Genomic DNA, 111,687 nt, shown 5'->3' on the forward strand with positions numbered 1-111,687 from the left:
GCGCGATGACCCAGTTCGCGCTGCTTTACCCAGAGCGCTTTAGTATCGGAATCTGAGTTTTAACCTGCCTCACACACGAAATTCCGGATACCTCCCCCCGGTGTGCTTTTTTGCAATTGCTTCGTCTCCCCAATAGACGGTGTAGTCTCCGGATCCGTCACCAGTGTGGACGCGCGGTAGCTCGCCGCTCGCATCGAGCACGCCGGAATGGACGCGGCCGTCTGCCGTCTCGATGTAGTAGGGGTAACCCACGGGCCCTTGGGCAGCACTGCCGCTAGTCTTCGCTTCGACCTGCTCATCAAATGCGCCTTTCTTGATCGACACGATGCGACCCTTTATCGTTCTGCTCGAAATGACCTCCCCGTGACCCTTTAGCCCATCATCACACCATGCTTCACCGGCAAGCAAAGCAGTGATGCCCGGCGGAGTCGAGCAACCGCACAGGACAATATCGCCGTCTAGCGCGACTTCTCCTTGAAACTTGAGTCGATATGGCCCGCCAGCCTTTGCGATGATGCCGGTGCTTTGACATGCGATGCAGAACGCGCTACCGCCAATCAAGGCTGCTTGGTGCCCATGGACCAGGAACGGTGGTCCGCTGTATGGGCTAATTGTTCCGCCGCTTGAAAGGCTGTCGCCCACAACTGCAATTCTTCTATTCATCGTTTGGCCCTCTCGGAAAGTCACAATCGTATCGGCACGGCGCAAGTGCGCATCTCGATATTGTTCGATGTGCTTGAGATGGTGTGATCGCAACGTATGCATGAATTACCGACTGGTGATCGTCTGCTCCGCCTCATCAAGTAATGTGCTGACTGCGTCAGTCTTGCGGGCGGTGAGAGCGACAGGCTGCTTGTACATCGATTTCGCTGCGTCGCGTGCGTGCTTTGATTTCCGGAGCTGATCGGCCAACGGCACCGCTGAGGGATGCGTACCTTGCAGCCGAGCGAAGCGAGGATGGAGCTAGCGGGCGGTATACCGCTCTGTTGGGTAGGGAGTGGAGTCAGAACCATTGCTCGAACCACTCCGCGTTCCTGACTGGCGCGGACACTTAGGTGCGAACCACTCTGACGACCATGGCACCGGGAAGTCATGCGTTCTCCCAGCGCCTTTCTTTTGGTTACTTTTCTTTGGCAAGACAAAGAAAAGTAACCGCCGCCCCGCGCAGGGGCGACGCTAATAGACCGACGAGCTCACAGGTGCTTCACGACGACCCAAGCGACCCACCAAAAAACCACCCTGACACCAAATCCCACAGCCCCCCGCGCTGGAAGGGCAAAATAGCAGCAGAGAAAGGGGCTTCCGATAGAACCCGTCGCAATTCCGCAAGACGCTTGCGTCACCCTTACCTAAACTTGATCCTGTTGAACCCTCTTACGAAACCGAAAGGAACGACCATGACGACCTCGACCGTGACCCGCCAGACATTCGATGAAGTGATGGTGCCGGTATTTTCTCCCGCGCCGTTCGTGCCGGATCGCGCAGAGGGCTCCCGCGTGTGGGACACGGCCGGCCGCGAGTACATCGATTTCGCGTGCGGCATTGCGGTGACGTCGCTCGGCCACGGTCACCCGGAACTGCTGAAAGTCCTGGACGAACAAAGCCGCAAGCTCTGGCACATCGGCAACGGCTACACGAACGAGCCGGTGCTGCGCCTCGCCAAGCGCCTCGAATCGCTGACCTTCGCCGACCGCGCGTTCTTCGCGAACTCGGGCGCGGAAGCGAACGAAGCCGCCCTGAAACTCGCGCGCCGCGTCGCGTTCGACCGCCACGGCGCCGACAAGGTGGAAATCATCTCGTTCGTGCAGTCGTTCCACGGCCGCACGTTCTTCACGGTCAGCGTCGGCGGCCAGCCGAAGTACTCGGAAGGCTTCGGCCCCGTGCCGGCCGGCATCACGCATCTGCCGTACAACGACATCGAAGCCGCGAAGGCCGCGATCGGCCCGCAAACCTGCGCAGTGATCGTCGAGCCCGTGCAAGGCGAAGGCGGCGTGATCCCGGCCGATCCGGCATTCCTGAAGGCACTGCGCGAAGCCTGTGACGCGAACGACGCGCTGCTGATCTTCGACGAAGTGCAAACGGGCGTCGGCCGCACGGGCCAGTTCTACGCGTACATGGACACGGGCGTCACGCCGGACATCCTCACGACCGCCAAGGCGCTCGGCAACGGCTTCCCGATCGGCGCGATGCTGACGACCAACGAACTGGCCGCGCACTTCAAGGTCGGCGTGCACGGCACGACGTACGGCGGCAACCCGCTCGCATCGGCGATCGCCGACAAGGTCGTCGAACTGATCGGCGACCCGGCACTGCTCGAAGGCGTGCGCGAACGCAGCGTGCGCCTGAAGGGCGCGCTCGAGCGCATCAACGCACGCTTCGGCATCTTCAAGGACGTGCGCGGCAAGGGCCTGCTCGTCGGCGCGGAACTCACTGCCGCGTTCGATGGCCGCGCGAAGGACTTCGTCACCGCGGCAGCAGAAAACGGCCTGATCATGCTGATCGCCGGCCCGAACGTGCTGCGCTTCGTCCCGTCGCTGGTGATCCCGTTCGACCTGCTCGACGAAGGCGTCAAGCGCTTCGAGAAGGCCGTCGAACAAGTGCTCGCCGCCCAGGAAGCCACCGCGCGCTGATCGGCGCACCCATCGCAGACAGGAACGACGATGCTATTTGTTCGCCCCGGCAAACTCACGGATCTCGATGCGCTCGCGCACATGGCGCGCACCGCGCAACCGGTCCTGCACTCGCTGCCGCACGACCGCGCGGCGCTCGAAGCGCGCGTGGCGCTCTCGGAGGATTCGTTTCGCGCGGACGTCGACTTCGCCGGCGAGGAGTTCTACCTCTTCGTGCTCGAGGATTCGTCGACGGGCAAGCTGCTCGGCACGGCGAGCATCGTGGCCGCGGCCGGTTACTCGGAGCCGTTCTACGCGTTCCGCAACGACGCCTTGATCCACGCGTCGCGCGAGCTGCACGTGAACCGCAAGATCCACGCGCTCACGATGTCGCACGAGCTGACCGGCAAGAGCCGGCTCGCGGGCTTCTACGTCGATCCGTCGCTGCGCGGCGACGCGGCCGCGCACCTGATCTCGCGCGCCCGGATGATGTACATCGCCGCGAACCGCCGCCGCTTCACGCCGGAAGTGTTCACGCTGCTGCTCGGCGTGAGCGACGACACGGGCGCGTCGCCGTTCTGGGAGGCGGTGGGCCGCAAGTTCTTCGGCCGCGACTTCACCGACGTCGACATCGCGTCGGGCGGCCGCAGCCGCACCTTCATCGCGGAAGTGATGCCGGCGTATCCGCTCTACGTGCCGCTGCTGCCGGAAGCCGCGCAGCGCGTGCTCGGCGAACCGAACGAATCGGCACTGCTCGCCTACGACATCCATCTCGAGGAAGGCTTCGAGCCCGACCGCTTCGTCGACATCTTCGACGCGGGCCCGGTGCTCACCGCGCAGGTCGACCGCACCGCGTGCGTGAAGCACGGCACGGAGCGCGTCGTGCGCGAGGCCGCGCACCAGCAGGGCGACGTTGCGTACATGGTGTCGACGGGCAGCGGCGAATCGTTCCGCTGCGTGCTGGCCGACCTGCCGGGCGATGCGGCTGACGCACCGCTCGCCGGCGACGTGCGCGCGGCGCTCGATGTGAAGGATGGCGATGTCGTGCGCTGCGTGCCACTGCACCGCCGCGACGATGAAGATTTGAAGGGAGACGCAGCATGATCGTCGTTCGGGTCGTACAAACGGGCGACGTCGACGCGCTCGTGTCGCTCGCGAAGGAAACCGGGCCGGGCCTGACCACGTTCAAGCCCGACCGCGACGCGCTTGCCGCGCGCATCGAGCGCACGCGCCGCACGCTCGAGGGCGAGGCCGCCGCAGGCGAAGCCGGCTACTTCTTCGTGATGGAAGAATCGAAGACGGGCGACATCGCGGGCGTATGCGGGATCGAGTCGCAGGTCGGCCTCGAACAGCCGTTCTACAACTACCGCGTGAGCACGGTCGTGCATGCGAGCCAGGAGCTCGGCGTGTGGACGCGCATGCACGCGCTGAACATCTCGCACGACCTGACCGGCTACGCGGAAGTGTGCTCGCTGTTCCTGAGCCCGCGTTATCGCACGGGCGGCGTGGGCGGCCTGCTGTCGCGCTCGCGCTTCATGTTCATCGCGCAGTTCCGCGAACGCTTCCCGGAACGCATCTGCGCGGAACTGCGCGGCCACTTCGACGAAGACGGCACGTCGCCGTTCTGGCGCGCCGTCGGTTCGCACTTCTACCAGATCGATTTCAACGCGGCCGACTATCTGAGCTCGCACGGCCGCAAGTCGTTCCTCGCGGAACTGATGCCGCGCTATCCGGTGTACGTCGACCTGCTGCCGCAGGACGCGCAGGACGCGGTCGGCCTCACGCACCGCGACACGCTGCCGGCCCGCAAGATGCTCGAGGCGGAAGGGCTGCGCTACCAGAACCACGTCGACATCTTCGACGCGGGCCCGGTGCTCGAATGCCACGTCAACGACCTGCGCACGGTGCGCGAGAGCGTCGTCGTGCCGGTCGCGATCGGCGTGCCCGACGCGCAGGGCGATCATCCGCCGACGTCGCTCGTGTCGAACACGTCGCTCACCGATTTCCGCGTCGGCGTCGCGCCGGGCGTGGTCGCGAACGGCTCGTTCGTGCTGTCGGCCGACGATGCCGCCGCGCTCGACGTGAAGGTCGGCGATCCGGTCCGCGTGCTGCCGCTCAAAGTCAAACAGGGATAAACGAATCATGACGGAACTCTTCATCGACGGCGCCTGGGTCGCAGGCTCGGGCCCCGTGTTCGCTTCGCGCAACCCGGGCACCGACGAGATCGCATGGCAGGGCGAAAGCGCGTCGGCGGCCGACGTCGACCGTGCGGTCGCGAGCGCGCGTCGCGCATTCGCCGGCTGGTCGGCGCTCGACTTCGAATCGCGCTGCGCGATCGTCAAGCGTTTCGCCGCATTGCTCAATGAACGCAAGGAAGCGATCGCGACCGCGATCGGCCGCGAGACGGGCAAGCCGCTGTGGGAAGCGCGCACCGAAGTCGCGTCGATGGCCGCGAAGGTCGGTATCTCGATCCAGGCGTACCAGGAACGCACCGGCGAGAAGCGCCAGGACATGGCCGACGGCGTCGCGGTGCTGCGCCACCGCCCGCACGGCGTCGTCGCGGTGTTCGGCCCGTACAACTTCCCCGGCCATTTGCCGAACGGCCATATCGTGCCCGCGCTGATCGCCGGCAATGCGGTCGTGTTCAAGCCGTCGGAGCTCGCGCCGGGCGTCGCGCGCGCGACGGTCGAGGTGTGGCAGGAAGCCGGGCTGCCGGCCGGCGTGCTGAACCTCGTGCAGGGCGAGAAGGACACGGGCGTCGCGCTCGCGAATCACCGGCAGATCGACGGGCTGTTCTTCACCGGCAGCTCGGATACCGGCACGCTGCTGCACCGCCAGTTCGGCGGCCGTCCGGAAATCGTGCTCGCGCTCGAGATGGGCGGCAACAATCCGCTCGTGATCGGTGAAGTCGAGGACATCGACGCGGCCGTCCATCACACGATCCAGTCGGCGTTCCTGTCGGCGGGCCAGCGCTGCACGTGCGCGCGCCGCATCTTCGTGCCGCAGGGCGCGTTCGGCGACCGCTTCCTCGCACGCTTCGCCGACGTCACGTCGAAGATCACGGCCGACGTGTTCGACGCCGATCCGCAGCCGTTCATGGGCGCGGTGATCTCGGCGCGCGCGGCCGCGAAGCTGGTCGACGCGCAGTCGCGCCTGATCGAGCAGGGCGCGAAGCCGATCATCGCGATGACGCAGCGCGATCCGCGCCTGGGTTTCGTGAACGCGGCGATCGTCGACGTGACGGGCGTGGCGAACCTGCCCGACGAAGAACACTTCGGCCCGCTCGCGCAGATCGTCCGCTACGCGACGTTCGACGAAGCGATCGAGCGCGCGAACGACACGGCGTTCGGCCTGTCCGCCGGCCTGCTGGCCGACGACGCGAACGCATGGGACCACTTCCGCCGCACGATCCGTGCGGGGATCGTCAACTGGAACCGTCCGACCAACGGCGCATCGTCCGCCGCGCCGTTCGGCGGCACCGGCCGCTCGGGCAACCATCGCCCGAGCGCGTACTACGCGGCCGACTATTGCGCGTATCCGATGGCGTCGGTGGAAAGCACGCAACTGACTTTGCCCGCGAGCCTGTCGCCGGGCCTGCACTTCTGATCGAGGGAACGACGATGAACGCACAAGAAGCCAATTTCGACGGGCTCGTCGGCCCGACCCACAACTACGCCGGCCTGTCGTTCGGCAACGTGGCGTCGCTCAACAACGAGAAGTCGGCCGCGAATCCGAAGGCCGCCGCGAAGCAGGGGCTGCGCAAGATGAAGCAGCTCGCGGATCTCGGCTTCGCGCAAGGCGTGCTGCCGCCGCAGGAGCGGCCGTCGCTGCGCCTGTTGCGCGAGCTCGGCTTCTCGGGCAAGGACGCGGACGTGATCGCGAAGGCCGCGAAGCAGGCGCCCGAACTGCTCGCCGCCGCGAGCTCGGCATCGGCGATGTGGACCGCGAACGCGGCCACCGTCAGCCCGTCGGCCGACACGAGCGACGGCCGCGTGCACTTCACGCCGGCGAACCTGTGCAGCAAGCTGCATCGCGCGATCGAACACGAAGCGACGCGCCGCACGCTGTCGACGCTGTTCGCCGATCCGGCGCACTTCGCGGTGCACGAAGCGCTGACCGGCACGCCGGCACTCGGCGACGAAGGCGCGGCGAACCACACGCGCTTCTGTGCCGAATACGGCAAGCCGGGCATCGAGTTCTTCGTGTACGGCCGCGCGGAATATCGCCGCGGCCCCGAGCCGAAGCGCTTCCCGGCACGCCAGACGTTCGAGGCGAGCCGCGCGGTCGCGCATCGCCACGGGCTCGCCGAAGAGGCGACGGTGTATGCGCAGCAGGACCCGGACGTGATCGACGCGGGCGTGTTCCACAACGACGTGATCTCGGTCGGCAACCGCGACACGCTGTTCACGCACGAGCGCGCGTTCGTCAACAAGCAGGCGATCTACGACACGCTGACCGCCGCGCTCGACGCACGCGGCGCGCGCCTGAACGTGATCGAGGTGCCCGAGGCGGCCGTGAGCGTGAACGACGCGGTCACGTCGTATCTGTTCAACAGCCAGCTGCTGTCGCGCGCGGACGGCTCGCAAGTGCTCGTCGTGCCGCAGGAATGCCGCGAGAACGGGAACGTCGCGGCTTATCTCGACGAACTCGCGGCCGGCAACGGCCCGATTCACGACGTGCTCGTGTTCGACCTGCGCGAAAGCATGAAGAACGGCGGCGGCCCCGCCTGCCTGCGCCTGCGTGTCGTGCTGAACGATGCGGAACGCGCGGCCGTCACGTCGAACGTGTGGATCAACGACACGCTGTTCACGTCGCTCGACACGTGGATCGACCGGCACTATCGCGATCGCCTCGCACCGGAAGACCTCGCCGATCCGGCGCTGCTCGACGAATCGCGCACGGCGCTCGACGAGCTCACGCAGATCCTGCGCGTCGGTTCGCTGTATGACTTCCAGCGCTGAGGCACGGATGCCGGCCAACGCGCTGCTCGACGACTTCCTCGCGTTCACGCTGGCCGGTAGCGCGCCGTCCGCGACGGAAGGCACCTGCGCGGCCGGCGCCGTGCGCTGGTCATGGCGCGGCGACGGTCTGCTCGCGCTCGAACCGGCCGCGGCCGCCGGCGTGGCGCGCCCGAGCGTGCTCGTGTCGGCCGGCGTGCACGGCGACGAGACGGCGCCGATCGAGCTGCTGTCGATGCTCGTGCGCGATCTCGCATCGGGCGCGCTGCCGCTCGCGTGCCGGCTGCTCGTCGTGCTCGGCAACGTGCCGGCGATGCGTGCCGGCGAACGCTATCTCGACGACGACCTGAACCGCCTGTTCAGCGGCCGTCATGCGCAGGTGCCCGCCAGCCGCGAAGCACCGCGCGCCGCGCAGCTGGAAGCGGCGGCCGTCGCGTTCTTCGCGGACGCGCCGGCCGGCGCCGCGCGCTGGCACATCGACATGCACACGGCGATCCGCGCGTCGGTGTTCGAGCAGTTCGCACTGCTGCCGCACACGGGCACGCCGCCGACGCGCACGATGTTCGAATGGCTCGGCGACGCGCGGATCGCGGCCGTGCTGCTGCATACCGCGAAGGGCAATACGTATTCGCATTTCACGGCCGAGCGCTGCGGCGCGCTCGCGTGCACGCTGGAACTCGGCAAGGTGCGCCCGTTCGGCCAGAACGACCTGACGCGCTTCGCACCGGCCGATCGCGCGGTGCGCAAGCTCGTGTCGGGCGTGGCGGGAGATGCGGTCGCGCAGGGCGATCATCCGCCGCTGCCGCGCGTGTTCACGGTGATCGACCAGATCACGAAGCAGAGTGATGCGCTGGAGCTGTTCGTCGCGGCCGACGTCGCGAACTTCACCGCGTTTGCACGCGGCACGGTGCTCGCGCAGGACGGCGACTACCGCTACACGGTGACGCACGACGAGGAGCGGATCGTCTTTCCGAACCCGACCGTGAAGCCGGGCCTGCGCGCGGGCCTGCTCGTCATCGACACGACGCGCGAGACGATCGCGGCGCTTATTTGAGCGCATGTCCCGACCGGCTGCTGATTGCGCTGCCGCGACGGCACGCGGCCCGCGCCTGACCCGCAACCTGCCGGTATCCCGTCGTCGTCGCCCGCATGCCGGGGGCCGACGGCACGCGCCCCCGGCTTGCGTATTTGCGACACCGTTTTGCAAGTTCGGCGAATCGCCTGACCGGCGCCGCGCACGCAGCGCAGCATCGCGCGACGTCGCCCGCTTTGCCATATCGGGCCGCGCGGATTGGTACAATCGCGGCCTTGCGGCTGTTGCGCCGCATCACGGCGTGGCATCGCGATTGTCGTGGTCATCCGACCCTGCAATGATGCAAGCGCCCGTAGTTCCGGAACATTCGAGTATCGAGGAGAGCACCTGATGAAGTTGGATTGGCGTAAAGTGGCCGCGCATGCGGCGGTGGCGGCATCGGCGGTGGCGGCAGGCAGCGCGTTTGCCGCGGATCTGAAGGAGATCCGTTTCGGCGTCGAAGCCTCGTACGCGCCGTTCGAATACAAGACGCCCGACGGCAAGCTGACCGGCTTCGATATCGACATCGGCAACGCGGTGTGCGCGAAGCTGAAGACGAAGTGCGTGTGGGTCGAGAACGACTTCGACGGCCTGATCCCGGCGCTGCAGGCGCGCAAGTTCGACGCGATCAACTCGGACATGACGATCACCGACCAGCGCAAGCATGCGATCGCGTTCACCGATCCGATCTACACGATTCCGAACCAGCTGATCGCGAAGCAGGGCAGCGGCCTGCTGCCGACCCCGCAATCGCTGAAGGGCAAGCGCGTCGGCGTGCTGCAGGGCACGATCCAGGAAGCGTACGCGAAGAAGAAGTGGGCACCGGCAGGCGTCGAGGTCGTGCCGTACCAGACGCAGGACCTGGCCTACGCCGACCTGAAGTCCGGCCGTCTCGACGCGACGTTCCAGGACGCGGAAGCCGGTTCGAAGGGCTTCCTGGCGAAGCCGCAAGGCCAGGGCTTCGCGTTCGCCGGCGGTACCGTGAGCGACGCCGAGATCCTCGGCTCGGGCGTCGGTTTCGGCCTGCGCAAGAACGACGCGGCGCTGAAGACCGCACTCGATCAGGCGCTGAAGGACCTGAAGGCCGACGGCACGATCGACAACCTCGCGAAGAAGTACTTCAGCGTGCCCGTGACGCTCAAGTAAGCGTTGCGTTCGATCGCACGATGCAAGCAAACCGGCCGCTCATGCGGCCGGTTTGCTTTTGCAGGCGGGGAACGGTGTGAAGCGGGATGCGAAACAGGGTGTGAAACCGCCGAAAACGGCGGGGAGCGGCCGGCGCCGCGTCACGCCGGAAAGAACCGGCCCAGTTCGCGCGCGAGCTCGTTGAGCACGCCCATCTCCTGCTGCGTGATCTTGCGCGCGGGCTGCGCGCCGGCCCAGTCGCCGTACAGCAGCGCGACGGTCGTTGTGCCGACGCGCACGGGCAGCAGCACGAACGCGCGCGTGTCGTCGAACGCGTCGAGATACCACGCGGGCAGGCGCTTGAGCATCTTCGGCTCCCGTGCCTGCTCGATGAAGATGCCGACCGAGTTCGAGATCGCGAGATGAAACACGTCCGGCTCGAAGCGCTCGTCGAAGCGCAGCCGGTCGAGCATCGTATCGACGCCGGGGCCGAAGCCGAGGCGCGCGGCGAACATGCCGTCGTCGTGACGCACGAACATCACGGTGCGCGTGAACGCGAGGCCGGCCAGCAGGCTTTCCGACGCGAGCGCGAGTACCGGCGTCAGCACGTGCTCGGACGGCAGCGCGCGCAGGTCCGCGAGGCCGGCTTCGAGGCATGCCTCGGGCTCGGCCTGCGCGCGTGCGATCGCATCGGCGTTCGCGCGCAGCTCGACGATCTCGCGCATCATGGTGTCGCTCGCTTCCTCGCGCGCGAGCCGCTCGGCGATCTCGACGAGCGCGTCGGGTTCCATGCCGAGTTCCGCGCCGTAGTGCTGCGCGAGCGCCGCGATGCGCGCGTCGCGCTGCGGGCTCGCGGGCATCACGAGCGCGCCCGCGACGTCGGTCGAGCAGCGGCTGATCTCGCGCAGCCAGCGGACGCGCTCGGTCGGGCCGTCGTCGGACACCTCGCCCGCATCGAGGTCGTCCTCGTCGTTGCCGAACGCGTCGGTGCGGACCACGTGGTCGTGGTCGGCCATCCCCGCGCGGATCACGTCGGGCAGCCGCCAGCGCGCGGCCGCCTCGAGCCCGATCTCGTCGAAGCCGACGCCGAGCACGTCGATGCAGGCGGCTGCTTCGTCGCCGTTCAGTTCGGCCGCGCGGCGGCGGATCCGGTCCCATTCGCTGTCGAGATAGCAGACCACGAGCAGCTTGCCGACCTGGCGCATCAACGTGCAGACGACGGCTTCCTCGCCCGCGCGCAGCTCGACGCGTTCGGTGAGCTTGCGTGCGACGCAGCCGGACAGCAGCGCGCGGTTCAGTTCGAGCTTCGCGTCGATGCGCCGCGGCGTGCTGTGGTGGAAATGGTCGACGAGCTTGAGCCCGACGACCAGGTGGCCGACGGCATCCATGCCGAGCACCATCAGTGCGCGGGTCACGGTCGTGATGTTGCCGCCGAACGCCATGTACATCGCGGAGTTCGCGAGCCTCAGCACTTTCTGCGTGAGTGCGAAGTCCGACAGCACGACGCGCACGAGCGCGGTGAAGTCGAGGTCGTCGTTCTTCATCGCGGCCATCGTCGCGCGCAGCGATTCCGACAGCAACGGGAAATCGCCCCGTTCGTTCATCCGGGCCCACAGCTTGTCGAGCAACGCGGTGCGGGGCAGGTGTTCGGTGATTGACATACGGATCTGTCCGGTTCGCCGCGCGTCAGGCGGCGGCGTGCAGGTGCAGCTGATGGGCCTCGAAGCGCCGCGCAAGCTCCTCGGACGGCAGCGCCTGGCAGACGAGCCAGCCCTGGATATGGTTGCAGCCCATTTCCGTCAGCAATTCGCGCTGCGCCTCGGTCTCGACGCCTTCCGCGACGAGCTCGAGATCGAGCGTCTGCGCGAGGCCGACCACGGCCGACACGATCGCGCGGTCGTTGCGCGAGGTCAGCAGGTTCTCGACGAAACTGCGATCGATCTTCAGCTTCGCGAGCGGGAAGCGCTGCAGATACGCGAGGCTCGAATAACCGGTACCGAAATCGTCGATCGCGAAGCGGATGCCGAGATCGGTCAGCTCCTCGAGCAGCCCCTTCGCCTGCGCGGGATCGTGCATCAGCAGGCTTTCGGTGATCTCGAGCACGATGCGGCGCGGGTCGATGCCCGTCAGCGCGATCGCCTCGCGCACGCTTTGCGTGAAACGCGGGTCGCGGAACTGCTGCGGCGACACGTTGACCGCCACGTACTGCAGCGCGAGCCCCTGGCGGTCCCAGGCGACGAGCTGCATGCACGCGGCCTTGAGCACCCAGTTGCCGAGATAGTTGATCAGGCCGATCGATTCTGCGAGCGGAATGAAGGTCGCCGGCGGCACGAGGCCGTGCACCGGATGGCGCCAGCGGATCAGCGCCTCGACGCCGACCACCGCGCCCGACTGGCTGCGCGTGATCGGCTGGAAATGGAGCGAAAACTCGCCGTTGCGCACGCCGTCGTACAGGTCGGCTTCGAGCTTCAGCCGTTCGGCGTCCGCCGGGTCGTCGACGGGCGCGTGGAACGCGAGCGCGTTGCCGCCCGACGCCTTCGCCTGCGCGAGCGCGTGATCGGCACGGCGCAGCAGCGGGCTGTGGTGCTGCGCGCGATGCGGGGCGGCGCGCTCGTCAGGGTAGAGCGCGATGCCGATGCTCGCGGACAGGTGCACGGTCTGCCCCTGGTACACGTAAGGCTGGCGCACCGCGGCCTGCAGCCGGCGTGCGAGTGCATCGGCGGCATTGCTCGCCTGCGTGCGGTCCGGCGCACTGAGCACGACCGCGAACTTGTCGCTCGCGACGCGCGCGAGCTGTTCGTTCTGCGTGACGAGCGCCTTCAGCCGCTGCGCGGTTTCGCGCAGCAGCGTGTCGCCCGCGTCGTAGCCGAGCGCGCGGTTGATCCGCTGGTAGTCGTCGAGGTCGAGCAGCAGCAGCGCCGCGCAGGTGCCGCCCTCGTCGGCGGCCTGCTGCGCGCGCATCAGCGCGGGCACGAGCGCGGACAGGTTGTCGAGGCCCGTCATCGGGTCGTGGTGCATCTCGTAGGTCAGGCGCGCCTCGAGCGCGCGCCACGACGACACGTCGAACGCCGCGATCGCGAACCCGTCGACCCCGTGGTGGCGGCTCTTGAACGCGCGGATCTCGACGTCGAGCGGGTAGGTCAGCGATTTCACGATGCACATCGTCGCCTTCTCGACCTGGCCGGAACGCGCGGCGCGCGCAAGCAGGCCTTCGAGCGCCGCGGTATCCTGTTCGGCGATCAGGTCGCGCAGCGTCAGCGTGTGCAGGTAGTCGCGGTGGTAGCCGATGAAGCGCAGGCTCGCGTCCGACACGTAAAGAAAACGCAGTTCACGGTCGACATGGGCGAGGAAATCCACCGTGCCAACCGTCTGTTCCAGCCAGTTGCGTACGGAGTCGTCGCGGCGCGGGGCGCCGGCGCGCGCGGGCATCAGCGCGCCGCCCGACCAGGCGAAGCGGCGCAGCGTATGCAAGGCGCTGCGCCAGGAGCCCTTGCGTGACGTCTGTTTCCTGTTGGCTTCCATGTTTCTCGCTGACGTGAAGGGCTGGAACCGGTTGTCCGGAAGGAATAACGGCAGACTGTGCGGAATCTTTAACGGGCCGGGCGCGGATGGCGCTGCCGCAGGTCCGAATCGGTCACGCAAGTGTTCGACAGGCGAACGCCCGCGTGGCCCACATCGAGGCTGACTTTATAAGAAATGAGGATGCAGATGAAGCGAAAACTGTTGCTGGGCGCCGCCGTGGCGGCGCTGGTGGCCGGTCATGCACTGATGGCGCAGGCGGAACTGAAGCCGGGCGCCGCGGCGCCCGATTTCACGACGCAGGCGTCGCTGGGCGGCAAGACCTACACCTACGCGCTCGCGGACGCGCTGAAGCAGGGGCCGGTCGTGCTCTATTTCTACCCGGCTGCGTTCACGAAGGGCTGCACGATCGAGGCGCACGCGTTCGCGGACGCAGTCGACCGTTACAAGGCTTACGGCGCGACGGTGATCGGCGTATCCGCCGACAAGATCGACACGCTGACGAAGTTCTCGGTGAGCGAGTGCCGGAGCAAGTTCCCGGTCGCGGCTGATCCGGACGCGAAGATCATCCGGGAATACGACGCGAAACTGCCGGCGATCGACCGCGCGAACCGCGTGTCCTACGTGATTTCTCCGGAAGGGAAGATCCTCTACGAATACACGAGCATGTCGCCCGACAAGCACGTCGAGAACACGCTCGCCGCCGTGAAGGCGTGGGCCGACGCGCATCCGAAGCAGTAAACGGGGCACCGCGGCACCGGGGCACCGCGTGCGTCAAGCGTCGAGGCGGCCCGTCGTGCGGGCCGCCGGTACGGATCGGCGCGCCGCCGCGCGGCGGCGCGTGTGAGGGCGCTAGGCGCGCAAGGCCTGCTCGATCGGCACGCTGCCGCCGACGAAGCCGACGATCTTGCGCGAGATGCCGAGCTTGATCGCCTCGATCGCGGCCCAGGCGACATCCTGGCGTGACACGGGCGGGGCGCCGTCGAACCACGCGTCGGTCAGCGCGATCTTGCCGACGCCCGGGTCGTCCGTAAGCGGGCCGGGGCGCAGGATCGCGTAGTCGACACCCGACGCGATCACGCGATCGTCGCCTTCGCGCTTCATCTGCGAATAGTGGCGCAGCGCGTCCGGGCCGAGTTCGGGCCGGTACGCGGACAGCGAGCTGATCACCACGAGCTTCTGCGCGTTGTAGGCCAGCGTGTATTCGGCCGCGCGGGCGACCGCGTCGCGGTCGACCTGCTCCTCTTCGGCCGCGCCTTCCGATTCGGCCGATCCGGCTGCGTAGATCACGTGCGTGATGCCCTGGAATGCGTGCGAGAAATCGTTCGTCAGATCGGCCTCGACCACCCGCGCGCCCGCCAGCGCATAGCCGTGCCGGCGCACGAGCGCCGTGACCTCGAACTCCGGCTGCTTGAGCAGCAGATCCGCGCAGGCCTGGCCCGTTCGGCCGGTCGCGCCAATCAGCAGTACCTTCGTCGTCATGAAACCGCTCCTTGCTCGATGCGTCGTCCTCCCAGATAGGGACGGACGACCGATAACTCAAGTGTAATGTCGATTTGCCCGTGCGGCGGGTGTGTATTAAGGGGCGTACCGGCGACGGGCCTTCCTGCCGCCATTCGTTCACACGGATGCGGGAATGACGCGCCGACCGGCTATCATGTGCGCGATGCATTTTTCGCCGCTACGTCATACAACGCAGCGGCCCACCGGTTGGAGTACACATGGCATTACCCCTGGACAACGTCAGCATGGCCGTGTTCTGCGACTTCGAGAACGTCGCGCTCGGCGTGCGCGACGCGAAGTACGAGAAGTTCGACATCAAGCCCGTGCTGGAGCGCCTGCTGCTGAAGGGCAGCATCGTCGTGAAGAAGGCCTATTGCGACTGGGATCGCTACAAGGGCTTCAAGGCGTCGATGCACGAGGCGAGCTTCGAGCTGATCGAGATTCCGCACGTGCGCCAGTCGGGCAAGAATTCGGCCGACATCCGGCTTGTCGTGGATGCGCTCGACCTCTGCTACACGAAGTCGCACGTCGATACGTTCGTGATCATCAGCGGCGACTCGGATTTTTCGCCGCTGGTGTCGAAGCTGCGCGAGAACGCGAAGAAGGTGATCGGCGTCGGCGTGAAGAAATCGACGTCGGACCTGCTGGTCGCGAACTGCGACGAATTCATCTTCTACGACGATCTGGTACGTGAGCAGCAGCGCACGCTCGCGAAGCGCGAACAGCAGCAGCGCGCGGGCAACGGCGGCGCGAAGCGGCCGGACGAGCCGGCGGCGTCGCGCAAGCACGACCTGGACGCGCGCAAGGCCGAGGCGATCGCGCTGGCCGTGGAGACGTTCGACGCGCTCGCGTCGGAGCGGGACGACGTCGGCAAGATCTGGGCGTCGGTGCTGAAGAGCGCGATCAAGCGTCGCAAGCCGGATTTCAACGAGTCGTACTATGGATTCCGCGCGTTCGGCAACCTGCTCGACGAGGCGCAGGCGCGCGGCCTGCTCGAAGTGGGGCGTGACGACAAGTCGGGTGCGTTCGTGTCGCGGGCACGCCAGTCGGCGGCCGCGGAGCAGGTTGCGCAGGCCGGCGAAGGCGGAGCCGCACACCACGGCGGCCACCACGGCGCGCGCGCGGCGGAGCCGGCGCGGGCCGGCCGCGAGCCGCGACGTCGCGAGCAGCGGGCGGAAGCCGTCGTGCACGAAACCGTGCAGGTCGACGCGGCGATGGCCGAATCGGCCGGAGCCACCGAAATCGCGGCAGTCGTGCCGGCTGAAACGACCGAATTCGTGGAAGCGGTCGAAGCAGCCGAGGCGCACGGCGAAGCGAAGGATGGCCGCAAGCGTGCGCGCAAGAGCGCGGCGAAGAAGACCGGCGCGAAGAAGGGCGCCGCCGCGAAGAGCGCAGGCCGTGAGTCGGCCGGGAGGCCAGACGACGCCGGGCATGGCGCGGCGAAGCACGGCGGCGACAAGCACGCGCACGGCAAGCATGCGGGCGACCCGCATCGCGACCCGGAGCAGGGCGACATGTGGCCCGCCGCGGTGACGCACACCGAGCCGGCGGCCGGCGACGTCGGCGGCGAGGTGGCTGCCGCGCCGGCTGAGGAGGCTGTCGAGGCGCCCGCCGAAGCCAAGCCGAAGAAACCGGCCCGCAAGGCGGCACCGCGCGCGCGGCGTCCGCGCAAGACGGCGGCAGCGGCCGAGTAATGGTCGTGTAGGGGCTGAGGTAACGGCCGAGCCGGGTAGTGACCCGGTAACGGCCGCCGGCCGGGTGTCGTCCGAAGCAGGTCGGTACCCGGGCCGGTTTCTCGCAGCGCAACAACGGCCGGCGCAATGCCGGCCCGTCAGCCGAGCTGACCGTTCAGCGCATAAGGCTGCGTCATCACTTCGAGGAAGTGGCCGTCCGGATCGTCGAAATACACGCCGCGGCCGCCGTTGTGGCGGTAGATGTCATCGGGTTGCCGCTTCGCGGGATCGGCCCAGTGCGGCAGCCCGCGCTCGCGGATGCGTGCCAGCACGCGGTCGAAGCCGGCTTCGTCGAGCAGGAACGCGTAATGCTGCGACCGGATGTCCCCCGCCTGTTCGTAGAAATCGAGCGACACGCCGTTGTCGAGCGGCACGACCAGCATCGCGCCGAACGGCGTCGGCGGCGGCAGTTCCAGAAGCTCGGTGAGGAAGCGGCTCGACGCGCGCTTGTCGCGACACCAGACGATCGTATGGTTGAGCTGGACGTTCATGGCGTGTCCCCGTGAAGGGGCCCGCGGTGGGCATGGACTCACGATAGCCGATCGCTGCCGATGCGCAAGCGCGGCGAGCGGCCGCCCGGCGGGCGGCCGCTTCCATCACTTCCCGGCGACGGCCGGCCCGCCGGAATTCCCGCGGCGGTTGCGCCGCTTCTCGGCCCAGACGCGGAAACGGTCCATGTACAGGTAGACGACCGGCGTCGTATAGAGCGTCAGCACCTGCGACACGATCAGGCCGCCGGCGATCGCGATCCCGAGCGGCGCGCGCAGCTCGGCGCCGTCGCCGCTGCCGAACGCGAGCGGCAGCGCGCCGAACAGCGCAGCCATCGTCGTCATCATGATCGGGCGGAAGCGCAGCAGGCACGCCTCGTGGATCGCGTCGAGCGACGATTTGCCGTAGTGGCGCGTCTGGTCGATCGCGAAGTCGACCATCATGATCGCGTTCTTCTTCACGATACCGATCAGCAGGATCACGCCGATCAGCGCGATGATGCTGAACTCGGTCTTGAACAGCAGCAGCGCGAGCAGCGCACCGACACCGGCCGACGGCAGCGTCGACAGGATCGTGATCGGGTGGATGTAGCTCTCGTACAGGATCCCGAGCACGATATAGACGGCCAGCAGCGCCGCGAGGATCAGGATCGGCTGGTCGTTCAGCGACTGCTGGAACGCCTGCGCGGTGCCCTGGAAGCTGCCGACGATCGTCGGCGGCACGCCGACCTGCGCCATCGTCTGATAGATCACCTGCGTCGCTTGCGACAGCGACACGCCGGGCGGCAGGTTGAACGAGATCGTCGTCGCGACGAACAGCCCCTGGTGGTTGACCGACAGCGGGGTCGTGCTCGGCCCGAACGTCGCGATCGCCGACAGCGGGATCATCGTCGACTTCGACGTCGACACCGACGCACCCGACGACGCGCTCGACTTGCCGCTCGCCGCGATCGCGTTGAGCGCCTGGTTGCGCGCGGAGTCCGACGCGATCGCCGCGGCGCTCTGCGCGGCCGTGCCGGCGCTCGACGTGCCGGCCGACGTCGCGACGTAGGTGCCGGCCGCCGCGTTGGTGGTCTGCGAGCCGTTCGCGCTGCCGCCCGACGTGCTGACCCACACCTGGTTCAGCATCTCGGGGCTCTGCCAGTATTTCGGCGCGACTTCCATCACCACGTGGTACTGGTTCAGCGGGTTGTAGATCGTCGAGACCTGGCGCTGGCCGAATGCGTCGTACAGCGTATTGTCGATCTGCGCGGGCTTGATGCCGAACCGCGCGGCCGTCGCGCGGTCGATCGTCACCATCGCCTCGAGGCCGCCTTGCTGCTGGTCCGAGTTCACGTCGGTCAGCTCGGGGCGCTTCTGCAGCGCCTCGGTCAGGATCGGCCCCCACTTGTACAGGTCGGCGCTCGAATCGCCCAGCAGCGTGAACTGGTACTGCGCGTTGCTCTGCCGGCCGCCGACGCGGATGTCCTGTGCCGCCTGCAGGAACGTGCGCGCACCCGCGACGTCCGCCAGCGGCGGGCGCAGTTGCTGGATCACCTGGTCGGCCGTCAGCTTGCGCTCGGTACGATCCTTCAGCGTGACGAACATGAAGCCCGAGTTGGTCTGCGTGCCGCCGGTGAAGCCCGCGACGCTCTTCACGTTCGGGTTGCCCTGCACGATCCGCATCATCTCGGAAAACTTCAGCTTCATCGCCTGGAACGACGTCGACTGGTCGGCCTGGATGCCGCCGATCATCAGCCCGGTGTCCTGCTGCGGGAAGAAGCCCTTCGGCACGACGATGTACAGGTAGACGTTCAGCCCGATCGTTGCGACGAGCGTCAGCAGGATCAGCAGCGGCCGGCGCAGCGCCCACGACAGCGAGCGTTCGTAACCGCGCTGCATGCGGCTGAAACAGCGTTCCAGGAATCGCGCGAAGCGGCCTTCGTTCTGCGGTTCGTGCGACTCGGGGAGCAGGCGCGCGCACATCATCGGTGTCACCGTGAGCGACACCGCGAGCGATACCGCGATCGCAAGCGACAGCGTCAGCGCGAACTCGCGGAACAGGCGCCCGACGATGCCGCCCATCAGCAGGATCGGCAGGAACACCGCGACGAGCGAGATGCTCATCGACAGCACCGTGAAGCCGACCTCGCGCGCGCCGTCGAACGCGGCCTGCATGCGCGACTTGCCGTTCTCGATATGCCGCGAGATGTTCTCGAGCACGACGATCGCATCGTCGACGACGAAGCCGGTCGCGACGATCAGCGCCATCAGCGACAGGTTGTCGATCGAGAAGCCGAGCAGGTACATCGCGCCGAACGTGCCGACGATCGAGATCGGCACCGCGACGCTCGGGATCAGCGTCGCGCGCCAGTTGCGCAGGAACAGGAACACGACCATCACGACGAGGCTGATCGCGATCAGCAGCGTGTGCTCGGTGTCCTTCAGCGACGCGCGAATGGTGGTCGAGCGGTCGAGGACGGGCGTGACCGTGATGTCGGCCGGCAGCGACGCGGTGAGCTGCGGCAGCGCCGCGCGCACGCGGTCGATCGTGTCGATGATGTTCGCGCCGGGCGAGCGGTAGAGGATCACGAGCACCGCGCGCTTGCCGTTCGACAGGCCGAGGTTGCGGAGATCCTCGACCGAATCGACGACGTCGGACAGGTCGGACAGCCGCACGGCCGCGCCGTTGCGATACGCGACGACGAGGTCGCGGTATTGCGACGCCTCGGACGCCTGGTCGTTCGTATAGAGCTGGTAGCGCTGCGGGCCGAACTCGATCGCGCCCTTCGGCGCGTTGGCGTTCGCGGAGGCGAGCGCCGCGCGCACGTCCTCGAGGCCGATCCCGTAGTGGAACAGCGCCTGCGGCTCGAGCTCGACGCGCACCGCCGGGTTCGCGGAGCCGCTCACCGACACCTGGCCGATCCCGTCGATCTGCGACAGCGACTGCTGCAGCACCGTCGACGCGGCGTCGTACAGCTTCGCGGGCGACGAGGTCTCCGACGTCAGCGACACGACCATGATCGGCGAGTCGGCCGGGTTGACCTTGCGGTAGGTCGGGTTGCTCTTCAGCGCGGCGGGCAGGTCGGCGCGCGCCGCGTTGATCGCGGCCTGCACGTCGCGGGCGGCGCCGTCGATGTCGCGGTTCAGCCCGAACTGCAGGATGATCCGGGCATTGCCGACCGTGCTCGTCGACGTCATTTCGGAGACGTCGGCGATCGAGCCGAGGTGCCGCTCCAGCGGGCTCGTCACGCTGGTCGCGACGGTCTCGGGGCTCGCGCCGGGCAGCGACGCCTGCACCGAGATGGTGGGGAAGTCGACCTGCGGCAGCGGCGACACCGGCAGCTTGACGAACGCGAACAGGCCCGCGAGCGCGACACCGATCGCGAGCAGCGTCGTCGCGACGGGGCGGGTGATGAAGGGGCGCGACAGGTTCATGTCGGCACTCGCTGGGCCGCCGCGTGTTCCGACGGATGCGTTTTCGGGAGATGGGGGGGCTGCGCCCCCCCACGCGAACGAAGTGAGCGTGGGGGTCGTGTCATTTACGCATCCGTGCGCGTGCCGGCTTGCGGGCCGTGGCGCTCGAACCAGCCGCGCACGCGGCGCGCGAGCGAGTCGAAGCCGAGGTAGATCACGGGCGTCGTGAACAGCGTCAGCACCTGCGACACGATCAGGCCGCCGGCGATCGCGACCCCGAGCGGCTGGCGCAGCTCGGAGCCCGCGCCGGCGCCGACGATCAGCGGCACCGCGCCGAGCAGCGCGGCGAGCGTCGTCATCAGGATCGGCCGGAAGCGCAGCAGGCACGCCTGGTAGATCGCCTCGCGCGGCGGCTTGCCTTCGACGCGCTCGGCCTCGAGCGCGAAGTCGATCATCATGATCGCGTTCTTCTTCACGATACCGATCAGCAGCACGATGCCGATGATCCCGATGATGTCGAGGTCGTGCCCGGTGATCATCAGCGCAAGCAACGCGCCGACGCCGGCCGACGGCAGCGTCGACAGGATCGTGATCGGGTGGATGTAGCTCTCGTACAGCACGCCGAGCACGATGTACATCGTGACGACCGCCGCGAGGATCAGGAACAGCTGGTTCGACAGCGATGCCTGGAACGCGAGCGCCGCGCCCTGGAAGCGCGTCTGGAACGACGCGGGCAGCCCGATGTCCTTCTCGGCGGCCTCGATCGCCTTGACCGCCTCGCCGAGCGACGCGCCCGCCGCGAGGTTGAACGAGACGGTGGTCGACGGGAACTGCGACAGGTGCGCGACCAGGAGCGGCGACGGCCGTTCGTGGAACGACGCGATCGACGACAGCGGCACCTGGCCGCCGCCCGCCGACGGCAGGTAGATGTCGTTCAGCGATTGCGCGTAGTGCTGCTCCTTCGGCTCGGACTCGAGAATCACGCGGTACTGGTTCGACTGCGTGAAGATCGTCGACACGATGCGCTGGCCGAATGCGTCGTACAGCGCGTTGTCGACGGTCGCCGGCGTGATGCCGAAGCGCGCGGCGCTCGCGCGGTCGATCTCGATGTAGACGGACTGGCCGTTGCTCTGCAGGTCGGTCGCGACGTCGGCGAGCGACGGCTCCTGCTGCAGCCGCGCGACGAGCTTCGGCACCCAGGTCGCGAACTCTTCCGAGTTCGGGCTCGTCAGCATGAACTGGTACTGCGTCGGGCTGACGGTCGAGTCGATCGTCAGATCCTGCACCGACTGCATGAAGAGCGAGATCCCGGTGATGTTCGCCACGCGGTGCTGCAGGTCGCGGATGATCTGCGCGGCCGTTTTGGAACGCTCGTCGCGTGCCTTCAGGTTGATCAGCATCCGGCCGCTGTTCAGCGTGATGTTGCTGCCGTCGACGCCGATGAACGACGTGAGGCTCACGACATTCGGATCCTTCAGGATCTCGGCCGCAAGCGCCTGCTGGCGCTCGGCCATCGCGCCGTACGAGATCGACTGCGGCGCCTGCGTGATCGCCTGGATCACGCCGGTGTCCTGCGCGGGGAAGAAGCCCTTCGGCACGTAGACGTACAGCAGGCCCGTCAGCGCGAGCGTCAGCAGCGCGACGACGAGCGTCGAGCGCTGGCGGTTCAGCACCCATTCGAGCGCGACCGCATAGCGCGCGATCACCCAGTCGATCGCGTGGTGCACGCGCGCCTCGAAGCGATGGCTCTCGGGCGGCGGCGAATGGCGCAGCAGCTTCGCGCACATCATCGGCACGAGCGTGAGCGACACGATCGCCGAGATCACGATCGTCACCGCGAGCGTGATCGCGAATTCATGGAAGAGGCGCCCGACCACGTCGCCCATGAATAGCAGCGGGATCAGCACCGCGATCAGCGACACCGTCAGCGAGATGATCGTGAAGCCGATCTGCTTCGAGCCCTTCAGCGCGGCCTCGAGCCCGGATTCGCCTTCCTCGACGTAGCGCGCGATGTTCTCGATCATCACGATCGCGTCGTCGACGACGAAGCCGGTCGCGATGGTGAGCGCCATCAGCGACAGGTTGTTCAGCGAGAAGCCGGCCATGTACATCACCGCGAGCGTGCCGATCAGCGACAGCGGCACCGACAGGCTCGGGATGATCGTCGCGTAGATGTTCGCGAGGAACAGGTACATCACGAGCACGACGAGCCCGACCGCGACCAGCAGTTCGAACTGCACGTCGCGCACGGCGGCGCGGATCATCGTCGTACGGTCGGTGACGATCTGCACGTCGAGCGCGGCCGGCAGCGTTTCCTGCAGCTTCGGCAGCTGCGCCTTGATCGCGTCGACCGTCTGGATCACGTTCGCGCCCGGCTGGCGCTGCACGTTCAGGATGATCGCGGGCTCCGAATTCACCCACGCGCCGAGCTTGGTGTTCTCCGAGCCGGCGACGACCGTCGCGACGTCGGTGAGCATCACCGGGCGGCCGCCTTTGTATGCGACGACCGCGCTGTTGTATTGATCGGCGCTCGTGAGCTGGTCGTTCGCGTTGATCGTGTACGCGCGCGTCGGGCCGTCGAAGTTGCCCTTCGGCGTGTTCACGTTCAGGTTCGAGATCGTCGTGCGCAGGTCGTCGAGGTTCATCCCGTACTGCGCGAGCGCGGTCGGGTTCGCCTGGATCCGCACGGCCGGGCGGTTGCCGCCCGACAGGCTGACGAGGCCGACGCCCGCGATCTGCGAGATCTTCATCGCGAGGCGTGTGTCGGCGAGGTCCTGCACCTGCGTGAGCGGCAGCGTCTTCGACGTGACCGCGAGCGTGATCACCGGCGCGTCGGCCGGGTTGACCTTCGCATAGATCGGCGGGGCAGGGAGGTCGGACGGCAGCAGGTTGCCGGCCGCGTTGATCGCGGCCTGCACTTCCTGTTCGGCGATGTCGAGCGGCAGGTCGAGCGAGAACTGCAGCGTGATCACGGACGAGCCGGCCGAACTCTGCGACGACATCTGGTTCAGCGACGGCATCTGCCCGAACTGCCGTTCGAGCGGCGCGGTGACCGACGAGGTCATCACTTCCGGGCTCGCGCCCGGGTAGAAGGTCTGGACCTGGATCGTCGGATAGTCGACTTCCGGCAGCGCGGCGAGCGGCAGGAAGCGCAGCGCGACGAGACCGGCCAGCATGATCGCCGCCATCAGGAGGGCGGTGCCGACCGGCCGGAGAATGAAAAGGCGGGATGGATTCATCGAGCGGCCCGCGCGTTACTGGGCCGCGGGGGCCGCTGCCTGCGACGCGCCGTGCCGGTGTCCGCCGCGATGGCCGTCGGCGCCCGATGCACCCGACGCCGCACCGGCGCCGCGCGCGCCCGACGCGCCTTTCGGCTTGTCGGCCGGGATCGAGATCTTCGCGCCTTCGCGCAGGCGGTCGGAGCCGTCGGTCACCACGCGCTCGCCGAGCGACACGCCGCTGACGATGCTCGTGCGTTCGCCGTCGACCGGGCCGACCGTGACCTTGCGCACCGTCACCGTGTTGTCGGGTTTCACGACGTAGACGAACTGGCCGATCGAGCCGGTCAGCACGGCGGAGGTCGGCACGATCGTCGCGTTGCGCATCACGTCGACGAGCAGCCGCGTGTTCACGAACTGATTCGGGAACAGCATGCCTTCCTTGTTATCGAAGTTCGCGCGCAGCTTGACCGTGCCCGTGCTCGTGTCGATCTGGTTGTCGAGCGTCGCGAGCGAGCCCGTCTCGAGCGGCACCGTGTTGTTGCGGTTGTACGCGGTGACCGACAGCTTCTGGCCCGCGTTCACCTGCTTGAGAATCTGCGGCAGGTTGTCTTCCGACGTCGTGAAGATCACGCTCATCGGCTGCAACTGCGTGATCACGACGATGCCGTTGGCATCGCCCGGCGTCACGTAGTTGCCGGGGTCGACCTGGCGCAGGCCGACGCGGCCCGACACCGGCGCGGTGATGCGCGCATACGTGAGGTTCAGCTTCGCGGAATCGATCGCGGCCTGGTCGGTCTTCACCGCGCCTTCGTATTGCTTGACGAGTGAGGCCTGCGTATCGACCGTCTGCGACGCGATCGAATCCTGCAACAGCAGCGTCTGGTAGCGCTTCAGGTCGAGGCGGGCCGTCGCGAGCAGCGCCGAGTCGCGCGCGTGCGTGCCTTCGGCGTTCTCGAGCGACACCTGGTACGGGCGCGGGTCGATCTGCGCGAGCACGTCGCCTTTCCTGACGATCTGGCCTTCCTGGAACGAGACCGACTGCAGGTAGCCCGACAGCTGCGTCTTGACCGTCACGTTCGCGAGCGGCGTGACGGTGCCGAGCGCGGACAGCACGATCGGCATTTCGCCCTGCGTCGCGGTCGCGACCTGCACGGGCTGCGGAATGTTCGCCATCGCGGCGGGGCCGCCTCGGCCGCGGTGGCCGCCGCCACCGGCGGCGCTTGCACCCGCCCCCGTCGCGGCACTGCCGGCCGCCGGCGTGCGGTTCCACGGGTGCCACCACAGCAGGCCGCCGATGACGACGACCGCGAGCGCCCCGGCCATCAGCGTGCGGCGCGGGCGCCGTGCGGCGGGAGACGCGGGGTCGTTCGAAGGAGGCGTGGGCTTTTGTTCGTTATCCATCGTGTTCTGTCAGGAAGACGGCGCGGCGTGCCGGAAATCGGACTGCTGGGCTGCGCGTGGGCGGGCGGTGCCGGGACGGGGCGCCCGGCTCGGTCCGGGGCCCCGCCGGCCTGCGCGGGAAAAGAGCGGTGCGCACCGCGAAGGCGGCGCGACGATGGGCATGATCCTACGTCCCGTCCCCGTTACAGTCCAGTGGACTATCTTTCAACGGGTTACGGTCGTTACAGAACGCAATTGGACGATGACGAATCGATTACACGGCGTGCCGCCGGGCCGGTGCGCCGCCGATCTCGCGGGTGATTTTCGCGATGCATTCGTGAAGCGCGGGCACCACGTGTTCGTGCAGCCATTCGGGCGGGCACTGGTGCGACGCGCCGCCGCAATTCACCGAATAGCGCTGCCCCGACGGGCCGACGAATCCGGCCGCCACCGCATTCAGGCCCTCGCGCCATTCGCCGATCGCGATCGCGCAACCGTCGCGCATTGCGTCGTCCAGCGCGGGGGTCAGGCGCGCGGACACGTGCGGCCAGTCGTCGCCGGCCGTGGTGCGCAGCGACTCGAGCAGCAGGCGGCGTTCGTCGTCCTCGAGTGCGGCGAGATACGCACGGCCTACCGCGGTGCGTGCGATGTCCATCCGCGAGCCGATCTCGAGACGCGTGACGAGCACGGCCGAGCGCGGCCGGATCACGTCGATCGCGACCATGTCGAGCCGGTCGCGCACCGCGAGGTGCACGGACAGGGACGTGCGTTCGGCCAGTTCGATCATGAACGGCCGCGAGCGCGCGCGGATGTCGAAGTTGCGCAGGAAGCCGTGGCTGAGTTCGAGCACCGACGCGGTGAGCACGAAGCGCTCGCTGTCGGGCAACTGGAACAGGAAGCCGGCGCTGACGAGCGTCGCGGTGATGCGCGAGACGGTCGGCTTCGGGATGCCGGTCAGTTCGGTCAGCTCGCGGTTGCTGACGGGCGCGTCGGCAGCCGCGATGCGACGCAGGACGGCGAGGCCGCGGGCGAGGGCGGTGATTTCGTCGGGCGAGGATTCACGGTCCCGCGACGCGGGAGGGGTTACAGTGGTCGACACGAGGGATTCTCTCTATTTCCGAAACTCGATTTCAATTTTGTTGGTATTGTAGGACTATTGTCAAAGGATGCATGTTCCGCGGGTGAACCGGTCATTGGATGAGATTTTACGGGTTCACCCTTGGTTTATTAGGAAAACGCTCAAATGAGCGTTGCCAGAAAGTGCATGAACCGGTGCAAATACCGCTTGACTTGTCGGGCGGAAACGGAAAGAATGTCTCACGTTTTCGAAACATCGTTTCAAGAGTTTAACCGGCAACGATGTTTCGCGCAGTCTCTCAGGTTCTAGCACGGCCCTCGGAATGGCTAGAACTTTTTTAGCGCCACGGTCTCCGTGGCGCTTTTTTTTGCCCGTTTTTCTGCTCGCCCGCCCGGACGCGTCAGGCCCGTATTATCCCCCGATCGTCGAAACCCCCCGTTTACGCCCGCGCGGCGTCTGCTCGCGCGTGCGCCTGACGCGATTCGCACGCGCAAAAAAAAAGCGCGATGCCCGCACTGGGCATCGCGCATCAAACGGCGTGGAGCGCCGACGAATGATCGGTGATGAAGAAAGGGACGCCCGGTTAGGGACGCCCGGTCAGGGACACCCCGGCCGGCGGTGGCGCCTCCTCGCGCGGCCCGGTCAGGCCTTCGCGAGCTTGATGCTGGTCTGCTCGGCCGTCAGGTAGCCGACGCTCGCGCCGAAGCGGTCCTTGAAGTTCGCGCGCACGAGCGGGTCGAGCGTCGGCTTGACCTTGTCGTGCAGCGGCGATTCCCAGTCGCCCGCGTGCTGGAAGTTGCTCATGATGTACGTCCAGCCGTTGATCTCGTCGACCGCGTGCAGGCCCGTCGATTCCGCGCCGGCCGGGCACGACAGCACGCGCACCAGCGACTTCGTGTCGACGTTGTACGCCCACAGGAAGTTGTTCACGTGCATGCCCGAGTCTTCGCCGATGAAGAGCGTGCGCAGCTTTTCGGAGAACTTCAGGTTGTCCGGGTTCGCGATCTTGTCCGGGTTCGCGAGGTTGCCGAGCCCGTCGGCCGCGGCGAGATCCTCGCCGACGAGCGCGGCCGGCGCGCCCATGTCGACCGGCACCCATTCGCTGTCGATCGCGCTGCCCGTCGTGTCGCGCTGGCTGCCCTTCAGGTTCAGCGCATAGACGGCGCCCGCGGCGATCTTCTTGTCGACCGCGACGTCGCGCGACGCCGCATTGCCCTTGACCATCGACGTCTCGATCCGCGACATCGCCGTGTAGACGATCTTGTCCTTCGCGTTCACGGTCGTGCCTTCGAGCTTCGTGAAGCCCATGCTGCCGCCGAGCAGCGCCGCATAGCGGTGCGTCTCGAGGAACGCGGCCGCCTTTTCCATCCCCGGCTTCACGCGCATCCAGTTGAACTTGCCGCCGAAGTGGATCTTCGTGTAGCTCGCATCGTTCGGGTCGGTGGTCACCAGGTCCATGATGTCCGACGCCTTCAACGTGTTCGCGAGCGCTTCGATTTCGCCGCTCGTCGCGTGGCCGATCCTGATCCACGTGAGCGTCGCGGTGCCGGCGCCGGCCGACGAGGTCTGCGTCCACTTCGCGACGTACAGCGTGCCGGCCGACAGGTCGGCGGCCTTGTCGGCGACGAACATGAACAGGCCGCCGTTGGTGGCGTCGTCACCCATCATCACGGTGCGCTGGTCCGGCATCACCTGGATCAGCTCGTGCGAGATGCGGCCGAGGCAATAGTGCTTCTTCACGGTGCCCGTGCCGTCGGGATTCACGGTGATCTCGGGCAGGTGGCCGTAGTGGTAGGGGTTCGCCTTCGTCTCGTCGCCGAACGTGTTCCTGCTGAACGCCTTGAACTGCGCGTCGGTCGCGGCCTTGGTCGCGTCCGGCTCGTACTCCTCGCTCGACAGGTGCGTGCCCCACGGCGACAGGCTCGCGCCGCACGTGATCCACAGGCCGTGCGCCTTCGATGTGTCGACGTTGTGGTACTTGACGACCTTCAGCGCGCCGTTGGCCGGATCCTGGTCGAGCGTCAGCACCGCGATCGGCGACGGCAGCTGGCCGTACTGCGATGCGCTCGCCTGGTCGCGCGTCGTGTATTCGAACTGCACGACGGCGAACACCGTGTTGCCTTTCACGCCGGGCACGTTCGCGTTCTTCAGCGTCAGCAGCGAGCTGCCGTCCGGGCAGTCGGAATAGAACTGGCGCTCCTTGCCGGCAACCGAGCGGTCGATGATCGGCTGGTTGTTGATGTCGTAATAGCCGCCCGCGAGCGTCGTGCCGCCCTTGCCGTCCGGCACCATGTCGCCCGTCACGAAGAACGGCCGGTACGCGAGCTTGAAGTTGCGCGCCGAGCCGTCCGAGAATGACACCGACAGCGTCGAGCCGACCGTCGTCGTGGCCATCGCGGCCGCGTTGTCGAGCGTCGGGGCGGCCATCGCCGAGAACGTCGCCGACGTGTACGCGGCGGCGACCGGGGCCGGCGTCGACGCCGGATTGTCGTCGCCGCCGCAACCCGTCAGCAGGGCCGGCAGCGCGAGGCCGGAAAGGGGAAGCATCGGCGCGCCGGCGAGGATCTTCAGGGCCTGACGACGGGAAGCATTGGGCAACGCGGGCATGTGGAGTCCAGTTTCAGTTGTTGGAAGAATGGCCTTCGCGAAGCAGGCGCTCGGCAAGCGTCGCGAAGGCAAATTGAAAACTGGACGGAAGTGTAAGGACGCTCGATGAAAGTTTTTTGAATTGAAAACGTAATGACGAGCCGGGCGTTCGTCAGGGGCTCAATCGCGTTCGGGCGTCGCCGAGATGCGGTGGATCGACAGGTCCGCGCCGTCGAACTCGGCTTCGCGGTCGAGGCGCAGCCCGACGGTCGCCTTCAGCGCACCGTACACGAGCGTGCCGCCCGCGGTCGCGATCGCGATGCCCCCGAGCGTGCCGACGAGCTGCGACATGAACGACACGCCGCCGAGGCCGCCGAGCGCGGGCAGGCCGAACACGCCGGCCGCGAGGCCGCCAAGCGCGCCGCACATGCCGTGCAGCGGCCACACGCCGAGCACGTCGTCGATGCGCCACTTGTTCTGCACGCAGGTGAACATCGCGACGAACAGTGCGCCAGCGGCCGCGCCCGTGACGAGTGCGCCGATCGGGTGCATCACGTCGGAGCCCGCGCATACCGCGACGAGGCCCGCGAGCGGCCCGTTGTACGTGAAGCCCGGGTCGTTGCGGCCGGCCATCCACGCGGCGAGCGTGCCGCCGACCATCGCCATCAGCGAGTTCACGGCGACGAGGCCGCTGATCTTGTCGAGCGTCTGCGCGCTCATCACGTTGAAGCCGAACCAGCCGACCGCGAGCACCCACGCACCGAGCGCGAGGAACGGGATGTTCGACGGCGGGTGCGCGGCGATCCGGCCGTCCTTCGCGTAACGGCCGTGGCGCGCGCCGAGCAGCAGCACGGCCGGCAGCGCGACCCAGCCGCCGAACGCGTGCACGACGACGGAGCCCGCGAAATCGTGGAACGGCGCGCCGAACGCGTGCGCGAGCCAGGCCTGCACGCCGAAGCGTTCGTTCCACGCGATCCCTTCGAAGAACGGATAGATGAAGCCGACGATGATCAGCGTCGCGACGAGCTGCGGATTGAACTTCGCGCGCTCGGCGATGCCGCCGGACACGATCGCGGGAATGGCCGCCGCGAAGGTCAGCAGGAAGAAGAAGCGCACGAGCGCGTAGCCGTTGTGCTGGGACAGCGTGCCGATGTCGTCGAAGAACTCGACGCCGTACGCGATCGTGTAGCCGATGAAGAAATACGCGAGCGTCGACACCGAGAAGTCGACCAGGATCTTCACGAGCGCGTTGACCTGGTTCTTCTTGCGGACCGTGCCGAGTTCGAGAAATGCAAAGCCCGCGTGCATCGCGAGCACCATGACGGCGCCGATCAACAGGAACAGTGAGTCGACGCCGGATTTCAGACCATCCATGCCGTGGCTTCCTTGCGCAAAAAACGGGCAAGGAATGCAAATATCGAGCCAACTTGGTGAGCCGCCGCATGGAGTTGGTGCCCGTGCGCCGCGTGGTGAGGCATTCCGATGGATCGTGCACGGGAAGAGGGCGTGACCGACGCGAGCCGAGCGCGATGCCTGATGCACGCACGTGGTGCGGCGCGTACGGAACTGGTGCGCGTGACGAGCCGGTTGATGCGGCGTGGTGCGCGATGGTGCGCGGCGGCGCACCAACCGGCGCGTTAGTGGCGCATTAGTGGCGCGTGAACAGCTGGGGCGGCCGGCGCAGCCGCAGCGCGCACGCCGACCAGTAGGCGGCAACGGTTGTCAGCCCGAGCGCGGCGAACGCGAGCGCCGCGAAGCCCGCGAGCGACTGGCCGTCGCCGTCGGGGCCGAGGATGCCTTGCGCGACGATCAGCGCGGCGGTCCAGAAGCCGATCACGGCCTGCGCGAGCAGGCGCGCGGTTGCGACGCGGCGCGGGCGTCCGGATTCGGCCAGGCGATGCGCCGACCGCGGGCGCAGACACAGGAACAGGGTGGCGGCGAGCAATGCGGCCAGGGCGATGAGCCAGTCGACGAGGAAATCCATGAGAAAAAGGGGGCACGTCCGAAGCGGGTTGAAGCGTGCCCACTTTAGAGTCCTCGCGTGTGCGATTGAATCAGACGAGTCCGAAATTGAAAGCCATTTTTAATGGCGGGACGTGATTGGCCCTGTTCAACAGGCGGTATCATCGACGTCGGTCCAACCACGAGGCCGCGCCACGCGCGGCCGGAGATTGCTGATGAAGATGAAGACTTCGCGGGCGCGTCGCGTGCCCGGGTCCGTACTGGCGGCCGTGGCCGCCGGTGCGTTGCTGTTGCTCGCGGGCTGCGAGAAGTCCGGTGCGCCGGTCACGCAACCCGATACGGCCGCGAGCGCGGCCGCCGATGCCGCGAACAATGCGGCCAAGGCGCTCGACCAGGTGGCGAGCACCGTCAACCAGCAGATCAACGCCGCAAAGGCCGGCATCGCGTCCGCGGCGTCGGCCGTGCCGCCGCTGTCCGCGAGCGGCCTCGCCTCCGCCGCGCAGGCGCAGATCGACGCGGCTGCTTCCGCGGTCGTCGCGCATGCGGCTTCCGAAGCCGGCGCGAAGATCGCCGAAGCCGGCAAGAAGCTGCAGCAGTGGAGCCAGCAGAATGCGTCGGGCGCCAAGCCCGCGAGCGGAGAGTGACGCGGGCTTGCTTGATCCACAAAATGTAATTATGATGGTTACACATGTCGCCGGCCGCAGGATGGGCCGGCGTCGTCAAGTGAGTGAGGAATGAATACCAGCAGCCGGTTCGCGTTTGCCGTCCACGTGCTTGCCTTGCTGTCGATGCAGGAAGGCGTGCCGCTGTCGTCCGACATCATCGCGGGCAGCGTGAACACGAATCCGGCGCTGATCCGCCGCTTGCTGTCGATGCTGGCGGCCGCCGGGTTGACCACGTCGCAGCTGGGCGCGGGCGGCGGTGCGCTGCTGGCGCGCGAGCCCGGCGCGATCACGCTGCTCGACGTATATCGGGCGGTCGACGATGCGCAGCTGTTCGCGCTGCACCGCGAGGCGCCGAATCCCGCGTGTCTCGTCGGGCGGCACATCCAGGGCGCGCTGACCGACTACATCGGCGACGCGCAGCGCGCGATGGAAGCCTCGCTTGCCACGCGCACGCTGGCCGACGTCACGGCCGACGTGCTGGATCTGGAGCAGCGCACGCAACATGAGGCGCGCGCCGGCGGGTAACCGGCGGCAGGGCAGGAAGCCGGACGGCGCGTTTGCGCGGCGACCGGCGCAACGGGGGCTTTGCCCCGTTTTTTTCGGTCTTATCTGTAATTGACTTTGTTACATATTTTGCTTACTGGAGAATCGACATGACGCAACGTACCCTGAATATCGCGCTGTTCGGCGCCACCGGCACGATCGGCTCGCGCATTGCCGCGGAAGCCGTGCGACGCGGCCATCGCGTGACCGCGCTGTCGCGCCATCCCGGCGCGGCCGGCGACGGCATCACCGCGAAGGCGGCCGATCTGTTCGACGCGGCCAGCATCGCGGCCGCGCTGCCGGGTCATGACGTCGTCGCGAGCGCATACGGCCCGAAGCAGGACGATGCGGCGAAGGTCGTCGCGGCCGCGAAAGCGCTGGTCGCCGGCACCCGCCAGGCGGGCCTGAAGCGGCTCGTGGTGGTGGGCGGCGCGGGTTCGCTCGAAATCGCACCGGGCAAGCAGCTGGTCGACAGCGAAGGCTTTCCTGAAGCGTACAAGGCGCAGGCGCTCGCACACCGCGATGCGCTCGGCTACCTGAAGACGGTCGACGACCTCGACTGGACGTTCTTCGCGCCGGCCGCGATGATCGCCCCGGGCGAGCGCACGGGCACGTTCCGCACGGGCGTCGGCAAGCTGATCGTGGATGCGCAGGGCAACAGCAGGATCTCGACGGAAGACTACGCGGTCGCGTTCGTCGATGCGCTAGAGCAAGGCAGCTTCGTGCGCGAGATCGCGACGGTCGCGTATTGAGCGGCGCGCCGGCCGGCGCGTGAGCATCGGGCCGGCCGCGACGTGCAGGAACGCCAGGCGATCCCACCTTGACGGGCGGGATCGCCTGTTTCGTCTGGAGCGGGCCGCGTGCCGGCGGACTCACCCGTCCCGCGCGTGTACCGGATCGGTATTTATACCGGTCGACGCGGCGAGGCGGTTTTCATATTGTTCCCCGTTGTGCAGGATGAATAGAATAAATTTCTATCTACGAGGGACTGGAGAAATGGACGCCATCGATCGCAAGCTGCTGGAGCTGTTGCAGGCGGATGCCACGCTGCCGATCGCGGAACTGGCACAGCGCGTGAACCTGTCGCAGACGCCGTGCTGGAAGCGCGTGCAGCGGCTCAAGGAAACCGGCGCGATTCGCGCGCAGGTCGCGCTGTGCGATCCGCGCAAGCTTGGGGTCGGCACGACCGTGTTCGTCGCGATTCGGACGAACCAGCACACCGAGGAATGGGCGCAGCGGTTCACGCAGGCCGTGCGCGACATGCCGGAAGTGGTCGAGGTGTACCGGATGAGCGGCGAGACCGACTATCTGTTGCGCGTCGTGGTGGCCGGCATCGACGATTACGACCGCGTCTACAAGCAGCTGATTCGTACGGTGCCGCTGTTCGACGTCAGCTCGTCGTTCGCGATGGAGCAGATCAAGTATTCGACCGCGCTGCCCGTGCGCGACCTTGCCGAGCCGGCGTAGCGCGGCAATGAAACGGCGCGGGCGTGCAGCGCGCCCGCGGGTTCAGCGGCCGCGCGCCAGTGCGCGTGCGCGCTCGTCGGCCAGTGCGTCGCGGCGCACGAAATCCGCGACGAACGGGCTGGCCGGATGGTGATGCAGTGCGTACGGCGTATCCCATTGCGCGAGCCGGCCATCCTTCATCACGCCGATCCGGTCGGCGATCGCGAAGGCTTCCGCCTGGTTGTGCGTGACGAGGATCGCGGTGTGGCCCGTGCGTTTCAGGATGTCGCGCAGCTCGAACGCGAGCCGCTCGCGCGTATCGACGTCGAGATTCGAGAACGGCTCGTCGAGCAGCAGCAGTTCCGGTGACGGCGCGAGCGCACGGGCGAGTGCGACGCGTTGCTGCTGGCCGCCCGACAACTCGTGCGGATAGGCGCTGCCGGAATCGGCGAGGCCGACGAGATCGAGCATTTCCGCGACACGCATGCGCCGTTCGGTCTTCTGCATGCGCCGCAAACCGAACGCGACGTTGTCGGCCGCGCTGAGGTGCGGAAACAGCGCGTAATCCTGGAACATCATGCCGATGCGGCGCCGCTCGGGCGGCACGTCGAGCGACGGCGCCGCAACGGGCGCGCCGTCCAGCACGATGCGCCCCATGCGCACCGGTTCGAAGCCGGCGATCGCGCGCAGCACGGTGGTCTTGCCGCAGCCCGACGCACCGAGCAGGCAGCCGATGTCGCCGCGCGGCAGCGCGAGGCTCAGGCCGTCGACCACCGTGCGGCGGCCGTGCGGCGTGTCGTAGGCGAGGCAGAGGTCATCGAGTTCGAGCAGGTTCACGGTGTCAGGCTCCGATCTTGTGGCGGGTGCGGGCGAGCAGGATCACGGGCACGAGCCCGGCCAGCACGATCGCGAGGGCGGCGACCGCGCCTTCCTCGTAGGTGCCGCGCGCCGCTTCGGCATACAGCCAGGTGGCGAGCGTGTCGAAGTTCAGCGGACGCAGCAGCAGCGTCGCCGGCAATTCCTTCATGGCGTCGACGAACACCAGCAGTGCACTCGTGGTGAGCGCGGGCCGCAGCAGCGGCAGGTGCACGCGGCGCAGCGTGCCGCCGACCGTTTCGCCGAGCGAGCGCGCCGCCTGTTCCAGCGACGGCGGGATGCGCGCGAGGCCGGCCTCGATGCTGCCGGCCGGGATCGCGAGAAAACGCACCGTGTAGGCGATCACGAGCGCGGCCGCCGAGCCCATCAGCAGCAGCCCGTCGCGGCCGAGTGCCGCGCCGAACAGCCGGTCGGCCGCTGCGAACGGGATCAGCAGGCCGATCGCGAGCACGGTGCCGGGCACCGCATAACCGAGGCTCGCGATTCTCGCGCACACGCGGGCCGGGCCCGCGTGTGCGCTGTCGCGTTGCGCGCGCGCGGCCCATGCGACGACGAGCCCGCACGCGAGTGTCGCGACGGTGGCGGCGGTGGCGATCGTCAGCGTGTTCGCGAGCCCCGTCATCAGTTGCGCGGACACGCCGCCGACGAGATGCAGCCGCTTGGCCGTCTCGACCGCGAGATACGCGGCCGGCGCGCCGAAGCCGAGCAGCACGGGCAGCCAGCCGAGCACGGCGGCGCCCCATGCGGCCGTGCCCGTCAGGCGGCGCGGCGCGATCGGCCGCATGCGCCGGCCATGCGCATAGCGCTGGCGGCGGCGCCCGTAGCGTTCGAGCACGATCATGCCCACGACGATCGCGAGCATCGCGAGCGCGATCTGTGCGGCGCCGGCAAGATCGGACCGCGTGATCCATGTCGTGTAGACGGATACCGTCAGCGTCTGCACGCCGAGGAATTCCGATGCGCCGATATCGTTCAGCGTTTCGAGCAGCGCGAGGCTCACGCCGACCGCGATCGCGGGCCGCGCGAGCGGCACGACGACGCGCCAGAACGTGGCGATGCGTCCCGCGCCGAGCGTGCGCGCGGCTTCGAGCAGGCTCGCGGACTGCGTGACGAACATCGCGCGCGTGCTCAGGTAAACATAGGGATACAGCACGAAGCCGAGTACGAAGATCGCGCCGGGCAGCGAGCGCAGGTCGGGCAGGCGGAACTGGCGCGGGCTGTCGAAGCCGAGCAGCCAGCGGACCGCGCCCTGTACGGGGCCGATCGGGTGCAGCAGGTCGAGATACGCGAACGCGACGATGTAGGTGGGAACCGCGAGCGGCAGCAGCAGTGCCCATGTGAGCACGCGGCGGCCGGGAAAGTCGTATGCGGTGACGAGCCACGCGCAGCCGGTTCCGACGATCGACACGATCGTGCCGACGCCCGCGAGCAGCAGCAGCGTATTGACGAGCGCCTGCGGCAGCACGAATTCGGCGAGATGCCGCCAGTGCGCGAGATCGGCGTCGAACGCGGCGGCCACGAGCACCGCGAGCGGCGCCGCGACCGCCGCGGCGATCGCCAGCGCCGCGAGCAGCCACAGGCTGCCCGCGCGCGGCAGCAGGCGCGGCCGGCACGCCACGCGGCGCGCGCCGGCGGTGGTTGCGTCAGTTGTCAAAACCGACCTTGTCGACGAGCTGGCTCGCCTGCTTGCGATGCTTCGCGATGTCCGCCAGCGGCAGCGGGTCGATCTTCAGCGTCCCGAAGCCGGCGATCACCGGATCGAGTTTCACGTTCGCGCGCACCGGGTATTCGTAGTTCGCCTGCGCATACAGCGCCTGCGCTTCCGGCGACACGAGGTATTCGAGCAGTTTCACTGCGTTGGCCTTGTGCGGCGCGTGCTTCGCGACCGTCGCGCCGCTGATGTTGACGTGCGTGCCGCCGCTCTTCGCGTTCGCGAACGTCGGCCGCACGACCTTGATCGCATCGCCCCACTTGCGTGCGTCGCTGCCGGGCTCCGCATTCTTCATGTGGCCGACGTAGTAAGCATTCGCGAGGCCGACGTCGCAGATGCCGCCGAGGATGTCGCGTGCGACGTCGCGGTCGCCGCCCGTCGCCTTGCGCGCGAGGTTCGCCTTCACGCCGCGCAGCCACTTCTCGGTCGCGGCTTCGCCGTCGTGCGCGATCATCGCCGCGACGAGCGCCGTGTTGTACGGATGCTGGCCCGAGCGGATGCAGACCTTGCCCTTCCATTTCGGATCGGCGAGATCCTCGTAGCGGAACGCATCGACCTTCAGGTCCTTCTCGACGTACAGCACGCGATCGCGCAGCGACAGCGCGTACCAGTCGCCGTTCGCGCCGCGCAGGTTCGCGGGAATCGCGTCGTCGAGCATCTTCGAGCGCACCGGCTGCGTGAGCCCGCCGTCGACGAGATCGAGCAGGTTGCCGACGTCGACCGTCATCAGCACATCGGCCGGCGACTGCGCGCCTTCCGCCTTCACGCGCTCGAGCAGGCCGTCCTTCACGAACACCGTATTGACCTTGACGCCGCTCTGCTTCGTGAACGCTTCGATGAGCGGCTGGATCAGCTTCGGTTCGCGGGTGGTGTACAGGCTGACTTCCTCGGCCGCGTGGGCCGGCGGCGCGAAGGCAGCGGCGGCAAGGGCGAGGGCGCCGGCGAGCGGCAGCAGGCGGGTGCGCGGATTCGACATGAAGACTCCGGAGGGGCAGGTGGACGAAGGGAGCGTTCCGGGGCGCGCCTGCCGCTCGAGCGACCCGGAATATTACAAAATGAAAGACTCGGGATTCTAGATCGAAATGGGAACCGTTATCAAATGAAAGATAACGACGAGCAGGCGGAGGACGGGAAAGGGGTGCGGAAACGGGGCGTCGCGGGACGGGCGCAAGCGCGTAGAATGCCCGCTTCGATGAATTTGACGGAGTCGCCCCGACCATGAACGATCAGCGCAAGAAGAACCCAGTCCGCAACGTGAGCATCCTGATCGTCGTGGCCGTGCTGCTCGTGATCGGGACGATCCTGTACAACGCGATTTCGCAGAAGCACGCGTACGACGAAGCCCATCCGGCCGAGGCCGCGAGCGCCGCGTCGCACTGACGTGCCGATGCGCGGCCCGGCGGGCCGCGCACGTGGCGTCGAGGTGAAGGGGACGAGTGCCCGGCTGTTGGCGCGGCGGATGCCGCGCGGAGCCGGGAACGAAGCGGGCGCCGGAACCGGCGCGCCGCGTACGCCGGTCAGCCGTGCGTCAACGTGACGCAGGTGCGAATTTCGGGCGGATCCGTGCGTAGAACACGACCGCGAGCAGCGCGAGCCACGCCGCGCCGACATACAGCGCGACACGCGTGTCCTCGAACCAGCCGAGCATCACGATCACGAAGCCCATGAACGCGATCGTCAGCGCCGGCGCGACCGGCCACAACGGCACCTTGAACTTCAGCGCCGCGACTTCGGCGCTCGACAGCCGGCGGCGCATCGCGACCTGCGACAGCAGGATCATCAGCCAGACCCACACGGTCGCGAACGTCGCGATTGCCGCGACCATCAGGAACACGTCCTTCGGCATCAGGTAGTTGAGCAGCACGCCGGCGAGCAGCGCGACCGCCATCACGAGCACCGTGACCCACGGCACGCCGTGCCGCGAGGTCGTCATCAGCACGCGCGGTGCCTGGCCCTGGCGCGCCATCCCGAACATCATCCGGCCCGCGCCGAAGATGTCGCTGTTGATCGCGGAGATCGCCGCGCTGATCACGACCAGGTTGAGGATCGTCGCGGCCGACTTCACGCCGAGCGCGGAGAAGATCTGCACGAACGGGCTGCCGTCGCTGCCGACACCCGTCCACGGGCTGATCGACATCAGCACGACCATCGTCAGCACGTAGAACAGCAGGATGCGCGCGGGCACCGCATTGATCGCGCGCGGAATCACGCGCTCCGGATCCTTGGCTTCGCCGGCGCTCATCCCGATCACCTCGATCCCGCCGTACGCGAAGATCACGACCGACAGCGACGCGATCAGCCCGCCGACGCCGTTCGGGAGGAAGCCGCCATGGTTCCACAGGTTCGCGAACGTCGGCACGTCGGCCGAATGGCCGAAGTGCATGCCGGTCAGCAGGATCGCCACGCCGCCGCCGATCATCGCGACGATCGCGCCGACCTTGATGATCGACAGCCAGAACTCGAGTTCGCCGAACACCTTCACGTGGCACAGGTTCAGCCCGCAGATGATCGCGACGACGCCGAGCACCCAGATCCATTGCGGGACATCCGGAAACCAGAAGCCCATGTAGATGCCGAACGCGGTGATGTCGGCGATCGCGACGATCACCATTTCGAGCGTGTAGGTCCAGCCGGTGACGAAGCCGGCAAACGGGCCGAGGTTCTCGGTCGCATAGTGGCCGAACGAGCCGGCGACGGGTTCGCGCACGGCCATCTCGCCGAGCGCGCGCATCACCATGTAGACGGCCGCGCCGCCCAGGATGTACGCCAGGATCACGGCCGGGCCCGCGAGCTGGATCGCGGACGCCGAACCGTAGAACAGGCCCGTGCCGATCGCCGAACCCAGCGCGAGAAAGCGGATGTGCCGCGCGCTCAGGTGGCGCTGCAAGTTTTTCATCGTGTCTCCGATATCGTTATGCGACGGACCGGGCGAGCGGGGCCGGTCCGATTGCGTCAAGTTGTCTATACAACTTGAATGTGAACGAATGATAACAAGCCGGGCCGGATGACCGGAATCGGGTATTCCCTGACTGGCGCGACGGGCGCAACAGGGGGCATGGCGGTCGCGCATGGAAGGCGCGGGCCGCCTGGAACGCTCGGGTCATGCTTCGGGGATCGCTGAATCGGGGAGCGCCGGTGGCCGATCCGCGGCATGCGCGGGCCGGCCACCGGCGGGGTAAAGCCGCGGTCAGGCGGGCAGGCGGATCACGCTCGCATCCTTGCGGATCAGCAGCGACGACGCGAGCATCTGCTTGCACTGATGTGCGAGTACCTTCAGGTCGTGCGTGAGCTCGGCACCCACCGCATCGGATTTCTCCGCGGACACGACCATCGCGTCGAGGTCGCGCGTGATCTGCTTCGACGCGTCGAGCTGATCGGCGGGCGGCGGCTCGCCGGCCTCGGCCTTCTCGAGATTGTCGAGCACGGCGGCGAGGCCGCGGTGCAGCGCATCGTCGTGAAGGATGTTGCCGTCGGCTGCGCAGGCCGTGCGGATCAGCGGCGCGGCGGCCGTGATCTGCGCGCCGAGCACGTGGGTCTGCACGAGCAGGTCGTTCAGTTCCGGCACGAAGCGCTGGTGCGCCTTCGGTTCGATCATCATCCGCTGGAACGCCTGCCCGAGATTCGCGAACGCGATGTGCACGTCCTTGCGCGCGAGGCGGTAGCGGTAGTCGTCGTCGAGGGTCGTGGCCGGCGCCTCGATGGCCGCGGCGACCACCGGCACGACGGCCGCGCCGTCGGCGGCCGGCACGGGCGGCGGCGACACGCCGCGCCCGGCCCGCCACACGGCCTCGAAATACTTGCGGGTCGCGGTGAGCATGTCGGCCACCTGCTTGCCCATCAGCCGGTATTCCCAGTACGGGAACAGCCGGCTCGCGGCGATCGCGATCATGCAGCCGACCACGGTGTCGATCGCACGCTCGCCGATGATCCGCATGCTGCCCGGCGCGAGCAGGTGGAACATCAGGAGCACGTACGACGACGTGAACACAACGCTCGCCGCGTAGTTGAACAGCAGCAGGCTGTAGCTCATCACCATCGACCCGAACATGATCGCGATCAGCAGGTGCGGCTCCTTCACCGTATAGATCAGCGCGATGCTCGCTGCGCAGCCGATCAGCGTGCCGATGATCCGCTGCGCGTTGCGCTGCTTGGTGAGCGAGTAGCCGGGTTTCAGGATGATGATGGTCGTCATCACGATCCAGTACGCGTTCGTGAGCGGCAGCAGCCGGCCGAGCCAGAACCCGACCGCCACCGCGATCGTCACGCGCAGCGCGTGGCGGAAGCTCGGGGAACGCATGTTCAGGTTCGAGAAGATCAGGAGCGGCGACATCCGGCGGCGCTGCAGGAAGCGCGTGAGCGCCTTGTCGATCTTCAGTTCGGTTTGCTGCGGATCGGCGTGGCCCGACAGGTTGCGGCGCATCCGGTCGATCAGGCGCGTCGCGCTCCAGATGCGCCGGAACGTGGCGAGCACGGCCGCATACGCCTCCGCGTTGGTGGCCGGGAAGTTCTTCTTGCGCATCAGCTCGATCTCGTACTCGATCGCACGCAGCTCGGCCTTCACGCTGATCCGCGAATGCGGGGCGCGGTTTTCGAGCACCGCGAGGCCGATCTCCTCGAGATCGGCGGCCGCCTTGCCGATCAGGTCGCGATAGAAGATGATCAGGTCCGAGCCGCCGAACGTGTTGCGCACCAGCGGGTAATCGGTGTGCGCGCCGACGAACAGCTCGTGCAGGTCGACGCTGTTGATGAACAGGTTGTACATCGTCGTGCGGCCGGGATCGAGCTTGCCGCGGCGCAGCTTCGGCAGGTTGCGCAGCACGATGTCGCGCGCGGTTTCCTGGGTTTCGACCGCCGTGATCTGCTTGGCGACGAGATTGCGGTAGCACTCGTCGAGATCGGCATCGAGGTCGTAGAACTGCGCGCGCGCGAGCAGGTAGTCGGCGCAGGCGAACAGGCTCTCGGCCAGCGCCTGCTGCTCGATCCGGCGCGCCTGCCATCGCGACACGAGCGTGGCCCAGTACGTGTACCAGAGGCCGCCCGCGAGAATCCAGCCGGCGTTGATGAACGCCTGCAGCGGCGTGAACTTCTCCTCGAGCGTCATCACCATCATGAACAGCGTCGCGAAGCTGATCTGCGGCCAGCGGTTGCCGTAGACGACGATCAGCGACAGCACGAAGGTGAGCGGCACGATGGTGAGCCACAGCACGAAGATGTTCGGTGTGGCAAGGCCGGTCGCGAGCGCGGCCAGAAAGCCGATCACGCTGCACGCGAGCATTTCGTTGTGCTTGTACTTGAGCGGGCCCGGCATATCGACGACGCAGGCGCCGAGCGCGCCGGTCGAGATCGTGAAGCCGAGGTCGCGGTTGTGAAACACGATCAGGCACAGCACGGCCGGCAGCGAAACGCCGACCGCGATCCGCAGGCCGCCGAAAAAGTACTGGCTGTAGAAAAACTTTCTGATTTCGACCGAATAGCGCATCGATGGACTGAATGGCAGACGAAGACGCCCGGGGCGGCGTATTGACTGGCGACGAGTCTATCGTATTTCGCGGTCCGCAAAACCTGGCTTTCCGGCCGAGGTTCGCGGAGGCGGTCCATTTGCTATCCTTGGTGATCCTGTTCGCCCGGCCCTGCCCGCGCGAGGTTCCGACGCCTGCTTCATGCTCCATCTCTACTATTCGAACCGTCACGAAACGCTGGCCGACGCGCTGCTCGAGGATCTGGCCGCGTTCCCGGCCCGCAACGGCCCGTGGGCGCCGCAACAGGTCATCGTGCCGAGCGCGGCGCTGCGCCGTCGCCTCGAGCTCGACATCGCCGCGCGCAACGGCGTATGCGCGAACGTCGAGTTCACGTATCTCGCGCAGTGGCTGTGGGCGCAGATCGGCCGCGTGCTGACGGTGCCCGCGCGTTCGCCGTTCGCACCCGACCGCCTCGTGTGGCGCTGCTACCGGCTGTTCGCGCAGGCATCCGACGGTGCGCCGTGGCTCGCGTCGCCGCGGCTGGCCGCGTATCTGTCCGCGTCCGACGATGCGATGCGCTACGAGCTTGCCCATCGCGTCGCGGCCGTGCTCGACCATTACCTGACCTATCGTCCCGAGTGGCTCGCCGCGTGGCAGGCCGGCGAGTCCGTGCTCGCGGGCGACGGCGCGCCGCGCGGGATCAGCGACGCCGCGCGCGACGACGAGCGCTGGCAGGCCGCGCTGTGGCGCGCGCTGCTCGCCGAGCTGAGCGACAGCGGCACGCCGCCGGCGCACCGTTTCCTCGTCGAGGCGCGCCATCTCGATCCCGAAACCGTCGCGCGCGCACGCACGCACTGGCCGGAATCGGTCAGCGTGTTCGCGCTGCCGACGATGCCGCCGCTGCACGTCGCATTGCTGCGCGAGCTGTCGCGCTGGATCGACGTGCGCGTCTATGCGCTGAACCCGTGCCGCGAATTCTGGTTCGACATCGTGACCGCCGCGCATGCCGAGGCGCTCGACGCGGCAGGGCGCCTCGACTACCAGGAGGTCGGCCATCCGCTGCTCGCCGAATGGGGCAGGCAGACCCAGGCGCAGCTGCACATGCTGCACGAACTGACTGAAAGCGCCGCGTCGGGCGACGCGTCGCGTTTCATCGAGAATCCCGCGCCGACGTGGCTCGCGCGTGTGCAGAACGCGATCCTCGAACTGCGGCCCGAGGCCGAAGCCGGCGATGCCCCGGCCGAGCGCGGCATCGAGGTGCACGTGTGCCACAGCCTCGCGCGCCAGCTCGAGGTGCTGCACGACCGGCTGCTCGCGTGGTTCGACGCCGACGCGAGCCTGCAGCCGTCCGACGTGCTCGTCGCGGTCGCCGATCTCGCGGCGGCCGGGCCGTTGATCGACGCCGTGTTCGGCACGGCCGGCAGCGGCGGTGCACGCGTGCCTTACCGGATCACCGGCCTGCCGCCTTCGCAGGCGAACCCGGTCGCGCGCGTGCTGCTCGACTGGCTCGCGTTGCCGGAGCGGCAGGTCGGTGCGCCCGAGCTGGTCGAATGGCTGCGCGTCGACGCGGTGTCGGCACGCTACGGCATCGACGCGACGGCGCTCGAGACGGTGCAGACCTGGCTCGCGGCCGCCGGTGCGCGGCGCGGGCTGTCGCCGCTCGCGAGCGACGATGCGGCCGTGCCGTCGCCGCGTCATACGTTCTCCGATGCGCTCGCGCGGCTCTTTCTCGGTTATGCGATGCCGGAAGGCGCGGCGCCGGTCGGCGCGTGGCTGCCGATCGAAGCGGCCACCGGCAGCGAGGCCGAACTGCTCGGCCGGCTCGCACGCTTCACCGACGACCTCGACGGCTTCGCTCGGCGGCTGGCCGAATCGCATACGCCGCACGGCTGGAGCGAACTGTTCGCCGACACGCTCGCGCGTTTCTTCGATTCGGGCGCCGCGTATGCGGATGCGCTCGCGGGCGTGCGCGACGCGCTCGACGCGATGCTGGCCGCGATGACGGAGGGGGCGCCCGACGAAGCGCTGCCGGCGGCCGTCGTCCGGGCCGGGCTGGCCGCCGCGCTCGACGACCCGGCACGCGGCGGGGTGCCGTGGGGCGGCGTCACGTTCTCGTCGCTGACGAGCCTGCGCGGGCTGCCGTATCGCGTCGTCTGCCTGCTCGGGATGGACGATGGCGTGCTGCCGAGCCTCGCGCGCGCGGACGAATTCGACCTGATGGCCGTGTTGCCGAAGCTCGGCGATCGCCAGCGCCGCGACGACGAGCGCAACCTGTTTCTCGACCTGCTGCTCGCCGCACGCGACCGGTTGCTGATCGCGTACACGGGCCGCAGCATTCGCGACAACGCGCCGTTGCCGCCCGCGGCACTCGTCGACGAATTGCTCGACCATCTCGCGCTCGTCACGGCAGGCCCCGACGCCGCGCCGGACGCGGTCGATGCCGCGCGGCGCGCGTTCATCGTCGAGCATCCGCTGCAACCGTTCGCGGCCGCGTATTTCCAGCCCGGCAGCGCGCTTGTTTCCTATGACGCCGAGCGGGCGACGCTCGCGTCGCTGCTCGCCGCCGAAGCGTCGCGCGACGGCCTGCGCGAATTGCCGTTCTTCGCGCAGCCGCTGCCGGCCGAACCGGTCGAGCCTGTCGCATTCAGCGAATTCGAACGCTTCTGGCGCCATCCGGCGCGTGCGTTGCTGCGCGGCCGGCTCGGCATCGTGCTTGCCGACGCGCAGGCCGAACTGCTCGATACGGAACCGTTCGCGCTCGACTTCGCCGGCAGCGATGCGCTCGCCGAGCGCGTGCTGCCGCTGCTGATCGAATCGGACGAGGGCGGCGTGCACGATCATGCGCTGCGCATCGCGGACGCGAGCCCCGAACTGCCGGGCGGCGCGACAGGCGCCGTGTGGCGCGACCAGGCACTCGGCTCGATGACGCAGCTGGCGTCGAACGTGCGTCGTGCGCTGGCCGACGGGATGGAGCGGCGGTCGTTCTCGCTCGCCGTCGTGCCCGCGTGGCCCGATACCGAGCAGGCGCTGTTCGGCGCGCACGACGCGCTGCTGTCGGGCGACGCGGTGAGCGCGCCGCTTGAACTGCACGGCACGCTGAACCGGCTGACGCAGGCCGGGCAGATCATCTACCGTTATGCGAGGCCGAGTGCGCGCGACTACCTGTCCGCGTGGCTTGCGCATCTCGTCTACTGCTCGATCGAGCCCGGCGGCCCGCGCCGCACGCTGTGGTTCGGCAGCGGCGGCGCGTTCGAGCTGACGCCTGTCGCGGCGCCGCTCGAGCAGCTCGCACCGCTTGCCGCGCTGTTTCGCGCGGGGCGGCGCATGCCGCTGCGGTTTTTCCCGCGCAGCGCATGGGCGCGGGTGTCCGACGGCGAGGCCAAGGCCGCGAGTGTCTGGATCAACGAACGGGTCGTGAGCGAAGCCGACGATCCGGCCATCGCGATCGCATGGCGCGGCGCGCATGCGTCGCTCGACGAGCCGTTCGCCACGCTCGCGCGGCTCGTGTTCGATCCGCTCGTCGAGCATCTGAAGGAGGTTGCATGAGCGCCGTGTCGCAGCCGCAGCAGGCGCTCGAACTCGACGTGTTCGCGTGTCCGCTCGATGGCGTCAACCAGATCGAGGCATCGGCCGGCACCGGCAAGACCTGGAACATCTGCGCGCTCTATGTGCGCCTGCTGCTGGAAAAGGATCTCGGCGCGGACGAAATCCTCGTCGTGACCTTCACGAAAGCGGCGACCGCGGAGCTGCACGAGCGGATTCGCGGCCGGCTCGCGCAGCTTGCGCATGCGCTCGACACGGGGGACGACGGCGGCGATCGGTTCATCGAGCGCCTGCTCGAGACGACGCTCGGCGAAGGTGGCGAGCTCGATCCCGAAACGGCCGCGAAACGGATCCGGCGTGCGCTGCGCGCGTTTGACCAGGCGGCCATCCATACGATCCACGCGTTCTGCCAGCGCGCGCTGCAGGAAGCGCCGTTCGCGGCCGCGATGCCGTTCGCGTTCGACATGGAGGCCGACGATGCGTCGCTGCGCTTCGAACTCGCGGCGGATTTCTGGCGCACGCGCGTCGAACCGGCGGCCGCACGCTGGCCGGGTTTCGCGACCTGGCTCGTCGAATCGGGCGCCGGGCCGGCCGCGCTCGACGCGCAGCTCGCGCGCCGGCTGAAGAAGCCGCTCGCCGCGCTGCGCTGGGACGGCGTGACCGAGCCCGACGAATCGGCCGAGGCCGCCGCGGCCGAATGCTTCGCGGAGGCCGGGCGGATATGGGCGGCCGAGCGCGAAGCGATCGATGCGTTGCTGCGCGCCGCGCAGCCCGCGCTCAACCAGCGTTCGCACAAACCCGAAGCAGTTGCCGATGCGCTCGCCGCATGGGCCGCGCATTTCGCGCAGGGCGACGCGACGGCTGCGCTGCCGAAGGCCGCGCTGAAGCTCACGCGCACCGCGCTCGTGAAGGCGACGAAAAAAGGCGGCGCGACGCCCGAACACGCGTTCTTCGACGTGGCGGACGCGCTCGAGGCGGCCGTGGCGGCGGCTGAAGCCGCGCAACGCGCGCGCTGGCTCGCGCTGATCGCCGAATGGCTCGACATGGCGCCGGGCGAGCTGGCCGAGCGCAAGCGCACGCGGCGCATCGTGTCGTTCGACGATCTGCTGGCGAACCTGTACCACGCGCTGCATGCGCATCCGTGGCTCGCCGAGACGCTGCGCGCGCGCTATCCGGCCGCGCTGATCGACGAGTTCCAGGATACCGACCCGCTGCAGTTCGCGATCTTCGACCGGATCTTCGCGCCGGGCGGCCCGCTATTCCTCGTCGGCGATCCGAAGCAGGCGATCTACAGCTTCCGCGCGGCCGATCTGCATACCTATCTGGCGGCGCGCGCGCGGGCGAGCGCGTGCTACACGCTCGCGGTCAACCAGCGCTCGACGCCCGCGATCGTCGATGCGTGCAACCGCTTCTTCATGTCGAATCCGCGCGCGTTCGTGCTGGACGGGCTCGACTATTACGCGGTGCGTGCCGGCACGCGCGTGCGCGCGCCGTTCGTCGACGAAACCGATCCGGGCCCGGCAGGCGACTTCCGGGTGTGGGCGTTGCCTGGCGGTGAAGGCACGTTGCTCAAGCGTGATGCGCAGGCACAGGCCGCGCAGGCCTGTGCCGCCGAGATTGCCCGGCTGATGCGGGGCGCGCGCGTAGGGCGCGTGCGGCTCGGCGAGTCGCCGCTGTCGCCGGGCGATATCGCAGTGCTCGTGCAGACGCACCGGCAGGGCAGTCTCGTGAAGCGCGTGCTGGCCACGTGGGGCATCGGCAGCGTGGAACTGGCGCAGGCCTCGGTGTTCTCGACCGGCGACGCGGAGCAGCTTGAACGCGTGCTGGCGGCGATCGATGCGCCGGGCGACCTGCGACGGCTGCGCGCGGCGCTCGCAGCCGACTGGTTCGGCCTCGATGCCGGCGCACTGTGGCGGATGGAGCAGGGCGACGGTGATGCATCACACGAAGCGTCCGCGGCCGACAGTGCCGACGCGATGAGCTGGGTCGAGCGCTTCTCGCGGTACCGGCTGCTGTGGCGCGAACGCGGTTTCGCGGTGATGTGGCGCACGTTCACGCGCGAATTGCGGATCGCCGAGCGGCTGATGGCCGGCGCGGACGGCGAGCGTCGCGTGACCGACATCAACCATCTGGCCGAACTGACGCAGGCACGCGCGTCCGCGCAGCCGGGCATCGCGCCGACGCTGCGCTGGCTTGCCGCGCAACGGCTCGACGGCGGCGGCGAGGAAGCGCAGTTGCGGCTCGAATCCGATCGCAACCTCGTGCAGATCGTCACCGTGCACAAGTCGAAAGGCCTCGAATACGCGATCGTGTTCTGTCCGTTCCTGAACGACGGCGGGTTGCGCGAGCCGCCCGCGTCCGCGTTGCCCGATGCGCGCGAATACCACGACGATGCGGGCGACGCGGTGCTGCATTACGGGTGCGACGACGAGGCGGCCGCGCATGCGGCGCAGCAAGCGCTGCGCGAGCAGGCCGCGGAGCGCGCGCGGCTCGTCTACGTGGCGCTCACGCGTGCGGTCTATCGCTGCTACGTCGTCGCCGGGCCGTACCTGTCGTCGCGCTCGACGCGCGAGGCGCGACGCAGCGTGCTCAACTGGCTCGTCGCCGGCGCCGGCCAGTCGTTCGATGCATGGCTCGACGAGCCGCCCGACGAAGCCGCGCTCGATACGGCGTGGCACGCGCTCGCGGGCGGCCCCGTAAGCGTCGCGCCGCTGCCGGCGCCTGCGCGCCCCGAGCGTCTGGCGGCCGGGCACGACGCGTCGCAGACGCTCGCGGCGCGCCATGCGACGCGCGTGCTGCGCGATGCCTGGCGGATGGCCAGCTTCAGTTCGCTGACCGCGTCGATGGCGCGCGAGGAGGCGGGCGTCGCGGCCGTGCCGGATGACGAACTGCGGCCCGACCACGATGCGCTCGCCGCGGTCGCGCCGGATGCCGAGTGGCTGTCGGCCGATACGGTTGCGCCCGAACCGCCGGACGACGACATCCTCGTGTTCCCGCGCGGCGCGGCGGCCGGCGAGTGCCTGCACCGCCTGTTCGAGCTTAGCCGGTTCACCGAGCCCGAGTCGTGGCCGAAGGCCGCGCTCGGTGCGCTGCACGACCGGCCGGTCGAGGCCGGGCCCGAACTCGCGACACGTCTGCCGGCGATGATGGTGCAACTGGTCGATGACGTCGTGCACACCGAGCTCGTGCCGGGCATGCGGCTCGTCGATCTCGATCCCGCGAAGCGGCTCGACGAAATGGGGTTCCTGTTCCCGGCGCCGTCGCTCGACCTGATGGCGCTACGCCGCCTGCTGGTCGCGCACGGCTACCCGGACGTTGCACTGGAGGCGGGCATGCTCGCCGGTTTCATCAAGGGTTTCATCGACATGATCGTCGAACACGACGGCCGCTTCTGGATCGTCGACTGGAAGTCGAACCATCTCGGCACGACGCCGGACGCCTATGGCCCGCGCGCGCTCGACGTCGCGATGGCCGACCACGCATATCACCTGCAGGCGCTGCTCTATACGGTCGCGCTGCATCGCTACCTGCGCGGGCGGTTGCCCGATTACGACTACGACACGCATGTCGCGGGCTACCTGTACCTGTTCGTGCGGGGTGTACGGCCCGGCTGGCGCAGCGGCGGCGAGCCGGCCGGCGTGCATGCGCGGCGGCCCGCGCGCGCGCTTGTCGACGCACTCGACCGGGTGATGGAAGGGGGCCGCGCATGAACGCGCAGGACGATACGCTCGAATTCACCGGCGGCCTCGTCGCGCGGCTGCCCGAGCCCGCCGATTTCGGCATCGCGCTCGCGGAAGGTTTCGCGCGGCGGATCGGCGATCTCGCTCGCCGCGCCGGCGCGCCGGCCGCGGCCGCGCGCTGGGCGGCGCGCGCCGCGTTCGCGACGAGTCGTGCGACGGCAGGCGGCCACGTGTGCGTTGCGCTCGGCGCGCTCGCGCAACGCTACGAAACACCGCTCGACGAGGTTCGCGCGGCGCTCGCCGCGAGCGGCGTGGTCGCGTTCGGCACGCTCGCGCGTGGCGACGAGCGGCCGCTGATCGTCGACCGCCACGACCACCTGTACCTGTCGCGCTATTTCGACTACGAACGGCGGCTCGCCGATGCGCTCGTCGCGCAGGCCGGTGCGACCGTGCCGGACGAAGGTCTCGCGCCCGACCGGCTGCGCGACAGTCTCGCGCGTTACTTCGGGCCGTCGAACGGCGAAGTCGACTGGCAGCGCGTCGCGGCGATCGTCGCGCTGACCGGCCGCGTGACGATCGTCAGCGGTGGCCCGGGCACGGGCAAGACGACGACCGTCGTCGGTGTGCTGGCCTGTCTGCTCGATGCGCATCCGGGGCTGCGCGTCGCGCTGGCCGCGCCGACCGGCAAGGCCGCGCAGCGGATGCAGGAGGCACTGCATGCGCGGGCCGGCGACCTGCCGCCCGAACTCGCGGCGCGCCTGCCCGATACGTCGTACACGCTGCACCGGCTGCTGGGCGGCGGCGGGGCGGCCGGTTTCCGGCATCATCGCGACAATCCGCTGCCGTACGACCTGATCGTCGTCGACGAGGCATCGATGATCGACGTCGCGCTCGCCGCGCATCTGCTCGATGCGCTCGCGCCGGGCGCGCGGCTCGTGCTGCTCGGCGACAAGGATCAACTGGCCGCGGTCGAGGCGGGTGCCGTATTCGCGGAGCTGAGCGCGCGACCCGCGTTTACCGCCGCGGCGCGCACGCGCATCGCGCAGGCGCTCGGCATCGACGAGGCGGCATTCGTCGCGGCGTTGCCGGTGCAGGACGAGGCCGCGACCGTGGTCGCAGCCGTTCCCGCCGGGCATCCGGTTTCCGCCGCGGCCCGCGCCCCGGCGCCGCCATCGGCCACCACACGCAAGCCGGCGTCGCGACGGAAGGCCGATGCGCGACAGGCATCGCTCTTCGACGACGAACCGCAGGATGACGAAGTTTCGTCGTCCAACGTCGCGCCGCCGCCGGCCGAAACCGGTGAAACTGGCGACGCAGGCGAGGCCTCCGCATGGATCGAGGTCGACGAACTGGCGTGGCTCGACGCCGTCGAGCTGCCGCCGTTCGACGCCGGCGACGTGGCGCTTGCGTCGGTCACGTCGAACCCGCCGGGCGAACCCGCCGCCGCGTCCGCCGCGCCCACGCCCGCACCGGCACCGCTCGCCGACTGCGTCGTCTGGCTCGAACGCAACTACCGCTTCGGTCTCGATTCGCCGATCGGGCGGCTGTCGCTCGCGATCCGCAGCGGCGACGTGCAGGCCGCGCTCGACGCGCTGCCCGCCGACGATTCGGCGGCTGCGTCGTTCCATGACGATGCGGGCGAGTCGCTCGCGACGTCGACGCTCGAGCGGCTTGCGCGGCGGTTCGGTGCTTACCTCGACGCGTTGCGCGACGCGCTGGCCGCGCCGGTGCCCGATCCGCTGCCGCTGTTCGACGCGCTCAACCGGTTCCGGATCCTGTGCGCGACCCGCAGCGGCTTGCGCGGCGCGGAGCACGTCAATGCGCTCGTGGCCGCGCACGTGCGCCACGCGGCGCGCGTGCCGCTGGCGGTCGGCGCGCACTGGTTCACGGGGCGGCCGATCATGGTGACGCGCAACGACTACGCGCTCGGGCTGTTCAACGGCGATATCGGCATTGCGCTGCCCGACGCGCACGGCGTGCTGCGCGTGTGGTTCCGGCGTGCGGACGGCACCGCGCGCGCGGTGTCGCCGGCCGCGCTGCCGCCGCATGAAACCGCGTTCGCGCTGACGGTCCACAAATCGCAGGGCTCGGAATTCGACGAAGCCGCGCTCGTGCTGCCGGCATCGTTCGGCCGCGTGCTCACGCGCGAACTCGTCTATACGGCCGTCACGCGTGCCCGCACGCGCGTGCAGGTGATCGGGCCGCGGCGCGTGCTGGCGCAGGCGGTCGCGACGCGCACGCAGCGCGATTCGGGGCTCGCGGCACGCGTCGACGAGGCGCTGGCACGGCGCCGCATGGAGGCGTCGCGATGATGATCCGCTATACGCTCGATCCGGCCGAGGTCGAATGGACGGCCGTGCGCGCGCAAGGCGCCGGCGGGCAGAACGTGAACAAGGTGTCGAGCGCGATCCACCTGCGCTTCGACATCCGTGCGTCGTCGTTGCCGCCTGTCATCAAGGAGCGGCTTCTCGCGCTGTCCGACCAGCGCATCACGCGCGACGGCATCGTCGTGATCAAGTCGCAGGAATACCGCACCCAGGAGAAAAACCGCGAGGCCGCGCTGGCGCGCCTCGATGCATTGATCGCCGGCGTTGCGTTCACGCCGCGCGCACGGGTCGCCACGCGGCCGACGCGCGCGTCGAAGGAGCGGCGGCTCGAGCACAAGTCGCGCCGCAGCGCGGTGAAGTCGGGAAGAGGGAAGGTGATCGACTGACGAATGGTCGGGCGGACGAGCCACGGGTGCGGCAGCCGGGCGCTCGCACCCGCGCCGGTTACCGCATCACGGTGCCGGCGCTGTCGAGTACGAAGTCGACGCAGAACACGACGAGCCGGCTCTGCGCGCGGATCGCGACGGCGGCCGTATAGCAGTCGCGGCCTTCCGTCAGCGAGAAATGCGGGCCCATCAGCGCGACGCGTCCGGGCGCGGCGATCGCGCGCTGGAAATACGGGCGCCGCGACCAGTTGCTGTGGGTCTCCGGAAAGAGCGGTGCGAGGCGGGTGACGCCGGCCTGGCCGTCGTCGGCGGGCGCGCCGATCGACGGCAGGAACTGCTCGCCGGTTTCGTCGGTGACGAACACGCGGCGGGCGGCCGGCACCGCGAACACGCGATGCGCGGCGTCCTGCAGGTTGCCGCTCGCGGAAAACGCGGCCGCGCCGGTCAGCACGAGCCGCTCGATCGCGTCGAAGCCCGGCTGCTCGGCGACGACCGGCGTGTGCCGGCGGGCGATGAAGCGCTGCCACGCGGCGTCGAGCATCGCGGGTGCTGCCGCGCTGGCATGGGCGATCGATGCGTCGGGCTGGCCGAACTGGAAACCCTGCACGAAATCGATGTCGGCTTCCATCAGCGCCTGCAGCGAATCGTCGTTCTCGACGCCCTCGGCGAGCACCATCGCGCCGGCCTGGTGCAGCATCGACACGAGGTGATGCATGATGCGGCGATCGTCGGCCGAACCGGTCGAACGTTCGACGAGCGAGCGATCGAGCTTGACGATGTCGGGGCGCGCGCGCCACACGCGGTCGAAGTTCGAGAATCCGGTGCCGAAATCGTCGATCGCGATCAGGAAGTCGCGATGCTGGATCATGTCGATCGTGCGGGCGAGCGCAGCTTCGTCGCGCGACGGCTGTTCGACGACCTCCAGCACGATGCGGTTCGGCGGCAGCGCGAAATGCCGGCACAGCGCCTCGACGAATTCGCGCTGCACGAGGCCCGAGTCGAGCACGCGCGGCGTGACGTTCAGGAACAGCCAGCCGTCGCCGATGCCCTGCGCGACGAAGTTGGCCGTATGCAGGCAGCGCGCGAGCCGGTCGAGCAGCAGCGCGTCGGCGTCGGCGCGCGTCTTGTCGAATAGCGCGGCGGGCGAGATCAGTGCGCCGTTCGCGTCGACGACGCGCAGCAGCGCCTCGTAACCGACGACCCGCTTGTGCGTGATCGACAGCACGGGCTGGAACACGCTGCGCAGCGTCGTGGTGCGATAGGTGGCGACCCAGCCGCCGGGCGTCGGCGTGAGACGGTCGAGCAGGGAGTCGAGCGAGAGGTCGCGGGCGGGCTTCATGTCAACGGAGCCCGGGGGCGAGCGGCGGGGCGGTAGCGCGCCGCCGCGCTGAAGCGGTCGCACGCGCCGGCGGACGCGAAAGGACGTGAGACATCGAGGCCGCCTTCTGCGGGTAAGTGTTCGGAGTGTAACGGGAATGGGGCCGCTCGCGTATCAGGGAAACTCCAGACGCACGCGGGTATGCGGCTGCGGCCGGCGCCGCCCGCATGCGTGCCGCGCATGACCGCCGCGGCGCGAAGGGCGCCGCCGCCGCACATGACAACCCGGCGGCATGGTGAGCATGGTGCGCACGATGAGGCGAGGCGGGCAATCCCGGCGGCCGGCAGGGCCGCGAGCGCATGTCGCCGTCAGACGAATGCCGGCGGCGCTGCGTCACCCTCCACGGCGACGCGGAGAACAGCCGGCACCCGGTCGGAAGGCATCACGGCCCGGCCGATGGCGATACGTGCACCCGAATGAATCGTCAGGTCGCTTCGCCGCTGCGCGGCCGGATTCCGGGAATCCGCTTGATCACGCCGGTCGCGAGCGCGGTGCCGACGAGCACGATCGCGCAGCCTTCGATCATCACGGCCGACACGTGTTCGCCGAGGAACAGCGCGCCCCACAGCAGGCCGAACACCGGAATCACGAACGTCACGGTGATGGCGCGGGCGGGGCCGACATGCGCGATCAGGTAGAAGTAGATGAAATACGCGATGCCCGTGCAGGCGACGCCGAGCGCGAGCACCGAGCCCCACGCGTGCGCGCTGACCGGCGCGGCCGGCCAGGTGGCGATCGCGAACGGCAGCAGCAGGACGGTCGAGCCGATCATGCTGCCGGTCGCGTTGACGAGCGGATCGACGCCGGTCAGCTTGCGCTTCGTGTAATTGGCCGCGATGCCGTACAGCAGCGTCGCGCCGAGTGCCGCGGCGGCGGCGAGCGCGGTCGCGGCGGCGCCCGTTTCGCCATGCGCATTCGCGATCTGGTTCCACACGAGCGTGAGCACGCCGGCGAACCCGATCACGAGGCCGAGCGCACGCGGCAGCGACAGCCTGTCCTTCAGCCACAGGTAGGCCACGAGCGCGCCCCAGAGCGGCGTCGTCGCGTTGATCACCGACGTCACGCCGGCCGACAGCGTCAGCTCGGCGAACGCGAACAGACAGAACGGGATGCCCGAGTTCAGTGCGCCGACGACGAACAACGGCCACGCGTGACGGCGCAGCCGGGTGCCGAGATCGGCGGGTTTGAAGCGCGTCAGCGCGAAGCCGGCGAGAAACAGCGCGCCGATACCGACCCGCAACGCCATCAGCGGCGCCACGCCGAGATCGACGACGCCGATCCGGATAAACAGGAACGACGCACCCCACAGGGCAGCGAGCACGGTCAGCAGAAGGGCGTTCTTGGGCGACATCGAGTGTGAAGGGCGGGGAAGGGATGCGGGAATCTTACACCCCGTTACCAGGCCGTCGTTTCACGTTTCGATGAAATGGCAAGAAACGGGAATGTCGCCGGTTGCCGGCACGCGATGGCCGCGTGCCGGCGGTCGAGCCCGGTCAGTGATGGCGCCAGCCGCCGTGTCCGCCGCGTCCGCCGAAGCCGAAATTGAGCGATACCGCCGGTCCCCAATAGCCGCCCCATGCGGGCGCGTAGGCAGGTGCCGGATAGTAATAGGCGGGGCCCGGATCGACATAGACCGGGGCCGGTGCAGCCGTGTAATAGCCGCCGGGATAATAGCCGTACGGGTAGTAGCAGCCGGCGAGCGTCACGCAGGCGAGCGCCGCGGCGACGAGGGTCCTGTTCATGATGTCTCTCCGGCGGAGCCGGCAATCGGCAGATGCTTAAGCTTAGGCCGCGCGCCGATGACACGGTGTGCAAAACGGTAACGGATCATTTCCGCACGGGCTGCCGGCCACGTTGCGGCGCCGCATGCGAAAACGGCGCTTCCGCACCGCGAAAACGCCGTCTGGCCGACTGTCGCGGCGCGCTGCGCCGCCTTTTACTTGCCGACCTGGTTGCCGATGATGCCGCCGGCCGCTGCGCCGCCGAGCGTCGACAGCGCGCTGCCGCCGATCGCCGCGCCGGCAACGCCGCCGACACCTGCACCGATTGCCGTATCGCGCTGGCGTCGTGACATCGAATCGCAGGCCGACAGGCTGGCCACCGTCGCGACGAGCAGAGCGCATACCCCAAAACGCCGAATCGAGTTCATGATCGTTGTCCTTGTGGTAGTGAACGGAGGTCGCGCGACCGGCTGGCGACCGCGCATGACCCCAATCTACGCGCCGTCCCATGGGGCTGCTGTAAGGACTTGTTAAGGCTCGGGCGGTTTCGTAATCATTTGTTTCCCTCGCGCCGGCAGGCACGCGGTGTGCACACGCACAAAAAAGCCCGCTCGAAAGCGGGCTTGCGCAGCGCCGAAGCGCGAGACGCGGCGGTCCGGGCGGACCGCCGCGCGTGCTTATTGACGGTGATAGATCTCGGCGCCGGTCTTGACGAACTCGACCGCCTTGACTTCCATCCCCTTCTTCAGCGCTTCGGTTTCCGACACGCCCTGCTGCGCCGCGAACTCGCGCACGTCCTGCGTGATCTTCATCGAGCAGAAGTGCGGGCCGCACATCGAGCAGAAGTGCGCGACCTTCGCGGAATCCTTCGGCAGCGTTTCGTCGTGGAATTCGCGCGCCTTGTCCGGATCGAGACCGATGTTGAACTGGTCTTCCCAGCGGAACTCGAAGCGCGCCTTCGACAGCGCGTTGTCGCGCACCTGCGCACCCGGGTGGCCCTTCGCCAGGTCGGCGGCGTGAGCGGCCAGCTTGTACGTGATGATGCCTTCCTTCACGTCGTCCTTGTTCGGCAGGCCGAGGTGTTCCTTCGGCGTCACGTAGCACAGCATCGCGGTGCCGAACCAGCCGATCATCGCGGCGCCGATGCCGGACGTGATGTGGTCGTAGCCCGGCGCGATGTCGGTGGTCAGCGGCCCGAGCGTGTAGAACGGCGCTTCCTTGCACCAGTCGAGCTGGAGATCCATGTTCTCCTTGATCAGCTGCATCGGCACGTGGCCGGGGCCTTCGATCATCACCTGCACGTCGTGCTTCCACGCGATCTGCGTGAGCTCGCCGAGCGTCTTCAGCTCGCCGAGCTGCGCTTCGTCGTTCGCGTCGTAGATCGAGCCGGGGCGCAGGCCGTCGCCGAGCGAGAAGCTCACGTCGTACGCCTTCATGATCTCGCAGATCTCTTCGAAGTGTTCGTACAGGAAGCTTTCCTTGTGATGCGCGAGGCACCACTTCGCCATGATCGAGCCGCCGCGCGACACGATGCCCGTCATCCGGTTCGCGGTGAGCGGCACGTACTGCAGGCGCACGCCCGCGTGGATCGTGAAGTAGTCGACGCCTTGCTCGGCCTGCTCGATCAGCGTGTCGCGGAAGATTTCCCAGGTCAGGTCCTCGGCCTTGCCGTTGACCTTTTCCAGTGCCTGGTAGATCGGCACCGTGCCGATCGGCACCGGGCTGTTGCGGATGATCCACTCGCGCGTTTCATGGATGTGCTTGCCGGTCGACAGGTCCATCACCGTGTCGCCGCCCCAGCGGATCGCCCACGTCATCTTGTCGACTTCCTCGCCGATCGACGACGTGACGGCCGAGTTGCCGATGTTCGCGTTGATCTTCACGAGGAAGTTGCGGCCGATGATCATCGGCTCGGATTCCGGGTGGTTGATGTTCGCGGGGATGATCGCGCGGCCGCATGCCACTTCCGAGCGCACGAATTCCGGCGTGATCTCGGCCGGCGCGTTCGCGCCGAAGGCCGCTGCGCCGAACGCCTGGCCCGGGTGCTGGCGGCCCATCATCGCGGCGAGCTTCGCGCCGTTCGGGCCGCTCGCCTTCAGGCTCTCGAGGTACTCGGCGCGGCGCTGGTTCTCGCGAATCGCGATGTATTCCATTTCCGGCGTGATGATGCCCTGGCGCGCGTAGTGCATCTGCGTGACGTTCTTGCCGGCCTGTGCGCGGCGCGGGTTGCGGTGCAGGCCCGGGAACCGCAGGTCGGCGGTGGCCGGGTCGGCCGCGCGCTCGAGGCCGTACTGGCTCGACAGGCCGCCGAGCACTTCGGTGTCGCCTCGTGCCTCGATCCAGCCCTGGCGCAGCGCGGCCAGGCCCGCGCGGATGTCGATCTTCGCGTCCGGATCGGTATAGGGGCCCGACGTGTCGTACACGTAGATCGGCGGATTCTTTTCGCCGCCGAAGCCGGTCGGCGTATCGGCCTGCGTGATTTCACGCATCGGCACGCGGATGTCGGGCTGCGAGCCGGTTACATAAACCTTGCGCGAATTGGGCAGCGGGGCGACAGCGGCGGCGTCGACGTGTGCGTCGGCGGACAGAAACTTCGGATTGGCGTTCATGCAATCTCCTGTATGAGCGCCGGACAGGCGCTTCGGCGCTTGCCCGGAGCCCTTGACGAATGTGGGGCTCGAGCTAAGCAGGAGACGAGGCTTGGTGAGGCGGCGGATTTCGTCAGAAGGATGGCGGCGAAATCCGTACGCTTCCCTGCGCTGGCATTATCCAGATCAGGTTCAAAGGGTATTTCTCACCCGCAATGCCGGTTGTTTGACCGCGCGCATTGCAGGACCCCCGCGTTAGCAGCGCACACGATACACTGGCTTCGCGGCGGTTTCAACCGGGAGAGGATCGGCTGCCCCGGTGCGGCCGCAGCATGGCGGGCGGTGCGATGGCCCGTCGAAATGGCAGCGCGCGTCGCCGCCGCATGGCCCCACGGCTTGGCCGGCCGCGGTGAAGCGGTGCAACATGGCGCGCTTTCGCGCAACCTCAAAAAAATTTTCGCAGCGGCTGTCATTTCCCGCGACGTCGTCCGTCTATTCGGCTCCTTAAACCCATGTGTTGGAGAGATGTCATGAAAAAAGTACTGATCGCCGCTTGCGTCGCCGCTATCGCCACGATTGCCACGGGCGCGTATGCGCAGAACGACGCGATGTCGCAGCCGGGTTCGTCGATGTCGAAGGACGCGATGGGCCACGACGCGATGGCCAAGGATGCAATGGGCCATGACGCGATGAAGAAGGACGGCATGAAGAAGCATGCGATGAAGAAAGACGCGATGAAGAAGGACGCGATGTCGCACGACGAGATGGGCAAGCCGTCGGGCGACAAGATGGCGCCGTCGAACTGACGGAGGCGGACGCGGCGCGGCCGGCGCGTGCGTCGCACGGCGGCCGCCCGCATCGCATCCTGTCTCGCCGACTCATTCCCGGAGTCTTCATCATGCAAACCGTTCCCGCTACCGGGCGCGCGACCGCCACGCCGCCCGCGCGCCCGATTCATCCGCTGTGGGTGCGCGCGAGCCACTGGCTCAATGCGCTCGCGGCGATCCTGATGGTGCTGTCCGGCTGGCGCATCTACGACGCGTCGCCGATCTATCCGCCGTTCGTGTTTCCGCACGGCATCACGCTGGGCGGCTGGCTCGGCGGCGCGCTGCAATGGCATTTCGCGGCAATGTGGCTGCTGGTCGGCAACGGGCTGTTCTACCTCGCGATGTCGATCGCGACGGGGCGCCTCGCGCGCAAGATGCTGCCGGTCACGCCGGCGTCGATATGGCGCGACGTGCGTGCCGCGCTGGGCGGACGGCTGTCGCACGACGACCTGAGCGTCTACAACGCGGTGCAGCGTGCCGCTTACCTGACCGCGATCGTCGATCTCGTCGTGCTGGTGCTGTCGGGGCTCACGATCTGGAAATCCGTGCAATTCCCGCTGCTGCGCGAATTGTTCGGCGGCTACGACAACGCGCGTGTCGTGCACTTCTGGGCGATGTCGCTCCTCGTCGCATTCGTTGTCGTTCACGTCGCGATGGCGCTGCTGGTGCCGCGCTCGCTGCTCGCGATGCTGCGCGGCCGCTGACCCGCGAGCCGCGGGCGAAGGAAATCATCATGTCGGAATCCGAATACAAGCGCGACGGTTCGCGCTGGACGCTCGACCGGAAGTCGCTCGAGCTGGACGTGCGTCGCGAGCTCGAGATGCCGTCGCGGCGCCTCTTCAACCGGCGCATCCTGACGCTCGGCGGCCTGACGATGCTGACCGGCTGCACGTTGAAGGACGACGCGTCGGTCAACACGTTCCTCGAGACGGTGTCGCGCATGAACGACCGTGTGCAGGCGTGGCTGTTCAGCGGCGAACGGCTCGCACCGACCTACACCGAAGCCGACATCACGCGACCGTTCCCGTTCAACGCGTACTACGGGATCGACGACGTGCCGCACGTCGATGCGTCGACGTACCGGCTCGTGCTGTCCGGCCGCGTGACGGGCAAGCGCGTGTGGACGCTCGACGAACTGTATGCGCTGCCGCACGCGGAGCAGATCACGCGACATATCTGCGTGGAAGGGTGGAGCGCGATCGGCCGCTGGGGCGGCACGCCGTTCGGCGCGTTTCTCGCACGGGCCGGCGCCGATACACGGGCGAAGTACGTGGGCTTCAAGTGCGCGGACGATTACTACGAGAGCATCGACATGCCGACCGCGCTGCATCCGCAGACGCTGCTCGCGTTCGACTACGACGGCCGCCGGCTGCCGCCGGAATTCGGCTTTCCGATGAAGCTGCGGATGCCGACCAAGCTCGGCTACAAGAACCCGAAGCACATCATGGAAATCTTCGTGACCGATACGTATCCGGGCGGCTATTGGGTCGATCAGGGGTACAACTGGTTCGGCGGATCGTGAGCGGTGCGTGGCATGCGGTGGCGGCGCGTGCCGCGATGCATCACGCGGATTCACGCACCTGGAGGTCGACGCGCAGGCCGACAGCCGCCGCCATGTTGACGAGCGCGTCGAGCCCGAACAGGTTGATCTTGCCGCGCAGCAGGTCGGAGACGCGCGGCTGCGTGACACCCAGCTGTTTCGCGGCCTGGGCCTGGCTGAGCTCGAGCTGCGCGATGCGCTGCTTGAGCGCGATCATCAGTTCGGAGCGCAGCTTCATGTTCTCGGCTTCGGCCGGCTGGCCCTCGATTGCGTCCCAGACGCTCTCGTAACGTTCGTTGGTCATCGTTTCCTCTCCATCATCAGCGCGCGATAGCGCCGGGCGGCCAGTTCGATATCGGCCCTGGTCGTACGCGCCGATTGCTTCCGGAAGCAGTGAAGCACGTAGACGGCATCGGCGAAGGTCGCGACGTAAATGATCCGGAATGCACCGCTCGCATCGCGCAGGCGAATTTCCCGCACGCCGACGCCGACGGTGCGCATCGGCTTCCAGTCGTCCGGCGCCAGGCCGCGTTGCACCTGGTCGATCTGGTGGCCGGCTTCGCGTCGCGCGGGCAGCGGAAAGCCGCGAAGATCGGCGAGGGCGCTGCCGACGAAAACAACCGGCTTCGGCGGAAGAATGGTCGAATTATACAAAATTTTGTATGGGTGGTGCGGGTTTTGAAGGAAGGTCGCGCAGGGCGCGCGGCGCGTGAGTCGACCGTCACGATAAGGGGGAAGCAGCGGCCGGCGTGCAGGACTGGCCGTTCGGCCGATGCCTGACTCGGGCGCGCTGGATCGCCGTTGGCGGTGGGGGCGAGCCGGCACCGACAGCGCATGCGCGCGGCGTATCAGGCCCCCGATTTCGCCCGTCCGCCGGCCGTAAAATGTCGCGCGGAAACATCATTCGCGATCCTTTCAGACAGGTCCGATGATGCTTTCGAATCCTTGATGCCATAATGCCGAGCGTGCGCAGCCGAAACGGTTGCGCGCATTTTTTTTGTCCCTCTGCCGCCGCCTGCCGGTTCTCTTTCGTCGCCGTTCGCACTGCCATGTCGTTCCGCACGTTCGCTCTGCCTTCCAAGTCCCGCCAGGACCGTTTGCCGGCATCGCCGGCGTCTTTCAGCGGAGCACGCGGCGCGACGTGCGGGCAGGCTGCGCGATGACGCCGCTCGACCGTCTCCTCGATTTCCTCGCCCGCTTCTCGTTCCGGATCCGCCTGCCGCAAAGCCGCGGCGGCCGCGTCGCGCTGGCGCTCGTGTTCATCTATTTCGTCTGGGGTTCGACCTACAGCGGCCTGCATTTCGCGCTGCAGTCGTTCCCGCCGCTGCTGCTGTCGGGGCTGCGCAACCTGCTCGGCGGGATCGGCCTGTTCATCTTCGCGCTGCGGCGCAAGCCCGAATGGCCGACGCCGCTCGAAATCCGCAATGCGGGGATCGTCGGCACGATGCTCGTCGCGCTGTCGTCCGGCACGATCGCGCTCGGGATCAGTTCGGTCAGCAGCGGCTCGGCCGCGGTGATGGTGGCCACGGTGCCGCTGTTCGCGACCGTGATCGCGGCGGTCGCCGGGCGGCCGGTCACGAAAGGCGAGTGGGCGGCCGTCGCGCTCGGGATGGTCGGCATCGTCGTGCTGAATTCGGGCGGCGCGGCCGCGCAGAATTCGGCGCTCGGCACGATCTGCGTGCTGGCCGGCGCACTGTTCTGGGCCGGCGGTGCGCATCTCGCGACGCGGCTCAAGCTTCCGTCCGACCTGTTCCTGTCCACGTCGCTGCAGATCGGCCTGGGCGGCATGATCTCGACGCTCGTTGCCTGGCTGATCGGCGAGCGCATCGAGCACGTGATGGTGGGGCCGGTGTTCGCGTTCCTGTACCTGATGGTGTTCTGCACGATGGCCGCGTACGTTGCGTACGGCTACCTGATCCGCCACACGAGCCCGATCATCGCGAGCAGCTGCATGTACGTGAACCCGATCGTCGCGGTCGCGCTCGGTGCGCTGCTGCTGGGCGAGCCGGTGACGATGGCGACCGTGGTCGCGACCGTCGCGATCCTCGGCAGCGTCGGGTTGTCGTTCGTGTTCGATCCGGCGCGCCGGCCCGCGGCGCGCGCGGCAGCCGCCAGTTCGGCGGCCGCGGCGGCCACGCCGGCGGCGGAGGCTTCGTCCGCACCCGAGCAGATCGCGGTGCCGGATGCGGCGCCGATCCTGGCGCCTTCCGCCGTTCCGCTGGCCGTGCCGACCCCGGCTGCCGTGATGGACCCCGCCGGGGTCGTGGATCCGGCGCCGGCGTTCGCGCCGCCGCCCGCCGCCGAACCGGCAGCGCCCCGCACCGACGCGTGACGCTGCCGTGGCCGGTCGCGTTCAGTCGCGCCGGCCGCCGCGATGGTGGAACCAGCCCGCCAGCGCGGTGAACGCCAGGCCGGTCGCGCACAAGCCGATCCAGCCGAACGCGTGCCATGCGGCCACACCGGCCGACGAGCCGAGCGCGCCGCCGATGAAATAGCACACCATGTACACCGTGTTCACGCGGCTGCGCGCCTCGGGCTTCAGCGCATAGATGCGCGACTGGTTCGAGATCTGCGCGGCCTGTACGCCGACGTCCAGCACGATCACGCCGATCACGAGCCCGACGAGGCTCGAGCCCGACAGCGCGAAGATCACGAACGACAGCGCGAGCAGCGCGATCGCGAGCGAGATGATCGCGCGCGGGCCGCGCTTGTCCGCGAAGCGGCCCGCGTAGGGCGCCGCGAGGGCGCCCGCCGCCCCGACGATCCCGAACAGGCCGGCTGCCTGCGGGCCGAGATGGAACGGCGCGCCGGCGAGCAGCAGCGTGAGCACGGGCCAGAACGCGCTGAATGCCGCAAACAGCGCGGCGCCCGTCAAAGACGCCTCGCGCAGCCCGCGCAGTTCGACCGCCAGATGCCACATCGAGCCGAGCAGCTTGCCGTACGACAGCGTCGACGTCGGCGAGCTGCGCGGCAGCCGCAGCACGATCACGGCGGCGAGCGCGACGAGCGCCGCGACCGACGCGGCAAACACCGCACGCCAACCGAAATATTCGGCGACGAAGCCGGCGGCCGTGCGCGCGAGCAGGATGCCGAGCAGCAGGCCGCTCATCACGGTGCCGACTGCGTGCCCGCGCTCGGCCGGCGGCGCGATCTCGGCGGCGAACGGCACGGCCTGCTGCGCGATCGTCGCGAGTACGCCGATCGCGAGGCTCGCGACGGCGAGCACGGCCAGCGACGGCGCGGCGGCCGCGACGATCAGTGCGACCGACAGGCCGGCGATCTGCATCAGGATCAGCCGGCGGCGGTCGAAGCGGTCGCCGAGCGGCGCGAGCAGGAACATGCCGGCCGCATAGCCGAGCTGCGTCGCGGTCGGCACCGCGCCGATCCACGAAGCGCCGTCGGGAAACGCGGAGCGGAAGCTGTCGAGCAGCGGCTGGTTGTAATAGATGTTCGCGACGGATACGCCCGCGATCGTCGCGAGCAGCAACAGCAGGCTGCGCGAATAGTGGGGCGAGGCGGCGTCGGTCGGATGGTCGGTGGGGGTGGTGGACATGGCTGCGCGGACGGAGTGGGGCGGCGCGGCGCGCGGCGCACGCATCGGGTGCGCAAGCGGGCGGGGGGCCGGTCAAGGCTGCCGATCATACCGGAGCGGCGTGAATCCTGCCGGGCGCGCGGTGGACCGGCAAAGCCGGCAAAGTCGGCAAATCGGCAAACCAGCAAACCAGCAAACCGGCAAACCGGCAAACCGGCAAACCGCCCGTCATCGCGCGCGCTTCACCCCGTCAATCGACCAGCTCGCCCGTCGGTTCGTAGAACGGATAAGGCCCGGCGCCTTCATCGACGTACACGTGATGCGACGTCATCCCCGTATCGGGCGCATGACGGTGAACCGCGAACGCCGGCGGCTCGAGCCGGAATGCGGACGGCGCGTCGATGCGCAGGTCGAAGGCGACCTGATGCGCGGGCGACGGCACCGCGGACGCGAGCGTGCCGCCGAAGCGCGTGAACATCGTGCGATGCACGTGGCCGCACAGCACGCGCTCGACGTTCGGATGAGCGCGCAGCAACGCGTCGAGCTTCGCGGCGGCGGCGGGCGCGAGGCGCAGCTTGTCCATGTGGCCGATTCCCGCCGCGAACGGCGGGTGATGCAGCGCGACGATCACGGGCCGGTCGCGCGCGGCGTCGAGCTGCGCGGCGAGCCACGCGAGCCGTGCGTCGCACAGGTCGCCGTGGCTTGCGCCGGGCACCTGCGAATCGAGCGCGAGCACGCGCACCGCGCCGACGTCGAGCGCGTACTGCACGAATTCGCCATCCTGCAGCTCGGCGCGATCGGCAAACGCGCGGCGCAGCCCGGCGCGGTCGTCGTGATTGCCGATCATCAGGTAGTACGGAATCTCGAGCGCCGCGAGCAGCCCGCGCAGGTTGCCGTACTCTTCATCGTGGCCGAAGTCGGTGAGGTCGCCGGTGACGAGCACGGCATCGGGGCGCGGCACGAGCGTGTTCAGTCTGTCGATGCAGCGCGCGAGCGCGGCCGCCGTGTCGACGCGCCGGTACGCGAGCTGGCCCGGACGCTTGATGTGGAGATCGCTGATTTGAGCAAGCAGCATCGTCGTTCCTCGGAATCGTCTGGTTGTTGTCGCGGCGGCGTCGCGCGTCGCGGTGGGGGGCTGCATGAATGATGCCCGAACGATGGATTACGCACCGAGCGCGATCAGACCTTCCGGTGCGATCGCGAGGCCGACTGCCGTGCCGCGTGCGAGCGCGATGCGGCCCGGCACGTCGATCACGAGCGCATCGGGGGCCGCGTGCTCGATCGTGAGCCGCGTGCGCTCGCCGAGGAACGCGCACGCGCTGACCGCGCCGCGCAGCGGCGCATGCGCGGGATCGGCGAGTTGCGCATCCTCGGGGCGGAAGAACCATTCGTCGGCCGCGTGCGGCGTGGCGACCGCGCCGCCCGTCGTCACCAGCGTGCCGTCGCGCCACTGCCCGGCGAGCCGGTTCAGCGTGCCGATGAACTGCGCGACCGTGCGGTTCGCCGGGTGGTAGTAGATGTCGCGCGGCGTGCCGATCTGCTCGATGCGGCCCGCGCCCATCACGACGATCCGGTCGCCGAGCTCCATCGCTTCGGCCTGGTCGTGCGTCACGTAGACCGTCGTCACGCCGAGCTCGCGCAGCAGCGCATTCATCTCGCGACGCAGCACGTCGCGCAGCTTCGCGTCGAGCGCGGTCAGCGGCTCGTCGAGCAGCAGCACGCGCGGCCGCACCGCCAGCGCGCGGGCCAGCGCGACGCGCTGGCGCTGGCCGCCCGACAGCTGGTCGACCGGCTTGTCCGCATGCGCGTCGAGCCGCATCATCGCGAGCAGCTCGTCGACGCGCTCGCGCAGCGCGCGCGGCTCGGTCTTGCGGATCTTCAGCCCGTAGCTGACGTTGCCGCGCACCGTCAGGTTCGGAAACAGCGCGTAGTTCTGGAACACCATGCCGACCTGCCGGCGCTCGATCGGCAACGCGGTGACGTCGTCATGGCCGAAGGCGATCGTGCCGCCGGCGTCCGGCGTGTCGAGGCCCGCGATCAGGCGCAGCGTGGTCGTCTTGCCGCAGCCCGACGGCCCGAGCAGCACGAGCGTTTCGCCCGCGCCGATCGACAGGTCGAGCGGTTCGAGCACACGCGTGCCGCGGAAGGTCTTCGCGCAGCGGGTCAGGGTGATGGAAGTGGAATCGAGTTTCATGTCTGCGAGAAATTCAGCGCGGGCGCTTCTTGAGCGCACGCGTGCCGGATGGATCGACGCCGAGCCACTGCATCGCGACGAGCAGCGGCAGCGTCATCAGCAGGAACAGGATCGTGTACGCGCTGCCGACTTCGAGGCGCAGCGACGCATAGGTATCGGCGAGGCCGACCGGCAGCGTCTTGGTGTCGGGCGTGTGCAGCATCCACGTGAGGTTGAATTCGCCGATCGACAGCGTGAGCACCGCGAGCGCGCCCGCGACGATGCCGGGGCGCAGGTTCGGCAGCACGATCGTGACGAAGCGCGTGACGAACGATGCGCCGAGGCTGGCCGCACCTTCCTCGAGCGTGCGCAGGTCGGCACCGGCCGCGACGGCTGCCACCGCGCGCACCATGAACGGCAGCGTGAACACGACGTGGCCGGCGACGATGAACCACAGGCTCATCCGGAACGCGGTGAAGCCGCCGTAGACGACCAGCAGCGCGAGCGCCGACGCGAGGCCGGGCAGCGCGACGGGCAGCACCAGCGACTCCTCGATCGCGCGTGCGACGCGGTGCTTGCTGCGCGCGAGCGCATAGCCGGCCGGCACGCCGACGACGAGCACGATCGCGAGCGTCGCGAACGCGACGTAGAGCGACAGCGCGACCGAGCCGTGATACTGCTGCCACACTTGTTCCAGCCAGCGCAGCGTGAGGCCGCTCGACAGGCCGCGAAAGTAGTTGACGGTGAGGCCCGCGAGCACCGACATCACGACGGGCACGATCAGGAACGCGCACAGCAGCAGCGTGACGCCCCATTGCAGCGCGGCGATCATGCGCGCGCCGGTGACGCGCGGTGCGCGGCGGGCGATGCCGTTCGCCTGCGCGGGAGCCGGTGCCGGCGAAGGTGCCGGCGAAGGCGACGGTGCGGAAGAGCCGGAAAGCGATTGCATGCGGGAATCCTCAGGCCGCGGCGGCGGCGGTGTGGCCGGTGAAGCGGCGCGCGAGCGCGAGCACGGCCCAGGTGACGATGCCGAGCACGATCGACAGGCCGGCCGCCGTCGCGATGTTCGCGTTCAGCGTGAACTCGGTGTAGATCGTCATCGGCAGCACGTTCAGGTCGGTGGCGAGCGTGAATGCGGTACCGAACGCGCCCATCGCGGTCGCGAAGCAGATCGCGCCCGCGGCGATCAGGCCCGGTGCGAGCGCCGGCAGCACGATGTCGACGAAGATGCGCCACGGCGACGCGCCGAGCGAACGCGCGGCTTCCTCGAGCGACGCGTCGAGCTTCGACGCGGCCGCGATCACGGTGACGATCACGCGTGGAATCGAGAAGTACAGGTAGCCGACGAACAGCCCGGCGACCGAGTACGCGAACACCCACTTGTCGCCCGTGAGCTTCGCGGACAGCATGCCGATCAGCCCCTGCCTGCCGGCGAGCATGATCACCATGAAGCCGACCACGACGCCCGGGAACGCGAGCGGGAACGTGAGCAGCGCGAGCAGCACGCGCTTGCCCGCGAATTCGCGGCGCGCGAGCAGGAGGCCCGAGACGGTCGACAGCGCGAGCGTCGCGAGCGTGACACCCGCGGAGAGCGCGACGGTCTCGCCGAGGCTTTTCATGTAGCGTGCATTGCCGAGCAGGGCCGCGTAGTGCGGGAAGAATGCGCCGTCGGCGGACACACGGACGAGCGCCGCCATCGGCAGCAGCCAGAACGCGGCGAACACCGCGAGCGCCGGCGCGACGAGCGCGACGCGCCAGCGCAGCGGGAAAGTCAGGTCGAGCATCGGTTGCGTCCTGCCACTTACTGCATCACTTGCAGGTACTGCTGGCCGAATGCCTGCTGGCCGGCCGCCATCTTGCCGAAGTCGACCGATTTCGCGCGGGCGTATTCGCTCGCCGGCAGGAACTTCGACGCGACGTCGGCGCCGAGCGCCTGTGCGCGCACCGGGCGCAGGTACGCGTTGGCCCACAGCTTCTGGCCTTCGTCGGACAACACGAAGTCGAGCACCTTCCTGCCGTTCGCGTCGTGCGGTGCGCCCTTCACGAGACTCATCACGTACGGCACCGCGATCGTGCCTTCCTTCGGAATCACGAACTCGACGTTCGCGCTGTCCTTGTACTTCGCGCGATACGCATCGAAGTCGTAGTCGAGCAGGATCGGGATCTCGCCCGACAGCACGCGCGCATACGCGGTCTGCTTCGGCACGATCGGCGCGTTCGCCTTCAGCTTGCGGAACCAGTCGAGCGCCGGCTTGAAGTTGTCGAGGCTGCCGCCGAGCGCCTGGTTCACGGCGACCGCGCCCGCATAACCGACGAACGCGCTCGACGGGTCGAGGTACCCGACCATGCCCTTGTATTCCGGCTTCAGCAGGTCGGCCCACGAGCGCGGCACCGGCTTGCCGTCGAGCGCGTCCTTGTTCACGAAGAAGCCGAGCGTGCCCGAGTGGATCGCGAACCAGTAGCCTTGCGGGTCCTTCAGGTTCGCGGGGATGTCGTTCCAGTGCGCGGGCTTGTACGGCGCGATCACGCCCTTGTCCTTCGCCTGGAACGCCGACGACACGCCGAGGTAGACGACGTCGGCCACCGGGCTCTTCTGCTCGGCGATCAGCTGCGCGATCGACTGGCCCGAGTTCTTGTTGTCGAACGGCACGCGGATGCCGGTCTTCTGCTTGATCGCGGCGATCTGTGCAGCCCAGTCGGCCCATTCGGGCGGGCAGTTGTAGCAGATCGCCGTTTCGTCGGCGTGGGCGGCGGGCGCGCCGGCGATGAGCGCGGCGCAGGCGACGGGAGCTGCGAGCGCGCGCAGCAGCGAGGTCAGGCGAAAGGACACGGTAGGTCTCCGGGCGAGTGTGAGGCGCTGGGGTGAGGCGCTGGGGTGAAGCGGTCAGGGGCGGTGCGCGCGTTCAGGCCTTGCGCAGTTGCAGGTCGGTGGCCGGCGGGGCGACGGTTGCGCCGTCGCGCACCACGTGCGGCAGGATCAGCGACGAGCGTTCGATCGCCGCGCCGCCGATGCATTCGACGAGGCGTTGCCACGCGTGGCGGCCGATGTCGCGGTTCGGCGTCGCGATGCTCGCGAGCGGCGGCGCGAGCAGTTCGCCGATCGCGATCCCGTCGAAGCCGAGCACCGACAGGTCGTCCGGGATCGAGAAGCCCGCGCGGCGCAGGCCGCGCATCACGACCATCGCGAGCAGGTCGTTGCTGCAGAAGAGGGCGGTCGGGCGCGTCGCGTGTGCGGTGAGATGCGCGAGCACCGCATCGGGCAGCTCGGGCGCGTTGAAGTCGACTTCCACCGGCGGCAGCGTGGCGACGCCGCTTTCCTCGAGTGCCTGCGCATAACCGAGATGGCGCTGGCGTGCGCGATCCGACGCGGCGAGCGAGCCGGCCAGCATCAGCACGCGGCGGTGACCACGCGCGGTCAGCAGCCGCACGCCGTCATAGGCGGCGCTGCGATTGTCGACCGATACCGACGGGCGGCGCTGCGTGTCGTTGTGCATCAGCACGTAATGCGGGCCTTCGTGGTCGAGCATGTCGAGCAGCGGGTGCGTGTCCGCGTCGGCGACGGTGAGGATCAGCCCTTCGACGCGCTGCTCGCGCAGCGTCTCGATCGCGTGACGCTCGCGCGCCGCGTCGTATTCGGTCGTCATCAGGATCAGCTTGAAGCCGGCCGCGGTCGCGAGTTCGTCGATGCCTTGCAGGCAGTCGGCGAACACGGGGTTCGACAGCGTCGGCACGACGACGCCGACGAGCCGCGTGCGCTCGCCGCGCAGTTGCCGGCCGAGCGGGCTCGGGCGGAATTGCAGCGTGTCGATCGCGGTGCGGATGGTCTGCAGCGTGGCGGGGCTGACGGTATGCGGTGCGTTGATCGCGCGCGAGACGGTGGCGATCGAGAAGCCCGCGAGGGCAGCGACGTCCTTGATGGTCGAGGTCATTAACTAGCGCGATGTAAACGTTTTCGGCAGGGAAATTATCGAAAACGTTTGTGACTTCGCGATGACGCAAGCGATGCCTGTTTCGCAAAAAAGCACGACACAAACATCGGACGGATGGGGGCCGCCGGACGACGCGGGTTCGATTGTATCGGGGATGTTGCGGCGCGGGAGAAAATCGCGGGCGGCGCTGTTACGGCGTCGATTGCACGGGATGAATCCGTGCGGCGCCGGGAGATGTCGCCATGCGGCGGCGCAGAATAAGGGAACGCATGCGCAAGCAATGGTAGAATCGCGTCCGCCCTCTTGCCGGGGTGATGAAATTGGTAAACATAGCGGACTTAAAAGATTGAGTGCCCGGCCGGAAACGGTCGGTGCAGAACCCTTCAAATTCGGCGAAACCCCTGATGCGCGCATCGAGGCAACGCCGAGCCAAGCCTCGCGGCATCCGCGAGGAAGGTGTAGAGACTAGACGGGGGGCGCCTAAGGCGCATGGGCGGCAGGCAGGCCCGCGCGCGACGGTGAAGGCATAGTCCAGCGCACGAACGGCATCGCATCCGCGACGCCGGCTTTGAAAGAAGCAGTGTGACGAAAATCCGCCGCCTTAACTGGCTTGCCGGTTCGAGTCCGGTCCCCGGCACCACGACGATTCAACATGTACTTTCTCGTAAAGTTGAATCGTGTAGAAACAACAGGTTAGCGTAACTCACCTGTTGATCCATACAGGTATTTCTCCCCTCGTTATGGGGAGAGTTGTAGAATGGATTCCCCATCCGCTACGCACGACTCTCCCCACAATGGCATCAATCACCCCACACAAAGACGGCTTCCGCGTGCAGGTCTACGTCGGCGGCATACGCGATTCGAAGGTGCTGCGCACGCGCCGCGAGGCGAACGCATGGGGCGCTGCTCGCGAGGCCGAACTGAAGCGCCTGCGCGACATGCCGATTGCTGATCGGTACACGCTCGGCGAAGCGCTCACCGAGTACTCGACCCGCGTGTCGACGAAGAAGGGCGGAACGAAGTGGGAACAGAATCGCATCGCCTCGTTCATCAAGCAGTTCCCCGAGTACGCTGAGCGGACACTGTCGCAGGCCGGCACGCCGATGTGGGCCGAGTGGCGCGACCGGCGGCTTGCCGGGTACGTCGCGCCCGACGGCAAGAAGGTGATCGGCATCACGAACGGCTCGGTGCTGCGCGAGATCAACCTCTACCGGAACGTCTATACGATCGCGCGACGCGAATGGAAGTGGACTGATTCGAACCCGTTCACTGACCTCGGCATCCCGCCCGACAATGCGGCGCGTACGCGGCGCGTTCACTGGAAAGAGGTTCGCCGGATCGTGCGCTGGCTCGGGTATCGGACGGGACAGGAGCCGATGACGAAGAATCAGGAGGTCGCGCTCGCGTGGCTCGTTGCGCTGCGCAGCGGCATGCGTGCGAAGGAACTGCGCGGGCTCGGGAAGAAGACGCTGAACATGAAGACCGGCGTTGCACGGTTGGAGCACAAGATGCAGTACCTGACTGGCAGGCCGCGCGAGATTCCGCTACCGCGGCCCGCGCTGCGACTGCTGAAGGCTGTGGCTCACCGCGAGCAGTGCTTTACCGTCGACGCCGATTCGCTCAGCACACTCTTTCGAAAAGCGAAGATCGCGCTGCTGATCACGGGGATGACGTTCCACGACTCGCGAGGCGAGGCGCTGACGCGCCTGGCTCGCAAAGTCGATGTGCTGACGCTGTCGCGAATCAGCGGGATAAAGGATCTGAAGCTATTGCAGGAGCACTACTACCGCGAGACGTCCGAGCAGATCGCCGCGCGGCTTTAAACGTGCGCCTCGCGCGCCTTGTCGATTTCCTCGATGGGGATCAGGCCGCACCGGTTCAACCTAAGATCGCCGGCCTTCACCATCTTGCTCACGGTCCATCGACTGATCCCTAGCATTTCGGCCGCCTGTATCTGCGTGACATGCGTCGGGCGCGGGTGCGTTTCCGCGTAGAGCTGCACCGCGCGGCGGGCTACGTTCATCACTTCGTTCGTTTCCATCATCGTGCCCTCGTGGTCATAGCGAGCTCGACGCGGCGGCTGATCTCGCGATCGTAGCCGGCGAGCGTGGATTGCAGGTTGGGTGCGAGGCGCGGCCCGGCGCATGGCGTGTCGAGTGGCGCGCGCGACAGCGCAGCCGGGACGACCTCGTATGCGGTGTCGGTACGCACGCGCCGATCGATCCGGATACGACCGGCGTAGAACAACGTGTCGAGAAAGCACTGCACGAAAGCGGTCGACGTCCCGAGCTTGGTCGCGATCTGTCGCGCGGTGTGCGTGCCGCCGCGTAGGACGTCGAACACCGCGGTGCTGTTGATGCGGCGGCTGCTCACGATGCACCTCCTGCACGGGCGGCGTCGATGGCAGTGGCCAGCGCGTCGATGTCGGAGTCGTCGAGCGCGCATGCACGATCGGCCTCGACGACGTGCTCTGCGGCCTTGATGAGGGCCGTCACCTCGTCTCGCGGCTCCGGCTGCTGGGTGGCGAGGAGGGCGCGAGCGAATCCGATCTGATCCGTTGTTGAAGCGCCCTTAAGTGTCGAAAACTTCTCAGCCAGCATCAAAACGTCGATGTCCGTCAGCGTCACATTCATGATTGCCTCCCGTGATTGGCGAACTCGCCATGAAGTAGATCGGCAGCCAGGCAATACACTTCGTACGCCTCTTGTGCTGTATCGAACGAACCAAGGTGATATTTGCGACCGTGACATCCGATCTGAGCAACGAACCGGCCGCGCGTATTTTTACTTACGCCTTTATATCCAGTCGTGTTTGTTTTCTGCGGACCTTGGTTCCAGACGTTTTGGGATTTCGTGCACACTCGAAGATTGCATCTCCTGTTATCGAGCTTGTTCCCGTTGATGTGGTCAACGATCTTCGGATCTCCATTGGATAAGCCCATCACCATACGGTGAATCTTGACCTGAGCTTGGTCGCTGCCCCCAAGAGATACATTCGTGATTGCATAGCCCTTGTTGTCGATGTGCCAGCGGAATGAAGAAATCCAATCAAAATCACTGGCATCTACGATAATTTCCTTGCCCCTGGATGTTTTGATCGTCTTACTCATGCTTGGCCTCGTCGTCCGTGACTTCATATTCCCAATGCCCGTTGTCATGCGTCGCGAGAAAGTCCTCGGCGACAAGTTCGGCGCACACATCTTCGTAATCTTCAGGACGCTTGATGCGGATCATGATGTATTCCGGACGGCTCATTGCTTGACTCCCTGTTCAGGTTCGGGTTTCGCGGCCCGGTTCGACATGTACTTGGCGTGCGCCTTCATCTGGAGGTCGAACACCTCGCGCAGCATTTCGGCGCTTTCGAGGGACATCGACTCGGGCCAGCGCAGGCTGACGTGGCCGCCTTCGGGAAGATGAAGGCGCATCTCCTGATACCGGATTCCGCGTACCATTTCCAACGCAGCCTCCAGCTCGGCGATGCGTTTCTCGTGTAGAGCGGCTTTCTGTTTGGAAACGTCTGCGACCATGGCACCGGTCAGCAGCTCATCGATGGCTTCGGCGGCGACGTGGTTTCCGGCCGCCTTCAGATCGTCCGCGATCGAGCGGTAGCGGTGGTAATCGCTCATCGCTTGGCTCCTTCGAGAAGGGCGCGAAGGTCCTGCGCGCGTCGATGCATCAGCGATCCGGGAGTCGGTTCATCTGCTTCGGCTGTGAGAACCGCCCACCAAATCGATTTGCGCTGCTCGTCCGTCAACTGCCGAGTGGCGACCTGCGCGGGCGGGGCGGTGTAGACGACGCGCGTGAGCGCCGGATCGCTTTTCTTCCGCTCGTAGATCTTATGTGGCACGTCGAGCCACGCGCCTTCCTCGGTCAGGATTTGATAGACCGCCGCCTCTTGCCCCGCTGCCGCTGCGGGCTGCGATGCTGCCGCGCGGGCTTGCCCAAGCTCGTCGAGCAACATGTTGACCGCGCGATTCATCTGGTCCGCGACTTGACTGTTCGCATACTCTCGGACTGCGTCGAGCGCAGCGGACACCGCGTTGATTGTCTTGGTGCTGGCGATAAGGCTCGGTTTGGGCCGCTCGTCTGCCTGCGCTGCCGCTGCATCTGCGTAGGGAGGTTGCGGGGCATGCTGAAGTTGATCCGCGAACTGCGCAAACTCACGCCGGTCGTCATCGTCCATAAGTCGATTTTCGACGCACGCCAGACTTGCCGCGATGATGAGCTCTGCAAGCGGCTTCGTGCCACGGTTCCTCGGGACAAGCATCCACCCTGCGGGAATCGCAGAAAGCGCGGGGCGGTCATAAAGCGGTGTCCACGCACCAGACTTGCGCCGCACGTCGCATATGCGCTCATCGGTGTCCATGATCGGGCCTTCGAAGCCGCCGTCACTGCGATACCGCACCCATGCAATCGGCTTAGCCGCCACCTCAGTGCGAGGGGCGCGGGTGGTACGTTCGAGAATTGCCGCCAGTTCAGCGCCCTTCTATTTTTCGATGTCACGCCCGCGATAACCGGGCGCACTGTCTCCGCTCACCGCGCCGTTGCGCCGAGCATCGTTATAGCCCGTATCGTAGGCATCACGGACGTTATCCTTGATCCAGCGAAGTTGCAGCGGGCTGATTGAGAAAGCCGCCCGCTCATCCGCCCCATTGCCCGTGCCTTCGAGCGGGGCGGAGGGTGCGCCGCAAAGCGATTCAAGTTCTGCGGCTATCTTCGGCAAACCCGAAGCGCGGTACTTTTCGGCAACGCCACGAAGAATGTCCTTGATGAACGTCCTCGGCGGCACAGTTGCGGCCTTCCACGCGGCTATCCACACTTTCCAGTTGTGGTCACGTTCAAGCGGCGATTCACCATTGAAATAGAACTCGGAGCGCTCGAACGCTTCTTGCATATCGGCCGGCGCTGCTTCGTGCTGCTCGACAGGGGACTTCGAATCATTCGACATGGCTTTCTCCCTTCATGAAGCAGATCCAGTGCGTAGCGCTGCGCTTGCCGGACTGATGGCCGAACAGGGGCTTCTCAGCGGTCAGGGCGAGGATTTCGCGGACGGGAATCTGCGTTTCGTTCCATTTGAAGATCAGGACGCCGGCCGGCTCCAGCACCCGGAAGCATTCGGCGAAGCCCGCGCGCAGATCGTCGCGCCATGTGGCCGCGTCGAGCGCGCCGTACTTCGCACGAAGCCACGATCGCGGGCCGGCACGTTCCAGATGCGGCGGGTCGAACACGACGAGCTTGAACGAGCCATCGGCATGTGGAAGCGCACGAAAGTCCATGATCCGGTCGGGCGCAACGGTGAGCGTGCGCGTGCCGTCCTCACGGTGTGAGCGGTCGGTGACGGTCACAGTCTCGGAGCGGATGTCGCCAAACTCGGCCCGGCCGTCTTCGCGGTCGAACCACATCATTCGGCTGCCGCAGCAAGGATCAAGCACTGACTTCATTGGCGCTCCCGGTCGTCCGTCAGCGCATCAGCGCTCTTATCGGTGGTCTTCATGGTGGTGGTCCGTTTCATCGTGAGAGAAGGGTGAATGCTGTTGCAGCCACTCGCGGTACCTGGCCGTTTCCAAGGGCTTTAATGCGGTGTGCCCGATGGGCCATCCCATCAACCACTCGACCCATTCCGGGTTCAGCTGGCCACCGTCCGAAGCCATAACCGCGTGGTCGATCCGATCGTTCGATCGATCCTTCCCGCTCTTGCGCTTCAGCGCCGCCGGCGATGATCCTTTGCTCGCGCTCGCGCACGGCGTAGGCCACATCCGCGACGACACCGCCTTGATCAGCGTGCCGCCCTCGCGCCCCTTGCGCGGCGTAATCCGGCCGCCCTTGTCCGCAAGGCTTGCTGTCGGCGTGGGCCAGAGCTTCGCGGCGCTTGACAGGCCCCACCCCGAACTCGCGCTCGCGCCTGGCATGTTGTGATTCCCGTGCACGGTTGGCGTCGGCCACATAACCTCGGATCCAGATGCGCTCCCGTAGATGAGGGGCATCTGTATCGGCCGCAGAAAACACTCCCCATTCCGCATCGAACCCCATCGCGGCCAAGTCTCCAAGAACTCGTCCGAGTCCCCGAGAAGTGAGCATTGGGCTGTTTTCCACTTCGACTCCGAGGGGCTGTACTTCGCGAATGATCCGAGCCATTTCGGTCCAGAGTCCGCTTCGTTCGCCGTCAAGGCCATCACCGGTTCCGGCTGCGCTGACGTCCTGGCAGGGAAACCCGCCAGCCACGATGTCAACAATTCCTCGCCAAGGCCGTCCGTCAAAGGTTCGAACGTCATCCCAAATCGGGAACGGAGGAAAGGTGCCGTCGTTTTGCCGAGCGACAAGGACGGCTTGGGCGTAGGGATCAAATTCAACGGCGCATACGCATCGGTTTCTCCGCAGTTGACCTGCAAGGATTCCTCCACCAGCGCCCGCGAAAAGATGAAGCTCATTCACTCGTCGTCCTCTGTTAAGTGGTCAGCCTCAATGGCTGGGCGCTCGGCTAGCATGTGGCAGCTGGTTAGCATGAAAGCGCCGCGCTGCAGATCTGTTGGCGTTGTGACGGCGCCCACCCGTCACCCGAGCACCCAGCGATTGCGCCGGGTTGCCGCGCCGCGCACGCGCGCCGCGCGGCACGTGGTTCACTGCTGCGCCGCCTGCGCGCCGCGCGCCAGGTCAGAACCGGCGAACGGATCGTCGCCGGCCTTCTCGGCGGCGGTCTTCTTCGTGTTCTTGCCGTCCTTCCCGACCAGGTCGGTTTGCTTTTCCTCGGGCGGCAGCAGCGTGATCTCGACCTCGGTCTGCGCCATGTGGTCGATGCGCCCTTGAACGTCAGCGCCGGGCTTCGAGTACGAGCTGAACATCACGAGGACCGTGCCGCCCGGCTGCAGGTCGACCGAAAAATCGGAGAGCTGCACCTCGCCGAGCTTGATCTCGGATGCTTCGGTCGCGCCACAGTGGTATACGAGGCGGTAGCCGGCGAAGTCCTTCTTCAGTTTCAGCGGCATGTGCACGAGCGGCAGGCGGCGCTGCGTCAGGTCGAGATCCTGACGCGGGAGCGACAGCTCGCTTTGGCCGTCGTCGTTCACCTTCGCCTTGCCGGTGTCCTTCTCGTAGAACGCTTTGCGCAAACCCGGCTCCAGCACGTCGAGCACCGTGTTGTCGGTCTGGAGTTCGTACTTCACGGAGCACGCGTGTTCGCGCTTTTCGCCCTTGAACTCGGGCACGTTGGTGACGCTGCGGACCTTCACGAGCGCGCGGTCGATTTCGAACATCTTCATCTGGGTATCTCCGGTGGTGGCGGGTTACTGCTTCTGCGGCGAGACGCGGCCGGCGTAGTGGCGCACGCGCTTCTCGACGTACTCTGGCACCGCAAACACGTTGCCGCCGTCGAACGCGGCGAACAGCGGGCGGAACAGCTCGCGGTCGATCGGGCAGATCGTTGGGTCGTGCCGGATCGCAGCGACGAGTCGGTGCAGGTCGTTGGACGTGTTCATGTCAGGCGCCGAGCAGCACTTCGCGGCGCCGGTTGTACGCTTCGGTCAGACGCTCGCGCACTTCGTCGGGGTAGTCGCGCACTTCGTCGACGCAGATGTCGAGCACGTCGACATCGGTGCACGACTCGATCCGGCGCATCATTTCCGCCTCGTCGACGATCGGGCCGTCAGCCGGCTGCGGTGCTTCGTCGGCCGGCTTCTTCGGCTTGCGCGCCGCGCCGCGCGCTGCAATGTCCTTCAGCGTCGTCGTCTCGCCGGCGGCCGCCGTGGGTTCGCCCATCTCAAACCACTCTTCCGGGCCGCTCATACCGTCGCGCAGGCTCGCGTAGATGCGCTTGAGGCTGACGACCTGCGCCGGCGTGATCGCGTCCAGGCGGCGCTGGATTCGTTTCTCGATGTGTTCCTTCGTCACGCCGAACTGGTCGAATGCGGCGATGATTTTCTGCACCGCCTCCGGCGACGTGTCGGCCTTCGCCTTCAGCGTCACTTCGGCCTGCTGCATGGCCGCGTCGACGACGTCGCCGGGGATCAGCGCGAGGATGCAGGCACGCACGCGGCGCTGCGCCTGGTTGGCGATCAGCTCGTAGATGTCCCGCTCGTCCTTCAGCTGGTAGCCGCCGGTCTTCGTATCGCGCCAGTGGCGCACGATGAACTGCAGGCGCTTCGTCGTGCGGCTTTCCAGATCGACGCAGAATGCTTCGACTTCCGAGAACGGCACACCCTTCGCGTCGACGCCGCGCGAGCGCTCGCGGAAACCCTGCTCGATGTTTCCCCACTGCTGCGCCATCGCTTCGGCTGCGCGGATGCTCGGGCCGCTGATGTCGCTGCCGCCGCGCGAGAACTGGTACTGCGACTGCTCGGCCAGCGTCGGGCGCGTGAACGCGTTCAGGATCTTGTCGGTATTCGCGATGACATCGCGCGGGAACTGCTGCGCCATCAGGTACTTGACCTGTGTTTCCGCGAGTTCGCGGCTCTGGTCCTGCCGAGCGCCGGCAGTATCGGCGACGGCCGTGCTGCGATTGCCAAACGGGGATGCAACGAGTTCGTTCATGGTTCAGTCCTGAAAGGCCCATGCGGGCAAGGTGATGAGGGAGATTGCAGGGGGGTAGCCAGGCCACTGGCCGGATGCTTCGCAACGCGCGTATGTGGCGAGATTTCGCGCATAGTCGGCGCGGCCCTGCACGCGCGACATCTCATCGAGCATCATCGCGTGCGCGGCGTGCGGGTAGTCGGATTCGACCGCGACGAACACGAACGCGAGCACATCGACGTCGGCGGCGATCGAGAATCCATCCGAATACAGGGCATCCTGGACGTGATAACGCTTGCGCGCGGCCTGCCGCCGGAACTCGTCCGGCGCAGCGCTGCTGAACGTCTTCACGTCGAGCAGGATCACGGCCGATTCGCTGACGTCACTGGCGAAGTCCGGCCGGCAGCGACACGCCACGCCCGTCGCAGGATCCGTCCAGAACGCCGACACCTCGGCACGGCCGCGCGACAGCGCCTCGCGAATCTCCGGCAGCGCGCGGACGGCGTCCGACTGACGCCATGCTGTGTCGTACTGGTCCTGCTGGATTGCGATGCGGTCCGGGTTCGCCTCGACGAACTCTTTCCATCCCTTCGTGTTGCGGTTCAGCGCCGGGCCGAGCACATAGCGCTTCGAGAACTCGTCGGGTTCGAGGATCGCGCAGTGCGCGAGCGCCCCTTCGAGCTGACCGCCGCGTGTTACGGGTGCCGGCCGCTGCGGATCGCGATGCAACGCCCAGAAGTGCGCGGGCGACACGTTGATCGTATCGAGCTGCGACTTGCTGACGGCCGCGTGCCGGTGGTACTCGTCGATGTCGAGGTGTTCGATAAGCATCACGTCCCCCAAGCCGCGCGCACCGCGAGCGTGGAATCCGGGATCGACGCGATGCCGATCGCGCACAGGAACGCGATCACGATCGCGACGATGATCCCGGCGACCGGGCTGCGTTCGAACAGGCGGTCGAGCGCGTAGCAGAGGTAGGCGATCGGGTTCATCGAGCGAGCCCCGCGAGAAGTTCATAGGCCGGCGCGACACCCGACGCGATCAGATACAGCGCGCCGAGCACCGCGAGCGGGAACCAGTCGGGTAGGCGGGTGAGAGGGGCGCGCATCACCAGCCCTCCTTGCGGAGTTCAGCGCGGCCGATTGCGCCGATCGAGCGTTTCACTGCGCCGAGCGCCTTCTTTGCCAACTTCCGTTCGAGCACAAAGCCATATGCCTTCAGGCAGCAATCGCAGTTCTCGAAGAGATATTCGCGAATCTCCGCATCTGTCATGAAGACGGCATAGCCTTGGTCGTCCTTGTCGGGCGTGAACGCATCCTTCAGGTGTGTGACATCGTTGGGATCGCCGTACACCATGCCGTCTTCGCCAATGCCGTAGGTTCCACGAACGCCCTTGCAGTAATGAAGGACGCTTGCGATTTCGCTCGTGAGGCGCTTGATTTCCGCGTTGAGACGCGCGTAGTCGGCGCATGCCTTGAGGGCCTTCGCGCTCATCAATTCACCCCCGCAATCGTCACGTGCCGCACCGGCTCAGGCGCAGCCTTGCGGCTGGCCTTGATCAGCGCGGCGTCGAGGGCGAGGCGGACGCCGGACGTGAGACGGCTGTTACCAGCGTCGGCGTCGGCGGCGATCAGTTCGAGGGCCATTGCCATGTCGAACGAAGCTGCGAACAGCAGGGCGTTTCCCGGCGTGTCGATGTGCACTTCATTCAGCGAGGCCAGAGTCATCGGCGAATGCACCGAGCCGATGTGGAGGTGTCGACCGGTGCCGCTGACGTGGTACGGCCCCGGCGTGTGCTTGATCTCGTTCATGCTTCACCTCGCGCGCGAAGCATGGCGTCGGCAATCGCGTAGCAACGCCGTGCATCGTTGATTTCATGTCCAGGCTGAAACCACTGCGGCGCGGGGAGAGGGTCGGGATTACGAGAAAGCAACGCCTGCATCGCCTTCGCCGCGAAGTAGTCGCGCACGGTCAGGCCGCCGTGCAACATCGCTTCCGGCTCGTATTCCGCGCTGCCGTCCATTTCGACGCGCACGCAGCGGAGCTCGACTACCTGCCCGAACGCCGGGCCGCCGTCGTTGATCTTGTCCATGTGGTCCCTCGGTGTGGTGCGCGGCCGCAGTTATGCGCGCGACGTGGCGAGCCACGCAGCGAGGCGCGTCATGGCGTTGTTGCGCTTGTACGATTCCTTGTCTTGCTCGGGAATCGTGCCCGGCAGCGCATCGAAGAACGCATGAAGCTGCTGCAGTTCAGCCTGCGCTTCTTCGGCGCGCTTCTCGTGGTACTTAATCGTCTTGGTATCGATCTCGACCTTCTTCTCCAGCTCTGCGATGCGAGCTTGGGCGTTCTTCAGGAGCGTCGTAACTGCGGGCTTGCGTTGGGCCATGATGGTCTCCAGGTGGCTACGGTGGTTTGCGGCTCAGCCGCGGTGGTGGTCGTCGTCGTTCACGCGTGCGATCGCGCACACGATCGCGACAGCGGCGAAGATCAGCAGCGCAGCGGCGCCGATCAGGAGGCGGGTGGTGGTCATGCTCAATACCCCTTGCGCCGCGCGATGCCTTCGGCGGCCGCGTTGAACGCGTCTTCGAAGAGGATTTCGAGCAGGTAGACGAAGTGGGCGTGGTCCGACTTGTCGAGGAAGGCGTTCATCACCTTCGCGCGGAAACTGGCCGGCAGCTCCGCCATCGCGTCGATCACGTCGTCAATCTCGACCTCGGCCGATGCGCGCTCGAACGCCGCTTGCTCGGCGTCGATCGCGTCGTCGTACTCGCGCTTCGTGCGGTCCGACCAGAAGTCGGCCGCGCGTTCGGTGGTGGTGGTCCGCAACATTTCAGGCCCCCACGCGCACGAACGAGCCAGCGACGAATGCCTCACCGGTCGCGTTGAACAGCTCCCGGCACATCGCGTTCTGCAGGCGCGCGCCGCTGTCGTCGAACGCGACGGCCAGACGTGCGCCGTTCGCGAGGATTCGCTGCTTCAGCTCGAACGCGAAGACATCGGCAGCCGACGGCAGCGCGCGCGGGGTGATCGGGTGGGGGTGGAGCATGGTTTCCTCTGGTTCAGACCGTCTATGGCTAGAACGATAGACCCTAATCGGTCTGAGTGTCAAGCCATAAACGGTCTGAATTTCGCGAGGACGAAAAAAAACCGCCCGGAGGCGGTTGGTGCTGTTGCTTGAGCTTTACATCGAGGCCTTGCGTTTGCTTGGGCAGCCTGCGTTGAACATTGATTCGCTGGCGCTTCCCGGAACCACTTCAAACATATCCTCTGGGGCCGGGGCTTTTATCGGCTGAAACATCCCGGCTGTTGCACCTTTTCCGGATTCGCCGGTGTAATAAATCACCATTCCGACGGCAAAGGTCCCCTGCTTGCAATCAAATATTTCAAGTTCTTTTGCGCTTCGATATGGCTGTCGAATGAATGCGCCTTCAGCTGCCTTTTCCTCGGCAAAGGACTTCAGGAACCATGCTTTTGTTCTGCCATCGGGTAGGTGTCGAATAGATGACGGATCAAACGCGAGCGAATAGGTGCCGTTATCAGCGATAGTGCGCCAGTCCGTTGCCTGCGCAACAGAACATAGAAACAGCCCGCACACGGCGAAAGCGAGATATTTTTTGTTCATTCCGGTATCCATTTTCCAATGACAACACCAACGATCCGCGAGCCCTTCGGCATCGCGAATACCCCGTTCGGCCAGTTCGGATTCAGTGCCTTCAACAGCATTGTGCCGTCGTCGTCCATCAGCAGCTGCTTGAACGTGGCTCGATCATCGTGATCGACCCGTACAACGACCATGCTCCGATTGATTGGATCGCGCCCTGGGTCCACGGCAATGAAGTCTCCGGGCGCGTATGACTTCGGGCCGGTCGGATCGTAGTTGCTCTCGCCGACCACTCGTAGCACGAAGGCGTTCGGCCCGTGATTGAACGGGCACGGAATCCAGTCCTCCGCATCGCCCGGCTGAAAGTTATCGACTACCTCTGTCCAGTTCCCCGCCTGCACCCACGAAATCAACGGCAATTTCCCTCTGATGGTCGGGCCGCTAACGACGTTCTCGTCGAAAGGCCCTTTGTCTGACGCTGCAGCGATTGCCATGCGCTGCTCGCGCGTCAGGCCATGCTCGTCCGTCTCCCCGTAAAGATAGCTGACGGCCACGCCGAACGCGTCCGCTATCCGCTTGATGTTGTCGGCGGTCGCGTTCACTTCGCCGCGCCGGATACGACCAATGGTCGTCTGGCCGATTCCCGTGCGGGCGGCCAGCTTCTGTTGTGTGCCGAGGGCCGGCGAGCGATCCATCAGCGCTGCGAGCCGCTTCCCGACGATGTCTTTCGGTAGTTCTTTCATGTAGCCAATTATGGATTGCATCATCGTCCCTCTGTGGCTTGTTGGAATAGCCATAAACGGTCTATACTTCGGCAAAACACCCCCTCGGAGCCGAAAATGGTCCCCAGTGAAAAGCCGTCCGTATTCGTGAAACGCCGCCTCGCCGAGACGCGCGGGCGCTGGCCCGACGTCGCGAAAGGTTCCGGCGTTTCGATTTCCACCATCCGCAAGATCGGCCAAGGCCAGATCAAAGACCCCGCCGTCAGCAAGATCGAAGCGCTTGCGGACTACTTCGCGCGGCTCGATCAGTTCGAATCGGGCTCGCTCCAACCCGCCCAGGTGGCCGCATGAGCACCGTCGAAACAGTTTCGTCTGACGAGATCGAAAACACCCGCAAGCTCGGTGCACGGATCGAAGGCGAGGTATTGCGCGCGATTGCACGGGCCACGCAGGCGCATGCAGCGGAATGCCTGGGCGTGTCGGCAAGCACGGTGAGCCGGATGCTGGAGGATCTGCCGCGGTGGGCCGTGCTGTTCGCTGCGGTCGGCCTGCAGCCGGCGCCGGTCGACGCGATCGTGGTCGAGCAGAAGGAGTTGCAGTCGCTCGAGCTGATGGCGCTCAAGTACCTGCAGTCGAAGCACCAGCAGTGGTGAGCGCGATGGCCGAACTCCCGAATCCTCTCACCCCTGCCGACTGCGACCTGCGGAACTTCCGCGAGATGCCGATCGACGTTCCGCGGCTGCTCGGTTCCGACCTCGTGCATGACGAATCGCCGGAAGCATGCTGGTCGGCGATGCTGCTCTGGTGCGTCTCGTGGCACGAGGTGCCGGCCGGCAGCATGCCCGACAACGACGAGTGGCTCGCGAAGCGCGCGGGATATTGGCACAAGGGCAAACTCGATCCGACGTGGCATACCGTGCGCGATGGTGCGCTGCACGGCTGGATCAAATGCAGCGATGGCCGGCTATATCACCCCGTGCTGGCCGAGAAGGTCAATGCTGCGTGGTTCTCGAAGCACCGGCACGCGCACGACAAACTCGGCGAGCGCATGCGGAAACGGAACAAGGCGCGGCTGGAAAAAGGCCAATCTCCGCTGGAAGTACCCGATCTCGAAACGTGGATCGATATGGGTCGTCCGCTGGAACGCGAACTGTTTCCGGAGGAATTCCCATCTGTTTCCACCGGAAAGTCGCAAGCGCCATCCGGAAACGCACCTGATGTTCCGCCGGAAGACCCTCATGCTTCCGCTGGAATTCCGCCGGAAAACACTCTGAACAGAACAGAACAGAGCGGAGCGGAGCGGAGCGGATCTGTTAACCCCGTAGGTTCTGTCATCGCTTCCGGTAAACCCGCGCGAGACGCGCTCGACGATTTTCGCCCGAAGGACGCGGCCGAGTGGCTTCGGCACTTCCGCGACAGGCACGGCTTCGAGGCTGATCCGACGAACGTCAACGACCGGAAGAAGCTCTGGCCGGTCTTCGCGAGCTGGACGAACGCGGGGCTTACGGCTGCATTCGTCGACGCTGCCGTTGCCGCAGCGATCCGGGATGCGAGCGAGCCCATCGTCTGCCTGCCGCTGTACGTCGACCGGTGCATGGCGAATGCGAACGCCGCGCGCGCCTCGCCCTCCGCACGCACCGAGCGCGACGAGCGCCGCCGCAACGGCTGGGCCGAACTCACGGGCACCAGCACCTCCCCTGACCGAACCGCAGCACAACCCGCAGAGGTGATCGATGGACATGTCAAACGCATCGGCTGAGATCTGGCCGCAGGATGCCGTACCCGAGCATTGGGTCACGGAGCTGTTCAAGCGCATGGGCCGGATGTGGGGCAATGCGTTCCTCGAAAAGTGGCCGCAGGACGACCTGTTCGGCGTGAAGATCGAGTGGGCACGCGGCCTGCGCAAGCTGTCGTCGAAGGAGCTGAAGGCCGGCGTCGAGTCACTCATTACGCTCAAGTTCCCGCCGTCGCTGTCCGAGTTCTACGCGCTCTGCAAGCATTCGCGCGCCGTCGAATTCACGCCACACGCGGCGCTCACAGACCAGTCCCGAGCACGTCCGGAAGTCGTGGCCGCGAACCTGTCGCTCGAACGCGAGATCGTCGCGCCGCTTGCCGCGCCGCGTGCGATCACTGCCGAATGGGCGTATCGGCTGCTGATGCGCGGTGCATCGGCGTCCGGCAAGCCGCTGACGTCGGGCGTCTTGCGCTGCGCGACCGACGCGATTTCGTCGCCCGCTGGCCGACGCGTGATCGATGAATGCCCGAATGCGTCGCTGGCCGACGAGTACCGGAAGATCCGCGACACCATCGTCGAAAACTATCGTGCGCAGGGATTGCGGCTCTGGAGCGTGGCATGACGCACCACACGAACGACGCGCGCGCGTGCGCGCATTTGGGGCAGGAGGGCGCATGCTGATCCTCGCCATCGACCCCGGCACCACGCAGAGCGGATGGTGCGAATACGAGGCCGACACGCACCGTGTGCTCGATAGCGGCGTGTTTCCGAATGCCGAGTTGCTCGCGCGATTGGAGCGGCCTTCGCGGGCGGATGCGTTGAGCATCGAAATGATCGCGAGCTACGGCATGGCTGTCGGCCGCGAAGTGTTCGAGACATGCGTATGGATCGGCCGGTTTCAGCAGGCATGGCGCGATCCTGATGCCGTGCGGCTCGTGTATCGCCGGGATGTGAAGCTGCACTTGTGCGGCACGACGCAGGCGAAAGACCCGAACGTGCGTCAGGCCATCATCGACCTGTTCCCGCGCGTCGGCGGTGGCAAGACGCCGCAGATCGGCACGAAGTCGCAGCCGGGTCCGCTTTACGGCGTTTCCTCGCATGCGTGGCCGGCGCTTGGCGTCGCTCTTACGTCTGTCGCGAGGTTCGCATGAACCTCGTCCAACTCGCCGGCATGCTCCCGCGCGACCCGCTGTTCCGCGAATGGGTCGGTGGCTTCGTCAACGGCGAGCCGGTCACGGTCGACCAGGCCGCGCAGTTCGTGCGCATCGTCTGCAAGGTCGAGTCGCGACGCGAACTCGCGACCGACGCGCACGCGATCGATCGCTTTCACCACTTCCTGCGCCGGCCGTTCATCGACTGGCGCGACAACCAGCAGCACCAAAGGAGAGCAGCATGAGCGACATCAACGCAGCACCGAGCACCACCGAGCCCTCGAACGAGGCGGCGAAAACGGACATGCAGGGGGCTGGCACGGCCGCGGTGGGGGAGTCGAGCACTGCCGCTGCGCAACCTTCGGCGCTTGTACCGGGCGCCCCGGGTGCTCTCTCGGCTCAACCGGTGTCGGACATGCAGGCATCGGTGGGATCTGGCGACGCCGTGCAGGGTGACGACCCAAACGCCGCTGCGTCGCCTGCGGCCGGCCAATCCGCAAGCGACACTGCATCGTCTGCGCAGGATGCATCGCTCGGCGGCGACACCGCGGCGGATGCCTTGCGCGCTGAGATCGCGTCGCTTCAGCAGCAGCTGACCGACACGCACGCCGAGGTCGCGAAGTGGCAGGGGCTGTACAACGCGGCCACGGCGGCCAAGCCGCACGCGCAGTCGCTGCTGCAGAAGCTCGAAGCCGGCGAGGCGATTGTCATGGGCGACCTGCAGTCGCGCCTGCGCGCCTTCGTGGACGCGCTGTAACGCATGACCCGAGTCGAGCCCGCCCGCGCCGTCGATTGGTTCCGCGTCCTTGAGGACGTGCGGCGGGCCGACTTCACCCTCGCCGAGATTGCGCAGTACACGCAGATCCCGCGCACGACGCTGCTCGGCTATCGCAACCTCGGCGCCGAGCCGAAGCACTACGCGGGCGTCACGCTGCTGAAGCTTTGGGCGCAAGTCACGGGCAACGCACCCGATGACGCGCCCACCGTTCAGCGCATGCCGTCCGTCTCCGAATCCCTGCGATAGACGGGAATCCGACACCCTCGCAGTCCGATACTCGCCTGCACCATCCACGGAGGTGCAGGAATGTCCAAACGAACCTACGCAACGCAGCTGCCCGGCGCGGCCGCGATCACGCCGACCGAAGACGGGCCCGCGCCGATCGTCGGCGCCGATACCGATGCGGTGCTGACCATCGCCGGCCGCGAAGTGCCGCTCGCCGAGATCGTGATCGGCGCATTCGAAACGAGCGGCATGTCGGCCGAGGAATGGGCCGCGGTCGATCCGCAGGTGCGCGACGACCTGGTCGGCAAGAAGCGCAAGGAACTGGAGCAATCGCTCGCGGGTGCCGGCGAACTGCCGTCGCAGGAGACGGCGCGTAAGGCTGCTCTCGCCGCCGTCGCGGCGCGCCGCGAGCAGCGCCAAGCGGTTGCGGCCGGAATGTCGACGGGAGCCGGATCGGCCGAGCGCAAGCTCCCACACCGCGACGAGATCGACCCGATGGACATCGCCGGCCCCGTGCTCACGCAGCAGGGCTGGATCGTGCCGTCGGCGCCGCGCGAGATCCCGCGCAACTTCAAGTAACGGGAGCCGACCATGTGCGATGTTCTCGGCGCGATCGGCAGCTTCTTCGGCGGCGGCAAAAGTGCCAGTGTGGCGCCCGCGGCGACTACGACCACCACCGCAGCGAGCGCGGCGAGTACGGCAGATGCACAGGCAGCGCAGGCAGCGAGTGAGCAAGCCGCAGCTGACAAGCGCCGCCGCGCTGCACAAAGCCTGCTTGCGACTGGCGCCGGCAGTTCGACGGGAGCCTCGTCGTCCTCCGTGCTTGCGAGCGCGAAGAACACGCTCGGCCAGTAGGAGGCGCGCGAATGTGTGACATCGGCCAAATTCTGCAGGGCTTTGTCGGTAACTCCGGCGGCAAGGTGTATGCGGACACGGGGAAGCCAGTCAATCCGCCGCAGCAGTCGGCCGCAGCGAGCGCTGCGCCGGATGCAGCTGCGGGCGCGCAAGGTGCCGTCGACAAGCGTCGGCGTGGCGTCGCGAGCTCTCTCGCGAGCGGCGCTGCTGGCAGTGGCGGTACCGGCGTTCCGTCCTCTGTTCTTTCGTCCGCGAAATCTTCACTCGGGCAATAAGCCATGATCGACAGCCTCGGCGAAACTCTCGCGAAGCGTCTCGAAACCCTGAAGTCGAAGCGCCAGGTCCACGAGCTGGTCTGGCGCAACTGCTTCATGCTCACCGATCCGGTGCGTGCATCCGGGCTCGACGGCCAGATGATGGACGCGAACCAGATCGCGCAGGTCGTGTCGCTGATCTTCGACTCGACGGCGACCGATGCGAAACGCACGCTGGAGGCGTCGATCATGTCCGGCATGACGCCCGCTAACTCGCTCTGGTTCACGATGACGGTGAACGGGACCGACGACGAGGGCGAGCGGTGGCTCGACGAGGCAAGCGAGGTGCTTTGGCAAAACATCCACAGCGCGAACTTTGACAGCGAGGCAGCTGACGGCATCGCCGACTGCATGGCCGGCTGGTTCGCGTTGTACGTCGATGAGAACCGCGACACCGGCGGCCTGTACTTCGAGCACTGGCCGATGGCAGGCGTGTACTGCGCAGCATCGAAGCAGGGCGGCCCGGTCGACATCGTGTTCCGCTGCTACCAGATGACCGCCGAGCAGTGCGTGACCGATTTCAAGCAGCGCGGCGACTCGCTGCCGCCCGAGATCATCGACAAGGCGAAGAATAAGCCCGATGAGCTGATCGACCTGTGCCAGGCGATCTACCCGCGCGACGTGTACATCGTCGGTGCGCTGCGCGCGAAGAACATGCCGATCGCGTCGGTGACGTTCGCGTGCAACCACAAGCATGTCATCCGCGAGTCGGGCTACCACGAAATGCCCGTGATCGTCGCGCGCTGGAAGAAGATCCCGAATAGCGTCTACGGCGTCGGCCCGCTGCTCGACGCGCTGCCCGACATCCGCACGCTCAACGACATCGTCAAGCTCGAATACGCGAACCTCGACCTTGCTGTGTCGGGCATGTGGATCGCCGAGGACGACGGGGTGCTGAACCCGCGCACCGTGAAGGTCGGCCCGCGCAAGGTGATCGTCGCGAACAGCGTCGACAGCATGAAGCCGCTGCAGCCGTCGTCGAACTTCCAGCTCGCCGAGACGCGCATCGAGAAGCTGCAGGCGCAGATCCGCAAGACACTGATGGCCGACCAGCTCCAGCCGCAGGACGGCCCGGCTATGACGGCGACCGAAGTGCACGTGCGAGTCGACCTGATCCGACAGCTACTCGGGCCGATCTACGGCCGCCTGCAGGCCGAGTACCTGCAGCCGCTGATCGCGCGGTGCTTCGGTCTCGCATACCGCGCGGGCGTGTTTCCGCCGCCGCCTGATTCGCTCGGCGGGCAGAACTTCGCGGTGCAGTACCAATCGCCGCTCGCGCGCGCGCAGAAGCTCGAAGAGGTTTCCGCGATTGAGCGCCTGATGGGCGACCTGACCGTGATTGCGCAGGTCGACCAGAGCGCCATCGACAACGTCGACACCGACGAAGCCGTGCGGCAGACCGCGAAGAACCTCGGCGTGCCGGACGCGATCATGCGGCCGGTCAAGGACGTCGCCACGTTCCGCCAGAAGAAGCAGCAGGCCGCCGCTCAGCAGGCGCAGCAGCAGATGGGCATGGAGGTACAGGGCGACGTCATGAAGTCGATGGGTAGCGCGGCCGCCGGCCGCATGGTGGCGAACCAATGAAAGCGCAGATCGAAGGGGCATCCGTCGAGCAGCGCGCGACGCCGGACGACTATCGCGTCGTGTTTGAGAGCCCGGCCGGCGCGCTCGTGCTCGACGATCTCGTGCGGCGCTTCACGGGCGCCGTGTTCGTCTCGGGCGGCCAGGAAGGCGAGCGCGAGACCACATTCCGCCTCGGCCGTCGCGAGACCGTCGAGCACATTTTGCGAATGATCAACCGCGCCAACGGCGCAGAACCCGAAGGAGAGTGATATGTCCGGCACCTCGCAACTTACCGGCAGCGGCTGGATTGCCTACGGCGCGCCGCGCACCGATGACAAACCGTACGGCGTGCCGTACTACAGCGGCAAGCCGCAAGATCAGGTCGGCGAGAACGGCGACGTGACGATCGATCCCGTGACGCTCGTCGTCTACAAGAAGACGGCGGGTGCATGGGCCGCGCTTGCGCCGAGCGGTGCCGTGACCGTGCAGAACTCGGCCGGCACGGTCACGCGAAACCTGACCGCAACGAACGGCGTGGTGACGCTGGCCGCTACCGATGCCATCGTCGCGAACGGCGTCACGATGACGCTGCAGAAGTCGGACGGCACGACGTCGGCCGGCAACGCAACCCTCAACAGCCCGGCCACGGCGATCGTGTCGGCCGGCGCGCTCACCGCCGTGAAGGCCGCGGCATAACGGAGGTCTCATGTTCTTCAGGAAATTCGTGCTGATGGACGCTGCCGGCGGCGACGGTGGTAGCGCAGGCGGTGGTGCTGCTGCGGCCGGCGGCGAAGGTGGGGGCGGCGCATCAGCTTCCGGCGGCGGTTCAGCGCTTGCGGCCGGGGCCGGCGCTGGCGGCGAAGGAGCGGGCGCAGGAGCGGGCGCTGCTGGCGGTGCTTCCGCGGCCGGCGCAGGTGGTTTCGACTGGCTGCCGGAGAAATACCGCGTGAACGGCGCCGACGGCGCGCTCGATCTCACTGCGTCCGCGCAGAAGCTGGCCGGCGGCTACGGCGAGCTGTCGAAACGCATGGTCGACGGTGGCGCGCCGCCGGCAGCGGCCACCGAGTACCAGGTGACGATTCCGGAACAGTTCAAGGATGCGGTTGGCGACCTGAATAACGACAAGCTGTTCACCGAGTTCCGCTCCGACATGCACGCGCTCGGGCTGTCGCAGAAGCAGTTCGACGGCGTCATGGCGAAATACTTCTCGGTCGTCCCGGGTCTCGTGGCCGGCGGCCAGCAGTACAGCAGCGAATCGGCAACGGCGGACCTGCGCAAGACGTGGGGCGACGATGCGACGTTCCAGAAGAACGTGGGTCTCGCGTTCCGCGCGAGCACGGCAGTGGCGAAGGCCGCCAGCATGTCGTTCGACGATCTCGAAAAGGCCGGCCTCGCGAACAACCCGACGTTTATCCGGATCATGGCCGCGCTCGGCCCCGAGTTCGCCGAGGACACGTCGAGCAACGGCAGCGGCGGCGGCTTCATGTCCGAGGACGACGTGAAGAAGCTGATGATCTCCGAGGCGAACACGAACCCGAAACACCCCGACCACAAGGCGACGCGGGCGCGGATCGACGCGTACTACAACCGCAAATACGGCGACACGCCGATCGTCTGACGACAAACAGCAGCAGCCGGTTTGCCCCGCTTCGGCGGGGCTTTTTTATGCGCGCTCGATTTGGTCGGGATTCCGACAGGCACGTCGGCCGAAGATGCAACGCATTCGGCCCGCGGTGGCGCGCGGAACACCCGACGAGCCCGGTAGCACACGTTCGCCGACGTGAGCCCGTAACAGGCCCGCATATCGCGGAACACCCTGAAGGCGGCAAGACGACATCGAACCTTTTGGGAGTTCTCTCACCATGAGCACGAACAACGAAACGATCACCCAAGCCTTCGTGCAGCAGTTCGCCGACGGCTACATCATGGCCGCGCAGCAGAAGGAATCGCGCCTGCAGGCGACCGTCAGCAACTACGGCGACGTCACGGGCTCGAGCTTCACCGCGAACAACATGGGCGCGACCGAGGCAAACGACGTCACGTCGCGCCTGTCGGACACCGTCTGGAACGACAACCCGAACGACACGCGCGTCGCGCTGATGCAGGACAAGGACTGGTCGACCCCGATCGACAAGTACGATCTGCCGAAGCTGAAGGCGAACCCGCAGGGCACGTACATGCAAAACGGCCTCGCCGCTCTCAACCGCAAGAAGGACGCCGTGATCTACCAGTCGCTGATCGGCACGTCGATCACGCGCGCTGGTGAAGCGCTGCCGTACGGCTCGATCGCGCTGCCGTCCTCGCAAAAGATCCTCGACGGCGGCGTCGGCATGACGAAGGCGAAGCTGATCACGGCGAAGAAGCTGTTCCGCAAGAACGAGGCCGACGAGCAGAACGGCGAAGACCTGTACATGCTGTACGACGCCGAAATGCTGGAGGACATCCTGAGCGACACGACGCTCACGTCGGCCGACTTCATGGCCGTGCAGATGCTGCAGGACGGCAAGCTGTCGGGTCACTGGCTCGGCTTCACGTGGGTGCCGTACGAAGCACTCGCGACGAGCGGCACGGTGAAGACCACGTGCGCGTATGCGAAGTCGTCGACGCAGTTCGGTGTCGGTCTGAACCGCGACATCGACATCGGCCCGCGCCGCGACAAGCGCAACGCGATCCAGATCTACATCGGCGAATCGTACGGCGCCGTGCGCACCGACGAGAAGAAGGTCGTCACGATCGACTACCAGTTCTGAGCGTGATGTGATGGGCGGCGCAGCGCGCCGCTCCCCATCGATCTCGAAACGAAACAGGAGCACATCATGGCAGAAACCAACTCGGTACAGATGGCAAAGGTGCTGGGCGCGCCGAACGCGAAGCTGCAGCCGAACGAAACCGGCGGCCGATCGAGGATCATGTTCGGCCAGGTCACGTCCATTGCGGGCGCGATCGGCGACACGATTTATTTCGGTCGCATTCCGGGCGGCTCGCGCATCACGGCGGTGACGATCAACAACGCAGCGGGCACGGCGTCGTCCACGCTCTCGATCGGCGTGCGCAAGGCGAGCGACAAGTCGGGCGCGGTTCCGGCTGGGCTGTCGGCGGCGACCGCGATCAACGCTGCGCAGGGCGTGTCGGCGTTGACGGGCTCGCTCGTGAACGCCGGTCAGACGTACGTGACGCCGTACGAAGTCGACGTCTACGGCACGATCGCGGGCGCTGCGACGCCGGCCTCGCCGGGTCAGCTGATCTCGGTCACGGCTCACTACGTGAACGACTGATCCGCGCCATTCCCGGCGCGGTGGAGGAAGTATGCCGGGGGCGCTCGCTCCCGGCTTTTTTGTTTGAGGACCGACCATGACCAGCAGCATTTCGATCTGCTCGAACGCACTGCTTCAGCTCGGCGACAAGCCGATCGCCTCGTTCAACGAACCGACGGACCGCGCGAGGGTATGCTCGAACCTGTACCCTGACATGCGCGATGCGGTCCTTCGTGCGCATCCGTGGAACTCATGCACGAAGCGAGTCGTGCTCGCGCCGCTCGCCGAGGCACCGGCATTCGACTACCCATATCAGTTCCAGCTTCCGGCCGACTGGCTGAAAACGTTGCAGGTCGGAAGTGCACGATGCCCGCTGAACTTCACGGCGGAGGGACAGCGCATCCTCGCGTTCGTGAACGCGTTGCCGTTCGTCTACATTTTCAGGAACGAGGTCGAATCGACGTGGGAATCGACGCTCGTCGACGTGATGACGGCCGCGATGAAGATGCGACTTGCATATCCGATCACGCAGTCGGCAGCAATGGCTCAGACGACGCAGACCGAGTTCACCACGTTGCTGAAGCAGGCCAAGGCGATCAACGGGCAGGACGACGACACCGAGACGATCGGCGATTTCCCGCTGCTGGAGTCGCGCTTGTCCAGCTACACGACTGCGCCTGGTCGCGCGCCGGGGCGGTAAGCCATGGCGAAAGTCACCACGATCCAGTCGAATTTCAACGCGGGCGAGCTGTCTCCGCCGCTCGAAGGGCACATCGACCTCGATCGGTACGCGAACGGCGTGAAGACCATGCTGAACGCCATCCCGCAGATCGAGGGCGGCGCACGGCGCCGGGCAGGTTTCCAGCAGATGGCGGCGACGAAGACGACGGGCACGACGCGGCTCGTGCCGTTCGTGTTCAGCAAATCGCAGGCGTATTTCGTCGAGCTGGGCGCATCCTACGCGCGCTTCTATTCGGTCGACGGCCAGATCCAGCAGGCCGGGACGCCCATCGAGATCGCGACGCCGTGGACCGCCGACAAGCTTTTCGAGCTGGAATATGCGCAGGGCAGCGACACGATGTTCGTCGCGCACCCGTCGATGCCGATGAAGCGGCTTGTGCGCATCCTGCAAACCGCATGGGCGATTAGCGATGCGCCGTTCGATCCCGGTCCGATCGACGAGATCGGCGTGCGGCCGTTCGCAGCGATCGTGCTGTCGTCGACGGCGCTAGGCACGGCCAGCGCATCGGCTTCAGCTGACGCATTCCTCCCAAGCGACGTCGGCCGCAACATCGTCGCCGGTGCTGGCGTCGCCCAGATTACTGCGGTCGCCAGTTCGACGAGTGCAACCGTTTCGATTACGAGTGCGTTTACATCGGCATCGTTCGGTGCCAATGGTTGGAAGATCGACGGCTCGCCTCTGGTTGCGATCACGCCGAGCAACGCGAAGCCTGTCGACGGTGCCGTGACGCTCGTTGCCGATGGCCCGGCAATTGCGGTTCAGAAAGTCTCGCTATCGGGCACGACGATGACGCTGGAGACCGTGAATCCGCACGGTCTGGTGGTCGGCCAAAATTTCGTCCTGTCTGGATTCGAGTCAGCGGGCCTCGATGGTTTGTACCCGGTGGCGACTGTTCCGGACGCGACGCACATCACGTTCAATTTCACTGGAACGCTGCTCGAAGGAAGTGTGCTCGGCGCGCTCTATGCGTACGGAGTCGGTCAGGCATGGCGATCGAGCGACGTCGGATCATATGTGGCTATCAATGGCGGCCTGATCGAGATCACGCAGGTTGTCGACGCATCGAAAGCATACGGCCGCATCGTGAAAGTGCTGTCGGCCACTATCACGGCCTCGCCGAGCGGCTGGTCGCTGAAGACGTTCATGTGGAACCCGATCGACGGCTATCCTTGCGCGGTGAGTCTGTACCAGCAGCGGCTGTACGCGGCTGGCTCCGGCGGGTTCCCGGAACGGATCTGGGCGAGCGGCACGGGCCTCTACTACGACTACACGCCAGGCACGAACGACAGCGACGGCTTTTCGTACGACGTCGCGTCCGACCAAGTGAACCAGATCATGCACCTGGCGTCGTCACGCATCCTCACGGTGCTGACGCAGGGCGAGGAATTCACGGTTGACGGCGGCTCGGCCGGCGCCATCACGCCGACGAACATCAACGTGCGCAGCCAGTCGATCTACGGATGCGCGCGGCCGCGCCCGGTGCGCGTCGGCAATGAGCTGATCTTCCCGCAGCGCGCCGCGAAGAAGCTCCGGTCGATGGCATACGACTTCAACACCGATTCGTTCCGCTCGCAGAATCTCACGCGCCTCGCCGCGCACATCACTGAGTCGGGCGTCGTCGATCTGGCGTTTCAGGCCGAGCCGACGCCGGTCGTGTGGATGCTGCGCGCCGACGGCGTGCTCGTGTCGATGACCTATGACCGCGATGAGAACGTGTGCGGGTTCGCGCGTCACACGACGGACGGCCTGTTTAAGTCGGTGTGCTGCATTCCGGGCGACGAGGGCGATGTACTGTTCGCGGTCGTGCAGCGCACCGTGAACGGCAACACGGTGCAGTACGTCGAACGACTCGACGCCAGCGTGCAGACCGATGCAGCGATCGTCGGCACGAGCGACGCGGGCGGCACGGTATGGGTGAATCTCGGCTCGCTGGAAGGCAAGACGTGCGACGTGAAGGCCGACGACGTCTATATGGGCGAGTTCACGGTAACGGGCGGCCAGGTGACTCTGCCGCGGCCGGCGAAGAAATTCGAGATCGGCCTGCACTACGACAGCTCGATCGTCGCGCTGACGCCGAACCTGTCCGGCGGCCTCGGCACGTCGCAGGGCAACCAGCAGCGCACGGGCCGCGTGATCCTGCGCGTGCTCAACACGATCCGATGCCTGGTCAACGGCCAGATCATCCCGTTCCGCGAGTTCGGCGAGAACGTGCTCAACAAGCCGCCTGAGCCGTTCACCGGCGACAAGGACATCACGGAATTCGGGTGGGATTCATCGTCCGAAATCACCATCACGCAGGACCAGCCGTACGACTGGTACGTGCTCGCGCTCCTGCGCCAGTTCACCGTCAACACGGGCTGACCATGATCCGCAACGCTACTCCTGACGATGTGCCCGCGCTCGTCGAACTCGGCGAGCTGATGGCCGCCGAGTCGCCGCGCTACCGGCGTTACCGCTTCTCCGCGCCGAAGCTCGTTGCGCTGTTCGAGCGGCTGATTGCGAGCGAGGACGGCTTCCTGATGATGGCCGAGCGCGACGGCAGACCGATCGCCGTCATGGCTGCGATGGTCATGGAGCACTGGATGTCCGAGGACAGGATCGCGTGCGACTTCGGCCTGTTCATCGATCCGGCGCACCGCGGCGGGATGCTTGCCGCGCGCTTCGTGCGCACCTATCGCGAGTGGGCGTGCGAGCACGGCGCGATCGACACGTTCCTCGGCATTTCCACTGGCGTGCACGTCGAGCAGACGGCCCGCTTCTACAAAACGCTCGGTCTCATCGAGGCCGTCATAACTTTCGAGGTGCCGCATGTGTGACCCGATTTCGATCATGGGTGCTGTGACCACTGGGGCGAAGTATCTGCCCGCCGTCGCGTCCGTACTGACGTCCGCGAGCGGCGCGGCGCAGCAGGGCACGGCTGCCGAGCAGGCCGCGCAGTTCAGTGCGCAGCAGCAGCTGATGCAGGCAGACCAGACGCAGGCCGCCGGCTACCAGCAGGCGAAGCGCATCCGCGAGCAGGGGCAGACGACGGCCGGGCAGGCGACGGCCGCGCTCGCCGCGTCGGGCGTGAACGTCGGCACCGGCACCTCGAACGACGTGCGCGAGCGCATCGGCCAGAACACCGAGACCGACGCGCTGAACACGATCCTGAGCGCCGACACGAAGGCGCAGGCGATGCGCGGGCAGGCGCAGATGACGTTGGCGGCCGGCCAACAGCAGCAGCGCGCGGGCAACATGGGTGCGCTCGGCTCGGTGCTGTCCGGCGCGTCGAAGTTCATCACCGGCTGGAAGTCGCTCGCCAGCTCGTAATCCGGAGGAAACATGGCACGAATCCCACTCGGCGATCCGGCAAGCGCAGTTGCGCAGCCCGCGCCGGCGGTCCAGGCTGACCCGAACGCGTTCGGCGCGGCTACCGGCCGCGCACTGCAGGGCATCGGCGATGCCGGCACGCAGATCGCGGCCGGCCTGTTCCAGCAGAAACAGAAGCTCGACGATGACCTCGCGCGCACGAACGCCGCGGTTGCATACCAGTCGCACGCGACGAATGTGCAGTCAGCGATGAAGACGGCCGGCGAGCAGCTGGCGAGCGGTGCGATCGATCAGCCGACTTACCAGCAGCAGGTCGCCGACGCGCAGAAGCAGTCGTTCGAGTCGACGATCGGCGCGCTGCCGGGCGGCCACTACAAGAACATCGCGACAACGCAGTCGGCCGGTCTCGATCGCACGGTCGCGCTCGGCATGCAGGAGGCGCTGACGAAGAACACGCAGCAGCTCATCGCGACGAACGCGGCGACGCTGCTCGACACCGCCGGCAAGAGCATAGCGACGAATCCGGCCAGCATCGACGGGACTGTCGCGAGCACGAAGCAGGCGTATCTGAGCGCGGCGGCCGCAGCCGGTATTCCGCAGCCGCGTGCGATGCAAGTAGCGCAGGACTGGCAGGACACACAGTACGTGGCGCATGCGCAGTCGGCGGCGATCGCAGCGCGCGGCACGGGCGACCTCGCCGCGCTCACGCAGTTGGAGAAGGATCTGACGTCGCCGGACGGCTACTACGCGGGCAAGCTCGACGCGGGCAAGCGCAATCAGGTGCTCGCGTCTGTCGTGTCGAACCGGTTGTCGCTGGAAAACCAGATGAACAGCGAGCAGCAGGCGCGCGAGCGTAACGCGGTTACGGCAGTGAATCAGGGAACCGACCTGATGTCGCAGGGCAAGCGATTTACTCCGGAGTACACACAGCAGCTGATTGCGGACACGCGCGGTACGTCGCTCGAATCTCAGGCGCAGCAGCTGATCGCGCGCGCGGCAGCCGGCGCCGGTTTCTCGACGCTTTCGGTGCCGCAGATGCGCGCAGCAGTGCAGGCCAACGAGGCAAAGCAAAATCAGGCGGGTACTGATCCGATCGAAGCTGCTGCCATCAAGCAGCAGAAGCAGATCCTGACGGCATCTGACGAAGCTTACAAGCGCGACCCATGGAATGCGGCGCTGGAGCGCGGTGCGATTGCCGGCGTGCCCGCGATCGACACGTCTGGCATCACGCAGCTCGCGTCGTCGCTCGCGGCGCGCGCACAGCTCGCGCCAGTCGTCGAGGACAAGGCTGGCCGCCGCGTGTCGCTGTTGACGCCTGACGAAGCGCGCAGCGTGCTCCAGACTGTCGACGCGCTGCCGGCGAACACGAAGGCGCAGGCGCTCGCGATGCTCGGTCGCTCGATGGGGAACGCCGCGCGCATCAACGACCTGGCTGAGCAGTGGAAGGACAAGAGCCCGGCGGCGGCGCTCGCGATGAAGGCCGGTGCGGCCGATCCGTCGGGCGGCCCGCTGATGATGCAGAGCGGTATGCCCGTTGCGCAGTACATCCTGGACGGACAGGACGCACTGTCGAACAAGCTGGTGAAGGTCGATTCGGCGGCCGCGACCGGCATGCAGGCCACGATCGCGAAGCAGATCGGTGATGGCGTGCTGCCGACACAGCAACTTGCTGACGCACGCAAGACAGCATATTTCGCCGCCGTGGCGAGCGCGCGGAATAACGGCCGCGACGTTCCGAACTCGACCGACATCCTGACCGGAGTCAACGTGGCGACCGGCGGTCTGTCGAAGACCGGCGGCGTCGATCCGCGCGGCGACCGATACATGGCCGCGAAGCCGTGGGGATGGTCCGATGACGATTTCGACGGCGGCGTCAAGGCGGCGTCGGTCTCGAACATCGAGAACCAGCCCGGCGGCCGGCCGGTCGACAGCGTCATCGCGAACGGCACGAAAATCCCCGTCGACCAGTTCATGCAGCAGTTCGCAAGCTACCGGCTGCAGCGCATCGGCATTGGTGGCACGTATGCCGTTATGACTGGAGCGCGTGCAGTCACGGATTCAACCGGCGCGACGCTGCTCATCCATCTCACGAAACCTGTACCGAAACGCTGATATGCCGATCGATCCTCTCTACGAAGACACGACGACCGCCTACCTGTCCGGGCAGGGCAATGTTCAACTGCCGCCCGAACCAAAGCCGCAGCCGTCGACCGGCGTCGGCTCGATAGCACGCGCTGTTGGGCGCGGACTTGGCGAAGCCGGTGCGAATCTTGGCGCGTTCTATGCGAATTCGAGCGCTGCCGTTGGGCAACTCACAAACGACCCTGAATCCCTTACGTTTGACCCTGTTGCACTTCTCGCTTCAGACCAGCAGGAAAATATCAGGCGGGCAAAGGCCGGGCACCTCTTCGAATCACCCGTTGGGGGCACGTTCTACGATCTTGCCGCGACCTTCCGGCCCAACCCGACTACTACAACTCAAACCGATCAGATCGTGCAAGGGGCGGTGAGTGGTATTGGTCAGATAGTCGGAAGTGCGCCTTTCTTCGGGCCCGCTGCACCGTACCTTGGCGCAGCCTCAATCGGTATGGCTCGCGCCGAGCAATTGCAACGAGAAGGCGTTGACGTCGGGACGCGAACCCTCGTTGGTGGGGCAGAGGCAACTGTAGCGGCACTCGGGGCGAGATTGCCCGTGGCAGGTACAACGCTAGGCCGCACAGCGACGCTCGTCGCGGTCGGCGGTCCCGGTATGGCAGTAGCACAGGCAGTCGCCGAAAAATCGATATTGAAAAATGCCGGCTACGACCACCTTGCCGATCAGATTGACCCTCTTGATCCGACGAACCTCGCCGCCTCGCTCGCGCTCTCCAGTGTCTTCGGTGCGGCGCATGTCGGCGGCATGGCGATGAATGCACGCGCGGCGCGCGCCGCCGACCCCGCCACACCACTACCGACGCTCGACGTAGCCGTGCGCAAGCAGCTGCCGTACGACTCGCCAATCCTCGACGCATACGCAGTGCAGGTCGCGCAGCGCGAAAACATCCCAGCTTCGCTGTTGCTGTTCATCAAGAATCGCGGCGAAATGTCGAACAGCAATCAGGTCTCGTCGGCCAACGCGCAGGGTGTGATGCAGTTCATCCCGCGTACATGGAAGGCATTCGGGAATGGCGATCCAAAAGACCCGGTCAACTCGATCGACGCGGCAGGCCGCTATGCGAAGGACCTGATGCAGCGGTATGACGGAAATGTTCGCGCCGCACTGGCCGAGTACGACGGTGGCCTGGATCAAGCTGCGCTAGTTCTCGACAAGAAGGCGCCGTCGAAGTCTGAGACCGCAGCGTATCTGAAGCGCTACGACGACTACGTCGCGAACCATGCGATCGACGATTACCGCTTCAACCCGTCGCCGCAGGAGGTCGACGCCGCGCTGATGGCGCGCGGGCAGCGCATTGTCGACGACGCCTATGTGTTCGGCACACCGGACGACGTGAACGGCATGGCCGCGCATCAGGACGCTTTCGAGCTGGCCGCGCGCCAGATGGACGACGGCGGGTATCCGGACGTCTCGCGCTACTTCGCGCCGGACGACGTCACGCGCGCGAACGCGCTCGAGGGGATGATCGCCGACGCCGAGTCGTACCGTGGCGATCTCGCGGCAACGGCGTCGAATCTGGCCGAGCCGGGCGCCGTCGCGCAGGCGCGCGCCGAACTCGACCAGTTGCGCGCGAACGCGCCGGACACGTCACCCGAGGGCGTCAAGGAACTGACGCGGCAACTGCAGGACCAGGGCTCGAAGTACAAGGCTGCGGCGGCCGAGGCACAGCGCCGCATCGACGCGGCGCAGGCCGACCACGAGGCGCAGGTCGCGCGGCTGGAAGGCATGATCCGGCAGAACGCCGAAGCGCAGCGCGCGAGCGACCAGTTGCCGACGCTCGACTCGCAGATCGAGCAGATGCGCACCGCCCGCGCCGGTATCGACGCGCCGGCTACGCGTCGCACGGCGATCGCAGATTTCGTGTCGAGCATCGCGCGTGCACAGCGCGAGGCTGACCGCACGCCGGCCGTGCGCGCCGCCGAGGCAGCGCAGCGCGGCGCCGACGTGACGGCGGCCGCTGCCGAGCAGACGCCGTCGATTTCGCCAAGTAACGCTGCGGCCGCCGCCCGCGCGCCGTCGAGCGCCGACGTGCTGGCCGCTGCGGTGCGCGACCTGACTGGCACGGGCGAGCCTGCCGCGCGCCCGACGACGGCAGTCGAATCGAACCTGCGCGATGCGGCGACTGCGACGCCTGATGCGCAGGTCGAATTCGATGCAACGGCCGGCGAGTTCCGCGGCTCTCTGCGCGACGCACTCGATACGATCGACGCCGAGCACGCCGCGACGATGGCCGATGCCAAGCTGTTCGAGGTGGCGGCGAACTGTTTCATTCGGACGATGGAGTAATTCATGCACGCAAAATGCGCAGCGGCGGTCGCTCAGGCGGCCGGCCGAGACCTGACGAAAGCCGAACTCGACGGCATCGAGAACCGCGTGCGCGCCGGCATGCGCGCCGTGTCGCGTCAGGATCCCGCCGCCTGGCGCTCGATGACGGAGGCAGAGCGCGTGCAGGCTGGCGCCGACTGGGCGCGGCAGCAGCTGGAGGGCGAGGCGAACCTCGACAAGGCCCGCAAGCAGTTGCAGATCGCGAAGCAGATCGAGACGACCGACCGGATTCAGGAATCTCTGTATGCCGATCCGGAGCGCGCGCATGCGAAGCGCGCCCGCGAGAAGGCGGTGAAATCGGACATCGAGCGCACGTACGAGCTGGCGGGCGGCATCAAGGCCGACTACATGCGGCAGACGATGGGCGCGATCGAGTCGATGAAGGAAGGGCAGAACTTCCTCGCGCGCGCGTTCGACGTCGACAACCCAGCGATGGAGCGCGACATCATCCGCGAGATCTACCGCGGCGCCGACGGGTCGACCGGAAACGAGGTGGCGAAGGCGGCGGCCGAGCAGATCAGCAGCACATCGAACGCGATGCGCGAGCGCTTCAACCGCGCGGGCGGCAACGTCGGTCAGCTCGACTATGGCTACGTGCCGATCCGTCACTCGCAGGCGAAGATCCTCGGTAACGGCTCGGACGCCGCGCGGCACGCGTGGGCCGACTTCGTGCTGCCGCGCCTCGACCGCTCGCAGTACCTTGACGACGCCGGCAATCCGCTGGACGACGCTGCGCTGCGCCGCGTGCTGACCGGTGAGGATCGCGAGGCATGGGAAGCCCGCAACATCGCCGCGCGCGGCATGGGTGTCGAGCCGCGCAAGCAGGGCGTCTGGGACACGATCGCGTACGGCGGCGTCAACAAGATCGTGCCCGGCGAGACGACCGGCGGCGCCGCACGCGCGAACGCCGGTTCGCAGCATCGCGTCCTGCACTTCCAGAACGCCGACGCGCACATCGAGTACAACCGGGCGTACGGCGAGGGTTCGCTGCTGAACGCGTTGATCGACCACGTCGGCGGCATGTCGAAGAATATCGCGCTGGTCGAGCGCTACGGCCCGAACCCGACGCGCAACATGCGCACGCAGATGCAAATGACCGCGCTGCACGACAACACCGAAATGCGCACGCTCGAAGGCGGCATGACGTCGGTCGGCGCGTACTGGAATTACGTGACGGGCGCGACCAACACACCCGTAAATCCGGCGCTCGCGCGGCGCTTCGAGACGCTGCGCACGACGGTCAGCGCGATCAAGCTGCAGGGCACGATCCTCGCCGCGCTCGGCGACGTCGGCACGATGTTCGTCACGGCCGGTTACAACCGCGTGCCGTTCTTCAAGACGCTCGGCACGGCCACGCGCCTGATGGCACCAGGATCGAAGGATTACCGCAGCTGGCTCACGTCGCAGGGGCTGATCGCGGAAACGCTGGAGCACGGTCTGAACCGGTGGGGCACGGATCACCTTGCGACCACGTGGGCGAAATGGCTGTCGGCGCAGACGATGAAGTTCGGCGGCGTCACCGGATGGACGGATGCGCTTCGCACGGCGTTCCAGGCGCAGATGATGCGCGGCCTCGCAGAGATCGGTGGCACCGAGTGGGGCAAGCTCACGGAGTGGGACCGCCGCTCGTTGACGCGTTCAGGCATCACGGCTGACGACTGGGCGCTCGTGAACCGCGCGACGCCCGGTGAGTACAACGGCTCGAAATACCTGACGCCGGACTCGCTATACGGGACCGGCGACGCGCGCGCCGCCGACGTCGTGCCGAAGCTGCTCGGCATGATCCGCGACGAAGGCGAATTCGCCGTGCTGAATCCTGACCTGCGCACGAAGGTGCTCGCCGCAGCGACGCCGGGCACGTGGCAGGGCGAACTGCAGAAAACGTTCATGCAGTTCAAGTCGTTCCCGCTCGCGATGATCTCGCGGCACTGGGGGCGCATCGGTGAAATGCGGCGCTCGGGCGACTACCGCGTCGAGGGCGCGCCGACGCTCGCAAGCCCGATTGCTTACGCAGCGGCGCTGGTCGTCAGCACGACGCTGATCGGCGCGCTGTCGACGCAGCTGAAAAACCTGCTCGCCGGGAAAGATCCTGAGCCCATGGCCGACAACGTGAAGCATGCGGCCGGCTTCTGGACGCGCGCATTCTCGGTCGGCGGTGGCGCCGGCTTCGCGGGCGACATGCTCACCGCGGCGTTCCAGAGCGCCGACTATGGCTCGCTGTTGAGCAGCGCGGTCGGCGGCCCGGTGCTCTCGACGCTGTTCCAGCCGCTGCGCGCGCTGTCGACGAACGTGCAGGACGCGGCACAGGGCAAGGATACGCACGTCGGCGCCGACCTGCTGAAGGTCGCGCAGTCGAACATGCCGCTCGTGAATCTCTGGTTCTGGAAAACGGTGTGGAACCGGCTGATCTGGGACAACATCGCCGAGAACCTGTCACCGGGCGTGACGTCGCGAAACGTGGCGAAGTCGCGCCAGCAATACCACAATGACTACTTCTGGGAACCGGGCACGAGCGCGCCGCAACGCGCGCCGAATCTCGATAATGCGTTTCAGGGGGGATGATGCGGCAGGATCAATACGAGCGCCTGCAGGCGCTGTCGGAGAAGCTGACCGACGTGTTTCTCGATGAGGCAGACCCGGACGGCTGGCCGGGCGCTGGTGTCGCGCTGGCGACGATGGACAAGGCGACGCGCGGCGACCGGTACTGGTCGAAGAAGAATGCGGCCGCGACGGTGATGTTGATTGGCCGCGTGCACTCGCTGGTCAGCGTGATCCAGCTCGCGAGCAAGGGCGGAGAGGGGGCGGCGGCTGGCGGTGTGAGCGAGACCGAGGACGAGCTCGACGCGGAAGTCGCGGCTGCCGAGAAGGAAGCCGAGCGGCTGCTCGATCAGGTGCAGCAGCGCGCGCGGAAGGCTGAGTTCGACAAGCGCGCACATGGAAAATCGTAAGGTCGGGTTCCTCGCCTTCTTCCTGATGTGGGCGAAGCAGCAGGGTTGGAAGGTGCCCCTGCTGCATGTCCGGGTCTGCCATTGGCTCGCGACTTGCGATGATCCGGTGCGCGTGCTGCAGGTGTTCCGCGGCGCGGCGAAGTCGACCATCTACGCGGTGTTCAAGGCATGGTGCCTGTACTGCGATCCAAATCTGCGCTCGCTGATCTGGTCGGCCGACGGGCCGCTGTCGAAGAAGCTCACCCGCGACGTGATCAACGTCTTGCGCCGGCACCCGCTGTGCGCTGGCATCCTGCCGACGAAGCCAGGTGCGCAGATGTTCTGGGTGAACGGCGCGAACGACCCGCGTAACGCGAGCATGACAGCCGTCGGCGTCGACCAGAACGTGACGTCCGCACGTGCCGATAGCATCGACTACGACGACGTCGAGGTGCCGAAGAACATCCGCACGCCCGAGGCGCGCGAGAACCTGCGGCTGAAGATTCAGGAGGCGACCTTCATCCTCGTGCCCGGCGGCCAGGAGACGTACATCGGCACGCCGCACACGCACGACTCGATCTATCCCGAGCTGATCGCGGCCGGCGCGGCCTCGCTGAAGATCCCGCTGTTCGAGGCCGGTGTTCGGTACGAGGACACGTCCTCCGAGACGCGTTACCGGTTCGACTTCACGCCAGGCGATGACGGCCTGTACGTGATGGCCGGCATCTTCAAGCACGCGCGACTGTTGCGCGAGGGCGTCGACTATCGTGTCGAGGGGCGCGAGGTCGTATTCTCGCGGCCGCCCGGCATGGTGATCGACATCTACGCGCATTGTGCATGGCCAGAGCGCTTCACGCGTGACGACATCGAGAAGCGGCGGAAGAAGTGCCGGACGCTCAACTACTGGGATTCGCAGTACCAGCTCGAAGCGAAGCCGCTCACCGAGGTCCGGCTCGATCCCACGAAGCTCAAGCCGTACGACGTGCACCCGATCGTCGAGCGAGCAAACCGAGAAATGCGCATGATGCTCGGCGGCACGCGCATCGTCAGCGCGCGCGCCTACTGGGACTGCGCGACAGGCAAGGTCGGCAGCGACGATTCGGCGTTTTCTCTGGTGCTCGACGATGCGGCAGGTAACTATTACTGGCACGTCGCGCAGGCGATGCTCGGCGAGTTCGCCGAATTTTCGAGCGGTGAGAATTCGAAGATCACGGGCGGCCAGGTCATGCAGGTGTGCGATCTGGTTGAGCGCTTCGCGATCCCGCTGATCTACGTCGAAACGAACGGCGTCGGCTCGTTCGTGCCGCAGTTGCTGCGCAAGGCGCTGCGACAGCGGAAGATCGTGTGCGGTGTGAAGGATATCGCGGCGACCATCAACAAGAACGAGAAGATCCTCGCGGGCATCGAGCCGCCGCTGAAATCGGGCGTCCTATGGGCGCACGTCGATGTGCTCGACAGTCCAGTGTGGGACCAGATGCAGTCCTTCAACCCGATGGTGAAGCGGCAGCCTGACGATTTCATCGATTCTGGAGCCTCCGCAATCCTCGAAAGCCCGGTGCGCATTGGCCGGATAGTCGGGAATCCGACAGCCCCAGAGGGGCACGATTGGCGTCCATCAACGGGCGTCCATGAGGTGACGCTCGAAGTGTAGCGCCGCATCGCGGCGCCTTCCGCAGAGAGGTTGCCGCGTGACTGTCCCAATCCAGAGCCCCATCGCTACGTACATCGGAAACGGCATCTCTACGATGTACGTGTTCCCGTTTCGCGTGCTTGATCCTGCGGACCTGACCGTCACAATCGATGGCGTGACGTCTCCGATTTCGTACACGATTTCTGGCATCGGTGCTGATTCTGGTTGGGTCACGTTCGCCACTGCTCCGCTGCCGGGCACAAGAATCATGCTGTTCCGCAGCGTCGCGCTGATGCGCAGCGAGGATTACCAGGACAACGGCGACCTGTTGGCCGACACAGTCAACGCGGACTTCGACCGGATCTGGATGGCACTTCAGGGGCAGGGGTACCTGATCGGGAATGGCGATCCTGTCTCGTCGCGTGCACTGATGCTCGGCCGAGACGATGTGAACGGCTCAGGAGCGTACCGCGCGAACAACAACCGCATTGTGAGCCTTGGCTACCCGGTTTCCGACACGGATGCTGCTACGTTCGGATCAGCGCGCGACATCGCCGAAAAAATAACCTCTGGCGCGCAAGGGGCACTTGGCACGTTCCTACAAGACGGCGCAGGAGCAGTTGTCCGAACATTCCAAGACAAGATGCGGGAAACCGTATCGGTAAAGGACTACGGCCCACGCAATGATGTCGGTGTCTGGTATGCAACCGCATTCGAGAGGGCATCAGCTAAGGCCGGGGCGCTCGGTCAAGTAACCGTCCCCGGGGAAACCTTCTATCTTGAACGCGACGTGACATCGACGTCGTTGTTCGTATTCAAATCCGGCGCTCGTCTCACGGGACCAGGAATTCTGTACGCGCCGATTACGGTCGAGGGTATTGAGGATTCAACGAAGCGGCTCGGGCAACTGATCAGCAAAGCGCAAAACGGCGGTCAAATCTATGCGTCGTGTTACGGCGACTCGCTGACCTACGGTCAAGACACGTCGCCTACTGGCACGGGCGCGCCGATCAACGGAGCAACACAGACGCGTAGCTCTCAACCGTTTCCCGAGAACCTGCAGCTTGCGCTTACGTTTTCCGGATTCGCGAAAAATATCCTCGTGACGAACCTCGGCTTTCCGGGCGACAGCACGCGTGAAGGTCTGATTCGTTGGCACAACGCGAGCGGCACTGACGTTGCGATCATCATGTACGGGCACAACGACGCCAACAATTACGGCGGTAACGGCGTCGTGCCTATCGATGAATATGCTCGCAATCTTTCCATGATTGCGGTTCGCGAAATCTGGAAGGGCGCCGCAGTCATCATCCTCGGACCACCGCCCAACATGTGGCCCGACGGGGACAACAACATTCGGCCTTACGCTCAGGTTGCGCAGCGCGTTGCCGCGCGCTTCAACTGCATTTTCGTTGATACCGCCGACATTCTTAGCACCGTCACCGATCTGTACACCGATGGTACGCACCTTACCCCGACTGCGTACGCGGAGATCGGGTTTCAACTCGCTACGTTGTTCATGAAACGAGACGGTGGCATGAAGAAGGTTTCGCCGATGGAAATGTACTACCCGAACGATGGGCTCGGGTGGGGTGGTACGAACAGTAACGGCAACTGGACGGGTGGAAAGGGCAGTGATCGGCTGATCCAACTTGCTGCAGGTGAGTCGTACCTTGTCGCTGTTGATGTCCAGGCTGACGTGTTCCCTGTCATTCACAGCTACCGGACGAGCGGGTCGCATCAGATGGGCGTCTATTACGCGGGTGGTGGGGTAGTTTCGCGCGGCCAGCCGCAAGCAACGGTTGTCCACGATGCCGCAATCGCCGTTCGCCAGACACTGATTTGCCCGGAACTGAAAAAGGGAAAGCGCTTCTTCATGGTCCGCAACGACGCGGCCGGCCAGGCGTTCATCGAAGCAATTGAGTTCGTGGGCCGCGAACACCTGCACGTTACGCGGGGTGCACTGATGAAGTCGGCGGCGCTGTCGGGGAGCGCACAGACATTGCGACTTAGCGCCGCAAACAGCAACTGGTGGACGTGCGGAGATTTCACCCGGAAGCTGCGCGCGCCGTACTCCGTGGTTGCGAATTTGAAGCTAACCGACACGGTGCAGAACGGTGTCGCGATCTGGCGCGACCTTCCGGCATCGGGCGAGATCCTGTGCCCGAACGCGATCTTCGTCCTTCGCGCCGGGACACAGCTCGTTATCCGTGATTTCGTGAACGGAAGCGGACTCGATACCTACATTCCGGGTGTCTTCGGCGCCGGCGATTGGACGGGTGAGATTGAGGTCGACGTATCGATCGGGAGCATCGACGTGTACGTGAATGGAGCACTTGTTGGCTCGCGCGCAAATCCCACCGCGACTGTTGGATATCCCGGTCTGCTCGCGGATAAAACAGCACGTGTCGTGTGTAACGCGTTCTACTTCAGCGGCCATGTCAAAGGCCCCTACTAAGGCGATTCGGACATGGCTGAACCGACAACCAGTATTGCGGCCGCTGCCGGCGCGCTGCTCGTGAAGATCGTGCCGGGAGCCGTCGGCTCACTGATCGCGCTGCGCTTCATCGGCGATGGGCTGACCGGCCGACAGAAAGCGGTGTCGTTCCTGTCCGGCGCCGCGATTGCGTACTACGGTGGCCCGGCCGCCGTGTCATGGTTCGCCATCACCGACGGCGGCGCGCAGCAGGCCATCGGTTTCCTCGTCGGCCTGTTCGGGCTGGCGGTCACGAAAGAGGTTTTCAAAGAAATCAACAACGCAGACTTCATCGGGGCCCTGAAACGACGCATCTTCGGAGGTCCGTGATGGTCACGATTTTCGTTCTCGCAAACCTCATCGTCCTTGCTTTCTGCATCTGGATCGCCGTCACCGATGCAATCGCGACAGGCTGGTGGGGCACGGTCGGCTTCTCGATCGTCGGCATCTCGGCCGCCGTCAACGTGCTGAAGCCGATCCGTATGCTGCCCGTGATCGACCTGCCCGAGACCATGATGACGGTCGGCACGGCGATCGTGTGCCTGTGGGTGATGGGACGCAAGGCTTACTGGTGGACGAAGGAGCACAAGCATGGCGCGCATTGACGCAGTCGCGGCCGGCGGCCAGAACCGCGTGGCCTTCCTCGACATGATCGCGGCTAGCGAGATCGGCGCCGCGCTGCTCGCGAAGTCCGATGACGGGTACAACGTGCTCGTCGGCTCGACGCCGGCGCGGCCGCTGCTGTTCTCCAGTTACGCGGCGCATCCGAACGTGCTGAACCGACAGATCCCGGTCCCGTCGACGGCGGCCGGCCGATATCAGATCCTGTTCCGCTGGTGGCGCATCTACCAGGCGCAGATGAAGCTGCCCGACTTCGGCCCGGTTTCGCAGGATCGGTATGCGCTGCAACAGCTGCGCGATCACGGCGCGTTGCCGCTGATCGATGCCGGCCGCTTCCTCGAGGCTGTCGCGAAGGTGTCGAACGTCTGGGCCAGTCTGCCGGGCGCCGGCTACGGGCAGCACGAGAACGACATCGAGCGGCTGCTCGCTGCGTACCGGTCGGCGGGCGGGGAGGTGGCCGCATGACGATCCTCGACTCGCGCCTCTGGCTGGCCTTCATCGTCGCGCTCGCGATCACGGCCGGCGGCTGCTACTTCAAGGGGCATGCCGACGGCGTGCGAGCGACGACCGTCGCCGCGCAGAATGACCAGGCCAAAGCCGTTGCGGCGGCCCGCGCCGAAGAACAACGCCGCACCGCGGCCCAATCGGAGATCGCAAACGATGCGAACCAACAACGCACGGCCGCGCTCGCGGATGCTTTTGCTGCTCGTGCTGCCGCTGGCAGCCTGCAGCAGCGCGTCGACCAGCTCGTCGCAGCCGCCCGCCATCCCGCCGCTCCCGCCGGAAGCCCGGCAGCCGGCGACGCCCTCGATCTGCTTGCCGACGTGCTCGGCCGCGCTGACCAGCGCGCGGGCGACCTGGCAGAGTATGCTGACCGTGCCCGCATCGCCGGCCAGCAGTGCGAGCGCGACTACGACGCGCTGACGGCGGCGAAGTAGCAGAGGGGCGCCGGTTCGGGTCCGGCGCGAATCCCGCCATTTTTCCCCATTCATTACGCACGCTTCGCCGAAACCATTGCAGTTATGCTGCTGTCGGTTTCCGGTCCCCGGCACCACGATCGCTTTCAGCGCGATTCGACGACGGTACGAAAGCCCGCGAGAAGCCATGCGCTCGCGGGTTTTTTGTTTTTGGTGCGAGCGTGGAACGTTGCCGTTGTCGCGCTGCCTTTGTCCGGTCGTTCGACCCGCGCGACTCCGCCTTGCGGTTCGTCTGCGTCCAGCGGCCCTTCGAGGCAGCGAATGCGACGCCATGTGATACTGGCCGCGCACGTCGTACTGAACGCCGTTACCGTCATCGGCACGTGTGATGCGCCGATGGAATCCAACGCAGTTTGCATCCCGCAAGACCGCTCGTCATGACCGATTCCACCCACCACTATTACGAACCGTCGCAAGGCCACGGCCTTGCACATGATCCCTTGAACGCGATCGTGGGCCCGCGCCCGATCGGCTGGATCTCGTCGCGCGGCAGCGACGGTACGGTCAACCTCGCGCCCTACAGCTTCTTCAACGCATTCAACTACCGTCCGCCGATCATCGGTTTTTCGAGCGTCGCCGCCAAGGACAGCCTGCGCAACGTGCAGGAGACCGGCGAGTTCGTATGGAACCTCGCGACGCGCGAGCTCGCCGAGCGGATGAACCAGACGTGTGCCGCGGTGCCGTACGACGTGAACGAGTTCGAGCTGGGCGGCCTGACCGCGGTGCCGTCGCGTCTCGTCGACGTGCCGCGCGTGGCCGAAAGCGGCGTCAACTTCGAATGCAAGGTGACCGACGTGATTCGCCTGCGCGATCACCAGGGCGTGGAAACGCCGGCGTCGCTGGTGCTCGGCGAGGTCATCGCCGTTCATATCCGGCAGGATCTGCTGAAGGACGGCCTCTTCGACACGTTCGGCGCCGGCATCATTCTGCGCGCGGGCGGCCCGTCGGCCTACGTGCACGTCAAGCCCGACAGCCGGTTCGACCTGTTTCGCCCCGACGCATGATCCGTCGCACGCCGCAACGATCGCCAAGGGCGCGCTGACACGCCCGAACAGACGACAAAAGACCCCGCGGATCTCCAGGATTTCGCGGGGTCTTTTGCTTCGTGTCGTCATGCAGCCCGGGTGTGCCGATCCGGCCGGCGCCGATGCCCCGGCGCTGCGCGCCGGGTACCGCAGCGCCGCAAACGCATCATGGGTTTACCCCGCCTGCCGTGCCGATGGCGCGCCGACGCCCGTCATGGCAAATCTGCTCACCGCGATCGAGCGGCTTGGGCATCGACGTCCGTCGCCGCAGGGCATAAATTTTGAAGGTTGACGTGCTTATCCGCCCGTCAGCCCACGCGCAGGCCGGCAACCGGTCGCGCGTTCCCAAACAGCGTGAGACACAATCGAGCGTGGAGACGACACGATGAGCCTGTCAGAGCCATTGCGTCTGCATGTGCCGGAGCCCACCGGGCGCCCGGGCTGCAAGACGGACTTTTCCTATCTGCATCTATCGCCGGCCGGTGCGGTTCGCCGCCCGCCGATCGACGTTGCCGCGGCGGACACCGCCGATCTCGCCCGCAGCCTCGTGCGCGTGCTCGACGACAGCGGCAAGGCGGTCGGCCCGTGGGCACCGGATCTCGACGATGCGCGGCTGATCGCCGGCCTGCGCGCGATGCTCAAGACCCGCATTTTCGACGCGCGCATGATGATCGCGCAGCGCCAGAAGAAGATCTCCTTCTACATGCTGAGCCTCGGCGAAGAGGCGATCGGCACCGCGCATGCGATGGCGCTGCGCGACGGCGACATGTGCTTCCCGACCTACCGCCAGCAGAGCATCCTGATCGCGCGCGACGTGCCGCTCGAGCGCATGATCTGCCAGCTGATGTCGAACGAAGGCGACCCGCTCAAGGGCCGCCAGCTCCCCGTGATGTACTCGGACCGCGACGCGGGCTTCTTCTCCATTTCCGGCAACCTCGCGACGCAGTTCATCCAGGCGGTCGGCTGGGCGATGGCGTCGGCGATCAAGGGCGACACGAAGATCGCGTCCGCGTGGATCGGCGACGGCGCGACGGCCGAATCCGATTTCCACACCGCGCTCACGTTCGCGCATGTGTACCGCGCGCCGGTCGTGCTGAACGTCGTCAACAACCAGTGGGCGATCTCGACGTTCCAGGCGATCGCGGGCGGCGAGGGCACGACGTTCGCGGGGCGCGGCGTCGGCTGCGGGATCGCGTCGCTGCGCGTCGACGGCAACGACTTCCTCGCGATCTACGCGGCATCGAGCTGGGCGGCCGAACGTGCGCGCCGCAATCTCGGCCCGACGCTGATCGAGTGGGTGACCTATCGTGCGGGCGCGCATTCGACGTCGGACGATCCGACCAAGTACCGGCCGAGCGACGACTGGTCCCATTTCCCGCTCGGCGATCCTGTCGAACGCTTCAAGCGCCACCTGATCGTCAAGGGCATCTGGTCGGACAGCGCGCACGAGGCGTTGACGGCCGAGCTCGAGGCCGAGGTGATCGCCGCGCAGAAGGAAGCGGAGAAATTCGGCACGCTGGCCGACGACCGGATTCCGTCGCCGGCCTCGATGTTCGACGACGTCTACAAGGAGCTGCCCGCGCACCTGCGCCGTCAGCGCCAGGAACTGGGAGCATGATCATGGCGCAACACGAGACAGGCACGGCAACGCAGCCGATGACGATGATCCAGGCGCTGCGCTCGGCGATGGACGTGATGCTCGGGCGCGACAGCGACGTGGTCGTGTTCGGGCAGGACGTGGGCTATTTCGGCGGCGTGTTCCGCTGTACCGAAGGATTGCAGAACAAATACGGGAAGTCGCGCGTGTTCGATGCGCCGATCTCCGAAAGCGGGATCGTCGGCGCGGC

At 66.9% G+C, this 111,687-nt stretch carries 110 protein-coding genes and 1 riboswitch (1 of these 111 only partly in view); of the genes, 56 read left to right on the forward strand and 54 right to left on the reverse strand.

Translation table 11 applies throughout. From position 1 onward, the window contains the following. Positions 1-69: 69 nt before the first annotated feature. Positions 70-663, reverse strand: a complete 594-nt coding sequence (locus ABIC51_RS31770) for a PAAR domain-containing protein (protein ID WP_354006771.1) — start codon at positions 661-663, stop codon at positions 70-72. A 734-nt stretch (positions 664-1,397) separates the two neighbouring features. On the opposite strand from ABIC51_RS31770, the gene ABIC51_RS31775 reads away from it, so the two are divergent. From ABIC51_RS31775 to ABIC51_RS31805, 7 genes are all read left to right on the forward strand, one after another. Next, on the forward strand, positions 1,398-2,630 hold the full coding sequence (locus ABIC51_RS31775) for an aspartate aminotransferase family protein (RefSeq protein WP_027787970.1): 1,233 nt from the start codon (positions 1,398-1,400) through the stop codon (positions 2,628-2,630). 30 nt (positions 2,631-2,660) lie between these two features. Further along, positions 2,661-3,713 (forward strand): arginine/ornithine succinyltransferase subunit alpha, encoded by a 1,053-nt coding sequence (aruF, locus tag ABIC51_RS31780; RefSeq protein ID WP_027787969.1) that lies wholly within the window; start codon positions 2,661-2,663, stop codon positions 3,711-3,713. Further along, positions 3,710-4,744 (forward strand): arginine N-succinyltransferase, encoded by a 1,035-nt coding sequence (gene astA / locus ABIC51_RS31785; protein ID WP_027787968.1) that lies wholly within the window; start codon positions 3,710-3,712, stop codon positions 4,742-4,744. The genes aruF and astA overlap by 4 nt, the downstream gene beginning before the upstream one ends. 7 nt (positions 4,745-4,751) lie before the next feature. Beyond that, positions 4,752-6,215 (forward strand): succinylglutamate-semialdehyde dehydrogenase, encoded by a 1,464-nt coding sequence (astD, locus tag ABIC51_RS31790; RefSeq protein ID WP_175855960.1) that lies wholly within the window; start codon positions 4,752-4,754, stop codon positions 6,213-6,215. A gap of 14 nt (positions 6,216-6,229) precedes the next feature. Further along, on the forward strand, positions 6,230-7,570 hold the full coding sequence (gene astB / locus ABIC51_RS31795) for an N-succinylarginine dihydrolase (RefSeq protein ID WP_021163198.1): 1,341 nt from the start codon (positions 6,230-6,232) through the stop codon (positions 7,568-7,570). A gap of 7 nt (positions 7,571-7,577) precedes the next feature. Then, positions 7,578-8,621 (forward strand): succinylglutamate desuccinylase, encoded by a 1,044-nt coding sequence (gene astE, locus ABIC51_RS31800; protein WP_175897940.1) that lies wholly within the window; start codon positions 7,578-7,580, stop codon positions 8,619-8,621. A 369-nt stretch (positions 8,622-8,990) separates the two neighbouring features. Further along, positions 8,991-9,785, forward strand: coding sequence for an ABC transporter substrate-binding protein (locus ABIC51_RS31805; RefSeq protein WP_027787964.1), 795 nt, complete (start codon positions 8,991-8,993; stop codon positions 9,783-9,785). 140 nt (positions 9,786-9,925) lie between these two features. Here the strand turns inward: ABIC51_RS31805 and ABIC51_RS31810 are convergent, their stop codons facing one another. Together ABIC51_RS31810 and cdpA are read right to left on the reverse strand one after the other, a co-directional pair. Beyond that, positions 9,926-11,425, reverse strand: coding sequence for an HDOD domain-containing protein (locus tag ABIC51_RS31810; protein WP_027787963.1), 1,500 nt, complete (start codon positions 11,423-11,425; stop codon positions 9,926-9,928). 25 nt (positions 11,426-11,450) lie between these two features. Beyond that, positions 11,451-13,193, reverse strand: coding sequence for a cyclic di-GMP phosphodiesterase CdpA (cdpA, locus tag ABIC51_RS31815; protein ID WP_194290282.1), 1,743 nt, complete (start codon positions 13,191-13,193; stop codon positions 11,451-11,453). Positions 13,194-13,472: 279 nt separating this feature from the next. On the opposite strand from cdpA, the gene ABIC51_RS31820 reads away from it, so the two are divergent. Continuing rightward, complete coding sequence (locus ABIC51_RS31820; RefSeq protein WP_021161764.1) at positions 13,473-14,024, forward strand: peroxiredoxin; 552 nt, start codon at positions 13,473-13,475, stop codon at positions 14,022-14,024. Positions 14,025-14,135: 111 nt separating this feature from the next. Here ABIC51_RS31820 and ABIC51_RS31825 read toward each other — a convergent pair whose 3' ends face one another. After that, positions 14,136-14,765 carry an NAD(P)H-binding protein gene (locus tag ABIC51_RS31825; RefSeq protein WP_027787962.1) on the reverse strand — a complete coding sequence of 210 codons (630 nt, stop codon included), beginning with the start codon at positions 14,763-14,765 and terminating at the stop codon, positions 14,136-14,138. Between the two features lie 239 nt (positions 14,766-15,004). Between ABIC51_RS31825 and ABIC51_RS31830 the strand changes: the two genes are divergently transcribed. Next, entirely contained in the window at positions 15,005-16,480 is a 1,476-nt protein-coding gene (locus tag ABIC51_RS31830) for an NYN domain-containing protein (RefSeq protein WP_175897800.1), read from the forward strand. A 137-nt stretch (positions 16,481-16,617) separates the two neighbouring features. On the opposite strand, the gene ABIC51_RS31835 is transcribed toward ABIC51_RS31830, so the two are convergent. The 8 genes from ABIC51_RS31835 to ABIC51_RS31870 all read right to left on the reverse strand — a co-directional run bounded on the left by ABIC51_RS31835 (position 16,618) and on the right by ABIC51_RS31870 (position 30,652). Then, on the reverse strand, positions 16,618-17,010 hold the full coding sequence (locus tag ABIC51_RS31835; RefSeq protein WP_059486628.1) for a VOC family protein: 393 nt from the start codon (positions 17,008-17,010) through the stop codon (positions 16,618-16,620). 105 nt (positions 17,011-17,115) lie between these two features. Further along, positions 17,116-20,424 carry an efflux RND transporter permease subunit gene (locus ABIC51_RS31840; RefSeq protein WP_027787959.1) on the reverse strand — a complete coding sequence of 1,103 codons (3,309 nt, stop codon included), beginning with the start codon at positions 20,422-20,424 and terminating at the stop codon, positions 17,116-17,118. Positions 20,425-20,528: 104 nt separating this feature from the next. After that, positions 20,529-23,642, reverse strand: a complete 3,114-nt coding sequence (locus tag ABIC51_RS31845) for an MdtB/MuxB family multidrug efflux RND transporter permease subunit (RefSeq protein ID WP_027787958.1) — start codon at positions 23,640-23,642, stop codon at positions 20,529-20,531. A 15-nt stretch (positions 23,643-23,657) separates the two neighbouring features. Next, positions 23,658-25,025: an MdtA/MuxA family multidrug efflux RND transporter periplasmic adaptor subunit gene (locus tag ABIC51_RS31850; protein ID WP_226128626.1), complete on the reverse strand. Its 1,368-nt coding sequence runs from the start codon at positions 25,023-25,025 to the stop codon at positions 23,658-23,660. Between the two features lie 253 nt (positions 25,026-25,278). Then, positions 25,279-26,103: an IclR family transcriptional regulator gene (locus ABIC51_RS31855; RefSeq protein WP_057056455.1), complete on the reverse strand. Its 825-nt coding sequence runs from the start codon at positions 26,101-26,103 to the stop codon at positions 25,279-25,281. A gap of 621 nt (positions 26,104-26,724) precedes the next feature. Further along, a complete protein-coding gene (locus ABIC51_RS31860) occupies positions 26,725-28,689 on the reverse strand; it encodes a PhoX family protein (RefSeq protein WP_059695494.1) in 1,965 nt (654 codons plus the stop codon). A gap of 159 nt (positions 28,690-28,848) precedes the next feature. After that, positions 28,849-30,042, reverse strand: a complete 1,194-nt coding sequence (locus ABIC51_RS31865) for an ammonium transporter (protein WP_059486636.1) — start codon at positions 30,040-30,042, stop codon at positions 28,849-28,851. Between the two features lie 274 nt (positions 30,043-30,316). Further along, the gene (locus ABIC51_RS31870) at positions 30,317-30,652 is read right to left on the reverse strand and encodes a hypothetical protein (RefSeq protein ID WP_059695496.1); all 336 of its coding nucleotides are present in this window, start codon (positions 30,650-30,652) and stop codon (positions 30,317-30,319) included. Positions 30,653-30,845: 193 nt separating this feature from the next. Here ABIC51_RS31870 and ABIC51_RS31875 point away from each other — a divergent pair, with 193 nt between their 5' ends. From ABIC51_RS31875 to ABIC51_RS31890, 4 genes are all read left to right on the forward strand, one after another. Continuing rightward, the gene (locus ABIC51_RS31875) at positions 30,846-31,274 is read left to right on the forward strand and encodes a BCAL1086 family glycoprotein (RefSeq protein WP_021159399.1); all 429 of its coding nucleotides are present in this window, start codon (positions 30,846-30,848) and stop codon (positions 31,272-31,274) included. A gap of 90 nt (positions 31,275-31,364) precedes the next feature. Then, positions 31,365-31,820 (forward strand): Rrf2 family transcriptional regulator, encoded by a 456-nt coding sequence (locus tag ABIC51_RS31880; protein WP_027787952.1) that lies wholly within the window; start codon positions 31,365-31,367, stop codon positions 31,818-31,820. A 128-nt stretch (positions 31,821-31,948) separates the two neighbouring features. Then, positions 31,949-32,590, forward strand: a complete 642-nt coding sequence (locus tag ABIC51_RS31885; RefSeq protein ID WP_027787951.1) for an NAD(P)-dependent oxidoreductase — start codon at positions 31,949-31,951, stop codon at positions 32,588-32,590. 244 nt (positions 32,591-32,834) lie between these two features. Then, positions 32,835-33,305, forward strand: coding sequence for an Lrp/AsnC family transcriptional regulator (locus ABIC51_RS31890; RefSeq protein ID WP_006484401.1), 471 nt, complete (start codon positions 32,835-32,837; stop codon positions 33,303-33,305). 42 nt (positions 33,306-33,347) lie between these two features. On the opposite strand, the gene ABIC51_RS31895 is transcribed toward ABIC51_RS31890, so the two are convergent. From ABIC51_RS31895 to ABIC51_RS31905, 3 genes are read right to left on the reverse strand one after another with little or no spacing between them, the layout of a single operon-like run. Beyond that, positions 33,348-34,121: an ABC transporter ATP-binding protein gene (locus tag ABIC51_RS31895; RefSeq protein ID WP_059695500.1), complete on the reverse strand. Its 774-nt coding sequence runs from the start codon at positions 34,119-34,121 to the stop codon at positions 33,348-33,350. 4 nt (positions 34,122-34,125) lie between these two features. Further along, positions 34,126-35,814 carry an ABC transporter permease gene (locus ABIC51_RS31900; RefSeq protein WP_175855967.1) on the reverse strand — a complete coding sequence of 563 codons (1,689 nt, stop codon included), beginning with the start codon at positions 35,812-35,814 and terminating at the stop codon, positions 34,126-34,128. Beyond that, positions 35,804-36,847 (reverse strand): Fe(3+) ABC transporter substrate-binding protein, encoded by a 1,044-nt coding sequence (locus ABIC51_RS31905; protein ID WP_175897798.1) that lies wholly within the window; start codon positions 36,845-36,847, stop codon positions 35,804-35,806. The genes ABIC51_RS31900 and ABIC51_RS31905 overlap by 11 nt, the downstream gene beginning before the upstream one ends. A 242-nt stretch (positions 36,848-37,089) precedes the next feature. On the opposite strand from ABIC51_RS31905, the gene ABIC51_RS31910 reads away from it, so the two are divergent. Next, positions 37,090-37,251 (forward strand): hypothetical protein, encoded by a 162-nt coding sequence (locus tag ABIC51_RS31910; RefSeq protein WP_006476417.1) that lies wholly within the window; start codon positions 37,090-37,092, stop codon positions 37,249-37,251. A 148-nt stretch (positions 37,252-37,399) separates the two neighbouring features. Here the strand turns inward: ABIC51_RS31910 and ABIC51_RS31915 are convergent, their stop codons facing one another. Both ABIC51_RS31915 and ABIC51_RS31920 read right to left on the reverse strand, forming a co-directional pair. Continuing rightward, a complete protein-coding gene (locus tag ABIC51_RS31915; protein WP_059695504.1) occupies positions 37,400-38,767 on the reverse strand; it encodes an amino acid permease in 1,368 nt (455 codons plus the stop codon). A gap of 291 nt (positions 38,768-39,058) precedes the next feature. Then, on the reverse strand, positions 39,059-41,350 hold the full coding sequence (locus ABIC51_RS31920) for an FUSC family protein (RefSeq protein ID WP_175897797.1): 2,292 nt from the start codon (positions 41,348-41,350) through the stop codon (positions 39,059-39,061). A 181-nt stretch (positions 41,351-41,531) separates the two neighbouring features. Between ABIC51_RS31920 and recC the strand changes: the two genes are divergently transcribed. From recC to arfB, 4 genes are read left to right on the forward strand one after another with little or no spacing between them, the layout of a single operon-like run. After that, positions 41,532-44,876: an exodeoxyribonuclease V subunit gamma gene (gene recC, locus ABIC51_RS31925; RefSeq protein WP_175897796.1), complete on the forward strand. Its 3,345-nt coding sequence runs from the start codon at positions 41,532-41,534 to the stop codon at positions 44,874-44,876. Then, entirely contained in the window at positions 44,873-48,583 is a 3,711-nt protein-coding gene (gene recB, locus ABIC51_RS31930; protein ID WP_175897795.1) for an exodeoxyribonuclease V subunit beta, read from the forward strand. Before recC ends, recB begins: the two co-directional genes overlap by 4 nt. After that, positions 48,580-50,865: an AAA family ATPase gene (locus ABIC51_RS31935; protein WP_175897794.1), complete on the forward strand. Its 2,286-nt coding sequence runs from the start codon at positions 48,580-48,582 to the stop codon at positions 50,863-50,865. Before recB ends, ABIC51_RS31935 begins: the two co-directional genes overlap by 4 nt. Further along, on the forward strand, positions 50,862-51,266 hold the full coding sequence (gene arfB / locus ABIC51_RS31940; RefSeq protein WP_021162067.1) for an alternative ribosome rescue aminoacyl-tRNA hydrolase ArfB: 405 nt from the start codon (positions 50,862-50,864) through the stop codon (positions 51,264-51,266). Before ABIC51_RS31935 ends, arfB begins: the two co-directional genes overlap by 4 nt. 58 nt (positions 51,267-51,324) lie before the next feature. On the opposite strand, the gene ABIC51_RS31945 is transcribed toward arfB, so the two are convergent. From ABIC51_RS31945 to thiC, 5 genes are all read right to left on the reverse strand, one after another. Beyond that, positions 51,325-52,605 carry a sensor domain-containing phosphodiesterase gene (locus tag ABIC51_RS31945; RefSeq protein ID WP_027787944.1) on the reverse strand — a complete coding sequence of 427 codons (1,281 nt, stop codon included), beginning with the start codon at positions 52,603-52,605 and terminating at the stop codon, positions 51,325-51,327. A 463-nt stretch (positions 52,606-53,068) separates the two neighbouring features. After that, on the reverse strand, positions 53,069-53,995 hold the full coding sequence (locus tag ABIC51_RS31950; RefSeq protein ID WP_175855977.1) for a DMT family transporter: 927 nt from the start codon (positions 53,993-53,995) through the stop codon (positions 53,069-53,071). A gap of 142 nt (positions 53,996-54,137) precedes the next feature. Then, positions 54,138-54,386, reverse strand: coding sequence for a hypothetical protein (locus ABIC51_RS31955; RefSeq protein WP_027787942.1), 249 nt, complete (start codon positions 54,384-54,386; stop codon positions 54,138-54,140). A 194-nt stretch (positions 54,387-54,580) separates the two neighbouring features. Beyond that, a complete protein-coding gene (locus tag ABIC51_RS31960; RefSeq protein ID WP_021162063.1) occupies positions 54,581-54,793 on the reverse strand; it encodes a YMGG-like glycine zipper-containing protein in 213 nt (70 codons plus the stop codon). 249 nt (positions 54,794-55,042) lie between these two features. Continuing rightward, complete coding sequence (gene thiC / locus ABIC51_RS31965; protein WP_048024440.1) at positions 55,043-56,974, reverse strand: phosphomethylpyrimidine synthase ThiC; 1,932 nt, start codon at positions 56,972-56,974, stop codon at positions 55,043-55,045. A 124-nt stretch (positions 56,975-57,098) separates the two neighbouring features. Continuing rightward, positions 57,099-57,215, reverse strand: a riboswitch (TPP riboswitch). Between the two features lie 268 nt (positions 57,216-57,483). On the opposite strand from thiC, the gene ABIC51_RS31970 reads away from it, so the two are divergent. The 3 genes from ABIC51_RS31970 (at position 57,484) to ABIC51_RS31980 (ending at position 59,302) form a co-directional block, all read left to right on the forward strand. Beyond that, positions 57,484-57,759, forward strand: a complete 276-nt coding sequence (locus ABIC51_RS31970; RefSeq protein WP_027787940.1) for a pentapeptide MXKDX repeat protein — start codon at positions 57,484-57,486, stop codon at positions 57,757-57,759. A 92-nt stretch (positions 57,760-57,851) separates the two neighbouring features. Continuing rightward, complete coding sequence (locus ABIC51_RS31975) at positions 57,852-58,484, forward strand: cytochrome b/b6 domain-containing protein (protein WP_027787939.1); 633 nt, start codon at positions 57,852-57,854, stop codon at positions 58,482-58,484. Positions 58,485-58,513: 29 nt separating this feature from the next. Then, on the forward strand, positions 58,514-59,302 hold the full coding sequence (locus tag ABIC51_RS31980; protein WP_021162060.1) for a molybdopterin-dependent oxidoreductase: 789 nt from the start codon (positions 58,514-58,516) through the stop codon (positions 59,300-59,302). Between the two features lie 40 nt (positions 59,303-59,342). Here ABIC51_RS31980 and ABIC51_RS31985 read toward each other — a convergent pair whose 3' ends face one another. Further along, the gene (locus tag ABIC51_RS31985) at positions 59,343-59,624 is read right to left on the reverse strand and encodes a helix-turn-helix domain-containing protein (RefSeq protein WP_021162059.1); all 282 of its coding nucleotides are present in this window, start codon (positions 59,622-59,624) and stop codon (positions 59,343-59,345) included. Further along, positions 59,621-59,974 (reverse strand): type II toxin-antitoxin system RelE/ParE family toxin, encoded by a 354-nt coding sequence (locus ABIC51_RS31990; protein ID WP_060173781.1) that lies wholly within the window; start codon positions 59,972-59,974, stop codon positions 59,621-59,623. Before ABIC51_RS31990 ends, ABIC51_RS31985 begins: the two co-directional genes overlap by 4 nt. 505 nt (positions 59,975-60,479) lie before the next feature. On the opposite strand from ABIC51_RS31990, the gene ABIC51_RS31995 reads away from it, so the two are divergent. Next, on the forward strand, positions 60,480-61,652 hold the full coding sequence (locus ABIC51_RS31995) for an EamA family transporter (RefSeq protein WP_175855979.1): 1,173 nt from the start codon (positions 60,480-60,482) through the stop codon (positions 61,650-61,652). Between the two features lie 21 nt (positions 61,653-61,673). On the opposite strand, the gene ABIC51_RS32000 is transcribed toward ABIC51_RS31995, so the two are convergent. From ABIC51_RS32000 to ABIC51_RS32030, 7 genes are all read right to left on the reverse strand, one after another. After that, positions 61,674-62,873: an MFS transporter gene (locus ABIC51_RS32000; RefSeq protein ID WP_146253500.1), complete on the reverse strand. Its 1,200-nt coding sequence runs from the start codon at positions 62,871-62,873 to the stop codon at positions 61,674-61,676. Between the two features lie 229 nt (positions 62,874-63,102). Next, a complete protein-coding gene (locus ABIC51_RS32005; protein ID WP_146253501.1) occupies positions 63,103-63,927 on the reverse strand; it encodes a phosphodiesterase in 825 nt (274 codons plus the stop codon). An 87-nt stretch (positions 63,928-64,014) separates the two neighbouring features. Continuing rightward, positions 64,015-65,046, reverse strand: coding sequence for an ABC transporter ATP-binding protein (locus tag ABIC51_RS32010; protein WP_146253502.1), 1,032 nt, complete (start codon positions 65,044-65,046; stop codon positions 64,015-64,017). A gap of 13 nt (positions 65,047-65,059) precedes the next feature. Beyond that, a complete protein-coding gene (locus ABIC51_RS32015) occupies positions 65,060-65,974 on the reverse strand; it encodes an ABC transporter permease (protein ID WP_146253503.1) in 915 nt (304 codons plus the stop codon). 10 nt (positions 65,975-65,984) lie between these two features. Beyond that, positions 65,985-66,809 (reverse strand): ABC transporter permease, encoded by an 825-nt coding sequence (locus tag ABIC51_RS32020; RefSeq protein ID WP_060357387.1) that lies wholly within the window; start codon positions 66,807-66,809, stop codon positions 65,985-65,987. Positions 66,810-66,826: 17 nt separating this feature from the next. Beyond that, on the reverse strand, positions 66,827-67,855 hold the full coding sequence (locus ABIC51_RS32025) for an ABC transporter substrate-binding protein (protein ID WP_021159576.1): 1,029 nt from the start codon (positions 67,853-67,855) through the stop codon (positions 66,827-66,829). Positions 67,856-67,928: 73 nt separating this feature from the next. Continuing rightward, on the reverse strand, positions 67,929-68,954 hold the full coding sequence (locus ABIC51_RS32030) for a LacI family DNA-binding transcriptional regulator (protein WP_027787932.1): 1,026 nt from the start codon (positions 68,952-68,954) through the stop codon (positions 67,929-67,931). 794 nt (positions 68,955-69,748) lie between these two features. Between ABIC51_RS32030 and ABIC51_RS32035 the strand changes: the two genes are divergently transcribed. Then, positions 69,749-70,777 (forward strand): tyrosine-type recombinase/integrase, encoded by a 1,029-nt coding sequence (locus ABIC51_RS32035; protein WP_354006772.1) that lies wholly within the window; start codon positions 69,749-69,751, stop codon positions 70,775-70,777. On the opposite strand, the gene ABIC51_RS32040 is transcribed toward ABIC51_RS32035, so the two are convergent. The 23 genes from ABIC51_RS32040 to ABIC51_RS32150 form a co-directional block, all read right to left on the reverse strand. Then, positions 70,774-70,995, reverse strand: a complete 222-nt coding sequence (locus ABIC51_RS32040) for a helix-turn-helix domain-containing protein (protein ID WP_354006773.1) — start codon at positions 70,993-70,995, stop codon at positions 70,774-70,776. The genes ABIC51_RS32035 and ABIC51_RS32040 overlap by 4 nt on opposite strands. Next, on the reverse strand, positions 70,995-71,327 hold the full coding sequence (locus ABIC51_RS32045) for a dimerization domain-containing protein (RefSeq protein WP_354006774.1): 333 nt from the start codon (positions 71,325-71,327) through the stop codon (positions 70,995-70,997). Before ABIC51_RS32045 ends, ABIC51_RS32040 begins: the two co-directional genes overlap by 1 nt. Beyond that, positions 71,324-71,587, reverse strand: coding sequence for a hypothetical protein (locus ABIC51_RS32050; protein WP_354006775.1), 264 nt, complete (start codon positions 71,585-71,587; stop codon positions 71,324-71,326). The genes ABIC51_RS32045 and ABIC51_RS32050 overlap by 4 nt, the downstream gene beginning before the upstream one ends. Next, complete coding sequence (locus tag ABIC51_RS32055; protein WP_354006776.1) at positions 71,584-72,063, reverse strand: HNH endonuclease; 480 nt, start codon at positions 72,061-72,063, stop codon at positions 71,584-71,586. The genes ABIC51_RS32050 and ABIC51_RS32055 overlap by 4 nt, the downstream gene beginning before the upstream one ends. Beyond that, positions 72,056-72,208: a hypothetical protein gene (locus tag ABIC51_RS32060; protein WP_354006777.1), complete on the reverse strand. Its 153-nt coding sequence runs from the start codon at positions 72,206-72,208 to the stop codon at positions 72,056-72,058. Before ABIC51_RS32060 ends, ABIC51_RS32055 begins: the two co-directional genes overlap by 8 nt. Next, positions 72,205-72,579 (reverse strand): hypothetical protein, encoded by a 375-nt coding sequence (locus ABIC51_RS32065; RefSeq protein ID WP_354006778.1) that lies wholly within the window; start codon positions 72,577-72,579, stop codon positions 72,205-72,207. Before ABIC51_RS32065 ends, ABIC51_RS32060 begins: the two co-directional genes overlap by 4 nt. Beyond that, positions 72,576-73,319 carry a hypothetical protein gene (locus ABIC51_RS32070; protein ID WP_354006779.1) on the reverse strand — a complete coding sequence of 248 codons (744 nt, stop codon included), beginning with the start codon at positions 73,317-73,319 and terminating at the stop codon, positions 72,576-72,578. Before ABIC51_RS32070 ends, ABIC51_RS32065 begins: the two co-directional genes overlap by 4 nt. Positions 73,320-73,439: 120 nt before the next feature. Next, complete coding sequence (locus tag ABIC51_RS32075; RefSeq protein ID WP_354006780.1) at positions 73,440-73,901, reverse strand: hypothetical protein; 462 nt, start codon at positions 73,899-73,901, stop codon at positions 73,440-73,442. Next, on the reverse strand, positions 73,891-74,394 hold the full coding sequence (locus ABIC51_RS32080; protein ID WP_354006781.1) for an SAM-dependent methyltransferase: 504 nt from the start codon (positions 74,392-74,394) through the stop codon (positions 73,891-73,893). Before ABIC51_RS32080 ends, ABIC51_RS32075 begins: the two co-directional genes overlap by 11 nt. 67 nt (positions 74,395-74,461) lie before the next feature. Beyond that, positions 74,462-75,385, reverse strand: a complete 924-nt coding sequence (locus tag ABIC51_RS32085; RefSeq protein WP_354006782.1) for a DNA cytosine methyltransferase — start codon at positions 75,383-75,385, stop codon at positions 74,462-74,464. A gap of 185 nt (positions 75,386-75,570) precedes the next feature. Beyond that, positions 75,571-76,209 carry a hypothetical protein gene (locus tag ABIC51_RS32090; RefSeq protein WP_354006783.1) on the reverse strand — a complete coding sequence of 213 codons (639 nt, stop codon included), beginning with the start codon at positions 76,207-76,209 and terminating at the stop codon, positions 75,571-75,573. Positions 76,210-76,233: 24 nt separating this feature from the next. Beyond that, positions 76,234-76,425, reverse strand: a complete 192-nt coding sequence (locus ABIC51_RS32095) for a hypothetical protein (RefSeq protein ID WP_354006784.1) — start codon at positions 76,423-76,425, stop codon at positions 76,234-76,236. A gap of 1 nt (position 76,426) precedes the next feature. Then, entirely contained in the window at positions 76,427-77,476 is a 1,050-nt protein-coding gene (locus ABIC51_RS32100) for a hypothetical protein (RefSeq protein ID WP_354006785.1), read from the reverse strand. Between the two features lie 3 nt (positions 77,477-77,479). Continuing rightward, positions 77,480-78,286, reverse strand: a complete 807-nt coding sequence (locus ABIC51_RS32105) for a PD-(D/E)XK nuclease-like domain-containing protein (protein ID WP_354006786.1) — start codon at positions 78,284-78,286, stop codon at positions 77,480-77,482. Further along, positions 78,286-78,447 carry a hypothetical protein gene (locus ABIC51_RS32110; protein ID WP_354006787.1) on the reverse strand — a complete coding sequence of 54 codons (162 nt, stop codon included), beginning with the start codon at positions 78,445-78,447 and terminating at the stop codon, positions 78,286-78,288. Before ABIC51_RS32110 ends, ABIC51_RS32105 begins: the two co-directional genes overlap by 1 nt. 115 nt (positions 78,448-78,562) lie before the next feature. Then, positions 78,563-78,949, reverse strand: coding sequence for a hypothetical protein (locus tag ABIC51_RS32115; protein WP_354006788.1), 387 nt, complete (start codon positions 78,947-78,949; stop codon positions 78,563-78,565). After that, the gene (locus tag ABIC51_RS32120; protein ID WP_354006789.1) at positions 78,949-79,266 is read right to left on the reverse strand and encodes a hypothetical protein; all 318 of its coding nucleotides are present in this window, start codon (positions 79,264-79,266) and stop codon (positions 78,949-78,951) included. The genes ABIC51_RS32115 and ABIC51_RS32120 overlap by 1 nt, the downstream gene beginning before the upstream one ends. After that, positions 79,263-79,547, reverse strand: coding sequence for a hypothetical protein (locus tag ABIC51_RS32125; protein WP_354006790.1), 285 nt, complete (start codon positions 79,545-79,547; stop codon positions 79,263-79,265). The genes ABIC51_RS32120 and ABIC51_RS32125 overlap by 4 nt, the downstream gene beginning before the upstream one ends. Positions 79,548-79,577: 30 nt before the next feature. Then, complete coding sequence (locus tag ABIC51_RS32130; protein ID WP_354006791.1) at positions 79,578-79,841, reverse strand: hypothetical protein; 264 nt, start codon at positions 79,839-79,841, stop codon at positions 79,578-79,580. A gap of 146 nt (positions 79,842-79,987) precedes the next feature. Further along, positions 79,988-80,284 carry a hypothetical protein gene (locus ABIC51_RS32135; RefSeq protein WP_354006792.1) on the reverse strand — a complete coding sequence of 99 codons (297 nt, stop codon included), beginning with the start codon at positions 80,282-80,284 and terminating at the stop codon, positions 79,988-79,990. Between the two features lies 1 nt (position 80,285). After that, positions 80,286-80,501 (reverse strand): hypothetical protein, encoded by a 216-nt coding sequence (locus ABIC51_RS32140; RefSeq protein ID WP_354006793.1) that lies wholly within the window; start codon positions 80,499-80,501, stop codon positions 80,286-80,288. A gap of 135 nt (positions 80,502-80,636) precedes the next feature. Beyond that, the gene (locus ABIC51_RS32145; RefSeq protein ID WP_354006794.1) at positions 80,637-81,077 is read right to left on the reverse strand and encodes a surface-adhesin E family protein; all 441 of its coding nucleotides are present in this window, start codon (positions 81,075-81,077) and stop codon (positions 80,637-80,639) included. After that, positions 81,074-81,799 (reverse strand): helix-turn-helix domain-containing protein, encoded by a 726-nt coding sequence (locus ABIC51_RS32150; RefSeq protein ID WP_354006795.1) that lies wholly within the window; start codon positions 81,797-81,799, stop codon positions 81,074-81,076. Before ABIC51_RS32150 ends, ABIC51_RS32145 begins: the two co-directional genes overlap by 4 nt. Positions 81,800-81,925: 126 nt before the next feature. Between ABIC51_RS32150 and ABIC51_RS32155 the strand changes: the two genes are divergently transcribed. From ABIC51_RS32155 to ABIC51_RS32315, 33 genes are all read left to right on the forward strand, one after another. Beyond that, on the forward strand, positions 81,926-82,129 hold the full coding sequence (locus tag ABIC51_RS32155; RefSeq protein WP_354006796.1) for a helix-turn-helix domain-containing protein: 204 nt from the start codon (positions 81,926-81,928) through the stop codon (positions 82,127-82,129). Then, a complete protein-coding gene (locus tag ABIC51_RS32160) occupies positions 82,126-82,431 on the forward strand; it encodes a CII family transcriptional regulator (RefSeq protein WP_200038319.1) in 306 nt (101 codons plus the stop codon). The genes ABIC51_RS32155 and ABIC51_RS32160 overlap by 4 nt, the downstream gene beginning before the upstream one ends. A gap of 5 nt (positions 82,432-82,436) precedes the next feature. Next, positions 82,437-83,537, forward strand: coding sequence for a DUF1376 domain-containing protein (locus ABIC51_RS32165; RefSeq protein WP_354006797.1), 1,101 nt, complete (start codon positions 82,437-82,439; stop codon positions 83,535-83,537). Continuing rightward, positions 83,518-84,135, forward strand: a complete 618-nt coding sequence (locus tag ABIC51_RS32170) for a hypothetical protein (protein ID WP_354006798.1) — start codon at positions 83,518-83,520, stop codon at positions 84,133-84,135. The genes ABIC51_RS32165 and ABIC51_RS32170 overlap by 20 nt, the downstream gene beginning before the upstream one ends. Positions 84,136-84,187: 52 nt before the next feature. Further along, the gene (locus tag ABIC51_RS32175; protein WP_354006799.1) at positions 84,188-84,664 is read left to right on the forward strand and encodes a hypothetical protein; all 477 of its coding nucleotides are present in this window, start codon (positions 84,188-84,190) and stop codon (positions 84,662-84,664) included. After that, positions 84,661-84,909, forward strand: coding sequence for a hypothetical protein (locus ABIC51_RS32180; RefSeq protein ID WP_354006800.1), 249 nt, complete (start codon positions 84,661-84,663; stop codon positions 84,907-84,909). Before ABIC51_RS32175 ends, ABIC51_RS32180 begins: the two co-directional genes overlap by 4 nt. Beyond that, positions 84,906-85,421 (forward strand): hypothetical protein, encoded by a 516-nt coding sequence (locus tag ABIC51_RS32185; RefSeq protein ID WP_354006801.1) that lies wholly within the window; start codon positions 84,906-84,908, stop codon positions 85,419-85,421. Before ABIC51_RS32180 ends, ABIC51_RS32185 begins: the two co-directional genes overlap by 4 nt. A gap of 3 nt (positions 85,422-85,424) precedes the next feature. Continuing rightward, the gene (locus tag ABIC51_RS32190) at positions 85,425-85,688 is read left to right on the forward strand and encodes a hypothetical protein (RefSeq protein ID WP_089460716.1); all 264 of its coding nucleotides are present in this window, start codon (positions 85,425-85,427) and stop codon (positions 85,686-85,688) included. 60 nt (positions 85,689-85,748) lie between these two features. Further along, entirely contained in the window at positions 85,749-86,246 is a 498-nt protein-coding gene (locus ABIC51_RS32195; RefSeq protein ID WP_354006802.1) for a hypothetical protein, read from the forward strand. A gap of 12 nt (positions 86,247-86,258) precedes the next feature. Then, positions 86,259-86,522, forward strand: a complete 264-nt coding sequence (locus ABIC51_RS32200) for a hypothetical protein (RefSeq protein ID WP_354006803.1) — start codon at positions 86,259-86,261, stop codon at positions 86,520-86,522. 278 nt (positions 86,523-86,800) lie between these two features. Next, positions 86,801-88,420 carry a portal protein gene (locus ABIC51_RS32205; RefSeq protein ID WP_354006804.1) on the forward strand — a complete coding sequence of 540 codons (1,620 nt, stop codon included), beginning with the start codon at positions 86,801-86,803 and terminating at the stop codon, positions 88,418-88,420. Beyond that, positions 88,417-88,668, forward strand: coding sequence for a Bbp19 family protein (locus tag ABIC51_RS32210; RefSeq protein WP_354006805.1), 252 nt, complete (start codon positions 88,417-88,419; stop codon positions 88,666-88,668). Before ABIC51_RS32205 ends, ABIC51_RS32210 begins: the two co-directional genes overlap by 4 nt. A 1-nt stretch (position 88,669) precedes the next feature. After that, a complete protein-coding gene (locus tag ABIC51_RS32215) occupies positions 88,670-89,095 on the forward strand; it encodes a hypothetical protein (protein ID WP_226254628.1) in 426 nt (141 codons plus the stop codon). A 10-nt stretch (positions 89,096-89,105) separates the two neighbouring features. Beyond that, positions 89,106-90,017, forward strand: coding sequence for a hypothetical protein (locus ABIC51_RS32220; protein WP_354006806.1), 912 nt, complete (start codon positions 89,106-89,108; stop codon positions 90,015-90,017). A 244-nt stretch (positions 90,018-90,261) separates the two neighbouring features. Next, positions 90,262-91,149, forward strand: coding sequence for a phage capsid protein (locus tag ABIC51_RS32225; protein ID WP_185920847.1), 888 nt, complete (start codon positions 90,262-90,264; stop codon positions 91,147-91,149). A gap of 66 nt (positions 91,150-91,215) precedes the next feature. Continuing rightward, positions 91,216-91,674: a hypothetical protein gene (locus tag ABIC51_RS32230; protein WP_354006807.1), complete on the forward strand. Its 459-nt coding sequence runs from the start codon at positions 91,216-91,218 to the stop codon at positions 91,672-91,674. A gap of 76 nt (positions 91,675-91,750) precedes the next feature. Further along, positions 91,751-92,353, forward strand: a complete 603-nt coding sequence (locus ABIC51_RS32235; protein WP_354006808.1) for a phage connector family protein — start codon at positions 91,751-91,753, stop codon at positions 92,351-92,353. 3 nt (positions 92,354-92,356) lie between these two features. Further along, the gene (locus ABIC51_RS32240) at positions 92,357-94,756 is read left to right on the forward strand and encodes a phage tail protein (RefSeq protein WP_354006809.1); all 2,400 of its coding nucleotides are present in this window, start codon (positions 92,357-92,359) and stop codon (positions 94,754-94,756) included. A gap of 2 nt (positions 94,757-94,758) precedes the next feature. Continuing rightward, positions 94,759-95,211, forward strand: a complete 453-nt coding sequence (locus ABIC51_RS32245; RefSeq protein ID WP_354006810.1) for a GNAT family N-acetyltransferase — start codon at positions 94,759-94,761, stop codon at positions 95,209-95,211. Between the two features lie 13 nt (positions 95,212-95,224). Continuing rightward, entirely contained in the window at positions 95,225-95,704 is a 480-nt protein-coding gene (locus tag ABIC51_RS32250; protein WP_354006811.1) for a hypothetical protein, read from the forward strand. 12 nt (positions 95,705-95,716) lie between these two features. Further along, positions 95,717-97,816 (forward strand): hypothetical protein, encoded by a 2,100-nt coding sequence (locus ABIC51_RS32255; protein ID WP_354006812.1) that lies wholly within the window; start codon positions 95,717-95,719, stop codon positions 97,814-97,816. A gap of 1 nt (position 97,817) precedes the next feature. Next, positions 97,818-100,145, forward strand: coding sequence for a lytic transglycosylase domain-containing protein (locus ABIC51_RS32260; protein WP_354006813.1), 2,328 nt, complete (start codon positions 97,818-97,820; stop codon positions 100,143-100,145). A 3-nt stretch (positions 100,146-100,148) separates the two neighbouring features. After that, positions 100,149-102,746 (forward strand): hypothetical protein, encoded by a 2,598-nt coding sequence (locus ABIC51_RS32265; protein WP_354006814.1) that lies wholly within the window; start codon positions 100,149-100,151, stop codon positions 102,744-102,746. After that, positions 102,746-103,132 carry a hypothetical protein gene (locus ABIC51_RS32270; protein WP_354006815.1) on the forward strand — a complete coding sequence of 129 codons (387 nt, stop codon included), beginning with the start codon at positions 102,746-102,748 and terminating at the stop codon, positions 103,130-103,132. Before ABIC51_RS32265 ends, ABIC51_RS32270 begins: the two co-directional genes overlap by 1 nt. Next, positions 103,119-104,762, forward strand: a complete 1,644-nt coding sequence (gene terL, locus ABIC51_RS32275; protein WP_354006816.1) for a phage terminase large subunit — start codon at positions 103,119-103,121, stop codon at positions 104,760-104,762. The genes ABIC51_RS32270 and terL overlap by 14 nt, the downstream gene beginning before the upstream one ends. Before the next feature lie 94 nt (positions 104,763-104,856). After that, complete coding sequence (locus ABIC51_RS32280) at positions 104,857-107,199, forward strand: SGNH/GDSL hydrolase family protein (protein ID WP_354006817.1); 2,343 nt, start codon at positions 104,857-104,859, stop codon at positions 107,197-107,199. Positions 107,200-107,211: 12 nt separating this feature from the next. Further along, positions 107,212-107,547, forward strand: coding sequence for a holin (locus ABIC51_RS32285; RefSeq protein ID WP_354006818.1), 336 nt, complete (start codon positions 107,212-107,214; stop codon positions 107,545-107,547). Next, entirely contained in the window at positions 107,547-107,822 is a 276-nt protein-coding gene (locus tag ABIC51_RS32290) for a holin (RefSeq protein ID WP_233634500.1), read from the forward strand. Before ABIC51_RS32285 ends, ABIC51_RS32290 begins: the two co-directional genes overlap by 1 nt. Then, complete coding sequence (locus ABIC51_RS32295; RefSeq protein WP_354006819.1) at positions 107,809-108,303, forward strand: glycoside hydrolase family 24 protein; 495 nt, start codon at positions 107,809-107,811, stop codon at positions 108,301-108,303. Before ABIC51_RS32290 ends, ABIC51_RS32295 begins: the two co-directional genes overlap by 14 nt. Beyond that, complete coding sequence (locus ABIC51_RS32300; RefSeq protein WP_354006820.1) at positions 108,300-108,776, forward strand: DUF2514 family protein; 477 nt, start codon at positions 108,300-108,302, stop codon at positions 108,774-108,776. The genes ABIC51_RS32295 and ABIC51_RS32300 overlap by 4 nt, the downstream gene beginning before the upstream one ends. Before the next feature lie 416 nt (positions 108,777-109,192). Next, entirely contained in the window at positions 109,193-109,819 is a 627-nt protein-coding gene (locus ABIC51_RS32305) for a flavin reductase family protein (RefSeq protein WP_060196163.1), read from the forward strand. A 406-nt stretch (positions 109,820-110,225) separates the two neighbouring features. Next, complete coding sequence (locus ABIC51_RS32310; RefSeq protein ID WP_027787930.1) at positions 110,226-111,458, forward strand: 3-methyl-2-oxobutanoate dehydrogenase (2-methylpropanoyl-transferring) subunit alpha; 1,233 nt, start codon at positions 110,226-110,228, stop codon at positions 111,456-111,458. A gap of 2 nt (positions 111,459-111,460) precedes the next feature. Further along, positions 111,461-111,687 carry the 5' end (the start) of an alpha-ketoacid dehydrogenase subunit beta gene (locus tag ABIC51_RS32315; protein WP_034195800.1) on the forward strand. It continues 814 nt past the right edge of the window, so 227 of the gene's 1,041 nt are visible here — the first part of the coding sequence; the start codon lies at positions 111,461-111,463; its stop codon lies beyond the right edge, outside the window.

It is taken from the genome of Burkholderia sp. 572, from assembly GCF_040545135.1.
GTDB lineage: Bacteria > Pseudomonadota > Gammaproteobacteria > Burkholderiales > Burkholderiaceae > Burkholderia > Burkholderia cepacia.

Bases quoted from the DNA above. Each gene is read 5' to 3' on its own strand.
- ABIC51_RS32215 (WP_226254628.1), top strand. From the start codon at position 88,670: ATGTCCGGCACCTCGCAACTTACCGGCAGCGGCTGGATTGCCTACGGC.
- ABIC51_RS32145 (WP_354006794.1), bottom strand. From the start codon at position 81,077: ATGAACAAAAAATATCTCGCTTTCGCCGTGTGCGGGCTGTTTCTATGT.
- astD (WP_175855960.1), top strand. From the start codon at position 4,752: ATGACGGAACTCTTCATCGACGGCGCCTGGGTCGCAGGCTCGGGCCCC.
- ABIC51_RS31825 (WP_027787962.1), bottom strand. From the start codon at position 14,765: ATGACGACGAAGGTACTGCTGATTGGCGCGACCGGCCGAACGGGCCAG.
- ABIC51_RS31845 (WP_027787958.1), bottom strand. From the start codon at position 23,642: ATGAATCCATCCCGCCTTTTCATTCTCCGGCCGGTCGGCACCGCCCTC.
- ABIC51_RS32250 (WP_354006811.1), top strand. From the start codon at position 95,225: ATGGGTGCTGTGACCACTGGGGCGAAGTATCTGCCCGCCGTCGCGTCC.
- recB (WP_175897795.1), top strand. From the start codon at position 44,873: ATGAGCGCCGTGTCGCAGCCGCAGCAGGCGCTCGAACTCGACGTGTTC.
- ABIC51_RS32090 (WP_354006783.1), bottom strand. From the start codon at position 76,209: ATGAAGATGTTCGAAATCGACCGCGCGCTCGTGAAGGTCCGCAGCGTC.
- ABIC51_RS32015 (WP_146253503.1), bottom strand. From the start codon at position 65,974: ATGCAATCGCTTTCCGGCTCTTCCGCACCGTCGCCTTCGCCGGCACCT.
- ABIC51_RS31885 (WP_027787951.1), top strand. From the start codon at position 31,949: ATGACGCAACGTACCCTGAATATCGCGCTGTTCGGCGCCACCGGCACG.
- ABIC51_RS31955 (WP_027787942.1), bottom strand. From the start codon at position 54,386: ATGAACAGGACCCTCGTCGCCGCGGCGCTCGCCTGCGTGACGCTCGCC.
- recC (WP_175897796.1), top strand. From the start codon at position 41,532: ATGCTCCATCTCTACTATTCGAACCGTCACGAAACGCTGGCCGACGCG.
- ABIC51_RS32300 (WP_354006820.1), top strand. From the start codon at position 108,300: ATGACGATCCTCGACTCGCGCCTCTGGCTGGCCTTCATCGTCGCGCTC.
- ABIC51_RS32125 (WP_354006790.1), bottom strand. From the start codon at position 79,547: ATGGACAAGATCAACGACGGCGGCCCGGCGTTCGGGCAGGTAGTCGAG.
- ABIC51_RS31905 (WP_175897798.1), bottom strand. From the start codon at position 36,847: ATGTCGAATCCGCGCACCCGCCTGCTGCCGCTCGCCGGCGCCCTCGCC.
- ABIC51_RS32035 (WP_354006772.1), top strand. From the start codon at position 69,749: ATGGCATCAATCACCCCACACAAAGACGGCTTCCGCGTGCAGGTCTAC.
- ABIC51_RS32175 (WP_354006799.1), top strand. From the start codon at position 84,188: ATGCTGATCCTCGCCATCGACCCCGGCACCACGCAGAGCGGATGGTGC.
- ABIC51_RS32000 (WP_146253500.1), bottom strand. From the start codon at position 62,873: ATGTCCACCACCCCCACCGACCATCCGACCGACGCCGCCTCGCCCCAC.
- ABIC51_RS31840 (WP_027787959.1), bottom strand. From the start codon at position 20,424: ATGAACCTGTCGCGCCCCTTCATCACCCGCCCCGTCGCGACGACGCTG.
- ABIC51_RS32060 (WP_354006777.1), bottom strand. From the start codon at position 72,208: ATGAGCCGTCCGGAATACATCATGATCCGCATCAAGCGTCCTGAAGAT.
- ABIC51_RS32240 (WP_354006809.1), top strand. From the start codon at position 92,357: ATGGCGAAAGTCACCACGATCCAGTCGAATTTCAACGCGGGCGAGCTG.
- ABIC51_RS32225 (WP_185920847.1), top strand. From the start codon at position 90,262: ATGAGCACGAACAACGAAACGATCACCCAAGCCTTCGTGCAGCAGTTC.
- ABIC51_RS32270 (WP_354006815.1), top strand. From the start codon at position 102,746: ATGCGGCAGGATCAATACGAGCGCCTGCAGGCGCTGTCGGAGAAGCTG.
- ABIC51_RS32095 (WP_354006784.1), bottom strand. From the start codon at position 76,425: ATGAACACGTCCAACGACCTGCACCGACTCGTCGCTGCGATCCGGCAC.
- ABIC51_RS32030 (WP_027787932.1), bottom strand. From the start codon at position 68,954: ATGACCTCGACCATCAAGGACGTCGCTGCCCTCGCGGGCTTCTCGATC.
- ABIC51_RS32135 (WP_354006792.1), bottom strand. From the start codon at position 80,284: ATGTTGCGGACCACCACCACCGAACGCGCGGCCGACTTCTGGTCGGAC.
- ABIC51_RS32010 (WP_146253502.1), bottom strand. From the start codon at position 65,046: ATGAAACTCGATTCCACTTCCATCACCCTGACCCGCTGCGCGAAGACC.
- ABIC51_RS32235 (WP_354006808.1), top strand. From the start codon at position 91,751: ATGACCAGCAGCATTTCGATCTGCTCGAACGCACTGCTTCAGCTCGGC.
- ABIC51_RS31980 (WP_021162060.1), top strand. From the start codon at position 58,514: ATGTCGGAATCCGAATACAAGCGCGACGGTTCGCGCTGGACGCTCGAC.
- ABIC51_RS31820 (WP_021161764.1), top strand. From the start codon at position 13,473: ATGAAGCGAAAACTGTTGCTGGGCGCCGCCGTGGCGGCGCTGGTGGCC.
- ABIC51_RS31870 (WP_059695496.1), bottom strand. From the start codon at position 30,652: ATGGATTTCCTCGTCGACTGGCTCATCGCCCTGGCCGCATTGCTCGCC.
- ABIC51_RS31830 (WP_175897800.1), top strand. From the start codon at position 15,005: ATGGCATTACCCCTGGACAACGTCAGCATGGCCGTGTTCTGCGACTTC.
- ABIC51_RS31865 (WP_059486636.1), bottom strand. From the start codon at position 30,042: ATGGATGGTCTGAAATCCGGCGTCGACTCACTGTTCCTGTTGATCGGC.
- ABIC51_RS32120 (WP_354006789.1), bottom strand. From the start codon at position 79,266: ATGAACGAGATCAAGCACACGCCGGGGCCGTACCACGTCAGCGGCACC.
- ABIC51_RS32005 (WP_146253501.1), bottom strand. From the start codon at position 63,927: ATGCTGCTTGCTCAAATCAGCGATCTCCACATCAAGCGTCCGGGCCAG.
- ABIC51_RS32040 (WP_354006773.1), bottom strand. From the start codon at position 70,995: ATGGAAACGAACGAAGTGATGAACGTAGCCCGCCGCGCGGTGCAGCTC.
- ABIC51_RS32150 (WP_354006795.1), bottom strand. From the start codon at position 81,799: ATGAAAGAACTACCGAAAGACATCGTCGGGAAGCGGCTCGCAGCGCTG.
- ABIC51_RS32200 (WP_354006803.1), top strand. From the start codon at position 86,259: ATGTGCGATGTTCTCGGCGCGATCGGCAGCTTCTTCGGCGGCGGCAAA.
- ABIC51_RS32065 (WP_354006778.1), bottom strand. From the start codon at position 72,579: ATGAGCGATTACCACCGCTACCGCTCGATCGCGGACGATCTGAAGGCG.
- ABIC51_RS32165 (WP_354006797.1), top strand. From the start codon at position 82,437: ATGGCCGAACTCCCGAATCCTCTCACCCCTGCCGACTGCGACCTGCGG.
- astA (WP_027787968.1), top strand. From the start codon at position 3,710: ATGATCGTCGTTCGGGTCGTACAAACGGGCGACGTCGACGCGCTCGTG.
- ABIC51_RS32100 (WP_354006785.1), bottom strand. From the start codon at position 77,476: ATGAACGAACTCGTTGCATCCCCGTTTGGCAATCGCAGCACGGCCGTC.
- ABIC51_RS31950 (WP_175855977.1), bottom strand. From the start codon at position 53,995: ATGTCGCCCAAGAACGCCCTTCTGCTGACCGTGCTCGCTGCCCTGTGG.
- ABIC51_RS32075 (WP_354006780.1), bottom strand. From the start codon at position 73,901: ATGTCGAATGATTCGAAGTCCCCTGTCGAGCAGCACGAAGCAGCGCCG.
- ABIC51_RS31915 (WP_059695504.1), bottom strand. From the start codon at position 38,767: ATGAAAAACTTGCAGCGCCACCTGAGCGCGCGGCACATCCGCTTTCTC.
- ABIC51_RS31890 (WP_006484401.1), top strand. From the start codon at position 32,835: ATGGACGCCATCGATCGCAAGCTGCTGGAGCTGTTGCAGGCGGATGCC.
- ABIC51_RS32285 (WP_354006818.1), top strand. From the start codon at position 107,212: ATGGCTGAACCGACAACCAGTATTGCGGCCGCTGCCGGCGCGCTGCTC.
- ABIC51_RS31995 (WP_175855979.1), top strand. From the start codon at position 60,480: ATGACGCCGCTCGACCGTCTCCTCGATTTCCTCGCCCGCTTCTCGTTC.
- aruF (WP_027787969.1), top strand. From the start codon at position 2,661: ATGCTATTTGTTCGCCCCGGCAAACTCACGGATCTCGATGCGCTCGCG.
- ABIC51_RS32310 (WP_027787930.1), top strand. From the start codon at position 110,226: ATGAGCCTGTCAGAGCCATTGCGTCTGCATGTGCCGGAGCCCACCGGG.
- cdpA (WP_194290282.1), bottom strand. From the start codon at position 13,193: ATGCCCGCGCGCGCCGGCGCCCCGCGCCGCGACGACTCCGTACGCAAC.
- ABIC51_RS31805 (WP_027787964.1), top strand. From the start codon at position 8,991: ATGAAGTTGGATTGGCGTAAAGTGGCCGCGCATGCGGCGGTGGCGGCA.
- ABIC51_RS32050 (WP_354006775.1), bottom strand. From the start codon at position 71,587: ATGAATGTGACGCTGACGGACATCGACGTTTTGATGCTGGCTGAGAAG.
- ABIC51_RS31920 (WP_175897797.1), bottom strand. From the start codon at position 41,350: ATGCGCTATTCGGTCGAAATCAGAAAGTTTTTCTACAGCCAGTACTTT.
- ABIC51_RS32305 (WP_060196163.1), top strand. From the start codon at position 109,193: ATGACCGATTCCACCCACCACTATTACGAACCGTCGCAAGGCCACGGC.
- ABIC51_RS32210 (WP_354006805.1), top strand. From the start codon at position 88,417: ATGAAAGCGCAGATCGAAGGGGCATCCGTCGAGCAGCGCGCGACGCCG.
- ABIC51_RS32230 (WP_354006807.1), top strand. From the start codon at position 91,216: ATGGCAGAAACCAACTCGGTACAGATGGCAAAGGTGCTGGGCGCGCCG.
- ABIC51_RS32255 (WP_354006812.1), top strand. From the start codon at position 95,717: ATGGCACGAATCCCACTCGGCGATCCGGCAAGCGCAGTTGCGCAGCCC.
- ABIC51_RS31770 (WP_354006771.1), bottom strand. From the start codon at position 663: ATGAATAGAAGAATTGCAGTTGTGGGCGACAGCCTTTCAAGCGGCGGA.
- ABIC51_RS32110 (WP_354006787.1), bottom strand. From the start codon at position 78,447: ATGAACCCGATCGCCTACCTCTGCTACGCGCTCGACCGCCTGTTCGAA.
- ABIC51_RS32295 (WP_354006819.1), top strand. From the start codon at position 107,809: ATGGCGCGCATTGACGCAGTCGCGGCCGGCGGCCAGAACCGCGTGGCC.
- ABIC51_RS32115 (WP_354006788.1), bottom strand. From the start codon at position 78,949: ATGAGCGCGAAGGCCCTCAAGGCATGCGCCGACTACGCGCGTCTCAAC.
- ABIC51_RS31970 (WP_027787940.1), top strand. From the start codon at position 57,484: ATGAAAAAAGTACTGATCGCCGCTTGCGTCGCCGCTATCGCCACGATT.
- ABIC51_RS32140 (WP_354006793.1), bottom strand. From the start codon at position 80,501: ATGCTCCACCCCCACCCGATCACCCCGCGCGCGCTGCCGTCGGCTGCC.
- arfB (WP_021162067.1), top strand. From the start codon at position 50,862: ATGATGATCCGCTATACGCTCGATCCGGCCGAGGTCGAATGGACGGCC.
- ABIC51_RS32190 (WP_089460716.1), top strand. From the start codon at position 85,425: ATGACCCGAGTCGAGCCCGCCCGCGCCGTCGATTGGTTCCGCGTCCTT.
- ABIC51_RS32180 (WP_354006800.1), top strand. From the start codon at position 84,661: ATGAACCTCGTCCAACTCGCCGGCATGCTCCCGCGCGACCCGCTGTTC.
- ABIC51_RS31945 (WP_027787944.1), bottom strand. From the start codon at position 52,605: ATGAAGCCCGCCCGCGACCTCTCGCTCGACTCCCTGCTCGACCGTCTC.
- ABIC51_RS31850 (WP_226128626.1), bottom strand. From the start codon at position 25,025: ATGGATAACGAACAAAAGCCCACGCCTCCTTCGAACGACCCCGCGTCT.
- ABIC51_RS32245 (WP_354006810.1), top strand. From the start codon at position 94,759: ATGATCCGCAACGCTACTCCTGACGATGTGCCCGCGCTCGTCGAACTC.
- ABIC51_RS31935 (WP_175897794.1), top strand. From the start codon at position 48,580: ATGAACGCGCAGGACGATACGCTCGAATTCACCGGCGGCCTCGTCGCG.
- ABIC51_RS31835 (WP_059486628.1), bottom strand. From the start codon at position 17,010: ATGAACGTCCAGCTCAACCATACGATCGTCTGGTGTCGCGACAAGCGC.
- ABIC51_RS32290 (WP_233634500.1), top strand. From the start codon at position 107,547: ATGGTCACGATTTTCGTTCTCGCAAACCTCATCGTCCTTGCTTTCTGC.
- ABIC51_RS31860 (WP_059695494.1), bottom strand. From the start codon at position 28,689: ATGCCCGCGTTGCCCAATGCTTCCCGTCGTCAGGCCCTGAAGATCCTC.
- ABIC51_RS32220 (WP_354006806.1), top strand. From the start codon at position 89,106: ATGTTCTTCAGGAAATTCGTGCTGATGGACGCTGCCGGCGGCGACGGT.
- ABIC51_RS32185 (WP_354006801.1), top strand. From the start codon at position 84,906: ATGAGCGACATCAACGCAGCACCGAGCACCACCGAGCCCTCGAACGAG.
- ABIC51_RS31875 (WP_021159399.1), top strand. From the start codon at position 30,846: ATGAAGATGAAGACTTCGCGGGCGCGTCGCGTGCCCGGGTCCGTACTG.
- ABIC51_RS31775 (WP_027787970.1), top strand. From the start codon at position 1,398: ATGACGACCTCGACCGTGACCCGCCAGACATTCGATGAAGTGATGGTG.
- ABIC51_RS32280 (WP_354006817.1), top strand. From the start codon at position 104,857: ATGTACGTGTTCCCGTTTCGCGTGCTTGATCCTGCGGACCTGACCGTC.
- ABIC51_RS31985 (WP_021162059.1), bottom strand. From the start codon at position 59,624: ATGACCAACGAACGTTACGAGAGCGTCTGGGACGCAATCGAGGGCCAG.
- ABIC51_RS31810 (WP_027787963.1), bottom strand. From the start codon at position 11,425: ATGTCAATCACCGAACACCTGCCCCGCACCGCGTTGCTCGACAAGCTG.
- ABIC51_RS32195 (WP_354006802.1), top strand. From the start codon at position 85,749: ATGTCCAAACGAACCTACGCAACGCAGCTGCCCGGCGCGGCCGCGATC.
- ABIC51_RS31880 (WP_027787952.1), top strand. From the start codon at position 31,365: ATGAATACCAGCAGCCGGTTCGCGTTTGCCGTCCACGTGCTTGCCTTG.
- terL (WP_354006816.1), top strand. From the start codon at position 103,119: ATGGAAAATCGTAAGGTCGGGTTCCTCGCCTTCTTCCTGATGTGGGCG.
- ABIC51_RS32265 (WP_354006814.1), top strand. From the start codon at position 100,149: ATGCACGCAAAATGCGCAGCGGCGGTCGCTCAGGCGGCCGGCCGAGAC.
- thiC (WP_048024440.1), bottom strand. From the start codon at position 56,974: ATGAACGCCAATCCGAAGTTTCTGTCCGCCGACGCACACGTCGACGCC.
- ABIC51_RS32170 (WP_354006798.1), top strand. From the start codon at position 83,518: ATGTCAAACGCATCGGCTGAGATCTGGCCGCAGGATGCCGTACCCGAG.
- ABIC51_RS31960 (WP_021162063.1), bottom strand. From the start codon at position 54,793: ATGAACTCGATTCGGCGTTTTGGGGTATGCGCTCTGCTCGTCGCGACG.
- ABIC51_RS32205 (WP_354006804.1), top strand. From the start codon at position 86,801: ATGATCGACAGCCTCGGCGAAACTCTCGCGAAGCGTCTCGAAACCCTG.
- ABIC51_RS31975 (WP_027787939.1), top strand. From the start codon at position 57,852: ATGCAAACCGTTCCCGCTACCGGGCGCGCGACCGCCACGCCGCCCGCG.
- ABIC51_RS32055 (WP_354006776.1), bottom strand. From the start codon at position 72,063: ATGAGTAAGACGATCAAAACATCCAGGGGCAAGGAAATTATCGTAGAT.
- ABIC51_RS32020 (WP_060357387.1), bottom strand. From the start codon at position 66,809: ATGCTCGACCTGACTTTCCCGCTGCGCTGGCGCGTCGCGCTCGTCGCG.
- astB (WP_021163198.1), top strand. From the start codon at position 6,230: ATGAACGCACAAGAAGCCAATTTCGACGGGCTCGTCGGCCCGACCCAC.
- ABIC51_RS32160 (WP_200038319.1), top strand. From the start codon at position 82,126: ATGAGCACCGTCGAAACAGTTTCGTCTGACGAGATCGAAAACACCCGC.
- astE (WP_175897940.1), top strand. From the start codon at position 7,578: ATGCCGGCCAACGCGCTGCTCGACGACTTCCTCGCGTTCACGCTGGCC.
- ABIC51_RS32105 (WP_354006786.1), bottom strand. From the start codon at position 78,286: ATGCTTATCGAACACCTCGACATCGACGAGTACCACCGGCACGCGGCC.
- ABIC51_RS32130 (WP_354006791.1), bottom strand. From the start codon at position 79,841: ATGGCCCAACGCAAGCCCGCAGTTACGACGCTCCTGAAGAACGCCCAA.
- ABIC51_RS31910 (WP_006476417.1), top strand. From the start codon at position 37,090: ATGAACGATCAGCGCAAGAAGAACCCAGTCCGCAACGTGAGCATCCTG.
- ABIC51_RS32260 (WP_354006813.1), top strand. From the start codon at position 97,818: ATGCCGATCGATCCTCTCTACGAAGACACGACGACCGCCTACCTGTCC.
- ABIC51_RS32070 (WP_354006779.1), bottom strand. From the start codon at position 73,319: ATGGACACCGATGAGCGCATATGCGACGTGCGGCGCAAGTCTGGTGCG.
- ABIC51_RS32080 (WP_354006781.1), bottom strand. From the start codon at position 74,394: ATGAAGTCAGTGCTTGATCCTTGCTGCGGCAGCCGAATGATGTGGTTC.